Raw genomic sequence first — 82,987 nt, forward strand, 5'->3', positions numbered from 1 at the left:
CGCGGGCGGCGTGCCCAGGCCCGGGCGCAGGCGCAGCCGGTGCGCGACGACGCGCTGCGCACGCCCGAGGCGCGCTTCGCCGGTTTCGACGAGCCGCATGCCTTCGTCAGCGAACTGCCGGCGCTGGGCGGCCTGCGGCTGGCCTATGTCGACCGGGGCGGCGTTGCGGGCGATTGCACGCAACGCCGCCCCGTGGTGCTGTGCCTGCACGGTGCGGGCCAATGGGGCCACCTGTTCCGGCACCTGCCGGACCTGCTGCCGGGCCATCGCGTGCTGATCCCCGACCTGATCGGTTTCGGTCGCAGCGACAAGCCCAAGAAGGAAGCCTTGCACACGCGCGAATGGCATGCGGAAGTGCTGCGGCAGTGGTTGGCGGCGCTGGGTGTCGGCGAGGTCGGACTGATCCTGCATCCCGACATGAGCGGGCTGGCCGACCTGCTGGCCGGGCAGGGCGCGATCGCTGGCCCGCGCCTCGTCATCCCGCCCGCTGCGCTGGTGGTGCGGGGTGCGGCCGCCGAGGACGCGGCGCGTGCCTGGGCGGCGCCCTTCCCCGACAAGGGCCACGAGGCCGCCCTGCGCGCGTGGGTCGCGCGCCGCCGCCCCGTGCAGGACCTGTCCGCAGACGCGGCCCGCGCGCTGGCCGCCCAGTGGCAGGCCCTCCAAGGGCCGATGGGATACTCCCGCGGGTGAACAAGAAGCACATCTACATCTACTCCCCCTCCAGCGCTGTGCGCGAGAAGCCGGCCTTCCGCCGCGGCGTGGCCTGGCTGCGGGCCCAGGGCCATGAGGTGGAGATCGACGAGGCCGCGCTGTCCGCGCAGCAGCGATTCGCCGGCGACGACGCCACCCGCATCGCCGCCATCGCACGGGCCGCGGCCAGCGGCGCGGACGTGGCATTGGCCTCGCGCGGCGGCTATGGCCTCACCCGGATCCTCGACGGCCTTCCCTACAAGGCCGTGGCCAAGGCCATCGAGCGCGGCACGGCCTTCGTCGGCATGAGCGACTTCACGGCCTTCCAGCTCGCGGTGCTGGCGCGCACGGGCGCCGCCACCTGGTCCGGCCCGACCCTGTGCAGCGACTTCGGTGCCGAGGAAGGCATCGATGAGATCACCGCCGCCTGCTTCGACGACCTGGTCGAGGGTTACGGCGAAGGCACCGGCTGGCGCCTGCCGGCACGTGACGAGGTGCCGGACGTCAGGCCCATCCGCGGCGCCACGCTGTGGGGCGGCAATCTGGCCGTGCTGTGCAGCCTGCTGGGCACGCCGTACTTTCCGCAGGTGGACAAGGGGGTACTGTTCCTCGAGGACGTGGGCGAGCATCCCTATCGCATCGAGCGCATGCTGGAGCAGCTGCGCCTGGCCGGTGTGCTGGCCCGTCAGAAGGCCGTGGTGCTGGGCCAGTTCACCGGCTACCGCGCCGCGCCGCACGACCGGGGCTTCAAGCTGCAGACGGTGGTCGAGCGGCTGCGCAGCCAGCTCAAGGCGCCGGTGCTCACGGGCCTGCCCTTCGGCCATGTGCCGACCAAGGTGCTGCTGCCGGTGGGGGCCACCGTCGATCTCGCGGTGGAGGGCAAGGAAGCCTTTGTCGTCTGGGGGCACGGCGTGGGTGGCAGCCGCCATGCCGCAACGCACGACCATCACGGTCACGCGCATTGAAGGGCGGCGCCGGCACGCGGCCGGCCGTCGATCCCCGGCCGAGGCCGCTCAGGGCATCCGCAGCCCGGCGCGCAAGCGGGGCCGGAAGGCCTCGGAGCGGCCGAAGAGGGCGTTGATCGGCTGCATCTCCTGCCGTGCGCGCACTTCGCCGCAGGCGGGCATCAGCGCCGCCAGGAGATCCTGCCGCAGGTACCACAGCGCTTCGAGCTCGGTGGCGTAGGTCACCCGGTCCGCCAGGCGGCGCCACTGCGCCAGGAGGCCATGCCGTTCGAGGGCGGCAAGCATGGCGGCGCGCACCTGCTGGAGCGTGCGCTCGGTGCCTGTCTGCGCGGCCATCTGGGCCGGAGCCCGGAGCCAGCGGGAGATCGCGTTCAAGGACTTCATGGAGTGATGCGAGGTCGCCTGACGAACACCTTACGCAGCCGCGCGGCCCACCGCAACGTAGATAAAAGTTTCCACAAATTTGCCTTTCCATGGGCCGCTGGCGCCGGCGCGGGCATTCCACGCGGATCCAGGGGAAACTTCGCGCCCCCAAGCGGGGGATCAAGGTGGCATTGTGGACAAAGCAACATCCAAAGCAGTTGACTTAAGTCAATTCAGGCCCCGCACTCGCGCGATTTCGTACGTCTGGAGATAATTGCTGGAAACAATTCGTTGAACTTTGACGATGGCAACCACGGTCGTTTTCGCGGACCTGACCGGCAGCACGCGGGTTTTCGAGGCGATGGGCAACGCCCGGGCCACCGACACCGTCACGCGGCTGGTCCAATGGGTCGGAGATGTGTGCGAAGCCCATGGCGGCCGGGTGATCAAGAAGCTGGGCGACGGCATCTTCGCGCTCTTCCCGGCCGGTGCACCGGCGATCTCCGCCATGCTCGAGGTTCAGCGCAGCCACCACAAGCGCCTGCTCAAGTGGCCCGAGGCCTTGCGCATGGACCTGCAGATCGGTATCGCCAGCGGCGAGGTGGTCGAGGTCGATGGCGACTTCTATGGCGACGCCGTCAACGTGGCCTCGCGGCTGAGCGACCTCGCGGGCCCGGGCCAGATCTGGGCGACCGAATCGGTGGTGGACCAGCGCATCGGCCCCGAGGTGCGGCATCGCAGCCTGGGCCCGATCAGCATCCGCGGCCGGCAGGAGACGCCGACCGTCCACCGCATCGACTGGCAGGACGAGGTGGTGGACCTGCTCACGCTGCCGGCGGCGCTGTCGACGCTGGCGCGCCCCGGCATCGACACGGCCTTCGGGCAGATCGAGCTGTCGTGGCTGGACGTGCATGCCGCCTTCGGCGCGCGCGACCTGCCCATCCACCTGGGCCGGGTGAACGAGGCCGATTTCGTGGTCAACGATCCGCGGGTCTCGCGCCTGCATGCGCGCATCGAGGCCCGCAACGGCAGTTGCATCCTGACCGACGTGAGCAGCTACGGCACCTGGGTGCGCTTCCGCGATGCCGACGGCAGCAGCAGCGAGGTCGCGCTGCGCCGGGACGAGTGCATGCTGCATGGCAGCGGCGAGATCAGCCTGGGTGCGCCGCTGTCGGACTTCACCGCGCCGACCATCAGCTTCCACACGGCCGGCGGCCGGGTGCAGCTGGCGATGAAGGCAGAAGCCTCGCAGTGAGCCGCCGCGGGCGGCGCTGCAGCGCTCAACGGTCCACCGGCAGGACCAGCGTCTCCTTGACCTCTTCCATCACCACATAGCTGTGCGACTCGGCCGGCACGGGCAGCTTCTTGAGGATGTCGCCCAGCAGGTGCCGGTATTCGCCCATGCCGCGCAGCCGGGCCTTGACCAGGTAGTCGAAGCCGCCCGAGACCAGGTGGCATTCCAGCACCTCCGGCATGTGCAGCAGCTCGTTGCGCACCTTGTCGAAGACATCGGCCGACTTGGACGAGAGCTTGATCTCCACGAAGACCAGCAGCATCTTGCCCAGCGCCTCCGGCGCCACGCGGGCGTGGTAGCCGCTGATCACGCCGGTGCGCTCCAGCCGCTTGACGCGCTCCGAGCAGGGTGAGGTGGACAGGCCCACGCGCTGCGCCAAGTCGGTGATGGCGATGCGCCCTTCGCGCTGGAGGATGTCCAGGATCTTGCGGTCGATGCGGTCCAGGGTGGCGAATTCGGGCATGTCGTCGGGTCGGTGAGCCGATGCACAGGGTTGGGCAGCGGATTTTGCTGCAGATCACCAGAAGAACCATCAAATCTTCGGGCGTGGCCTGAATAAAGTCCTGCAATCGACTCCTGGAGTCTTCTTTCTCAGCGGGATTGGCCATGAAAGTCATTGTTCTCGGCGGCGGTGTGATCGGCACGACCACGGCCTACTACCTGGCCCGTGCGGGCGCCCAGGTGACGGTGCTGGAGCGCCAGCCCGGCGCCGCACTGGAGACCAGCTTCGGCAATGCCGGGCAGGTGTCGCCGGGCTATTCCACGCCCTGGGCCGCGCCCGGGATTCCGTTCAAGGCGCTCAAGTGGATGTTCCAGAAGCATGCGCCGCTGGCCATCCGCGCCGACGGCAGCCTGTTCCAGCTGCGCTGGATGGCCCAGATGCTGCGCAACTGCTCCGCCGAGCGCTATGCCGTGAACAAGGAACGGATGATGCGCGTGGCCGAGTACAGCCGCGACTGCCTGCGCAGCCTGCGCGCCGACACCGGCATCGACTACGAGCAGCGCACCGGCGGCACGCTGCAGCTCTTCCGCAAGCAGCAGCAGCTCGACGCCGTGCAGCGCGACATCGCCGTGCTGCAGGAATGCGGCGTGCCCTATGAACTGCTGGACCGCGAAGGCCTGGCGCGCGTGGAGCCGGCACTGGCCCGCACCGGCGGCGCCCTGGTCGGCGGCCTGCGCCTGCCCAACGACGAGACCGGCGACTGCCATCTCTTCACCACCCGGCTGGCCGAACTGGCCAGGGGCCTGGGCGTGGAGTTCCGCTACGGCAGCCAGGTGCAGGCGCTGGGCACCGACGGTGGCCGCATCAGCGGTGTGCAGGTCGACGGTCAATGGCTGGAGGCCGACCGCTATGTGCTGGCCTTCGGCAGCTACTCGCGCGCCCTCATGGAGCCGCTGGGCCTGGACCTGCCGGTGTACCCCGTCAAGGGCTATTCGCTGACCGTGCCGCTGCTGGACGAATCGCTGGCGCCCCAGTCCACCGTGCTGGACGAGACCTACAAGATCGCTGTGACCCGTTTCGCCGACCGCATCCGCGTGGGTGGCATGGCCGAGCTCTCGGGTTTCGACCTGAGCCTCAAGCCGGCGCGCCGGGCCACGCTGGAGAAGGTGGTGGGCGAGCTGTTCCCCGGCGGCGACCTGCCGGCCGCGAGCTTCTGGACCGGGCTGCGCCCCATGACGCCCGACAGCACGCCCATCATCGGCGGCACGCGCTGGGGCAACCTGTTCCTCAACACTGGCCACGGCACCCTGGGCTGGACCATGGCCTGTGGCTCGGGCAAGCTGACCGCGGACCTGGTGACCGGCCAGCGGCCGGAGATCAGCACCGACGGCCTGGCGGTGGACCGCTATGTCGGCGGCCGCCAGTCCGTTCAACGGCCGCGGCCGGCCGGCGTGCAGCCCGCCTGAGTCGCGGCACACCTGAGCGGGGCCCCGAGCGAAGCCCCAGATGCGCAACGCCGGCCCGAGGGCCGGCGTTCTGCTGTCATGTCATCGCAGCCATCGACGCGGCTGCCCGCGCCGGCTACCGTCGGCCCTCACTTCACTGGGGGCAGGGGGCGGCGCCGGCCAGGACGGTCCGGATGGCGGCCACCTGCTGGCTGTCGTCCTGGCCCAGGGTGTTGTTGGTGAACACGCAGCCATAGTTGGTGTTGGCCACGGTGCCCGCGGTCAGCACGTCGTCGCCGGAGGGCTTCACGCCGTCGCGCTCCCACTTGATCATGGCGTCGAAGGCGGCCTCCTGCTCGGCGACCGTGAAGTCGCAGTGCGTGATGCCGCGGATCGCCCGCTGCACCAGCCAGTTGCCGTTGCCCTTGGCCACCACGCGCTGGCGGTAGATCTGCTCCATGCTGAAGGGCACGAACAGGTCGCCCAGCGTGTGCAGCGTGACCACCGGGATCTTGATGTCGCCGTTGTTGCGCGGGATCCAGCGCAGGCCGTCGCGGCGCAGGCGGTTGGCGTCGGTGTCGGCGGTGAGCTTCTGCACCGACGCATTCAGTGCCGCCGAGGCGGTCGCATCGCCGTCGATGGTGTAGGTGAAGCGGTTGGTGTTCGTCACGTTCTTGTTCAGGATGCCCGCGACCGTGCCATCGCTGCCGAACAGGCCCAGCGGTGCCTGGAAGGAGCCGCCCTGGGTGAAGCCGAAGTCGAACAGGGGCCGCTGGCCGCCGGTCAGGTTCTTGATGACCGACGCGTATTGCAGTCCCAGCGGCGAGGTGGGCGTCAACGTGGTCTGGCCCACCGAGGAGAACAGCTTGCCGAGCACCAGGTTCTGGATGTCGCTCCAGTTCGTCAGGGGGTACTTGGGCACGCCGGCCAGGGCCTGGGCCGTGAGCTGGGCGGCCGAGAAGTAGTCGAAGAGTTCGGTGTCGCCCAGCACGCCGCACATGGGCACCGCACCGGCGTAGCTCACCTTGTGCACGGCGGTGGCCTGCGTCTCGGCCTCGATGGCCGACGCCGTGATGTGGCCGCCCATCGAATGGCCGGTGATGTAGACCCGCGAAGGCGTGGCCAGTGCGCGGCCGCGTGCCTTGGCGATGTCGGTGAAGGCCAGGGCCAGGGCGTTGGTGTCTTCCACGCCGGCGCGCACGTCGTAGTAGTTCTTGGTGTAGCTGGAGGCTGCCCACGCATAGCCGTTCTGGATCAGGTAGCGGCGGATGGACGGGTTGCTCACCGCGAGCGTGTTGCCGGTGCCGGCATAGCCATGGGCGTACATGACCAGCTTGCCGTTCCAGTTGGCGGGCACCTCGACGCGGTAGGCGGCGCCGCCCATCACGCCCGCCCAGCGGCTGGTGGTGCTGACATCGACCGCGTCGCCCGGGGCGGCGGCCAGTGCCGTGAAGGTGGTGGCCGTGGGCTCGGCGGGCACGAAGCTGTTGCGGCCGTCCTGCAGGCGGGTTTCTTCGGGGACGGGGGCCGGGGCCGGCGTGGGGGCCGGCGACGGCGCAGGGCTCGGTGCCGGGGCCGGCAGGGGCGCAAAGGCGACGTTCGAGCCGCCCCCGCCGCCGCAGGCGCTCAGGGCAAGGACGGCCGCAGCCGTGATCAGCCGCAGGGGCTGGCGCTGAAATGCATCCATGGGAAATGTCTCCAAGACTTGTGATTCGTTCCGCCCTCGAGCGGCGCGCCAGCCTAGCGCGGCGTCGCGCCGGGGGGCTCGGGATTTGCCCCCGCCGGTGTCATGTCGGGGACGGGTCCTACAGGCCGGCGCGATTTCGGAACGAGGCCGCTCAGTCGCGGCGCTTGGTGACCTTCACGACCACCTCCATGCCCGCATAAGCCTCGGGTTCGCCGAACCAGCTGCCGGCGATGGGCGGTGCCTGGGCCGGGTCGCGTGCCACGCCCACGCGGATCAGGCGGCCGCTGCCCATGATGTTGTTGGTGGGGTCGAAGGCCACCCAGCCCGCGCCGGGCAGGTAGGCCTGCAGCCAGGCATGCGTGCTGCCGGCACCGACGACGCGCTCGGCGGGGCCGTCCTGGTCCTCCTGCGCGTCGTTGCCGTCGTCGAGCATGGGGTCGTAGAGGTAGCCTGAGACGAAGCGGGTGGCGATGCCCAGCCGCCGCGCGGCTTCCATCATGAGCAGGGCGTAGTCGCGACAGCTGCCGCCACCGATGGCCAGCGTCTCCAGCGGTGTCTGGGTGCCTTCCTCCTCGCGGGCCTGGTAGCTCAGGCTCTGGCTGATGTGGGCGTTCATGCGCGTGAGCGTCTCGCGCGTGCTGTTGGGCGCATCGGTGTGCAGGAACTGATGCGCCCAGCGGATCAGCGTGCCGTCCGGGTCGTCGTGGTGGGGGCGCAGGTAGTGCTCCAGGTCCAGCCGTTCCTGCAGCGAATAGGCGAAGGGCAGGAACTCCGCACTGGGCTCCAGCTGCAGCTCGTCCTCGGGCGCCGGCACATGCTCGATGGTGAAGGCGCAGGCGATGGTCAGCTCGGCCGCCGGCTCCTTGGGCTGGACCAGCGCGACCGAGTTGGAATGCGGGTCCTGGATCAACCGCACATGCGCCTCGGGGCTGACCTGCAGGTCGGTGGCCAGCACGCGCAGGTCGTGGCTGTCGCGCGGGCGGAACATCACCCGGTGCAGGCCGAAGTTCACCGCCTCGTTGTAGCGATAGGTGGTGGTGTGGAGGATGTCGTAGCGGGTGGCCATGGGGCGATGGTAGGCAGGCGCGATGAAACAAGGGCGATGGACAGGCCGGCGCAAGGGGCGCGCCGCAGCTGCCGTTCAGCGCCAGAGGCGACGTGTGTCGAGCGCCCGGGCCTGGGCCGCTGGCACGGGCAAGGGCTCGCCGTGCCAGCGCGCGGCCAGCAGCTCGGCGCACAGGGCGGCAAAGCTCAGTCCGCGCGAGCCCAGCGCGGTGCAGGCCCAGGGACCGGACGGTTCGGCGGGGTCGATCGGGCCGACCAGCGGCCGGCGGTCGGCCGAGGCGCAGCGCACGCCGGCCCAGTCGTGCAGGACGGTCTGCGGATCCTGCGCGAAAGGGGCCAGCACCGGATGCAGCCGGGCCAGACGCGCGAGGTTGTGCGCGCGGTCCGCCGGCCTGGTGGCGGTGTCGGTGTCGCCGGGGTCGTAGGTGGAGCCGGTCATCCACTGCAGCGGGTGGCCGGCGCCGGCTGGCACGCCGACGCCTGCGATCAGGTGCCCGTCCCCATTGACCGGGATGCGATGGCTCCGTGCGGCCATGGCCGGCGGCATCTCGCCCCAGACGATCTGGCCGCGCACCGGCTGCAGCGGCAGGCTCGGCGCCAGCCGGCGCGTGGCCGGGCCGGCGGCGACGACCACGCGGTCCGCGTTCGCCAGCACTTGGCCGCTGGCGTCCCGGAGCCGCCAGCCGCCGCCCGGCACGGCGTCGATGTCTTCCACATGCGCGCCGCTGCGGAAGGCGATGGCGGCGTGGTCCAGCCAGGCGGCCACCAGGCGGTGCGGCTTCACCCATCCGGCACGGGCGTGGAACAGGGCGGGCGTGTCGTCCGGCAGCCCCGCGTCGGCGAGCATCGCGGCCGTGGCGCGCGTGGTCTCGGTCCAGCCCTCCGTCTGCGCCCAGGACGGTGGCAGCCGCAGCGAGGTCGCCTCGCGCCGCTCGACCGCGCCCGTGGGCGCCCAGTCGATGCCTTCCACCAGCCCGAGGGCGGTCAGCTGCGCCCAGGTCGCGCGGATGCCTGCCCGGGTCAGGCGCGAGAGCAGCGCATCGTCCGGTGAGGCATGCGGTGCCATCAGGCCGAGGGGCAGGGCCGAGGCGCCGGCGGCGGGATGGTCCGCGGCATCCAGCACGGTCACCCGCCAGCCGCGCAGGGCCAGCGCATGGGCCACGGCGGCGCCGGCCAGGCCCGCACCGACCACGGCGCAGTGCCCGGGCGATGGCGCGCGCTCGGCGTCCTCGGCCTGGGGTCGGCGCCGCACCGGCCAGGCCGGCGCATAGCGTCCGCGCAGGCAGTCGCGCTTGGGTGGGAGGCCCGGCGCCTTCTCGACCACGAAGCCCAGGGGCACGAGCGCATCGCGCACGGCCCGCGCCACGGTCCAGGTGGCCACGGCGGTGCCGGGCCGGCAGAAGCGCGCCAGGGCCTTGAACACCTCGGGCGACCACATGTCGGCATTCACGGCGGGACTGAAGCCGTCGAGGAAGAGGCTGTCGGCCTCGAAGGGCTGGTGTGCCCGCAACATGGATCGGGCGTCGCCGATGCACAGCGTCAGCAGCACGCGGCCGCCGTCGAAGGCCAGGCGGTGGAAGCCCGGCAGCAGGCCATGCCACTGGTCGGCCAGTTGTGCGCCCAGCGCTTGCAACGCCGGATGAAGGGCTGCGGCGCGGCGGATGTCGGCCGCCGAGACCGGATAGGCCTCCACCGAGACGAAGTGCAGGATCTGCGGACGCTGCGCATCCTCGCGCCAGGCGTGCCAGGTCGCCAGGAAGTTCAGGCCCAGACCGAAGCCCGTCTCCAGCACGCGCCACTGCGGCGCATCCGCCCAGGCGCCGGGCAGGCCGCAGCCGCCCAGGAACACATGCTGTGCCTGGGCGAGCGCGCCGGTGATGGTGTGATAAACGTCCTGGAAGCGGGGGCTGAAGGGCTGGCCTTCATCGGTCCAGGTGAGGATGTCGCTCATGTCGAAGACCGTGCCGCGCACCATGGGCGCGGCCGGGAAGGGGCGGGCTGGGCGCGGTGCTCAGGCCGCCGGCGGGGGCACATAGCCCTGGGCCGCGTCGGCGCCGTCGCCGAAGAAATGCTTTTCCATCTGGCGCGCCAGGTACTGGCGGGCGCGGGCATCGGCCAGATTCAGGCGGTTCTCGTTGACCAGCATGGTCTGGTGCTTGAGCCAGGCGGCCCAGGCCTCCTTGCTGACGTTCTCCCAGATGCGCTTGCCGAGTTCGCCGGGATAGGGCGGGAAGTCGAGGCCCTCGGCTTCCTTGCCGAGCTTGATGCATTGAACCATGCGTGCCATGGGGGGCTTTCTTGTAGAGAGAACGGTGGGAAGGGTGCGGTGCGGGGGGTGACGACCGGCTTAGCTGATTTCGCTATTTAGAACTGAGAACTCCGTCGTTCCCCTTTCCTTATGCGATATCCAGAATTCAATTCATCGACCTTATGCACAACAAGGCATGAACATGAATTTCCGCCGTGACTTTATCAAGCTTTCCCTCGCGGCCGGTGCCGCGGCGGCCTTGTCCCTGCCCGCCTGGGCGCAGACCGTGACGCTGCTCAACGTCTCTTACGACCCGACGCGCGAGTTGTACGTGGACTACAACAAGGCCTTCGCCAAGTACTGGAAGGGCAAGACCGGCCAGGATGTGGTGGTCAAGCAGTCGCACGGTGGCTCGGGCAAGCAGGCCCGCTCGATCATCGACGGCATCGACGCCGACGTGGCCACGCTGGCGCTGGGCGGCGACATCGACGCGCTGGTCGAGCATGGCGGCCTGGTCAAGGCCGACTGGCAGAAGCGCCTGCCGCACAACTCGGCGCCCTACAACTCCACCATCGTCTTCCTCGTGAAGAAGGGCAATCCCAAGGGCCTCAAGGACTGGGAAGACCTGGTCAAGCCTGGCGTTCAGGTGATCACGCCCAACCCCAAGACCTCGGGCGGCGCCCGCTGGAACTACCTCGCGGCCTGGGAGTACGCCAAGCGCAAGTACGGCAGCGACGCCAAGGCGAAGGAATACATCGGCAATCTCTTCAAGAACGTGCCGGTGCTCGACACGGGCGCGCGCGGCGCCACGATCACCTTCGTGCAGCGCGGCGTGGGCGATGTGCTGCTGGCCTGGGAGAACGAGGCCTTCCTGGCCGTGAAGGAGTTCGGCCCGGACAAGTTCGACATCGTGGTGCCGTCCATCTCGATCCTGGCCGAGCCCTCGGTGGCCGTGGTCGACAAGGTGGTCGACAAGAAGGGCACCCGTGCAGTGGCCGAGGAATACCTCAAGTACCTCTACTCGGATGAAGGCCAGGACATCGCCGGCCGCAACTACTACCGTCCCACGGGCGACAAGGCCAAGGCCAAGTACGCCGCACAGTTCCCCAAGCTGGCGCTGTTCACCATCGACGAGGCCTTTGGCGGCTGGGCCAAGGCCGACAAGGCGCACTTTGCCGACGGTGGCTCCTTCGATCAGATCTACACCAACAAGCAGAAGTGAGGCGTTGTGGGGCAGGGCGCGCCCCGCGCCCTGCCACGGACTGCGTCGCCGCTGTGCAGGGCGGGTGGATTCACCCACCGCGCGAGGGACAAGGCGGGCCCGCGGCCAGTCGCGCAGAATAGGCGCCCCGCCTTTCCGGGCGGGGCCCTGTGTCACTGCCGCGCCCACGCCTATGTCCGCCTTCCCCATCGATGAAATCGTCTCGTCCCTGCGCCAGGTGCGCAACGAATGGCGCAGCGCGCAGCAGCGCGTGGCCGGCGGCGAGCGGCAACTGCCCTCGCGTGCCGCCGTCGACGAGGTGGTCGAAAGCCTGATCGGCGCGCTCTTTCCCATGCGGCTGGGGCCGGCCCATCTGCGGGAGGAGGGCGAAGACTTCTATGTCGCCCACACCATCGACCAGGCGCTGCGCCAGCTGCAGGAGCAGGCGGTGCAGGAGCTGCGCCACGTGCGTCGGCTCGACGCCGTGACCCCGGCCGAACTGCGGGCCGACGCCGAGCAGCGGATCCGCGAATTCGCCCTGCAGCTGCCCGCCATCCGCGCGCTGCTCGACACCGACGTCATGGCCGCCTACCAGGGCGACCCCGCGGCGCAGAGCGTGGACGAGGTGCTGCTGTGCTATCCGGGCGTGACGGCCATGATCCACCACCGAATCGCGCATCCGCTCTACCGGCTGGGGCTGTCGCTGCTGGCGCGCATGGTGGCCGAGCGCGCCCATGCGCAGACGGGCATCGACATCCATCCGGGCGCGACCATCGGCGCCGGCTTCTTCATGGACCACGGCACCGGCATCGTGATCGGCGAGACGGCGGTGATCGGCCAGCATGTGCGCCTGTACCAGCAGGTCACGCTCGGCGCCAAGCGCTTTCCGACCGACGAGAACGGCCATCCGCAGAAGGGCCTGCCGCGCCACCCGGTGGTGGAGGACGACGTGGTGATCTATGCCGGGGCCACCATCCTGGGCCGTGTGACCATCGGCAAGGGCGCCACCATCGGCGGCAATGTGTGGGTGACGGACGACGTGCTGCCGGGCGCCTCGGTCACGCAGGCCAGTCTGCAGAAGAACCGCGGATCCCGTCCCGGCGATTGCTGAACGCCAGGCATCGCGGGCCCGGCGGGGTGTAACCGCCGGTGCGTGCGCCCGCGACTGACAGACGCGCGGACGAGCGGCCGCCAGCATCAAGGTTTTTCGTGTCCATCCCGCAAGAGGAGCGTCTTCGATGAGCCAATACCGCATCGCCGTCCTGGTCGGCAGCATTCGCCAGGATTCCCTCAACCGCAAGCTGGCCCTGGCGCTGGCCGCGCTGGCACCGGAGGACTTCACCTTCGAGCACCTGCGCATCGACAACCTGCCGCTCTACAACCAGGATCTCGACGGCAAGCAGCCCGCCGAGGTGCAGCAGTTCAAGACCGAGATCGCCCGCGCCCAGGGCCTGCTGATCGTCACGCCCGAGTACAACCGCTCGATCCCCGGCGTGCTGAAGAATGCGCTGGACCACGGCTCGCGGCCCTACGGCCAGAACGCCTGGGGCGGCAAGCCGGCCGGGGTGATCGGCATTTCGCCGGGCGCCATCGGCACGGCGCTGGCGCAGCAGCATCTGCGCAACGTGCTGGCCTACCTGGACGTGCCGACGCTGGGCCAGCCCGAGGCCTTCATCCAGAACAAAGACGACCTGTTCGATGAGAAGGGGCACATCGGCATCGAGGCCACGCGCCAGTTCCTGCAGGGCTGGATGGACAAGTACGTGGCCTGGGTGAAGCGACACGCGAGCGCCTGAGGGCTCTCACAGCAGCTCGATACCCGGCAGCCGCTTGAAGCAGCTGTCGCGCGTGATCCGCACGAAGTCCGACAGCCAGGCCTGCGCCGACAGTCCCGGCCGGCAGGCCATGTGCAGTTCGCCGCGCAAGCCGTCGCGACCGATGGGCCGGGCGCTCACGTAGCCGCGCTCCAGGTAGCTCTGCACCGCCCACCAGGGCAGCGCGGCGATGCCGCGGCCGCTGGCCACCAGTTGCAGCATGGCGACGGTCAGTTCCGTCGTGCGTCGCTGCCGGGGCTGAAGGCCGGCGGGCTGCATGACCTGACGGAGCACGTCCAGCATCTCGTCCGGGACCGGGTAGGTGATCAGTGTCTGATCGGCGAAATCCCGGGCCGTGAGATACGGCTTTTCAGTCAGTGCATGTCCGTTGGCCATCAGCGCGACGATCTCGAAGCGGAACAGCGCATGATGGTCGACCGGCTCCGTGGCGTCCTGTTCCGAGACGATGGCGACCTCGGCCTTGTCCTGCAACAGCAGCGCGACGGGGTCGGGATGGAAGCCGGAGACGATGTCCAGCTCGATCTCCGGCCAGGCCTGACGGAAGGCGTCCATGGCCGGCATCAGCCAGTCGAAGCAGGTGTGGCACTCGACGGCGATGCGCAGCTGTCCGCCGCCGCTGCTCACCAGCCGCGCGACGTCGCGGTCGGCCGCTCCCATCTGCGGCAGAACGCTGTCGGCCAATTGCAGAAGACGCAGGCCGCTGGCGGTGAACTGGGGTGGCAGCGATTTGCGTTCGAAGAGCGCGCAGCCGTAATGCGCCTCCAGCGCCTTGAGCTGGTGCGACAGGGCGGACTGCGTGAGATTGAGCAGTTGCGACGCCCGGACCAGGCTGCCGGTGTCGCGCAAGGCGGCCAGGGTGCGCAGGTGGCGGATTTCCAGGATGGGTTGTGTCATGAAATTGATTCAAGCAATACCGCAAAAAGTTTCGTTTGAATCATAGTTGGCGCGCCGGGATGATGCCGGCATGACTCGCACACACATCCTGGGATTCCCGCGCATCGGCGCCCACCGAGAACTGAAGTTCGCCCTCGAAGCCCACTGGCGCGGCGACATCGACGCGGCCGCGCTGGAGGCCGTCGGCGCCGAACTGCGCGCACGTCACTGGGCGCTCCAGCGCCAAGCCGGCCTGGACTTCGTCACCGTCGGCGACTTCGCCTTCTACGACCAGGTGCTCAACCACATCCAGTTGCTCGGCTGCGAGCCGCAGCGCTTCGGCCTGTCCGCCGACGAGCCGGAGCTGGCCCGGGCCTTCGCCATGGCCCGCGGCGTGCGCACCGGCGAAGCGGCCGGCACGCATGCGCTGGAGATGACCAAGTGGTTCGACACCAACTACCACTACCTCGTCCCCGAGTTCGGCCCGGCGACCGTGTTCGGCGGCATCGCCAGCGAACGCCTGTTCGACGAGGTGGCCCAGGCGCAGGCGCTGGGCCATCCGGTCAAGGTGGTGCTGCTGGGGCCGCTGAGCTTCCTGTGGCTGGGCAAGGAGAAGGCCCCGGGCTTCGACCGGCTGTCCCTGCTCGACGCGCTGCTGCCTGTCTACGAACAGGTGCTGGCGCGGCTGAAGGCGCAGGGTGTGGAGTGGGTGCAGATCGACGAGCCTATCCTGGGTCTGGACCTGCCCGAGTCCTGGCGGCAGAGCTTCGAGCGCAGCTACTGGCAGATCGCGCGCAACGCGCCGCGGCTGCTGCTGGCGACCTATTTCTCGCCGCTGCAGGAGAACCTGCGTCTGGCCTGCCAGCTGCCGGTGGCCGGGCTGCATGTGGACGCCGTGCGGGCGCCCGAGGAGCTCACCGGCGTGGCCGACTGGCTGCCCGCGCACAAGGTGCTGTCGGTCGGCATCGTGGACGGCCGCAACATCTGGCGCACCGAGCTGGACGCGGCGCTCGGCCGGCTGAAGCCCGTGGCCGCCAAGCACCGGGGCGAGCTGTGGCTGGCGCCCTCGTGCTCGTTGCTGCATGTGCCCTTCGGGCTGCAGGCCGAGCAGGGACTGGATGCCGAACTGCGCAGCTGGCTGGCCTTCGCCTGCGAGAAGCTGGAAGAGCTGCAACTGCTGCGCCGGGCGCTGGCCGGCGATGCCGACATCGAGCCCGCCCTGGCCGAAGCGCGTGCCGCCATCGCCAGCCGTCGCCACAGCCCGCGGGTCCGGCGGGCCGACGTCGCCCTGCGCCTCGCGCGCCGGGTGGACGGCGACGACCGCCGCGCCGCGCCCTTCGCGCAGCGGCAGGCGACCCAGCGGCGCCGCTTCGCGCTGCCGCCGTTGCCCACCACCACCATCGGCTCCTTTCCGCAGACCGGCGTCATCCGGGCGCAGCGGGCGGCACATCGGCGCGGCGCGCTGTCGGCCGAAGCCTATGCCCAGGCCATGCGCGATGAAATCGCCCGCGTGGTGAGGGCCCAGGAATCGTTGGACCTGGACGTGCTGGTGCACGGCGAGCCGGAGCGCAACGACATGGTCGAGTACTTCGGCGAGCAGCTGGACGGCTATGCCTTCACGGCCAACGGCTGGGTGCAGTCCTATGGCTCGCGCTGCGTCAAGCCGCCGCTCATCTATGGCGACGTGGCCCGGCCCGCGGCCATGACGGTCGAATGGACCGCCCATGCGCAGAGCCTCACGCGGCGGCCGATGAAGGGCATGCTCACCGGGCCGGTCACGATGCTGCAGTGGGCCTTCGTGCGCGACGACCAGCCGCGCAGCCTCACCTGCGAGCAGATCGCCTGGGCACTGCGCGACGAGGTGTGCGACCTGGAGCGCGCCGGCATCGGCATGATCCAGATCGACGAGCCGGCCTTCCGCGAAGGCCTGCCGCTGCGCCGCGCCGGCTGGAAGGCCTACCTGGACTGGGCCGGCCGCGCCTTCCGCCTGTGCGCCTCGGGCGTGCGCGACGACACGCAGATCCACACCCACATGTGCTACTCCGAGTTCAACGACATCCTGGCGGAGATTGCCGCACTGGACGCCGACGTCATCACCATCGAGACCAGCCGCTCCGACATGGAGTTGCTGCGCGGCTTCGGCGGGGATGGGGCGATGCGCTATCCCAACGAGATCGGCCCGGGCGTGTACGACATCCACTCGCCGCGCGTGCCGCCGGTCGAGGAGATGCTGCGCCTGTTGCGCAAGGCCGCCGACGTGGTGCCGCCGGGCCATCTGTGGGTCAATCCCGACTGCGGCCTCAAGACCCGGGGCTGGCCGGAGACCGAGGCCGCCCTGGCCAACATGGTCGCCGCAGCGAAGCGGATGCGGGCGGAGCTGGGTCTGGGTACGCAGGTCGCGGCACCCGGCGGCGCTGAACTGGCTGAAGCCTGAGGCGGGCTGGCGCCGTTCGCCCCATGAAAAGAGGGTCCCGCAGGACCCTCTTGTTGCTGGTTGGCGCCGCGCCATGCGCGCGGCGTCGGCCTCAGGCGGCGACCGCGGCGCCGGCCGCGGCCGGGATCGAGGCACGGGCGGCCTCCAGTGCTGCGGCGCGTGCTGCTTCGCCCATGGCCAGGCCTTCGGCGCGCACGAAGCGCACGTCGGTGATGCCGAAGAAGCCGAACACCACCTTCAGGTAGCTTTCCTGGTGCTCGGCCGCCTGGCCGGCTTCGGAGGTGGAGTACTGGCCGCCGCGGGTGGAAACGACGATCGCCGTCTTGCCGGTGGCCAGGCCCTGCGGGCCCTTCTCGGTGTACTTGAATGTGCGGCCGGGCTGGGCCAGACGGTCGATCCAGGCCTTGAGCTGGCTGGGGATCGAGAAGTTGTACAGCGGTGCGCCCACGACGATCACGTCGGCAGCCAGGAACTGGCTGACCAGCGCTTCGGAGACCGCGTTCTCCTGCTTCTGCGCCTCGGTGGTCGGCTCGGCGCCGACCTTCACGCCCAGGGCGTCGGCACCGAAGTGGGCCGGGGCGTTGGCCGCCAAGTCCAGATAGTCCACCTCGGTACCGGGATGGGCGGCCACCCAGTCGCGGACCACTTCGGCCGTGAGGAGGCGGGAGACGGAATTGGCGCCGAGGACGCTGGAATCGATGTGCAGCAGTTTCATGTTGTTCACTCCTGAGAGAGACGGGCCCGACGGATTCGAGCGATGAAAGAAGTCTAAAACTGGGACAACGGGACGATAAGTCGCCAAAATCGGGACCATTCGTTCTTTCGATGGAACAATGAGCCCAGTACAGGACCTCAACGACCTGGTTTTCTTTGCCGAAGTGGTGGAGCGCGGCGGCTTCAGCGCCGCCAGCCGCGCGCTGGACGTGCCCAAATCGCGCCTGTCGCGCCGCATTGCACAGCTGGAGGCCTCGCTTGGCGTCCAACTGCTCCAGCGCAGCACGCGCCGGCTGTCGCTCACGCCCGCCGGCGAGGTCTATCTGCGCCACTGCATCGCCGTGCGCGAGGCCGCCGAGGCCGGCGCTGCCGAAGTAGCCCAGGTGCGCAAGGAGCCGCGAGGCCTGGTGCGACTGAGCTGCCCGGTCACGCTGGCGCAGAGCAACGTGGGCCCGGCGCTGCCGGAATTCTTTAGTCGCCATCCCGGCGTGCAGCTGGAGATGCGGGTGGTGAACCGGCCGGTGGATCCGGTGGAAGAGGGCGTGGACGTCGCACTGCGCGTGCGCAACGAGGTCGAGAACAGCGCCACGCTCGCATCCCGCGTGTTCGGCCGCAGCAAGTTGCTCCTGGTCGGCACGCCAGCCTTGCTGGCGCGGCACGGGCCGCTGACGCATCCCGAATCGCTGGAGCAGGTGGAATGCGTCGCGATGTCGGCCGCGGATGCCCGCGCCGGCACGCTGCTGCAGGGCCCGGGCGGTGCCACCCATCTGCTGATGCAGACGCCGCGCTACCTGGCGAACGACCTGCTGACGCTCAGCTTCGCGGTGGAGCAGGGCGTGGGCATCGGCTTCCTGCCCGACTACCTCTGCCGCGAAGCCATGCAAGCGGGCCGGCTGCAGTCGGTGTTGCCCGACTGGCAGCCGCCGCCCGGCCTCGTGCATGCCATGTTCACGCCGCGCCGAGCGCTGGTCCCCGCGGTCCGGGCGGTGCTGGACTTCCTCGGCGAGGTGCTGGCCGAGCCGCCCGAGCGCAGTCCGCTGGCCTGACGCCGGCTGCGCAGGGCCGGCCCGGGTCTTCCAGCGTCGGAGTGATGCTTATGGTCGGGATCGCATAACCAAACAAGGAGATATTCGTTTGTGATCGAAGCGCTTGTCTTCAGAATCCAGACTCCCTTGCTTCCACCTGACAAAGGATCACGCCATGGCCACGCTGCGACTCGGTGACACCGCCCCCGACTTCACCCAGGATTCCTCCGAGGGCGCGCTCCATTTCTACGACTGGGCGGGCGATGCCTGGGTGGTGCTGTTCTCGCACCCCGCCGACTTCACGCCGGTGTGCACCACCGAGCTGGGCAAGACCGCGGCGCTGGGCGGCGAATTCGCCAAGCGCGGCGTCAAGCCCATCGCCATCAGCGTCGATCCGGCGGACAAGCACAAGGAATGGATCGGCGACATCAACGAGACGCAGAACACCACCGTCAACTTCCCGATCCTGGCCGACGCCGATCGCAAGGTGGCCGAGCTGTACGACCTGATCCACCCGAACGCCTCGGCCACCGCCACGGTGCGCAGCGTGTTCATCATCGACCCCAAGAAGGTGGTGCGCGCCACCATCACCTACCCGGCGAGCACGGGTCGCAACTTCGACGAGATCCTGCGCGTGATCGACTCGCTGCAGCTCACCGATAGCCACAAGGTGGCGACACCCGCCAACTGGAAGGACGGCGACGACGTCGTGATCGTGCCCAGCATCCAGGACCCCGAAGAGCTGAAGGCCCGCTTCCCGAAGGGCTGGAACGCCGTGCGGCCCTATCTGCGCGTGACGCCGCAGCCCAACAAGTGAGCCGCCCGCGGCCATGACACAGCGCATCATCATCGTGCCGGGCTGGCGCGACTCTGGTCCTGGCCACTGGCAGAGCCTGTGGGCCGAGCGCCTGCAGGACGCCGAGCGCGTGGTTCAGGACGACTGGGTGTCGCCCCGGCGTGAGGCCTGGGTCGGCACGCTGGAGCAGCTGATCCTGTCGCGGCCCGAGCCGGTGGTGATCGCGGCGCACAGCCTGGGCTGCATCGCGACCAGTCACCTGGGCGCCGAGGCCGCGGCCCGCGTCGAGGGCGCGCTGCTGGTGGCGCCGGCCGATCCGGAGCGCCGGGCCGCGCTGGTCGACTTCGCCCCCGTTCCTTACGCGCGCCTGCCCTACCGCAGCATCGTCGTGGCCAGCACCACCGACCCCTTCTGCCCGGTGCGCCTGGCCGGTGCCTATGCCCGGGCCTGGGGCAGCGAATTCGTCCGCATCCAGAATGCGGGCCACATCAACGTGGATTCGGGCCACGGCGACTGGCCGCTCGGCCTGGCGCTGCTCGAATCCCTGACCGATGCCCCCAGCCGTCTGACGGCCGGGGACCGGTCTTCCGTGCAACACTCCGCGACCTTATGAATTCCAAGATCAAGACCTTCGCCGCGGCCCTGACGGTGGCCGCTTCGGCCTTCGCCGGCAATGCCTTCGCCCAGAACCAGCTGCTGAACGCGTCGTACGACGTGGCCCGCGAGTTCTACAAGGACTACAACGCTGCCTTCGTCGCGCACTACAAGAAGACCACGGGCAAGGACGTGAAGATCGACCAATCGCACGGCGGATCCAGCGCCCAGGCCCGCTCGGTGGCCGACGGGCTCGACGCCGACGTGGTGACGATGAACACCAGCACGGACATCGACTTCCTGGCCGACAGGGGCGTCGTGGCCAAGGACTGGACCAAGAAGTTCCCCGACAACGCCTCGCCCACCACCTCGACCATGCTGTTCCTGGTGCGCAACGGCAACCCCAAGGGCATCAAGGATTGGGACGACCTGATCAAGCCCGGCGTGCAGGTCGTGGTCGTCAATCCCAAGACGGGTGGCAATGGCCGCTATGCCTATCTGGCCGCCTGGGGCTACGTGAAGAAGAAGGGCGGCACCGACGCCCAGGCTGCCGAATTCGTCGGCAAGCTGTTCAAGAACGTGCCGGTGCTGGCCCGCGGCGGCCGCGATGCCACCACGGCCTTCCTGCAGCGCAGCATCGGCGACGTGCTGATCACCTTCGAGTCCGAGGTGGTCTCCATCGACCGCGACTTCGGCACCGGCAAAGTGGATGCCGTCTATCCGAGCATCAGCATCCTGGCCGAGAACCCGGTGGCGGTGGTCGAGCGCACGGTCGCCAAGAAGGGCACCGGCGAACTGGCCAAGGCCTACCTGAACTACCTGTACTCGGACGAGGCGCAGGAAATTGCCGCCAAGCATGCGCTGCGCCCGCGTTCGCCGGCCGTGCTGAAGAAGCATGCCGACACCTTCAAGCCGCTGCAGCTGTTCACGGTGCAGGAGCTCTTCGGCAGCCTGGGCGAAGCGCAGAAGGTGCACTTCAACGACGGTGGCCAGTTCGACAAGCTCTACACCCCCGGCGCGCGCTGATTCCATGGCTGGTGTGACCTCACCGGCGCTGCCGACCCCGGCAGCGCCGGTTTCACGTTCAAGGGCCGGCGGTGCCAAGCGGGTGCTGCCGGGCTTTCACCTGACGCTCGGGTACACGATCTTCTATCTGTGCCTGATCGTGCTGATTCCGCTCAGCACGCTGGTCTTCAAGACCTTCACCATGAGCTGGGATCAGTTCTGGGTGGCCGTCACGGCGCCGCGGGTGCTGGCTTCGTACCGGCTCACCTTCGGCGCCTCCTTCCTGGCCGCGCTGGTCAACCTGTTCGCCGGCCTGCTGGTGGCCTGGGTGCTCGTGCGCTACAAGTTTCCGGGCAAGAAGCTCGTCGACGCGCTGGTGGACCTGCCGTTCGCGCTGCCCACCGCCGTCGCCGGCATTTCGCTCACCGCGCTGCTCGCCGGCAACGGCTGGATCGGCCAGTACCTGGAGCCGCTGGGCATCAAGCTCGCCTTCACGCCGGCCGGCGTGGTGATCGCGCTGATCTTCATCGGCCTGCCCTTCGTGGTGCGCACGGTTCAGCCGGTGCTGGAAGACACCGAGAAGGAGCTGGAAGAAGCCGCCACCTCGCTCGGCGCCACGCGCTGGCAGACCTTCCGGCTGGTGATCCTGCCCTCGATCACGCCGGCGCTGCTCACCGGCTTCGCCATGGCCTTCGCCCGCGCCATCGGCGAGTACGGCTCCGTCATCTTCATCGCCGGCAACATGCCCATGATTTCCGAGATCACGCCGCTCATCATCATCGGCAAGCTGGAGCAGTACGACTACCAGGGTGCCACCGCCGTGGCGCTGGTGATGCTGGTCTTCTCCTTCCTGATGCTGCTGGTCATCAACGCGCTGCAGGCCTGGCAGCGCAAGCGGGGGGTGTCGGCATGAGCACGCGCACGGCCGCCCCGAAGGGCGCTCGCGCCGTAGCGCGCAGCGCGGAGGCATTCAAATGAGTGGTGCGACCGGAATGCGCGCCGGCAGCGGCCGGGAGCGCGCGGGGACCACCGAGTCCCCCGCCGTGCGCTGGACGCTGATCGGCCTGGCGCTGGTCTTCATGTTCTTCTTCCTGGTGCTGCCGCTGGCTGCCGTCGCCACCGAGGCGCTGCGCAAGGGTTGGGGTGCCTATGTGGAAGCGCTGAAGGAGCCGGATGCCTGGTCCGCCATCGAGCTGACGCTGATCGTGGCGGCCGTCTCGGTGCCGCTGAACCTGGTGTTCGGCGTGGCGGCGGCCTGGGCCATCGCCAAGTACGAGTTCAAGGGCAAGGCCTTCCTCACGACGCTGGTGGACCTGCCCTTTGCCGTCTCGCCCGTCGTCGCCGGCCTGATCTACGTGCTGGTGTTCGGCGCGCAGGGCTGGCTGGGGCCGTGGCTGTCCGAGCACAACATCAAGATCATCTTCGCCGTGCCCGGCATCGTGCTGGCGACCGTGTTCGTGACCTTCCCCTTCATCGCGCGGGAGCTGATCCCGCTGATGCAGGCGCAGGGCACCGAGGAGGAGCAGGCCGCCATCGTGCTGGGCGCGAACGGCTGGCAGACCTTCTGGCACGTGACGCTGCCCAACATCAAGTGGGGCCTGCTGTACGGCGTGATCCTGTGCAACGCACGGGCCATGGGCGAGTTCGGTGCGGTGTCGGTGGTCTCGGGCCACATCCGCGGCCAGACCAACACCATGCCGCTGCACGTGGAAGTGCTCTACAACGAGTACCAGTCCGTCGCCGCCTTCGCCGTGGCCTCGCTGCTGGCGGTGCTGGCCCTGGTCACGCTGGTGATCAAGACGGTGGCCGAGTGGCGCCACGAGCGGGAGATGAAGGCCCTGGCCGAACTGCCACCCGAGCGGCCGGCGCCCACCGCCTGAGTCCGCCTTCCAGAGTGGCCCGCCGCCCGCGTGGCGGGCGCCCGAACAGAACAAGAGTTAGCCAAACCATGAGCATCGAAATCCGCAACGTCAGCAAGCGCTTCGGCGACTTCCATGCGCTGCGCGACGTCAGCCTGAACATCGATTCGGGCGAGCTGTTCGCGCTGCTGGGGCCCTCGGGCTGCGGCAAGACCACGCTGCTGCGCATCATCGCGGGCCTGGAAACCGCCGACACCGGCAGCATCCTGTTCAGCGGCGAGGACACCACCGACGTGCACGTGCGCGAGCGGCAGGTGGGCTTCGTCTTCCAGCACTACGCGCTGTTCCGCCACATGACGGTGTTCGACAACGTCGCCTTCGGCCTGCGCATCCGCCCCCGCCGGGATCGGCCCAGCGAGGCGCAGATCAAGGCCAAGGTGCTGGACCTGCTCAAGCTGGTCCAGCTGGACTGGCTGGCCGACCGCTACCCGGCCCAGCTGTCGGGCGGCCAGCGCCAGCGCATCGCCCTGGCGCGTGCGCTGGCGGTGGAGCCCAAGGTGCTGCTGCTGGACGAGCCCTTCGGCGCGCTGGATGCCAAGGTGCGCAAGGAACTTCGCCGCTGGCTGCGCCGGCTGCACGACGAGCTGCATGTCACCTCCATCTTCGTGACGCACGACCAGGAGGAGGCGCTGGAGGTGGCCGACCGCGTGGTGCTGATGAACAGTGGCCACATCGAGCAGGTCGGCTCGCCGCAGGAGGTCTGGGACCATCCGGCCAGCCCCTTCGTCTACGGCTTCCTGGGCGACGTGAACCTGTTCCACGGCCGGGCCCACGAGGGCGAGGTCGAGCTGCAGCAGGGCATGCGCTTTGCTGCGACGGAGGCAGACCGTGTTCAGGACGCCAAGGCGCTGGCCTATGTGCGTCCGCACGACTTCGACATCGCGCCATATGCGGCCGGCCAGGCGCAGGCGCACGGCATCGTCGCGCGCCTCACCCGTGCCATCGTGGTCGGTCCGATCGCGCGGATGGAACTCGAACCGGTGGAAACGAATCCGGATAATCCCGGAGGTGGAACCGTGATCGAGGTGCAGATTCCTGCCCAGCAGTTCCGCGAGTTGGGTCTGCGCGAGGGCGACACGGTGGTCGCGAGCCCGCGCCGGGCCCGCGTCTTCGTCGACCAAGGATCAGGGATTTGAACCAACTCTTCGACGCGCCCCGGCGCATTCACGGGCTCATCGCCGCGGCCTGCGTGGCCATGCTGGCATTTGGGATGTACCTGCAGCATGTGGTGGGGCTCGAGCCCTGTCCCATGTGCATCGTCCAGCGCTATGCGCTGATCCTGGTGGCGGTATTCAGCGCCCTGGCGGCCGCCACCGGCGGCAGTGGATTGCGCAAGTTCTGGGGCTTCGTGGCCTTGGTCTTCGCGGCGGGTGGCGCCTTCACTGCCGCGCGGCAGAGCTGGCTGCAATGGCATCCGCCGGAATTCGCGAGCTGCGGCCGTGACATCTACGGAATGATCGAGACCTTCCCGCTGCAGCGCGTCGTGCCCATGATCTTCCGCGGCAGCGGCGACTGCTCGCAGATCGACTGGACCTTCCTGGGCCTGTCGATCGCCAACTGGTCCTTCCTGTGCTTCGTCGTCTTCGGGCTGGTGTTTCTGGCGCTGCTCTTCCAGCGTCAGCGCCGCCGCTGACCGGCGCGCCCAGACATCGTCCTGTCTCTCGCCAAGGCCCCGCCGTGGTGCACGATGTGCCCGGCGGGGCTTTTGCATGCACGGAGGGTGTGCACGCCGTTGCTTGCCTGGGTTGGACCTGCGGTTTGTCCTCATCTCTTTAGAGGGGCCATGCCACTGAAACCTGGAGAAATGTCGCTAAAGTGACCAAGCCGGCAAGGAAGCCGGATCAACCCAAGGAAAGCACAGGAATGAGCAAGAAAGTCGCTTACGTCACCGGAGGCATGGGAGGCATCGGAACCGCAATCTGCCGCCGCCTGCATCAGGATGGATTCACGGTGATCGCCGGTTGCGGGCCGACCCGCGATTTCAGCAAGTGGCTTGCGGAGCAGAAGGAAGAAGGCTTCGAGTTCCACGCTTCCGTCGGCAACGTCGGCAACTGGGAGTCGACGGTGGAGGCGTTCTCCAAGGCCAAGGCCGAGCACGGCAGCATCGATGTGCTGGTCAACAACGCCGGCATCACCCGCGACCGCATGTTCGTGAAGATGACGCCCGACGACTGGAATGCCGTCATCGAGACCAACCTCAACAGCATGTTCAACGTCACCAAGCAGGTGGTGGGCGACATGGTTGAGAAGGGCTGGGGCCGCATCATCAACATCAGCTCGGTCAACGGCGCCAAGGGCCAGGCCGGGCAGACCAACTACTCGGCCGCCAAGGCCGGCATGCACGGCTTCACGATGGCGCTGGCGCAGGAACTTGCCACCAAGGGCGTGACGGTCAACACCGTGAGCCCGGGCTACATCGGCACCGACATGGTCAAGGCCATCCGTCAGGAAGTGCTGGACAAGATCGTCGGCACCATCCCGGTCAAGCGCCTGGGCGAGCCGAGCGAGATCGCCTCGATCATCTCCTGGCTGGCCTCCAGCGAAGGCGGCTATTCGACGGGCGCCGACTTCCCGGTCAACGGCGGCCTGCACATGCACTGAGCAGGGCCGTGTGCCCATCCGCCCCGGCGCCGCCGGGGCACGTCGAAGCCCGCCTTGCGCGGGCTTCGCGCTTCCGGGGCCAGGCAAAGCCCGGCGTCGCGGTGCGCCCGGCGGCGTCCTGCAAAATGGGTCGATGCACCATGGCGCCTCCCTCATCAGCACGATCGCAGCCGCCCTGGGGCTGGCACTCGCCCTCGGATTCATCGCCACCCGTCTGAGGTTGCCGGCGCTGGTGGGTTACCTGCTCGCCGGCGTGATCATCGGGCCCTTCACCCCCGGCTTCGTGGCCGATGCCGACATCGCCTCGCAACTGGCCGAGATCGGCGTGATGCTGTTGATGTTCGGGGTGGGCCTGCATTTCTCGCTGGACGACCTGCTGCAGGTGCGGCGCATCGCGCTGCCGGGCGCGCTGGTGCAGATCGTGGCCGCCACCTGCATGGGTGGGCTTCTGGCGCTGTGGTGGGGCTGGAGCCTCGGGGCGGCACTGGTCTTCGGGCTGGCGCTGTCGGTGGCCAGCACGGTGGTGCTGCTGCGGGCGCTCGAAAGCCTGGGCATCCTGGACACCCACACCGGCCGCATCGCCGTCGGCTGGCTGGTGGTGGAGGACCTGGCGATGGTGCTGGTGCTGGTGCTGCTGCCACCGCTGGCGCAGGTGCTGGGTGGCCGTGCCGAGGAGGGCAGCGATGGCTCCATGGCGTCGCTGGCCCGCACGCTGGGCGTCACGCTGCTGCAGGTCGGTGGCTTCGTCGCACTGATGCTGATCGTGGGCCGCCGCGTCTTTCCCTGGCTGTTGTGGCAGGTCACGCACACCGGCTCGCGCGAGCTGTTCACGTTGTGCGTGGTGGCGGCGGCGGTGAGCATCGCGTTTGCGTCGGCTTCCTTGTTCGGCGTCTCCTTTGCGCTGGGCGCTTTTTTTGCCGGCATGGTGATGCGCGAGTCCGAGTTCAGCCACCGGGCGGCGGAGGAATCGCTGCCGCTGCGCGATGCCTTCGCCGTGCTGTTCTTCGTGTCGGTGGGCATGCTGTTCGATCCCGGCGTCCTGCTCAGCCGTCCGCTGCAGGTGCTGGCCGTCGTGCTGGTGATCGTGGTGGGCAAGTCGGTGGCGGCCTGCCTGCTCGTGCTCGCCTTCCGCTATCCGCTGGCGACCGCGCTGACGGTAAGTGCCAGCCTGGCGCAGATCGGTGAGTTCTCCTTCATCCTGCTGGCGCTGGGCCTGCGCATGGAACTGCTGCCGCCGGAGGCGCAGAGCCTGGTGTTGGCCGGGGCGCTGGTGTCCATCGCGACCAATCCGCTGTGGTTCAGCGCCATCCAGCCGATCCTGAACTGGTTGCGGCTGCATTCCTCGCTGGCCCGGCGGCTGGAGGCGCGCGACGACCCGCTGGCGGAACTGCCCGCGACCACGGCGGCGCGCTACCTTTCACGGCAGGTGGTGCTGGTGGGCTATGGCCGCGTTGGCCGGCGCATTGCGGCGCAGCTTCGCGCCCACGACATCCCCTTCGTGGTGGCGGACCAGAACCGCGAGCTGATCGAGCGGCTGCGCGAGGAAGGCAGTGCGGCGGTCTGGGGCGATGCGGCGGAGCCGTCCGTGCTCATCCAGGCCCACATCGCGCGGGCGCGGGTGTTGGTGGTGGCCATCGCCGATCCACTGAACGTGCGTCAGATGATCGACACGGCCCGCGCGCTCAATCCCGAAGTGGAGGTCGTCCTGCGCAGCCACAACGAGGACGAGGCGCAACTGCTGCGGCAGGAACTGGCGGCGACGGTCTATCTGGGAGAGCATGAACTCGCCCAGGCCATGGCGGGCGACGTACTCCGCCGGGCGCTGCCACCGGTGCCGGCGGCGGCGTCATAGGTCCTCGATGACCAACGCGCGGTAACGCTGTCCCATCACGAAGGGGTTCTCGCGCAGCAGGCTGCGGATCCGCTCGACATCCTCGTCGTCCTCGGTGCGCACCAGCAGGCCGGCATGGCCCTCGCGGGCCAGGCGCACGTAGGCGCGAACGGTCGCGCCTTCGGTGCCGGGGGAGGGCAGCGGATCGTCGGCGTCCGATGCCGTGGCGCCGATCGGTCCAGTGATGGCCTCGGCAGGAACGAATGCGATGTCGTCGCTGGCCACGCCGCCCTGGGCGAGGGCCTCTGCCGCAGCCCGTGCCGCCTCGGCATCCCGGAACATCAGCAGTGCGTGCCCGGTCGGATAGAAGGTCTTGCCGAGGGTCGACAGCATGTCCGGGGTCAGGGCGAAAGGCTTCATGGGGTCTCCAGAGGTCGTGCGCCGGCCCGGCACCGGAAGGTGTAGCAGGTCAGCTGGAGTTGTGAACGTAGGGAGCCCCATCCCGTCGTCCTGTAGGAATCGGCCCTTGCGGGACGCCCGGATTTGTTAATAACTGCAGTTTGGTTGCGAAACGTGTTTCTAATTGTGAAGTTTTCGCTACCTTTGAAGTGACTTCGGCGCCTAGGATTGGCGGCATGAAAAGCGGTGTAGCGTTTCGTTGGCTTCCTTGCGTCGGGATCGGCGGCCTTCTGGCCGGTGCGACGGCGGCGTTGTGGATCGCGCCGCCGCGAACCTCCGGGGAATGGGCGGCGTGGGTCCAGGCGGCGTCGGTACTGGTGGCGTTGTGTCTGGCGCTGCGCCTGCAGTATGTGGCGGGTCGGCAGGCCGCGCGCCAGGCGGAGCAGGTGGCGACGCTCTTTGCCGCCAACATGCATTGGGTGTTCCGTGAGCTCAGCGACGCCTGCATCAAGCGCGCCTGGGCCGACTTTGCCGTGCATCGGCGTGTTCTGCAGGAGGTGCTGGCACAGGGCCGCGAAGTGAGCCTGCAGCAGATCGACGGCTCGGGCCTGGCCATGGTGACCAGCCTGCGGGCCATGGCGGTGGAAGGGCTGGAGATGGTGGCCAGCCACACCCCGCAGGGCGACTGGCACCAGTTGCATCGCTACTTCGAGAAGCGCTTGCCCAGCATTGCCGGCTGGCTGGCGCTGTACGGCCATCCGCCGGAAAACAGTGGGCCTACCGACTACCAGGGGCTGCGCACTTCGTTCGGGCAGTTCGGCTGAGCGCTGCGGTCCCGAACGGTCAGTGCGGAATCTCGGCCGAGCCGCCCGCGGCCTTGGGTGGCCTGCGGATGAGCAGGAGCAACGGGATGGTCACCGCGGTCAGCACCATCATGATCCAGAAGTCGTCGAGGTAGGCCACCATGGTCGCCTGGCGCGTGACCTCGGCGTTCAGGACGGCCAGGCCGGTCTGGGTGCCCAGGTCCATGGCCGGTGGCAGCGCCAGCAGCCCCTGGTTGCCCGGCGACACCAGCGCGGCCAGATTGGCATGCGCTCGGCCCGAGCCTTCTGTGAGCAGCGTCTGCACCACCGAAATGCCGACGCTGCTGCCGATGTTGCGCAGGAGGCTGAAGATCGGAGTGCCCTGGTTGCGCAGCCGCGCCGGCAGCGTGGCAAAGGTGGCCGTCGACAGCGGCACGAAGGTGAAGCCGATGCCAAGGCCCTGGATGAAGCCCGAGGTGACGATCAGCGTGCTGTCCATGTCCGGCGTGAAGCGCGTCATCTGCCACAGCGAGAAGGCCGTCAGGCCGAAGCCGGCGGCCATGATGGCGCGCACGTCGATCCGGTGGACCAACCGCCCGACCACGATCATGGCGATCATCGTTCCCACCCCGCGGGGCGCTGTGACCGCGCCGGTATAGACGACCGGATAGCCCATCAGCCCCTGCAGGAAGTTGGGCAGCAGCGAGGTGGTCGCGAACAGGATGATGCCGACGACGAACGCGAAGAACTGGCCGGTGACGAAGTTGCGGTCCTTCAGCAGGTCGCGGTTGAGAAAGCTCACGCCCTGCACGGTCCAGGTGTGGACGGCGAAGAAGGCGAGGGCGACCACGGCGCCGACCGCCTCCAGACGGATTTCCCACGAGTCGAACCAGTCCAGTTGCTCCCCGCGGTCCAGGAAGAGCTGCAGCAGGCCGATGCCCAGGCTGAGCGTCGCGAAGCCGAACACGTCGAGCTTCTCGGACTTTGGCCGGCTCTCGGGCAGGTAGCGTGCGATGCCCCAGAAGGCCACGATGCCCACCGGCAGGTTGATGAAGAACACCCAGCGCCAGTCCAGCTGATCCGTCAGCCATCCGCCCAGCAGCGGGCCCAGGATGGGGCCGATCATGATGCCCGCGCCCCAGATGGCCATGGCCTGGCCCACCTTCTCGCGCGGGTTGATGTCGAGCAGCACGGCCTGCGACAGCGGCACCAGGGCCGCCCCGAAGACGCCCTGAAGCAGTCGCGCGCCGACGATCTCGACCAGCGAGCCCGCGATGCCGCACAGCGCCGACGCCACCGTGAAGCCCACCACCGACACCAGAAACACCCGCCGCCGGCCCCACCGGCCGCAGAACCAGCCGGTCAGAGGCAGGGTGATGGCTGCCGCGACGATGTACGAGGTCAGCACCCAGGTGATCTGGTCCTGCGAGGCCTGCAGGCTGCCCTGCATGTGGGGCAGGGCGACGTTGGCGATGGTGGTGTCCAGTGCCTGCATGATCGTCGCCAGCATGATCGAGACGGTGATCATGCCGCGGTGGGGCACGGGGTTCTGGGGGGTGGGGGTCATGGGGCGGTCTCCTCGGGGCCGCGGGTCGCGCCGCCGTCGTGCAGCGAAGCCGGCACCGCCTCGGGTTGCCAGGCCAGCAGGCCCTCGCGGGCCTTGGCCAGGAGTGCCAGGAGCTGGGCCTGCTCGTCGGCGCTGAGGGTGACGAGACCATGGGCCAGCACCTCGTCGCTGATGGCGAGGGCCTGGTCCATGGCATCGAGGGCGCGGGGCGTGGCGTGAATGAGTTTGACGCGGCGGTCATTGGGCGAGGGCTCGCGCCGGATCCAGCCACCGGCCTCCATGCGGTCACAGAGCGTGGCGACGGCCATGGCGCTGGTTTCCAGGCTTTGGGCCACGGCAGCCTGCGACAACGGCTCGGGCTGCTCGGGATGTGCCAGCGCCCAGAGCAATCGGCATTGCGCCAGGGACAGACCCATCCGTTCCCGGGCCAGCCGGTCGAAGTGGGCGCCGTGCAGCTTGGCCACCTGGTTGACCAGAAAGCTGAAGCGTTTGGAAGGGTCGATTTTCATAAACATCTATATCGTAAGTATGTTTATTAAATGAGCCTGACTGGCTCGCGCCGCACTTGGGCGGCGGTTCTCGGCCGCCGCCAAGGCCGGATTTGCCGCGCGTATTGCTGGGACCTGGGAAAATGCCGGCCTCTTCCCGTTCCATGTATTCCCTGCGTGGCGCGGCTTCCTGTTTTCTTTCCCGTGGAACGAGCGTCGACGTTGACGCCCTTCGCCGGCCCCTCTTTCGACCGGCGCCTCTGCCCACCGCATGAACGACAAGGACCTTTCCTCATCACTGCAGGCGTCGATGCCCGTCGGCCGGCTCTCCGTGGCCCCGATGCTCGATTGGACGGACCGCCACTGTCGTTACTTCCACCGCCTGCTCAGCCGCCACGCCCTGCTGTACACCGAGATGGTGAACACCGGCGCCATCCTGCACGGCGATGCCGCGCGGCATCTGCGTTTCGACGAGACCGAGCACCCGGTCGCGCTGCAACTGGGCGGCAGCGAGCCCGCCGACCTGGCGGCCAGCGCGCGGCTGGGCGAGCAGTGGGGTTACGACGAGATCAACCTGAACTGCGGCTGCCCCAGCGAGCGGGTGCAGCGCGGTGCCTTCGGCGCCTGTCTGATGGCGGAGCCGGCGCTGGTGGCCGATGGCGTGAAGGCGATGCTGGACGTGGTGAGCGTGCCCGTGACCGTCAAGCACCGCATCGGCATCGACCGGGTGGAGAGCTACGACTTCGTACGCGACTTCGTCGGCACCGTGGCCGACGCCGGCTGCCGCCACTTCATCGTGCATGCGCGCAACGCGTGGCTCAAGGGCCTGAGTCCCAAGCAGAACCGGGAGATTCCGCCGCTGCGCTACGAGCTGGTGCACCGGCTCAAACACGACTTTCCTCAGCTGTTCATCGCCATCAACGGCGGCATCCAGATCGACGAACAGGTGCACGCGCAACTGCGCCTGCTCGACGGCGTGATGGTGGGCCGCGAGGCGTACCACAACCCGTGGTGGCTCTCGCAGTGGGACAGCGCCTTCTTCGGTGATGCGCCGCGTGAGGTGACGCGCGAGGAGGTGGAGGCGCAGATGTGCGACTACATGCGTCGTGAGAAACAGGCGCACGGCACGTCGTGGCAGTCGATCGCGCGGCACATGCTGGGGCTGCGCAACGGCCTGCCGGGCGCACGCCGCTGGCGGCAGGTGTGGAGCGATCACCGGCTGCGCGAGCTCGATCCGCACGAGGTGATGGCCCGGGCGCATGCGTCCGCCACGGCCGAGGTCTGACGCAGGGCGGGTGTCGGCGTCCCGGTCGCGCTGGCTGCGGTCGGCGGGTGCCGCATTCCGGCGCCGCAGAGCGCCAGGAAAAGCGGGGCGAGTCGCGCCTCAGGAGGCCGCTTCCAGCCCGTTCGCGAAATGCTCGCGCATGCGTGCCTCGGCCGCCTGCGCGTCCCGCGCTTCGATGGCAGCCACGAGGGCGCGGTGTTCCGCCAGCGATTCCTCGATGCGGCCCGCCTTCAGCAGCGAGTTGTGGCGATTGAGCTTCATCACCTTGCGCAGGTCGGCCACCATCTGGTCGCGCCAGCGGTTGTCGGCAATGGCCAGCAGCCGCATGTGGAAGCGCTCGTTGACGGCGAAGAAATGCTCCCGGTCGACGTGTCCGGGGCGGGCTGCGGCCTCCAGCTCCTCGTGCAGGGCGCGCAGCTCGGTGATCTGGGGCTCGGTTGCGCGGGTGGCGACCACGCCGGCTGCGTCGCTCTCCAGCAGGGCGAGCAGGTGGTACACGTCGGCCAGGTCGCGGTCGGACACCTCGGTCACATAGGCGCCGCGGCGCAGCTTCATCGTCACCAGGCCTTCGGCGGCCAGCACCTTCAGCGCCTCGCGCAATGGTGTGCGGCTGATGCCCAGTTCTTCCGCGATGCGCAGCTCGTCGATCCAGCTGCCGGGCTCCAGTTCGCGGCGGAAGATGCGCTGGCGCAGCAGCTCCGCCACCTCTTCATAGAGGGCGCGCGGGGTGAGGGTCAGGGCAGACATGTTGGCGACTGTATCGCAGAAGCAGGCCCTAATTCATAATTGAATTAATAATTACAGACAGCTAGACTTGCGGGATTCCCCGGGGTCGGCCAGCGTGGCCGCACTTCCGGCACCAGAGGTCAAGCGAGAGAGACGAAGCATGGCGGATTCCGAATTCAAGCCCTCCACCCTCGAAGACTGGTCGCGCGCCGCGGCCAAGTCGGCCCCCGGCGGCGACATCTCGGCGCTGAACTGGGTGACGCCCGACGGCATCACCGTCAAGCCGCTCTACACGGCCGCCGACCTGCAGGGCCTGCGCTACAGCGACACGTTGCCTGGCTTCGAGCCCTACATCCGCGGCCCGCAGGCCACGATGTACGCCGTGCGGCCCTGGACCATCCGCCAGTACGCGGGCTTCTCCACCGCCGAAGAGTCGAACGCGTTCTACCGCAAGGCCCTGGCCGCGGGCGGGCAGGGCGTGTCGGTGGCCTTCGACCTGGCCACCCACCGCGGCTACGACAGCGACCATCCGCGCGTGACCGGCGACGTCGGCAAGGCCGGTGTGGCCATCGATTCGGTGGAGGACATGAAGATCCTGTTCGACGGCATCCCGCTCGACAAGGTCAGCGTGTCGATGACCATGAACGGCGCCGTGCTGCCCGTGCTGGCCGGCTACGTGGTGGCGGCGGAAGAGCAGGGCGTGTCGCAGGACAAGCTCAGCGGGACCATCCAGAACGACATCCTCAAGGAGTTCATGGTCCGCAACACCTACATCTATCCGCCCGAGCCGAGCATGCGGATCATCGGCGACATCATCGAGTACACGGCGAAGAACATGCCGAAGTTCAACTCGATCTCGATCTCTGGCTACCACATGCAGGAAGCCGGCGCCAACCAGGCGCTGGAGCTGGCCTTCACCTTGGCCGACGGCAAGGAGTACGTGAAGACCGCCATTGCCAAGGGCATGGACGTGGACGACTTCGCCGGGCGCCTCAGCTTCTTCTGGGCCATCGGCATGAACTTCTACCTGGAAGTCGCCAAGATGCGGGCCGCCCGTCTGCTGTGGTGCCGGATCATGAAGGGCTTCAACGCGAAGAACCCCAAGAGCCTGATGCTGCGCACGCACTGCCAGACCTCGGGCTGGTCGCTCACCGAGCAGGACCCGTACAACAACGTCGTGCGCACCACCATCGAGGCGATGGCCGCGGTGTTCGGCGGCACGCAGTCGCTGCACACCAATGCGCTGGACGAGGCCATCGCGTTGCCGACGGAGTTCAGCGCCCGCATCGCCCGCAACACGCAGCTCATCATCCAGGAAGAGACGCACATCACCAACGTCATCGACCCCTGGGCCGGGAGCTACATGATGGAGAAGCTCACCCAGGACATGGCCGATGCCGCCTGGGCCATCATCGAAGAGGTCGAGGCCATGGGCGGCATGACCAAGGCGGTCGACAGCGGCTGGGCCAAGCTCAAGATCGAGGCCGCGGCGGCCGAGAAGCAGGCCCGCATCGATTCGGGCCGCGACGTCATCGTGGGCGTCAACAAGTACAAGCTCAAGAACGAGGACCCGGTCGAGATCCTTGCCATCGACAACATGAAGGTGCGCGACCAGCAGGTGGCGCGGCTGCAGCAGATCCGCGCGGCGCGCGACGGCACCAAGGTGCAGGCGGCGCTCGATGCGCTCACGGCCGCGGCCGAGAAGAACGAGGGCAACCTGCTGGACCTCAGCATCCAGGCCATCCGCCTGCGCGCCACGGTCGGCGAGGTGTCGGACGCGCTGGAAAAGGCCTTCGGCCGTCACCGCGCCGACACGCAGAAGGTGACCGGCGTCTATGCCGCCGCCTACGACTCGGCCGAAGGCTGGGAGGCGCTCAAGAAGGAGATCGACGCCTTCGCCGAGGACCAGGGCCGCCGGCCGCGCGTGATGATCTCCAAGCTGGGCCAGGACGGACACGACCGCGGCGCCAAGGTGGTGGCGACGGCCTTCGCCGACCTGGGCTTCGACGTGGACATGGGGCCGCTGTTCCAGACGCCCGAGGAATGCGCCCGCCAGGCCATCGAGAACGACGTGCATGCCGTGGGCGTGAGCACGCTTGCCGCCGGCCACAAGACGCTCGTCCCGGCCATCATCGAGGAGCTGAAGAAGCAGGGCGCGGACGACATCATCGTCTTCGTCGGTGGTGTCATTCCGCGGCAGGACTACGAGTTCCTGTACGAGGCGGGCGTGAAGGGCATCTATGGGCCCGGCACGCCGATCCCAGCCAGTGCGAAGGATGTGCTGGAGCAGATCCGGGCGGCTGTCGCAGCCTGATTGCTGTCCGCATGGGAGCGCCATTCAAGGTCTCGGTCGAGGCCATCATTGGCCTAGCTGGCCCTGCCCAGCGTCGCGCCATGGCCAAGGCCATCACGCTGCTCGAATCGACCCGCGCCGACCACCGCGCCCAGGCCGACGAGTTGCTCACGGCGCTGCTGCCCCACACCGGCCAGAGCTTCCGCCTCGGCATCTCGGGCGTCCCAGGTGTCGGCAAGTCCACCTTCATCGAGGCCCTGGGCCTGCACCTGATCGAGCACGGCCACCGCGTGGCGGTGCTCACCATCGACCCGTCGTCCACTGTGTCGGGTGGCTCGATCCTCGGCGACAAGACGCGCATGGAGCGTCTCTCGGTGCACGAGCAGGCGTACATCCGCCCCAGCCCCTCGTCGGGCACGCTCGGCGGCGTGGCCGAGAAGACGCGCGAGGCCATGCTGGTCTGCGAGGCCGCGGGCTATGACGTGGTGATCGTCGAGACCGTGGGCGTGGGCCAGAGCGAGACGGCCGTGGCCGGCATGACAGACATGTTCGTGCTGCTGCAACTGCCCAATGCCGGTGATGACCTGCAGGCCATCAAGAAGGGCGTGATGGAGATCGCCGACCTGGTCGTCATCAACAAGGCGGACATCGATGCCGATGCCGCCACCCGTGCGCAGGCGCAGATCACCTCGGCGCTGCGGCTCTTCGGCCATCACGGCAACCCGCAGCATGTACAGGCGATGCACGACGCGCACACCGGCGCCGAGGTGCGGCACTGGCTGCCGCGCGTGATGCAGCTCAGCGCCCTGACGGGCGCCGGCGTGGATCGCTTCTGGGCCGCCGTGACCGAGTTCCGCCAGTTGCAGACGGCCAATGGCCGACTGGCCGCGCGCCGCGAGAAGCAGGCCCTGGCCTGGATGTGGGAGCGCATCGAGGCCGGTCTGCGCCAGGCCTTCCGCCAGCATCCTCGGGTACGCGAACAACTTGCACGCGTCTCGGTGGAGGTGGCTGCCGGCCGCGTGGCCGCCTCCACCGCGGCGAGGCAACTGCTTGCACTGGCCGCGCAAGCCCCATCGACCGAACCCGGGACGGCGCCCGACGCGCCGCCCGTCTCAACCCCAACCGACAGGACACCATGAAGGACATCCTCGAAGAACTCGAACGCCGCCGTGCGCAGGCGCACCAGGGCGGCGGCCAGAAGCGCATCGACGCGCAACATGCCAAGGGCAAGCTCACGGCGCGCGAGCGCATCGAACTGCTGCTGGACGACGGCACCTTCGAAGAATGGGACATGTTCGTCGAGCACCGCTGCACCGACTTCGGCATGGCAGACAACAAGATCCCAGGCGATGGCGTGGTCACCGGCTACGGCATGATCAACGGCCGGCTGGTGTTCGTCTTCAGCCAGGACTTCACCGTCTTCGGCGGCGCGCTCAGCGAGGCCCACGCCGAGAAGATCTGCAAGGTGATGGACCAGGCCATGAAGGTCGGCGCACCCGTCATCGGCCTCAACGACTCGGGTGGCGCGCGCATCCAGGAGGGCGTGGCCTCGCTCGGCGGCTATGCCGATGTGTTCCAGCGCAACGTCATGGCCTCGGGCGTGGTGCCGCAGATCAGCCTGATCATGGGCCCCTGCGCCGGCGGCGCGGTGTATTCGCCGGCCATGACCGACTTCATCTTCATGGTGAAGGACTCCAGCTACATGTTCGTCACCGGCCCCGAAGTGGTGAAGACGGTGACGCACGAGAACGTCACGTCCGAGGAACTGGGCGGCGCCGTCACCCACACCACCAAGAGCGGCGTGGCCGACCTGGCCTTCGAGAACGACGTGGAGGCGCTGATGATGCTGCGCCGCCTCTACAACTACCTGCCGTTGTCCAACCGCGAGAAGCCGCCGGTGCGCCCCAGCGGCGATCCGGCCGACCGGGCCGACCTCTCGCTGGACACGCTGGTGCCCGACAACGCCAACAAGCCCTACGACATGAAGGAGCTGATCCTCAAGGTCGTGGACGACGGCGACTTCTTCGAGCTGCAGCCCGACTACGCCAAGAACATCGTGATCGGTTTCGCGCGCATGGAAGGCCAGAGCGTGGGCATCGTCGCCAACCAGCCGCTGGTGCTGGCCGGCTGCCTGGACATCAAGAGCTCCATCAAGGCGGCGCGCTTCGTGCGCTTCTGCGATGCCTTCAACATCCCGGTCGTCACCTTCGTGGACGTGCCCGGTTTCATGCCCGGGACCAGCCAGGAATACGGCGGCATCATCAAGCACGGGGCCAAGCTGCTCTATGCCTATGCCGAATGCACGGTGCCGAAGATCACGGTCATCACGCGCAAGGCCTATGGCGGTGCGTACGACGTGATGGCCTCCAAGCACCTGCGCGGCGACGTGAACCTGGCCTGGCCGCGCGCAGAGATCGCGGTGATGGGCGCCAAGGGCGCGGTGGAGATCATCTTCCGCGAGGAGAAGAAGGACCCCGAAAAGCTCGCCGCCCGCGAGGCCGAATACAAGGCCCGCTTCGCCAATCCCTTCGTGGCCAGCGCGCGCGGCTACATCGACGACGTGATCCTGCCGCACGAGACGCGCAAGCGCATCTGCCGCAGCCTGGTGATGCTGCGCGAGAAGAAGCTGGAGAACCCGTGGCGCAAGCACGGGAACATTCCTCTTTGATGAGCCCCGGAGCGCTACACATGTTCAAGAAGATCCTGATCGCCAACCGCGGCGAAATCGCCTGCCGCGTCATCAAGACCGCCCGCAAGATGGGCATCGCCACCGTGGCCGTGTACTCGGACGCGGACCGCGACGCCCGCCATGTGGAACTGGCTGACGAGGCCGTGCACATCGGCGCGGCGCCCTCGCGCGAGTCCTACCTGATGGCCGACCGCATCATCGAGGCCTGCAAGAAGACCGGGGCGGAGGCCGTGCACCCGGGCTACGGCTTCCTGTCGGAGAACGAGGCCTTCGCCAAGCGGGTGGAGGAAGAGGGCATCGTCTTCATCGGCCCCAAGCACTATTCCATCGCGGCCATGGGCGACAAGATCGCCTCCAAGAAGCTGGCGAACGAGGCCAAGGTCAACACCATTCCCGGCTACAACGAGGCCATCGACACGCCCGAGCAGGCGGTGGAGATCGCCAAGGGCATCGGCTATCCGGTGATGATCAAGGCCAGTGCTGGCGGCGGTGGCAAGGGCCTGCGTGTCGCCTTCAACGACAAGGAGGCGCTGGAGGGCTTCACCTCCTGCCGCAACGAGGCCCGCAATTCCTTCGGAGACGACCGCATCTTCATCGAGAAGTTCGTGGAGCAGCCGCGGCACATCGAGATCCAGGTGCTGGGCGACAGCCAGGGCCACGTCATTTACCTCAATGAGCGCGAGTGCTCGATCCAGCGCCGCCACCAGAAGGTCATCGAGGAGGCGCCGTCGCCCTTCATCAGCGATGCGACGCGCAAGGCCATGGGCGAGCAGGCCGTGGCGCTGGCCAAGGCCGTGAACTACCAGTCCGCCGGCACGGTGGAGTTCGTGGTCGGCAAGAACCAGGACTTCTACTTCCTGGAGATGAACACGCGCCTGCAGGTGGAGCACCCGGTCACCGAGTGCATCACCGGGCTGGATCTGGTGGAGCTGATGATCCGCGTCGCGGCCGGCGAGCCGCTGCCATTGACCCAGGCCGACGTGAAGCGCGACGGCTGGGCCATCGAATGCCGGATCAACGCGGAAGACCCGTTCCGCAACTTCCTGCCCTCGACCGGCCGGCTGGTGAAGTTCCAGCCGCCGGCCGAATCGCTGTCGGCCTCCGAGCCAAATGCGCCCGACGCTTATGGCGTGCGCGTGGATACGGGCGTGTACGAGGGGGGCGAGATCCCCATGTACTACGACTCGATGATCGCCAAGCTCATCGTGCACGGCCGCGACCGCGCGCATGCCATCGCGCTGATGCGCGAGGCGCTCAACGGCTTCGCGATCCGCGGCATCCACAGCAACATCCCCTTCCAGGCGGCGCTGCTGGCGCATCCCAAGTTCGTCAGCGGTGACTTCAACACCGGCTTCATCGCCGAGCACTATGGCCATGGCTTCCGGGCCGAGGACGTGCCGCACGACGACCCCGACTTCCTTGTCGCCCTGGCCGCCTATGCGCACCGCCGCTATCGTGCGCGCGCCTCGGGCATCAGCGGCCAGCTGGCGGGCCATGGCGTGAAGGTGGGTGAGCAGTTCGTGGTCGTCACGCTGGCCGCAGACGGCGAGCATCGCCACACGCCGGTGAGCGTGACCGACTTCCAGGGCGCCACGGGCGCGAGCGCGGTGCAGGTCGGGAGCCGCAGCTACCAGCTCGAAAGCCGCTCGCCGCTCGGCGGCATCCGCGTCGAAGGGCGCGTGAACGGCCAGCCGTTCACGGCCCAGGTCGAGCGCGGAGCCGGCAAGAACCCGCTGGCCCTGCGCGTGCAGCACAACGGCACGCAGATCGAGGCCATGGTGCTGTCCCCGCTGGGTGCGCGCCTGCAGTCGCTGATGCCCTACAAGGCACCGCCGGACATGAGCAAGTTCCTGCTCTCGCCCATGCCCGGGCTGCTGGTGGACGTCGCCGTCAAGGAAGGCCAACAGGTGCAGGCCGGCGAAAAGCTCGCCGTCATCGAGGCCATGAAGATGGAGAACGTGCTTTTCGCGGCGCAGGACGGCGTGGTGGGCAAGATCACCGCCGGCAAGGGCGAATCGCTGGCGGTCGATCAGGTGATCCTGGAGTTCAACTGAATGGGCGTGCCTACGACCGAGCGCATGGCCACGACCCTTGAACGTCCCGTGGTGCTGCGCCGTGCGGCACCTGCGGCCTCGGGTGCCACCGCCCCGCGGTGGCGCGTCGAGGAGGTGCAGGCCCTGCTGGACCTGCCCTTCAACGAGCTGCTGTTCCACGCGCAGACCGTGCACCGCGAACATTGGCCGGCGGGCGACATCGAGCTGGCGACGCTGCTGTCCGTGAAGACCGGGGGCTGCCCGGAGAACTGCGGCTACTGCCCGCAGTCCTCCGAGTTCGACACCGGCGTCAAGGCGCAGAAGCTGATGAGCGTGGAAGAGGTCACCGCTGCAGCGCAGGCCGCCAAGGACGCGGGCGCCACGCGCTTCTGCATGGGCGCTGCCTGGCGCGCGCCCAAGGACCGCGACATCGAGAAGGTGGCTGAACTGGTGCAGGCCGTGAAGGGCCTGGGCCTGCAGTCCTGTGCCACGCTGGGCATGCTGGAAGCCCATCAGGCCCGGGCCCTGCGCGACGCCGGCCTGGACTACTACAACCACAACCTCGACACCGCGCCCGAGTACTACGGCGACATCGTCGACACCCGCACCTACCAGGACCGGCTCGACACCCTGGCCCATGTGCGCGCCGCCGGCATCAGCGTGTGCTGCGGCGGCATCGTCGGCATGGGTGAGGCGCCGGTGCACCGCGCCGGCCTGCTGGCGCAACTGGCCAACCTCGATCCCTATCCGGAGTCGGTGCCCATCAACAGCCTGGTGCGCGTGCCGGGTACGCCGCTCGCCGACAGCGATCCCATCGATCCGCTGGACTTCGTGCGCGTGATCGCTGTCGCGCGCATCCTGATGCCCAAGGCCCGCGTGCGGCTGTCGGCCGGCCGACAGCAGCTGGGCGACGCGGTGCAGGCACTGTGCTTCCTGGCTGGCGCCAATTCGATCTTCTACGGCGACAAGCTGCTGGTCACCGGCAATCCCGATGTGGAGGCCGACCGGCAGTTGCTGGCCAGGCTGGGTCTGCGCGGCCACGACGTGGCTGCCAATGAAGGAGCATGCGAATGAGCACCCAACGTCCGTTCAAGGTCCTGGGCGTCCAGCAGATCGCCATCGGCGGTATCGACAAGCGGCGCCTGGCCACGCTGTGGGTCGACATGCTGGGGCTGGAGATGACTGGCACCTTCAAGAGCGACCGCGAGAACGTCGACGAGGACATCTGCGCCATCGGCAGCGGTGCCTTCAAGGTGGAAGTCGACCTGATGCAGCCGCTGGACCCCGAGAAGAAGCCAGCCGTGCACACCACGCCGCTGAACCACGTGGGCCTGTGGATCGACGACCTGCCGCGCGCCGTGGAATGGCTGACGGCGCAGGGCGTGCGTTTCGCGCCGGGCGGCATCCGCCGCGGCGCGGCCGGCTTCGACATCTGCTTCCTGCATCCCAAGGGCAACGAGGAATTCCCCATCTCCGGCGAGGGCGTGCTGATCGAGCTGGTGCAGGCACCGCCGGAGGTGGTGAAGGCCTTCGGCGCGCTGGCGGCGAGCGCTGGCTGAGGCCGCCCGCGCCGTCCTGGGCGGCAGACAAGCGCTGGTGCGCAGGTTGTTTGCCTACCGGTGGCGGTAGTCTCAGACGCCGGGGCGGCGCCAGAGGGCGAGCGCGCCTGCAAGCAGCCACATGCCTGCGCCGCAGCCCTTGTTGAGCCATTGCAGGCTGCGCTTCGACAACCAGCGCACGACCTGCGTCCCCGCGCCGGCGTAGGCGAGCATCACTGCCGTGTCGATGGCGATGAATACGCAACCCAGGACGAGGTACTGCGCTGCCTGAGGCGCATGCACGTCCACGAACTGCGGCAGGAAGGCTGCGAAGAAGAGCAGGGCCTTCGGATTCGTCAGGGCCACTGCCAGGCTGCGCAACAGGGCCTTGCTGCCCTGGGCCGGACCGTCGGGTGTGGCGGCGATGGCGGTGCGCAGGTCGGGCGCGGCGCTGCGCCACATCCTGAGGCCAAGCCACGCCAGGTAAAGCACCCCTGCCACACGCAGCGCATCGAAGACCCAGCGGGAGGCCGCCAGGATCGAGCCAAGGCCCAGCGCCACGACGCTGATGACCACCGTGCTTCCAAGGCTTGCACCGGCGATGCCCCACGCAGCCCGCCGCATGCCGCCTGCAATCCCGTTGGACAGGGCCAGCAGCATCGTCGGGCCCGGGGTGATCGCGAGGATGGCGGAGGTCAGCGCGTAGAGGGCGAGGGTGTCCGCAGCCATGCCTCTGGCGTGCTCAGTGGTGCGAGCTCGGCTGCCGCGCGGCGCGGGCGCGGGCCATTGCCGCCTCGACGGCACGGCGTTTGCGTTCCGCGGTCTCATCCGGCATCTGCTGCGACCCCTGCGTCGCGGGCGCATTGTCGGGCGGCGACTGACCAGCAACCGCGTTCCCCATTTCCAGCCGATGTGTGCGCGCAAGGTATCGCTGGCGGGCATGGTCCGCCTGCTTCTGTGACCAAGCGGCCCAGCCGCTGAGGCCAGGCGTGACCACTTCCAGGCCGATGCAATCCACCGGGCACACCGGCACGCACAGTTCGCAGCCCGTGCAGTGGGCTTCGATCACGGTGTGCATGCGCTTGTGGAACCCCAGGATGGCGTCCGTGGGGCAGACCTCCAGGCAGCGTGTGCAGCCGATGCACCAGGCTTCATCGATCACGGCCAGGGTTCGGGGCCCCTCGCTGCCGCATTCGGGGTCGAGTGGGCGTTCGTCCCGGCCGAGCAGTTGCGCCAGCCGCCGCACGCCCTCGGCGCCGCCCGGTGGGCAGCGGTCGATGTCGGCGCTGCCATCGGCCATTGCCGCCGCATAACCGGCACAGTCCGGGTAGCCGCATCGGGTGCACTGCGTCTGGGGCAGGGCGTCGAGCAGGCGGTCCCTATGCATGCGGGGCATGGGCTTCGCAGGTTCGTTGCTCAGGCGCGGGTGCGCCGGCGTGCGGGGGACTTGCGGGGAGCAGCGTCAGCTGCCGACGGCGAGGCGGCTGCCACAGGCGGCGGCTCGGCCATCTTGCGGGCGGGCTGTGACGTCTTGCGGACGGCCGCCTTGCGGGGCGCCGGGGCCGCTGCAGAAGGGGCGGGCGCTGCTTGCTCGGCCGGCACAGCGGCGGGCGTGATCGCACGTGGGGGGCGGCGGCGAACATCTTCCGCGGCCAGCGGAGCGTCATCGCGCGTCTGGGGCTGGTCATGCGCGGCGATGAAGGCGCGCACCTTCGGATAGACCCTCTCGCGCCAGCGGCGGCCGCTGAAGATGCCGTAGTGGCCGGCGCCGGCGACTTCGTAGTGCTCGCGGTGCTCCGCGGGGATCTGCGTGCACAGGTCGTGTGCGGCACGGGTCTGGCCCGAGCCGGAGATGTCGTCCAGTTCGCCTTCCACGGTCAGCAGCGCCGACTGGCGGATGTCCTGTGGCCGCACGCGCTCGATCTGGCCTGCCTCGTTGCGCACGTCCCAGGTGCCATGCACCAGCTTGAACTCCTGGAAGACGGTGCTGATCGTCTCCAGGTAGTAATCCGCATCCATGTCGAGAACGGCGTTGTACTCGTCATAGAACTTGCGGTGGGCCTCGGCGCTGGCATCGTCGCCCTTGACCAGATCCTTGAAATAGTCGTAGTGGCTGGTGGCGTGGCGGTCGGGGTTCATCGCCACGAAGCCGGTGTGCTGCAGGAAGCCGGGGTAGACCCGGCGCCCTTCGCCAGGAAAGCCCTGCGGCACGCGGTAGATGACGTTGTTCTCGAACCACTCGAAGCTCTTGTTCGTCGCCAGGTTGTTGACGGAGGTCGGTGAGCGGCGCGCGTCGATGGGGCCGCCCATCATCGTCATCGTGAGCGGCGTGGCCTCGCCGCGGCTGGCCATCAGCGAGATGGCCGCCAGCACGGGCACCGTCGGTTGGCAGACGCTCATCACATGGCAGTTGCCGTACTCGGCTTGAACGTGGCGGATGAATTCCTCCACGTAGTTGATGTAGTCGTCCAGGTGGAACTCGCCGTCGGACAGGGGCACCGTACGGGCGTTCTTCCAGTCGGTGATGTAGACCTTGTGGCCCTGCAGCATGGTGCGCACGGTGTCGCGCAGCAGCGTGGCATAGTGGCCCGACAGGGGCGCCACGATCAGCACGACCGGCTGGCTCTTGAGCGTGGCCAGCACCGCCGGGTCGTCCGTGTAGCGCTTGAAGCGGCGCAGCTGGCAGAAGGGCTTGTCGATCTCCACGATCTCGTGGATCACCACGTCGGCGCCGTCCACCTCGACGGACTGGATGCCGAACTCGGGCTTCTCGTAGTCCTTGCCCAGTCGGTAGAGCAGGTCGTAGCCGGCGGCCACCCGCTGGGCCATCGGCAACTGGCTGAACATGGAGCCGTTGCCATAGAGCTTGGAGACGGCCCGTGCGAAGTCCGCAAAGGGCTCCATCAACGAGCGCTGGGCTTCATAGAGGTGGTACAGCATGGGGTCTGGAGGCGCAAGTTTCGCTGCGCCGCAATATAGCAGCGGGTCCTGACGTGAGGGCGCGCGGGCGGCTGCGGCAGTGGCGCCGCGCGGCACAAGTCGCGGATCAGGATGTGAAAGGGGCGCCCGCGTCCTTGAACGCCGCAGAAATCGGGCGTTCAGCTGCCGACGTAGCGGCCCGGCCGGTGGTTGATCCAGAGGAACCCGCCCATCACCACGGCGCCGAGGATCGACCAGCCGACCCGTGCCGGCTCCACCACGAACAGGGCGGCCAGCAGCACGGCGCAGTCGATGGCCAGTTGCACCTTGCCGGCCCGCCAGCCGCGGCGCTCCTGCAGATAGAGCGAGATGACCGTGGCTCCGCCCAGGCTGGCCCGGTGGCGGGCCAGGAACAGGCAACCTGTGCCCAGCATCAGGCCGCCGAACACGGCGGCGAAGGCCGGGTGCAGCGCCTGGATCGAGATGAAGCGGGGCGCCAACTCCGTCAGCACGGACAGCAGCAGCACCGCCGCAAAGGTCTTGACGGTGAATTCGCCGCCCATCTGCTTCCAGGCAAAGCCGTAAAAGGGCAGATTCAGCAGGAAAAACCCCTGTCCGAGCCCGATCCCGGTGGCGTAGTGCAACAGGAAGGCCGCACCGGCGGTGCCGCCCGTGAGCAGACCCGCCTGGCCGAAGAGCACCAGCGCCATGGCCACGAACAGCGTGCCGGCGCACAGGGCCTGGATATCCTCGAAACGGGAATGGCGCAGCGACGGCAAGGGAGGGCGACCGGAGATGTCCATGGGGGGATGCTACGCAAGAAGTGCGCCGAGTGCCTTCGCTTCCGAATGAAATTTACGGATTGCAATCCGGGAAATCCACGACTTGCGCCGCCGACGGCACGGCTTGCCAGAAATGACCTTCATGCCCGTGGGTGACCCTGCCTCAGGCAATGGTTTTGCCTGCTGACACGTCTTGGCGCGCAACGCCCGGCCTGTAGGCGCCGGCGAGGGGCAACAGTGTGGTCACCCCGTAAGAAAGTCCGCTGTGACCGCCTTGCCCAGAGCCGACCATTGAAGGAGTTCGACCGTGATGCTGCAAGTCTCTGCCCGCCTGTCCACGATGAGCACGCCGCCGGCCGACCCGGCCGAATTGCCGGTCCAGCCCGACCGCGGCACGCCACCGACGCCCGGGCAGTTGCCCCCGTCGCCGGTGGTGCCGGCCATGCGTGGCAAGGTGTCCCTGCGCATGCGGGTGCATCACTCCTTCATGCGTGCCGCCGCCTTCAGGTGGCGCACCCTCTGAGCGCCGGCGCCATCGTCGGGCCAGCTTTGTGCTGGCCTAACAGGTGGTGAATGCCGACGCAAGCCGGGTCACTAATGCCGACCGTGTGCCTGTCCGTGGGCAATGTGATGCGATGCGGGGATTAATATCCTTCCATACCGCCTTCAGGTGGTCTTCGTTGTCGGCGCGTCGCCGATGTCCTGAATACGAGGGAAGGTATTCCATGTCCGTCACCCAGAATCTCGAAGCCGCTGCCAACGCCGTGGTCGAAGACCTTGCCAGCGATGTCCGCGGCGTTCTGTCCAACAAGGACCTCGAAGGCGTTCCCCAGCTCAAGGCGCTGAAGCAGCGCGTCGACACCAAGCTCGCGATCGCCCGTGAGCTGGCCGCCGAGAAGAGCAAGGTAGCGGCCAAGAAGGCCAAGGAGGCTGCCCAGACCGCCAATGCCTATGCGCACGATGAGCCCTGGCAGATCGCCGGTGCGGCCCTGGCCGTCGGCGTGCTGGTGGGCCTGCTGATCGGCAGCCGCCGTTGATGGCGACCATCCTGAGTCGCCACCCGCGCCCCTGCGGAGGAGGTCGGGCATGAGCCGACTGCTCGACATGCTGGGCCTGGGTCCGCGGCTGCGGCGCTGGAAGGCGGCCGGTGCGGAGGCCGCACTGGGTGTCCATGACCGTGCGCAACTGGCGGGCCTCGCCTGGCAGGATGCCCGTGCGCCGCTGGCGCAATCGGCGCTGCTGTCGGCGCTGCTGGCCCTGGTCAGTGTCGTGGTGGGTGTCGTTCTTTCGGCGGCCGTGGTCGTCCACTACTGGGATGGCCCGTTTCGTGTCCGCGCGGCCTGGTGGGTGGCTCTGGCGTGGACTGTCGTCTGGGTCGTGCTGCTGGCGTTGCTGCTGGCGCGGGTGAGGCAGACCTCGCAGGCCGTCCATCCCTTGGCGCAGGAACTGCGGCGCGACCTGTCCGGCGGTGCAGAGCCCGACGCCGCCCCGGCGCGGCCCGATCCCGTTCAGGTCGCGGCGATGCGTGAAGAAGTCCTGGCCCGGATCGCCGAGCAGCGCGCGCGGCGGGCGTTGTTGCAGGAGCGCCGTGCGGCCGCCGAGGCCGAGGCCGCAGCCCGTGCTGCAGCGCAACCGCCAACGCAGCCTCTGTCGGCCACTGCCATGCGCATGGCGCGTGAGCATCCCATCGCGACCGGTGCCGCAGCCGCTGCCATGGTTGCGGTGCTGGGCCCGCGGCGGCTGGTCCGCTGGGCCGGCTGGGCATTGCCGATCCTCTGGAAACTGCGCTGAATGCCGCCGAGGCCGGCCCCAGCGCCGGTCTCGCGCTTTTTTCCGGCCGCCGTGTAGGTCAGCGGGCGCCGCGCAGCGCCTTGGCCACCTCGGTCACCAGGCCCGGACCGCGGTAGATCAGACCCGTGTAGATCTGCACCGCATCGGCGCCCGCGGCGATCTTGGCCTGCGCATCGGCACCGCTCAGGATGCCGCCGACGCCGATGATCGGGAAATCGGCGCCCAGCGCTTCCCGCAGTTGCCGGATCACGCGGTTGCTCGCTTCGCGCACCGGTGTCCCGGAAAGCCCGCCCGCTTCCTGCCCATGCGGCAGCCCTTGCACCGCATCGCGCGCGAGCGTGGTGTTGGTGGCGATCACGCCGTCCATCCCCTGGCGACGCAGAGCGCCGGCAATGACGGCCACCTGCGCGTCTTCCAGGTCAGGGGCGATCTTCAGGAAGATGGGCGTGCGCTTACCGGTGCGCTCGTGCAACTGCGCCCGCCGGTCGGCCATCGCTCCCAGCAAGGCGTCGAGCGCCTCGTCGCTCTGCAGGCTGCGCAGGTTGGCCGTGTTGGGGCTCGAGATGTTGACGGTCACGTAGTCCGCGTGGGCATAGACGCCGTCCAGGCAGGCGAGGTAGTCGTCGGCAGCCCGCTCGATCGGCGTGCTCGCGTTCTTGCCGATGTTGAGTCCGAGCAGCATCGGCAGGCCGCCGCGGCGCTGGCGGAAACGCGCGCGCTTCACGTTGGTCACGAAGCTGTCCAGGCCTTCGTTGTTGAAGCCGAGCCGGTTGATCAGGGCCTCGGCCGCCGGCAACCGGAACATGCGGGGGCGCACATTGCCCGGCTGCGCCCGGGGGGTGACCGTGCCCACCTCCACGAAGCCGAAGCCCATCGCCGCAAAGGCGTCGATGCAGCGGGCATTCTTGTCCAGGCCCGCGGCCAGTCCCACGCGGTTGGGCAGGCGTAGGCCCGCCAGTTCGATGGGGTCTTCCACCCGCCTGGCCGTGTACAGCGCGGCCAGGGGCGTGTTCTGCGTCCTTGCCAGTTGCGCCAGCGTCAACTCGTGGGCCGCTTCCGCATCCATGCGAAACAGGAAGGGGCGGGCAAGGCCGTAGAGGCCGGGGGCGGGAGCGGGCATCTGATAATTCGCGTTTTTTCGGACAACCCAGGATTCTCCCCGATGCCCAACGCCGCCATGACCCAGGATGAACTCAAGGCCCAGGTGGGCCGCGCCGCCCTCGACCACGTGGTCCGGGGCGAGATCGTGGGCGTTGGCACGGGCTCCACGGTCAACAAGTTCATCGAGGCGCTCGCCACGATCCGCGACCAGATCAAGGGCGCCGTGTCCAGTTCGGAAGCCTCGACGCAGCGCCTGAAGGCCCTGGGCATTCCCGTGTTCGACAGCAACGAGGTCGATGAACTGGCGGTCTACATCGACGGGGCGGACGAGATCGATGGCCGCGGCTACATGGTCAAGGGCGGGGGCGCGGCGCTGACCCGCGAGAAGATCGTCGCGGCCCAGTCGCGCCGCTTTGTCTGCATCGCGGACGCCTCCAAGCGCGTGGAGGTGCTGGGCCGCTTTCCGCTGCCGGTGGAGGTGATCCCGATGGCGGCGCGCCGAGTGGCGCGCCAGTTTGCGGCCCAGGGCGGCACGGCCACGCTGCGCACGAAGGACGGCCAGCCGCTGGTGACGGACAACGGCCAGCACATCCTGGACGTGAACGGCCTGTCGATCCGTGAGCCGCTCGCCTTCGAGTCGGAGGTCAACCAGTGGCCGGGCGTGGTCACCGTGGGCGTCTTTGCGCACCAGAAGGCCAGCCTGTGCCTGCTGGCCACGCCGGAAGGCGTGCAGACGCTGCGCTACTGACCGCCAGCCGGGGCACTCCCGCCTCGGTGCTTAAAAGCGGATGCCTGCCGGATTGGCAGGCGTCGGCCCGATTGGTGGCGGGATGATGGGCGCTGGCGCTTCGGGGGCCGCCGGCACAGCGGGTGTGGCTACGGGTGCAATGAGCGGACGGGCCTGGGGCGGGGTGTACCCCGGCGGCAGACTGTTGCGGCCCGGATAGCCGGCCGCATCGAGATACTGCGACCACTGGGCATCGGCATAGCCGCGCAGCTGCTGGCTGCCGATGGCCAGCAGCGGCAGGCCGGTCTGGCCGCTGAGGCGCTGCAGCGCCTCGATCTCCAGATTGGTATTGACCGTGCGCTCCTGGAAGGGGATGCCGCGGCTGCGGAGCATGGAGCGCCCTTCATCGCAGGGGGCGCAGTCCCGCTGGGTATAGAGCGTGACCGGGTAGCGTTGCGCAAGCTGCCGCAGCTCGAAGGGCAGGGCTGCGGCGCCCGTGTCGATGTCGTTGCCGCTGGGCGCTTCGACCGGCCGGGCGGCCGTGGAGGGCGCACGGTCCGAGAAAGTGACCCGGCCCTGCGCGTCGATGGAGCGGTACAGGGGCTGGGCGCACGCCGCGCCCCACAGCCCGGCGGCGGCCAGGCCCACAGCGAGCAGCCACGCAGTCCGGCGGCGCAGGGCGGGGGCGGTAAGCGCGGCGCTCACGCCAACGCTTCTTCTGCGAGCGGCTCGCTCATGCCCTGGTGGCGCAGCAGGGCGTCGATGCTCGGCTCGCGGCCACGGAAGGCTTTGAACGATTCCATCGCGCTGCGGCTGCCGCCCGCTTCCAGGATCGCTTTGCGGTAGCGGCGGCCGGTCTCCACGCTGGGCAGGCCCTGGGCATCGACCGTCTCCTCGAAGGCCGCATAGGCGTCGGCCGACAGAACCTCGGCCCACTTGTAGCTGTAGTACCCGGCCGCATAGCCGCCCGAGAAGATGTGGGTGAACGTCATGGGCGTGCGGCTGAATTCGGGCGAGGGCAGCACGGCCACCTCGGCGCGCACTTCGTTCAACAGCGCCATCACGGCGCCGGGCTTGGCTTGGCTGGCGTCGAGCTGGGTGTGCAGCAGCATGTCGAACAGCGCGAACTCGATCTGGCGCAGCGTCTGCATGCCGCTCTGGAAGTTCTTGGCGGCGATCATCTTGTCGTAGAGCGCGCGGGGCAGCGGCGCACCGGTATCGACATGGGCCGTCATGTTCTGCAGCACGTCCCATTCCCAGCAGAAGTTCTCCATGAACTGGCTGGGCAACTCCACGGCGTCCCACTCCACGCCGCTGATGCCCGAGACGTCGTGCTCGTTCACCTGCGTCAGCATGTGGTGCAGGCCGTGGCCGAACTCGTGGAAGAGGGTGATCACGTCGTCGTGCGTGAGCAGCGGCGGCTTGCCGTCCACGCCCTCGGCGAAATTGCACACGAGGTGCGCAACGGGCGTCTGCAGCCGCTGGTCGTCGGGGCGCAGCCAGCGTGCGCGCACGTCATCCATCCAGGCGCCGCCACGCTTCGCCGCGCGGGCCGAGGGGTCCAGGTAGAACTGGCCCACCTTCTGCGCGCCCTGGGGCGTCTGACGCTCGATACGGTAGAAGACCACGCTCGGATGCCACACCGGTGCCTCGTCGCGGCGGATCTGCACCTCGAACAGGTTCTGCACGATCTTGAAGAGGCCGTCGAGCACCTTGGGCGCCGGGAAGTAGGGCTTGACCTCCTGCTCGCTGAAGGCGTAGCGGGCTTCCTTCAGCTTCTCGCCGACGTAGCTCCAGTCCCAGGGCTGCGGATCGGTGATGCCCAGTTCGCGGCTGGCGAAGTCGCGCAGCTGCACCACGTCGCGCTGGCCGTAGGGTTTGGCCTTGGCCGCCAGGTCGCGCAGGAAGCCGATCACCTGCTCGGGCGATTCCGCCATCTTGGGCACCACCGACAGTTGGCCGAAGTTGCGGTAGCCCAGCAGTTGCGCCTCTTCCTGGCGCAGCTTCAGGATCTCGAGGATGAGCGGGGTGTTGTCGAAGGCCGGGTCGCCGAACTCGCTGGCGCGGGTGACATAGGCGCGGTAGAGGCGTTCGCGCAGCGCGCTGCTGCGCGCGAACTGCATCACCGGCAGGTAGCAGGGCATCTTGAGCGTGAGCTTGTAGCCGGCCTTGCCGTCAGCCTCTGCCGCGGCGCGCGCGGCGGCCACCACGTCTGCTGGTACACCGTCCAGGTCGGACAGCTCGGCATAGAAGGCGAAAGCGTCGGTGGCGTCCAGCGCGTGCTCGCTGAACTTCTGGCTGAGCTCGGCCTGGCGTTCCTGGATCTCTGCATAGCGCTCGCGTGCCGCGCCTTGCAACTTGGCGCCGCCCAACACGAAGTTTCGCATCGCATTGGCGTGGGCCTTGCGCTGCTCGGCGTTGAGGGTGGCGACGTCGATGGCCTTGTACTTGGCGTAGAGGCGCTCGTCTGCGCCCAGGCGCGTCCAGAAGGCGGTGACGCGCGGCATGGCCTCGTTGTAGGCCGCCCGCAGCGCAGGCGTATCGGCCACGGCGTTGAGATGCCCTACGGCGCCCCAGGCGCGGCCCAGGCGCTCGGTGGCCACGTCCAGGACCCGGGCAATGGCGCCCCATTCGGCGGGGAAGGCGGGGGCCGTGACCTGCTCCAGTGCCGCTTCGGCCTGCTGCAGCAGCGCGTCGATGGCGGGGGCCACATGTTCGGGCTGGATGCGGTCGAACAGGGGCAGATCGGAGAAGTCGAGCAGCGGATTGGAGGTCATGCTGCCGATTTTGAGGCAAAGCCCGGCGCTTCAAGCGGCGGACATCGCCATGGCCGCGATGCAGGCCGGCTATTGCGGCCCCGGCATCCGCGGCGGCTCAGGCTGCGGCGACGCGCTCGGCGGATTCGAGCGTGTTGACCAGCAGCATGGTCACCGTCATGGGGCCGACACCGCCGGGAACCGGCGTGATCCAGCCGGCCACCTCCTTGACGGCCGCGAAGTCCACGTCGCCGCAGAGCTTGCCCTGCTCGTTGCGGTTCATCCCCACGTCGATGACGATGGCGCCCGGCTTGACCATGTCGGCCGTCACCGTGTTGCGCCGGCCCACGGCGGCCACCACGATGTCGGCCTGGCGCACATGGTGGGCCAGGTCGGCGGTGGCGCTGTGGCAGATGGTGACGGTGGCGTTCTTGGCCAGCAGCATCAGCCCCATCGGCTTGCCCACGTTGTTGCTGCGGCCGATGACCACCGCATGCTTGCCTTTGATGGGCACGCCGGTGCTCTCCAGCAGCTTGATGCAGCCGTAGGGTGTGCAGGACCAGAAGCCCGGCAGGCCGGTCATCAGCGCGCCGGCGCTGGCCACGTGGAAGCCGTCCACGTCCTTCTCGGCCGCGATGGTCTCGATGACCTTGTCGGCATCGATGTGTTTCGGCAGCGGCAGTTGCACCAGGATGCCGTGGATCGCCGGATCGGCATTGAGGGCGCGCACCCGCTCCAGCAGGTCCGCCTCGGTCATCGTGGCCTCGTAGCGCTCCAGCACCGAGTGCATGCCGGCCTGCTGGCAGGCCTCGACCTTCTTGCCGACGTAGACCTGGCTGGCCGGGTCTTCGCCGACCAGGATCACCGCCAGGCCCGGCGTGATGCCGCGGGCCTTGAGGGCGGCAGTGCGCTCGGCCACTTCGGCGCGGATCGTGCGGGCCACGGCATTGCCGTCGATGAGTTGTGCGGTCATGGGATGTGCTGGAAAGTGGAATGAAAAACGCCCGCGGCCAAGGCCGAACGGGCGTGATGAAGGAGCGGTGGGGCGAGCTGCCGGCGTCAGGCCTTCGCGGTCTGGCCCAGGGCGATCTTCAGCAGATCGGCCACCGTGTTGGCGTTGAGCTTTTCCATGATGTTGGCGCGGTGCGCCTCCACCGTCTTGATGCTGATGCCCAGGTCGTCGGCGATCTGCTTGTTGAGGCGGCCGGCGACGATGCGCTCGAGCACCTGCGATTCGCGGCCAGTGAGCTTGGACAGCAGGGCGTCGCGGCTGGCCGATTGCTGGTACTGCGCGAAGGCGGTGCGGGCGTGTTCGAGCATGCGCTCGACCAGCGACACCAGGGCTTCTTCGTTGAAGGGCTTCTGGATGAAGTCCATCGCCCCCTTCTTCATCGAATCGACCGCCATCGGCACGTCGCCGTGCCCGGTGATGACCACGATGGGCAGCGGCGATTTGCGCTCGATGAGCTTGTCCTGCAACTCAAGCCCCGACATGCCGGCCATGCGGATGTCGACGATCAGGCAGGCCACTTCGCGCGGGTCGTAGCGGGCCAGGAAGGACTCGGCGGATTCGAAGCAGCGGACCCGGTAGTCCTTGCCTTCGAGCAGCCACTGGAGCGAGTCGCGGACGGCCTCGTCGTCGTCCACCACATAGACCGTGCCCTTCTTGGGGATCAAACTCATGCGCTTACCTTTGCCTCTCAGGAAATCGAGGAGCCTGCGCCGGCCTTGCCTGCCGCGGCGGGCGGTTGGCCGGTGGCGGTCCAGTCGGGGGAACGGTCGTCGGTCGCTACGGAATCCGGAGCGCCGTCCACTGGAATCCAGAAGGAGAAACGGCAGCCGACGACCTCCGATCCATTGTAGAGGTTCTCCGCCTGCATCCTGCCCCTGTGCGACTCGACGATGCTGCGGCACAGGTTGAGCCCGATGCCCATGCCTTCGGCCTTGGTAGAGAAGAAGGCCTCGAACAGCCGCTCCATCACCTCGGGCGCCAGGCCCTTGCCGGTGTCCTGAACGGCGAACTCGATGGCCTGGTGACCCTCGACCTTGCGCGGCACGACACGCAACTCCACCGTACGGCGCGCCGGCGGGCGCTGGGCCATGTCGATGGACTCGGCGGCGTTCTTCATCAGGTTGACCAGCACCTGCTCGATGAGGATGGGGTCGACATGCACCGTCGGCAACCGTGCCGCCACATAGTGGTTGAGCCGCACGTTGCGGCGCTTGAGCTCGATGCCGGCCAGCTCCACCGCCTCGCTCACCATGGTGGCCACCTCGGCGGGCGTGCGGTTGGGCTCGCTGCGTTTCACGAAGGTGCGGATCCGCTGGATGATCTGGCCCGCCCGCTGCGCCTGCTTGACCGTTTTTTCCAGTGCGCCCAACAGGGCCTCGGTGTCGATCTGCTGGCCGCGGATGCGCGACATCATGCCGTTGCAGTAGTTGCTGATGGCGGCGAGCGGCTGGTTCAACTCGTGCGCCACGCTGGAGGCCATCTCGCCCATCGTGATCAGGCGGCTGGCGGACTGGGCCCGGTCGGCCTGCTGGGCGGCTTGTTCCTCGGCGTCGCGGCGGGCGGTGATGTCGGTGGCGATCACCAACTGCGCCAGGCGGCCGTCCACCCAGGTCAGGTAGCGCGAGCGCACCTCCAGCCACTTGTTGAGGTGCGGCACGAAGATCTCGTTGTTGGCCAGTTGGGCGGCCGTGAGCGCGTCGGTGGGCAGGCCGGCCAGCGGGTCGACGTCGTCCAGGTCGTTCCCGTGGCTGGGCGAGGGCGCGGCCCCGGCCTGCGCGACCATGCCCAGGTGGCCCACCGTGTCCGAGCCGAACCAGGCCCGGTACATCTTGTTGGCGAAGAGCAGTTCCTCGCTGCCCAGCGGCGCCACCGACACCGAGGCGTCCAGCGCCTCCAGCACGGTGGTGAAACGCTCGTGGGAGGCTGACAACTGCTCGCGGATACGGGTCGGCTCCGTGATGTCGGTCATCGACGTCATCCAGCCCGTCTGGTGGCCATGGGCGTCGACCAGTGGCGACACATACAGCCGGGCCGGGAAGATCGTGCCGTTCTTGCGCCGCACCCGCACCTGGAAGCCGCCCGGCAGCGCCCGGCCGTGGATCTCTTCCTCCAGGCGTTCGTTCATCAGCTCGGTGTCCGACTCCAGCCAGTAGGGGAAGGGCGGCTTGCGGCCCACGAGCTCTTCCTCGCTCCAGCCGGTCATGGTGCAGAAGGCGGCATTGACATAGCTGATGCTGCCGTCCAGGTCGAGAACGCGCATGCCGGTCAGCATCGAGTTCTCCATCGCACGGCGGAAGTTCGTCTCCGCCTGCAGGGCCTGCTGGGCCGCCATGCGCCGTCGGGTGTGCCGCCAGGTACCGATCAGCAGGCCGCTGGTGAGCACCGACAGCGCCGCCACCAGCCAGAACAGCCCGTTGCCGATCAGTCCGAGGGAGGTTCGCCAGGCCTGCGCGCGCAGCACGAGGCTGTTGCCGACCGGGGAGACGGGCACCTCGTACTCGTTGGTGGGCTCCGCCCACGGCAGAGGCCGGGATTCGGCCGGGCTGCGGCTGTTGGTCGTTGTGCCGGCCAGCAGCTTGCCGGTACTGTCCAGCAACGAGACGGCGTACTTGGCAGAGACCTCGGGCGGAATGCCATAGCGCAGAAGCCCATCGACGGAGAACTCGCCCAGCACGGTGCCCGCGAACAGGCCCTGGTCGAACAGCGGAATGTGCAGCTGCAGCGGCGCGGTGCGGTCGCCCGTGGCGTTGGGCTGCGAGTAGACCGGCTGGGCTAATTCGCGCGCGAGCGCGTAGTGGGTCTCGATGTCGCCTGGCCGCAGCAAGTCGCCGGCCATGTGCTGCTGTGCAGGCGGCACGCTGGGCGAGGCATAGGTTGCGCGCCAGACCCGCCGGTCGTCGATCCAGCTGACCGACTGCAGCTCCGGGAACTGGCTGACCAGCGACTCGGCGCGGCTGGTGAATTCGATGGCGTCGACTTCATGGTTGCTGGCGTCGCGCGCCAGGCGCATCAGCTGCTCCTGCCGCTCCAGAAGGCGCAGGCGCAGCCGCTGCTGCGCATATTCGACATCGCGGCGCACGGATTCGCGTTCGCGCTCCAGTTCCTCCGCACGCAGATACCAGAAGGCCGCCACGATGGCGGCCAGGAACAGCAGCACCGCCGCCATCGGCACCAGCATCGCCACACTGTCCTGCAGCGGCGGGGTCTGGCGTTTCCACCAGCGTTGCCACCACGACACGAGTGGGAGAGGATGGCCGGCGGTGGGCTCGGGGGGAGGACGCATCGCGCGAGTTTAGAAGAGCGCCTGCCCGGCAATTTCTGCTGCAAAGCAGCATGAATTTCGTATTAAGAAACGCCATGGCACCATTTGGAATCGCCATTTTTTTATGAGACACTGCGCCGCCCGCGCGATGCGGCCTTTCTTCCTCTCTCAATTAACGTACGCCACGTACACACCGATTCAAGGAGACCCGGATGTCGGCCAACCCCGAGAAACCCACTGGCGCCGCAGCAAACGAAGCTGACGTGCAGGAGATGCAGGAATGGAAGGACGCGCTGTCTGCCGTCATCCAGAACGAAGGCGCCGATCGGGCGCATGCCCTGCTCGAAGAGCTGCTGGAGCATGCGCGCCAGAACACGGTGGACATGCCTTTCTCGGCCAATACAGGCTATGTGAACACCATCGAGCCCAGCGAGGAAGCCCGCAGCCCCGGCAACCTCGAGATCGAGCAGCGTCTGCGCGCCTACATGCGCTGGAATGCCATGGCCATGGTGGTCAAGGCCAACCGCCACCATCCGCCCGAGGGCGGTGACCTGGGCGGCCACATCGGCTCCTTCGCCTCGCTGGCCAGCATGTTCGGCGCCGGTTTCAACCACTTCTGGCACGCCGAGACCGAGAACCACGGCGGTGACCTGCTCTACATCCAGGGCCATGTCTCGCCCGGCATCTATGCGCGCGCCTACCTCGAAGGCCGCCTCACCGAAGAGCAACTGCTGAACTTCCGCCAGGAAGTCGACGGCAAGGGCCTGTCCAGCTATCCCCACCCCAAGCTGATGCCGGAGTTCTGGCAGTTCCCGACGGTGTCCATGGGCCTGGGCCCGCTGATGGCCATCTACCAGGCGCGCTTCCTCAAGTACCTGCATGCCCGCGGCATCGCCGACACCGCCAACCGCAAGGTCTGGGTCTTCTGCGGCGACGGTGAAATGGACGAGGTCGAATCGCTGGGCGCCATCGGTCTGGCCGCGCGCGAGAACCTCGACAACCTGATCTTCGTCATCAACTGCAACCTGCAGCGCCTGGACGGCCCGGTGCGGGGCAACGGCAAGATCATCCAGGAGCTCGAAGGCGAATTCCGCGGCGCCAACTGGAACGTCATCAAGCTCATCTGGGGCAAGGGCTGGGACGCCCTGCTGGCCAAGGACCATGACGGCGCCCTGCGCAAGATCATGATGGAGTGCAACGACGGCGACTACCAGGCCATGAAGGCCAACGACGGCGCCTACGTCCGCAAGCACTTCTTCGGCCGCGATCCGCGCACGGCCAAGATGGTCGAGCACATGACCGACGACGAGATCTGGAACCTGCAGCGCGGCGGCCATGATTCGCAGAAGGTCTACGCCGCCTTCCACGCCGCGCAAAACCACACCGGCCAGCCCACCGTGCTGCTGGTCAAGACGGTCAAGGGCTTCGGCATGGGCAAGATTGGCGAGGGCAAGAACACGGTCCACCAGACCAAGAAGCTGGGCGACGAGGACATCAAGGCCTTCCGCGACCGCTTCAACATCCCGATCCCCGACAGCCAGATCGCGGACCTGCCCTTCTACAAGCCGGCCGACGACACGCCGGAAATGAAGTACCTGCACGAGCGCCGCAAGGCACTGGGCGGCTACCTGCCGCACCGCCGCACCAAGGCCGACGAGAGCTTCACCGTGCCTTCGCTCGACACCTTCAAGGCCGTGCTCGAGCCCACGGCCGAAGGCCGCGAGATCTCGACCACCCAGGCCTACGTGCGCTTCCTGACGCAGCTGCTGCGCGACAAGGCCCTGGGCCCGCGTGTGGTGCCCATCCTGGTCGACGAGGCCCGCACCTTCGGCATGGAAGGCCTGTTCCGCCAGGTCGGCATCTACAACCCGCATGGCCAGCAGTACACCCCGGTCGACAAGGACCAGGTCATGTACTACAAGGAAGACAAGGCCGGCCAGATCCTGCAGGAAGGCATCAACGAGGCCGGTGGCATGTCCAGCTGGATCGCCGCCGCCACCTCGTACAGCACGAACAACCGCATCATGGTGCCGTTCTACGTGTACTACTCGATGTTCGGCTTCCAGCGCATCGGCGATCTGGCCTGGGCGGCCGGCGACATGCAGGCCCGCGGCTTCCTGCTGGGCGGCACCTCGGGCCGCACCACGCTGAACGGCGAAGGCCTGCAGCACGAGGACGGCCACAGCCACATCCTGGCCAACACCATCCCCAACTGCGTCAGCTACGACCCGACCTTCGCGCATGAAGTGGCGGTGATCCTGCATCACGGTCTCAAGCGCATGGTGGAGAAGCAGGACAACGTCTACTACTACCTGACGCTGCTCAACGAGAACTACGCGATGCCCGGCCTGCAGCCCGGCACCGAAGAACAGATCATCAAGGGCATGTACATGGTCCGCCAGGCGCCGGCCCTGGACAGCAAGGCGCCGACGGCGCAGCTGCTGGGCAGCGGAACCATCCTGCGCGAATCCTTCTTCGCCCAGGAACTGCTGGAGAAGGACTGGGGCGTCGCCGCATCGGTCTGGAGCTGCCCGAGCTTCAACGAGCTGACCCGCGACGGCCAGGACGCCGACCGCTGGAACCTGCTGCACCCGACCGAGACGGCCCGCGTGCCCTTCGTCGCGGAGCAACTGGGCAAGACCACGGGCCCGGTGGTCGCGTCCACCGACTACATGAAGGCTTATGCCGAGCAGATCCGTCCCTTCATCCCGAAGGGCCGCAACTACAAGGTGCTGGGCACCGACGGCTTCGGCCGCTCGGATTTCCGTAGCAAGCTGCGCGAGCATTTCGAGGTGAACCGCCACTACATCGTGGTCGCCACGCTCAAGGCCCTGGCCGAGGACGGCGCCGTGCCGACGGCCAAGGTGGCCGAGGCCATCAAGAAGTACGGCATCAACGCCGACAAGATCAACCCGCTCTACGCGTAATCCACCCACGGAACTGAAACGCCTCGAAGGCGGGAGACACGAACATGGCAGCAGTGGAAGTGAAAGTGCCCGACATCGGCGACTTCGACGAAGTCGCGGTGATCGAAGTGCTGGTCAAGCCCGGTGACACGGTCAAGGCCGAGCAGTCGCTGATCACGGTCGAATCGGACAAGGCCTCGATGGAGATTCCGTCGTCGGCCGCCGGCGTGGTCAAGGAAGTCAAGGTCAAGGTCGGCGACAAGGTCAAGGAAGGCTCGATCGTCCTGATCCTGGAAGGCGAGGGCGAGGGCGAGGGCGCTGGCGCGCCGGCCGCACCGGCTGCAGCGCCGGCCGAGGCCGCCGCGCCCGCCCCGGCGCCGCAGGCCGCGCCCGCGCCGGCACCAGCCGCCGCGGCGCCGGCTGCGGCCTCGGGCCCGGTCGAGATCAAGGTGCCCGACATCGGCGACTTCAAGGACGTCGCGGTGATCGAGGTGCTGGTCAAGCCTGGCGACGTGGTCAAGGCCGAGCAGTCGCTGATCACGGTCGAGTCGGACAAGGCCTCGATGGAGATTCCGTCGCCGGCCGCCGGCACGATCAAGGAACTCAAGGTCAAGGTGGGCGACACGGTCAACATCGGTGACCTGATCGGCATGCTGGAAGGCGCCGCCGGCGCCGCGCCCGCTGCCGGCCCGGCTGCACCCGCACCGGCACCGGCCCCGGCGGCGAGCCCGGCCCCCGCGCCTGCCCAGGCGGCCGCGGCGCCCGCACCGGCGGCTGCCAGCGTGCCTGCGCACGACCCGACCAAGACGCCGGCCACCGGCCTGCCGCATGCCTCGCCCTCGGTGCGCAAGTTCGCCCGCGAGCTGGGCGTGCCGCTGGAAGAGGTCAAGGGCAGCGGGCCCAAGGGCCGCATCACCCAGGAGGACGTGCAGGGCTTCACCAAGGCTGTGATGAGCGGCGCCACGCAGACGAAGGCGCAGGTGGCCAAGGCCCCGGCCGGCGGTGGCGGCAGCGCCGATGGCGCGGCCCTGGGCCTGCTGCCCTGGCCCAAGGTCGACTTCGCGAAGTTCGGCGCCGTCGAGCGCAAGGACCTGTCGCGCATCAAGAAGATCAGCGGCGCCAACCTGCACCGCAACTGGGTCATGATTCCGCACGTCACCAACAACGACGAAGCGGACATCACCGAGCTGGAAGCCTTCCGCGTCTCCACCAACAAGGAGAACGAGAAGTCGGGCGTGAAGGTCACCATGCTGGCCTTCGTCATCAAGGCCGTGGTCGCGGCCCTGAAGAAGTTCCCCGAGTTCAACACCAGCCTGGATGGCGACACCCTGGTCTACAAGCAGTACTTCAACATCGGCTTCGCGGCGGACACGCCCAACGGCCTGGTGGTGCCGGTGCTCAAGGACGCCGACAAGAAGGGCATCCTGCAGATCAGCCAGGAGATGGGCGAGCTGGCCAAGAAGGCCCGCGACGGCAAGCTGGGTGCGGCTGACATGCAGGGCGGCTGCTTCTCGATCAGCTCACTGGGCGGCATCGGCGGCACGCATTTCACGCCCATCATCAATGCACCCGAAGTGGCCATCCTGGGCCTGTCCAAAGGTCAGATGAAGCCGGTGTGGGACGGCAAGCAGTTCGTGCCGCGCCTGACGCTGCCGCTGTCGCTGTCGTACGACCACCGCGTCATCGATGGCGCCCTGGCCGCGCGCTTCAATGCCTACCTGGGTCAGCTGCTGGCGGACTACCGCCGCATCGTGCTGTAAGGAGACCACGGCATGAGCGAACAACAGGTCAAGGTTCCGGACATCGGCGACTTCAGCGAAGTGGCCGTGATCGAGGTGCTGGTCAAGCCGGGCGACACCATCAAGGTCGAGCAGTCGCTGATCACGGTCGAGTCGGACAAGGCGTCGATGGAGATTCCCTCCAGCCACGCCGGCGTGGTCAAGTCGGTGGCCGTGAAGGTGGGCGACAAGGTGAGTGAAGGCTCGGTGGTGCTGACCATCGACGCGGCAGAGGCGGCTGCTTCGGCGCCCGCACCGGCTGCCTCGCCGGCGCCTGCAGCGGCGGCGCCCAAGGCGGCGCCTGCGCCCGCACCGGCGGCGCCGGCTGTGCCTCCGGCGCCCGCCGGCAGCTACAGCGGCCAGGTCGACATCGAGTGCGACACCCTCGTGCTCGGCGCTGGCCCCGGTGGCTATTCTGCTGCTTTCCGCAGTGCCGACCTCGGCATGAAGACGGTGCTGGTGGAGCGCTATGCCACCCTCGGCGGCGTCTGCCTCAACGTGGGCTGCATCCCCTCCAAGGCGCTGCTGCACGTGGCGGCGGTGATGGACGAGGTCAAGCACTTCGCGGACCTGGGCGTGGACTTCGGCGCGCCCAAGGTGGACCGCGCCAAGCTGCTCGCCCACAAGAACAAGGTGGTGGGCAAGCTCACCGGCGGCCTCACGGCCATGGCCAAGATGCGCAAGGTGACTACCGTGCGCGGCGTCGGCAGCTTCCTGGATGCCTACCACCTCGAAGTGGACGAGAGCACCGGCGAGGGTCGGGCCACCACCGGCAAGAAGCAGGTGATCCGCTTCCGCCACTGCATCATCGCGGCCGGCTCGCAGGCGGTGCACCTGCCTTTCATGCCCAAGGACGACCCGCGCGTCGTGGACTCCACCGGCGCACTGTCCCTGGCGACCGAGCCCAAGCGCATGCTGATCCTGGGCGGCGGCATCATCGGCCTGGAAATGGGCACGGTGTACTCGTCGCTCGGCGCGCGCCTGGACGTGGTCGAGATGATGGACGGCCTGATGCAGGGCGCCGACCGCGACCTGGTCAAGGTGTGGCAGAAGATGAACGCGCCGCGCTTCGACAACATCATGCTCAAGACCAAGACCGTGGGCGCCGAGGCGACCAAGGACGGCATCAAGGTCATGTTCGAAGGCGAGGGCGCACCCAAGGAGCCGCAGGTCTACGACCTGGTGCTGCAGGCCGTCGGCCGCACGCCCAACGGCAAGAAGATCGGCGCCGAGAAGGCGGGCGTCTCGGTCACCGACCGTGGCTTCATCCCGGTCGACATCCAGATGCGCACCAATGTGCCGAACATCTTCGCCATCGGCGACATCGTCGGCCAGCCCATGCTGGCCCACAAGGCGGTGCACGAGGCGCATGTGGCGGCCGAGGTGATCGCTGGCGATCAGAAGGGCGACAAGGAACTGGCGAGCGCCGCCTTCAATGCACGGGTGATCCCGAGCGTGGCCTACACCGACCCCGAGGTGGCGTGGGTGGGCCTGACCGAGGACCAGGCCAAGGCGCAGGGCGTCAAGGTCAAGAAGGGCCTGTTCCCGTGGACAGCCTCCGGCCGTGCCATCGCCAACGGCCGCGACGAAGGCTTCACCAAGCTGCTGTTCGACGCCGAGACGCACCGCATCGTGGGCGGCGGCATCGTCGGCACCCATGCCGGCGACATGATCGGCGAGGTGGCCCTGGCCATCGAGATGGGCGCCGACGAGATCGACATCGGCAAGACCATCCATCCGCACCCTACGCTGGGCGAGAGCATCGGCATGGCGGCGGAAGTGGCGCACGGCACCTGCACGGACCTGCCGCCGCAGAAGCGCTGACCGGCAGCACCTAGGCGCAGCTTCGAGGCTGCGTCCGGCGGCCCGACCGGGCGACCTTCGGGTCGTCCTGCCGGGCCGCTTTGCCATGGGCGCGCTGCCCGCTGTCGTGGCGTGGGGCCTGAGACAATGCCGGCCCCGACGATTCCTGCCTCACGAGAGCGCACAGAGTGACCCATGCCCACCTACCGTTCCAAGACCTCCACCGCCGGCCGCAACATGGCGGGCGCCCGTTCCCTGTGGCGCGCCACCGGCATGAAGGATGACGATTTCTCCAAGCCGATCATCGCCATCGCCAACAGCTTCACCCAGTTCGTGCCCGGCCACGTGCACCTGAAGGACCTGGGCCAGCTCGTCGCCCGCGAGGTGGAGGCCGCCGGCGGTGTCGCCAAGGAGTTCAACACCATCGCCGTCGACGACGGCATCGCCATGGGCCACGACGGCATGCTGTATTCGCTGCCCAGCCGCGACGTGATCGCCGACTCGGTGGAGTACATGGTCAACGCCCACTGTGCCGACGCGCTGGTGTGCATCTCCAACTGCGACAAGATCACCCCGGGCATGCTCATGGCGGCCATGCGGCTGAACATCCCGGTGGTGTTCGTCTCCGGCGGGCCGATGGAAGCCGGCAAGGTGCGCCTGGCGGTGCCCGGCACGGCCAAGATCGAGATCCGCAAGATGGACCTGATCGACGCCATGGTGATGGCGGCCGACAGCAAGGTGAGCGATGCCGACCTGGCCGAGGTCGAGCGCTCGGCCTGCCCGACCTGCGGCAGTTGCTCGGGCATGTTCACCGCCAACTCGATGAACTGCCTCACCGAAGCCCTGGGTCTGTCGCTGCCGGGCAATGGCACGGTGGTCGCCACGCATGCCGACCGCGAGGGCCTGTTCAAGAAGGCCGGCCACCTGATCGTGGAACTGGCCAAGCGCCACTACGAGCAGGACGATGCCAGCGTGCTGCCGCGTGCCATCGGCAAGAAGGCCTTCGAGAACGCGATGACGTTGGACATCGCCATGGGCGGCTCGACCAACACCATCCTGCACATCCTGGCTGCGGCCCAGGAGGCCGGCATCGACTTCGACATGGCCGACATCGACCGCCTGTCGCGCGAGGTGCCGCAGTTGTGCAAGGTCGCGCCCAACACCAACAAGTACCACATCGAGGACGTGCACCGCGCCGGCGGCATCATGGCCATCCTGGGCGAGTTGGCGCGCGCCGGCCGCCTGCACCTGGACGTGCCGACGATCCACGCGCCCACGCTGGGCGACGCGCTGGAACAGTGGGACATCCTGCGTACCAGCGACGATGCCGTGAAGCGCTTCTACATGGCCGGCCCGGCCGGCATTCCGACGCAAATCGCCTTTAGCCAGGACACGCGCTGGCCCAGCCTGGACATGGACCGGGCCGAGGGCTGCATCCGTAGCATCGACCATGCCTTTTCCAGGGAAGGCGGCCTGGCGGTGCTGACCGGCAACATCGCCAAGGACGGCTGCGTGGTCAAGACGGCGGGCGTGGACGACAGTCTGCTGGTCTTCGAAGGCCCAGCGCACGTGGTGGAGAGTCAGGATGAGGCCGTCGAGCACATCCTGAACGACCAGGTGAAGGCCGGCGATGTGGTGGTGGTGCGTTACGAAGGCCCCAAGGGTGGGCCCGGCATGCAGGAGATGCTCTATCCCACGAGCTACATCAAGTCCAAGGGCCTGGGCAAGGCCTGTGCGTTGCTGACGGACGGCCGCTTCTCGGGCGGTACCTCGGGCTTGTCCATCGGCCATTGCTCGCCGGAGGCCGCAGCCGGTGGCGCCATCGGGCTGGTCCGCACGGGCGACCGCATCCGCATCGACATTCCCAACCGTACGATCGACGTGCTGTTGAGCGACGAGGAGTTGGCGAAGCGCCGCGCCGAGCAGGATGCCAAGGGCTGGAAGCCCGCACAGCCCCGCCCGCGCAAGGTGTCCGCGGCGCTGAAGGCCTACGCGCTGCTGGCCACATCGGCAGACAAGGGCGCCGTGCGCGACCTGTCGAAGCTGGAAGACTGAGAAGGTGTGAGCGAACCCGACATGTCCGCTCGTTCTGCCAAAACACGCCCACTCCCCGTTGCAAATGCTCGCCATGGCCCGAGCTATGGCTGCGCTTTGCGCCTTGATTGGCCGCGTTTTGGCAGCCCGCTCGGCCACGCCGGATTCATTCACACCTTTTGAGGCTGGCGATCCGGCGCGGCGGCAACGCCGCGCCACGATCCGCCGGCGCCGGGAACGAAAAAGCCCGCTGCGAGAGCGGGCTTTCTTGGGAGGAGAGGAGGGGCCGTGTGGCTTATTCGCCAGCCGATTCGGACAGCACCCGGCGGGCGCCGTTGAAGCGGCTCGTCCAGTAGCTCTGGTTCATGTCTTCCACACGCACTTCCGAGCCGGAGCGGGGGGAGTGGATGAATTTGCCATCGCCCACGTAGATGCCTACATGACTGAAGGCGCGGCGCATGGTGTTGAAGAAGACCAGATCGCCGGGCTTGAGCTCGCTGCGGTCGATCTTTTCGGTGGCGGCCGCCTGCTCTTCGGCGCGGCGGGGGAGGACCATGCCGATGGTCTGGTTGTACATCGCGCGGACAAAACCGCTGCAATCGAAACCGGTCTCGGCGTTGTTGCCGCCGCGACGGTAGGGCACGCCCAGGAAGCTCATCGCGCTGACCACCAAGTCGGAGGTCTTGTCGGCCACGGCCTGACGTGCGTGCTCGACGCGGCCGAGAAGACCTTTGTCGGCAAGGAGCTTGTCCATTTCCGTCGTCCGGTCGGTTGCTGGGGCAGCGTGTGCTGCGGTGGCAAGGAGCAGGGCCAGAGCGGGCAGGACGAAAATTCGCATGGGCCCGTAGGATATGGACGACACCTGGGCGTGTCAACCAATTTCGCGAATTGGAAGTCAGGCTTAAGTCATTGATTTGGAAGCGCTTTCAGCGATTGCTGAAAAATTCGGTTGTAACAGCGGCGCTCTTCATTGCCCCAGGTAGATTGAACCTCCCGCCCGCTCCTCCTGTCAGCGTGAAATAGTTGTCGGAAAACACGATCTGGTGAAGGAGTTGCGATGAACTTGTCTGCCCGTTTGTTGGCCGCTGCGATGGCGGCCCTGAGCGCTGGAGCGAGCAGCGCTCAGGAACTGCCGCCGCGCCCGCAGACCATCGTCTCGGGCCTCGAGCACCCCTGGGCGCTGGCCTTCCTGCCGGATGGGCGTTTTCTTGTCACGGAGCGCCCGGGCCGCCTTCGGGTGGTCGGGTCCGACGGCCACATGGCCTCACCCGTCGAGGGCCTGCCGCCCGTTGCCGCCGAAGGGCAGGGCGGCCTCCTGGACGTGGCACTGGATGCCGGATTCGCCGCCAACCGCACGCTGTACTTCTGCTTCGCGGAGCCCGGCCCCGGGGGAACCAACAGCACGGCGCTTGCACGTGCCGTGCTGTCGGCCGACGCGCGGCGGCTTGAGCAGGTCCGCGTGCTCTTCAGCCAACGGCCCAAAGTGGCGAGCCGGGCGCACTTTGGCTGCCGCATCGCCCAGGCGGCGGATGGCAAGCTTTTCCTGACGACGGGCGATCGCTTTTCGCGCAGCGCGGACGCCCAGCGGCTGGACAACCACCTCGGCAAGGTCATCCGCGTCGATGCCGAGGGCCGCGCACCCGCCGACAACCCGTTTGTCGGCCGCCCCGGTGCTCTGCCCGAGATCTGGAGCTACGGACACCGCAACATGCAGGGCGCCACCATCGGGCCCGATGGGCGCCTCTGGACCCACGAGCACGGCGCGCAGGGCGGCGACGAGATCAACATCGCGCACCCTGGCCGCAACTACGGTTGGCCGGTCATCACGCACGGCGTCAACTACGGCGGCGCACCCATCGGCGAGGGCATCAAGGCCAAGGAAGGGATGGAGCAGCCCCTGCACCAATGGACGCCATCCATCGCGCCTTCTGGCATGGCCTTCCTGACCAGTGACCGCTACGGGCCGGCGTGGAAGGGCAGCCTCCTGGTCGGTTCGCTCAAGTTCGGCCACCTGGACCGCATCGACATCCGGGACGGCAAGGTGGTCGGCGAGCAGAAGCTGCTGGCGTCTGCGCGCGAACGCATCCGCGACGTGCGGCAGGGGCCGGACGGGCTCATCTACGTGTTGACGGACGATGACGACGGCAAGCTGATCAGGCTGCAGCCGTGAGCACCAAACGACGCCGGGCCATCGTCGTGGCCCCGCCGGGAGATGGCGGGCGAGTGCGGCCTTCTCAGGGGCCCGTCGCGCTGCAGCGCGGCAACGGAGCCTGGGCCAGCAGCCGCTGCCAGAGCGGGCGCCAGGCTGGCCAGTCGTGCCCGCCCGGCGCTGTCAGCACGCGCTGCGGCGGCAAGGCTGGGGCCAGCACCTGGTGCGTGGGCGCCAGGCGGTCGTCGACGCCGAAGGCCAGGTAGAGCGGCATGCGGACCGCGCCGGGCCCGACATAACGCTGCAGGCAGGTCCAGGCCCGCACGCCGATGGCATCGGCCGTCTCGGCCGGTGGACGCCAGCGTCCCGGGCCGCCCTGGGCAGCCACCGCGGCGGCGGTCTGCGGCTCGCCCAGGTAGGGGGCGATGAGTAGAAGCCCGTCGACCTCCGCAGGATGCTCGTCGGCATAGAGCAACGCGCCCAGGCCGCCCAGCGAGATGCCGGCCAGCCAGATGTGGCGGTAGCCCTGCGCCCGCGCTGGCGCGATCACGTCGGCATGCAGCCGGTCGACCACGCTGCGGTCCTTGTAGTAGCCCATGTGGGCGTCCGCCCGGACGAGATCGGCCCGAAGGCCGGCCGTGTGGAAGGTCTCGATGAAGCCTTCGCTCGACAACTCGTCCAGCGCCATGCCGCGGCCGGGCAGCAGCACGATCAACGTATCGGCGGGACTGCAGGCACCGGCGTCGCGCACCGTGGGCATCGGCACGACGGGCGTCCGTGGCAACCAACTGCAGCCGGGCAGCCCCGTCGCGGCGAGGGCTGCGGTCGCCCAGGCGAGGGCGCTTCGGCGCCGGACCGGCGCCTTCATGGCGCCGCCCCCTCCGTCGCGGATTTCGCCGCCCTGGCGTGCCGCAGAGGCGGGCGGGGCGCAACAGATGGAGCAGGGGGAGGGACAATCGCCAGCATGCGGCCCATTGTGGCCATCTCGTGTTTTTCCGTCCTGCTTCTTCTCTTTCGCGCCCCATGCTCCTCGACGCCGACCAATCCCAACTCCTGCTCATCGACTACCAGCCCCGGCTGATGCCCGCCATCCATGAGGGTGAGGCGATCCTGGCGAATGCGCAGCGGCTCGCGCAGATGGCCGGCCTGGCCGATGTGCCGGTGTTCGGCACCGAGCAGAACCCCTCCCGCCTGGGTCAGATGCCGGCCGAGTTGCGCGACCATTGCCGCCGGGTGATGGCCAAGATGCAGTTCAGTGCCGTGGCCGAGGGCCTGGGTGAATGGCTGCGTCCGCCGGCCCGGCCTGTGCAAGGCAATGCGCGCAGCCTGCCGCGCCACCTGCAGAAGCCGCAGGCCGCGGCACCCGAGCGCGCCAGCATCGTCATCGCCGGCTGCGAAGCCCATGTCTGCGTGCTGCAGACGGCGCTGGAACTGCTGGAGGACGAGTTCGAGGTCTGGGTGGTGACCGATGCCTGCGGCTCGCGCACCGAACGCAACCGCGATGCGGCCTTCGACCGTCTCGCTGGCGCCGGCGCGGAGCTGGTGACGACGGAAATGGTCGGCTTCGAGTGGCTGCGCAGCGCCGAGCATCCGGCCTTCAAGGAACTGCAGGCCCTGATCCGCTGATCCGGCGCGGTGGCGGGAGCGCACGAGGGTGCACCCTGTCAGCCTGTCGCAAGGCCGTCTCCAATAATCGCGAATGCGGTGCTGCCCTTTCGGGTTGGTGCCGTCCACAAGGCGCACCTTCGACGCCCACGACAAGGAGACAAGCAGGCCATGAGCAGCTATCAGGAGTTCTACCGTCGTTCCATCGACGCGCCCGAGGCCTTCTGGGCCGAGCAGGCCCGGCTGATCGACTGGCGCCAGCCGCCCACCACCATCCTCGATCGCAGCCGGCTGCCGTTCACCAACTGGTTCGGTGGCGGCACCACCAACCTCTGCCACAACGCCATCGACCGCCACCTGCCGCAGCGGCAAAATGCGCCGGCGGTGATCGCCGTCTCCACCGAGACCGGCACCGAGCGCACCTACACCTACGGCGAACTGCACCGCGAGGTGCAGCAGATGGCCTCGATGCTGCGCAGCCTCGGGGTGGGGCGCGGCGACCGGGTGCTGATCTACATGCCCATGGTCGCTCCCGCCGTGTTCGCCATGCTGGCCTGCGCCCGGCTGGGTGCCATCCACAGCGTGGTCTTTGGCGGCTTCGCCAGCGCTTCGCTCGCGTCGCGCATCGACGATGCGCAGCCGAAGGTGATCATCAGTGCCGACGCCGGCTCGCGCGGCGGCAAGGTGGTGGCATACAAGCCGCTGCTGGACGAGGCGATCCGGCTCGCCACGCACAAGCCGTCGTCCGTGCTGTTGGCCGACCGTGCCCTGGCGCCCATGGACCTGGTCCCGGGCCGCGACCACCGGATGGATGAACTGGCGCCGGCCCATGCTCAGGCCGAGGTGCCCTGCGAATGGATGGACGCGGCGGACGTGAGCTACACGCTCTACACCAGCGGCACCACGGGCCGGCCCAAGGGCGTGCAGCGCGACGTGGGCGGCTACGCCGTGGCGCTGGCCGCCAGCATGCGACACATCTTCCAGGCCAGCCCGGGCGAGACCTATTTCTGTACCAGCGACATTGGCTGGGTGGTTGGCCACTGCTACATCGTGTACGGGCCGCTGATTGCGGGCATGGCGACCATCGTGTACGAGGGGCTGCCCACGCAGGGGCTGGACGGTCGGCCCGACGGGGCCATCTGGTGGCGACTGGTCGAGAAGTACAAGGTCAACGTGATGTTCTCCGCGCCGACGGCCGTGCGGGTGCTCAAGAAGCAGGATCCTGCGTTGCTGCGCAAGCACGACGTTTCCAGTCTGCGGGCGCTGTTCCTGGCGGGCGAGCCGCTGGACGAGCCGACCGCCCGCTGGATCAGCGACGGCCTGGGCGTGCCGATCATCGACAACTACTGGCAGACCGAGTCGGGCTGGCCCATCCTGACGGTGGCGCACGGCGTGGAGAAGCAGCCCACCAAGTTCGGCAGTCCGGGCGTGCCCATGTATGGCTTCAAGGTCAAGCTGGTCCACGAAACCACCGGCGAGGACCTCACGACGCCGGGCGAGAAGGGCGTGGTCGTGATCGAGTCGCCCACGCCGCCCGGCTTCATGCAGACCGTGTGGCGCGACGACGAGCGATTCATCAACACCTACTGGCGAAGCATCCCGGGTATCGAGGTCTATTCGACCTTCGACTGGGGCATCCGCGATGCCGATGGCTACTTCTACATCCTGGGCCGCACGGACGATGTGATCAACGTGGCCGGCCATCGGCTGGGCACGCGCGAGATCGAAGAGGCCATTTCCGCCCATCCGGCCGTCGCCGAGGTGGCGGTGGTCGGCGTGGCCGATGCGCTCAAAGGCCAGGTCGCGGTGGCGTTCGTGGTGCCGCGCGCGGGCGTCGGCGACGAGGCCGCCGCCCTGAGGCTGGAGGGCGAGGTCATGAAGACCGTCGCCGACAACCTGGGTGCGCTGGCGCGGCCGGCGCGGGTGCACTCGGTGGCGGCGTTGCCCAAGACGCGCAGCGGCAAGCTGCTGCGCCGCGCCCTGCAGGCCGTGTGCGAGCGGCGCGATCCCGGCGATCTGACCACCATCGACGACCCGACCAGCCTTCAGGCCATCCAGCGCCTGATCGGCTGAACTTCGTGGTGTGTTCTGTTGTCAGATTCGCGGCGCACAATGGTGCGTTCCGAATCACCGCGGCAGTGCGCGCGTGCGGCGTGGCACAATCCCGGGTGTACTCAGGCCCTTCCCCAGCCACAGTCGCATCCGCCATCCGGTTCAGCCGTGTCGCGGAAGGTTTTCTTAACCAGCTAATGCTTCCCCAAGGGAAGCGGAGGTCAGCGGAACATGAGCGATTCCCCCGCGTCCATCTACAACGCCTACCAAGGCAACAGTTACCTCTTCGGCGGCAATGCGCCCTATGTCGAAGAGATGTACGAGAACTATCTCGCCAATCCGGGAAGCGTGCCCGACAACTGGCGCTCGTACTTTGATGCACTCCAGCACGTGCCGGCGTCGGACGGAAGCGATTCCCGCGATGTTCCGCATCAACCTGTCATCAATGCCTTCGCCGAGCGCGCCAAGCAGGGCGGCACCCGCGTGGTCGAGGCCAGCGGCGCCGACTCCGAGCTGGGTCGCAAGCGCACCGCCGTCCAGCAGCTGATCGCCGCCTACCGCAACGTCGGCGCCCGCTGGGCCAACCTGGATCCGCTGCAGCGCGCCGAGCGTCCGGCCATCCCCGAGCTTGAGCCCTCGTTCTACGGCTTCGCCGATGCCGACCTCGAGACGGTCTTCAACACCAGCAACACCTTCTTCGGCCGCGACACCATGTCGCTGCGCGACCTGCTGAACGCCCTGCGCGAGACGTACTGCGGCACCATCGGCGTCGAGTACATGTACATGACCGACCAGGCGCAGAAGCGCTGGTGGCAGCAGAAGCTCGAAGCCGCACGCACCAACCCCAAGCTGAGCGCCGAGAAGAAGAAGCACGTGCTCGAGCGCCTGACGGCCGCCGAGGGCCTGGAGCGCTTCCTGCACACGAAGTACGTCGGCCAGAAGCGCTTCTCGCTCGAAGGCGGCGAAAGCTTCATCGTCGCCATGGACGAGCTGGTCAACGGTTCCGGCGCCAAGGGCGTGCAGGAAATCGTGATCGGCATGGCCCACCGCGGCCGCCTGAACGTGCTGGTCAACACCCTGGGCAAGGCGCCCAAGGACCTGTTCGCCGAGTTCGACCACACCGCCCCCGAAGACCTGCCCAGCGGCGACGTCAAGTACCACCAGGGCTTCAGCTCGGACGTGACCACGCCCAGCGGCCCGATGCACCTGAGCCTGGCCTTCAACCCCTCGCACCTGGAGATCGTGAACCCGGTGGTCGAGGGCTCGGTGCGTGCCCGCATGGACCGTCGCGGCGACAAGCGCGGCGCCTCGGTGCTGCCCGTGCTGGTGCACGGTGACGCGGCCTTTGCCGGCCAGGGCGTCATCATGGAGACGCTGGCCCTGGCCGAAACCCGCGGCTACTACACCGGCGGCACGATCCACATCGTCATCAACAACCAGATCGGCTTCACCACCTCCGATCCGCGCGACAGCCGCTCCACGCTGTACTGCACCGACGTCGTCAAGATGATCGAGGCGCCCGTGCTGCACGTGAACGGCGACGATCCCGAGGCCGTGGTGCTGTGCATGCAACTGGCCCTGGAATACCGCCAGGAGTTCAACAAGGATGTGGTCGTCGACATCATCTGCTTCCGCAAGCTGGGCCACAACGAGCAGGACACCCCCTCGCTCACCCAGCCGCTGATGTACAAGAAGATCGCCGCCCACCCTGGCACGCGCAAGCTGTACGCCGACAAGCTGGCGGCCCAGGGCCTGGGCGAGACGCTGGGTGACGACATGGTCAAGGCCCAGCGCGCCGCCTTCGACGCCGGCAAGAACACCGTCGACCCGGTGCTCACCGACTTCAAGCGCAAGTACGCTGTCGACTGGAGCGCCTTCGCCAACAAGAAGTGGACCGACGCTGCCGAAACCGCGCTGCCGCTGGCCGAGTGGAAGCGACTGGCCGAGAAGATCACCACGGTGCCGGAAGGCTTCACGGTGCATCCGCTGGTCAAGAAGGTGCTGGACGACCGCGCCGCCATGGGCCGCGGCGACGTCAACGTCGACTGGGGCATGGGCGAGCACATGGCTTTCGCCTCGCTGGTGGCCAGCGGTTACCCGGTGCGCCTGTCGGGCGAGGACTGCGGCCGCGGCACCTTCACCCACCGCCATTCGGTGCTGCACGACCAGAACCGTGAGAAGTGGGACACGGGCACCTACGTGCCGCTGCAGAACGTGGCCGAGAACCAGGCCCCGTTCGTGGTCATCGACTCCATCCTGTCCGAAGAGGCGGTGCTGGGCTTCGAATACGGCTATGCGTCCAACGACCCGAACACCCTGGTGATCTGGGAAGCCCAGTTCGGCGACTTCGCCAACGGCGCCCAGGTGGTGATCGACCAGTTCATCGCCTCGGGTGAAGTGAAGTGGGGCCGCCTGAACGGCCTGACCCTGATGCTGCCGCACGGCTATGAAGGCCAGGGCCCCGAGCACAGCTCGGCCCGCCTGGAGCGCTTCATGCAGCTGTCGGCCGACACCAACATCCAGGTGGTGCAGCCCACGACGGCCAGTCAGATCTTCCACCTGCTGCGTCGCCAGATGGTGCGCAACCTGCGCAAGCCGCTGGTCATCATGACCCCGAAGTCGCTGCTGCGTAACAAGGACGCGACCTCGCCGGTGTCGGAGTTCATCAAGGGCGGCTTCCAGACGGTCATCCCGGACGTCAAGGAACTGAAGGCCGACAAGGTCAAGCGCATCGTCGCCTGTTCGGGCAAGGTCTACTACGACCTGGCCAAGAAGCGCGAGGAGAAGGGCGCCGACGACGTGGCCATCATCCGCGTCGAGCAGCTCTACCCCTTCCCGCACAAGGCTTTCGCGGCCGAGGTCAAGAAGTACCCCAATGCGGCAGACATCGTGTGGTGCCAGGACGAGCCCCAGAACCAGGGTGCCTGGTTCTTCGTGCAGCACTACATCCACGAGAACATGCTCGACGGCCAGAAGCTGGGCTACTCCGGGCGTGCCGCCTCCGCGTCGCCGGCCGTGGGTTACGCCCACCTGCACCAGGAGCAGCAGAAGGCGCTGGTCGACGGCGCGTTCGGCAAGCTCAAGGGCTTCGTCCTGACCAAGTAAGTCCCCGCCACGGAGGCCGGCGCGTTGCGCCGGCCTGCTGTTCTTGCGCGCCCCATTTTTTTGTCGTTCGCGGGCGTGTTTCCCTCGAATAAGCAGAGTCCATAAAAATGTCCATCGTTGAAGTCAAGGTTCCCCAGTTGTCCGAGTCCGTGGCAGAAGCCACGATGCTGCAGTGGAAGAAGAAGGCCGGCGAAGCCGTCACGGCCGATGAAATCCTGATCGAGATCGAGACCGACAAGGTCGTGCTCGAAGTGCCGGCCCCGGCGTCCGGCGTGCTGGCCGAGATCGTCCAGGCCGACGGTGCCACCGTCGTCGCCGACCAGCTGATCGCCAAGATCGACACCGAAGGCAAGGCCGGCGCAGCCGCGCCCGCACCGGCTGCCGCCGCACCTGCGCCCGCCGCATCGGCCCCGGCCGCCGCGGCGCCCGCCGCCACCGGCGGCGCCAAGTCCGACGTGGCCATGCCCGCCGCCGCCAAGCTGCTGGCCGACAACGGTCTGAAGACCAGCGACGTCGCCGGCTCCGGCAAGGATGGCCGCGTGACCAAGGGCGACGTGCTGTCGGCCGTGGCTGGTGGCGCCACCGCCGCCAAGGCACCCGCCGTGCAGATCCCGACCGGTGCGCCCAAGACCTCGCTGCCCCAGGTCGCCGCTCCCACCGCCGCCAACCTGGGCGACCGCCCCGAAGAGCGCGTGCCGATGAGCCGCCTGCGCGCCCGCATCGCCGAGCGCCTGTTGCAGTCGCAGTCCACCAACGCCATCCTGACCACCTTCAACGAGGTGAACATGGCCCCCGTGATGGACCTGCGCAAGAAGTTCCAGGACGCCTTCACCAAGGAGCACGGCACCAAGCTCGGCTTCATGAGCTTCTTCGTCAAGGCGGCCGTGCACGCCCTCAAGAAGTACCCGGTGCTCAACGCCTCGGTCGACGGCAACGACATCATCTATCACGGCTACTTCGACATCGGCATCGCCGTCGGCTCGCCGCGCGGCCTGGTGGTGCCGATCCTGCGCAATGCCGACCAGATGAGCTTCGCCGACATCGAGAAGAAGATCGCCGAGTTCGGCAAGAAGGCCCAGGAAGGCAAGCTGTCCATCGACGAGATGACCGGCGGCACCTTCTCCATCTCCAACGGCGGCACCTTTGGCTCCATGCTTTCGACGCCCATCATCAACCCGCCCCAGTCGGCCATCCTGGGCGTGCACGCCACCAAGGACCGTGCCGTGGTCGAGAACGGCCAGATCGTGGTGCGCCCGATGAACTATCTGGCGATGAGCTACGACCACCGCATCATCGACGGCCGCGAAGCCGTGCTGGGCCTGGTCGCGATGAAGGAAGCGCTGGAAGATCCCTCGCGTCTGCTGTTTGATATCTGACCCACCCCCGTTTCTTGCTCACTGCGTGTAGCCGAATCCCCCCTCAAGGGGGCGCACCCGGCGGCCCGGCAGAGCCGGTTCCGCGGGTGCACTCGAGCGGGCTCCGCTGCGCTTGCCCTGGTGTCGGCGCAAGTTGGTGAGCCGATCCGAACGAAAGAACATCATGTCCAAGCAATTCGACGTCATCGTCATCGGCGGTGGCCCCGGCGGCTACATCGCTGCCATCCGCGCGGCCCAACTGGGCTTCAACACCGCCTGCATCGACGAATGGAAGAACGGCAAGGGCGGCCCGGCACCGGGCGGCACCTGCACCAACGTGGGCTGCATCCCCTCCAAGGCCCTGCTGCAGTCGTCCGAGCATTTCGAGCACGCCAACAAGCACTTCGCCGAGCACGGCATCACGGCTTCCGACGTCAAGATGGACGTGGCCAAGATGCTGGCCCGCAAGGACGGCGTGGTGAAGCAGAACAACGACGGCATCCTGTACCTGTTCAAGAAGAACAAGGTCAGCTTCTTCCACGGCCGCGGCTCCTTCGCGAAGGCAGCCGAAGGCGGTTACGAGATCAAGGTCGCCGGCGCTGCCGAAGAGACGCTGGTCGGCAAGCACATCATCGTGGCCACGGGCTCCAACGCCCGCCAGCTGCCCGGCGTGCCCTTCGACGAGGAGACCGTGCTGTCCAACGACGGCGCGCTGCGCGTCGGTGCCGTGCCCAAGAAGCTGGCGCTGATCGGCTCCGGCGTGATCGGCCTGGAGATGGGCTCCGTGTGGCGCCGCCTGGGTGCGGACGTCACCATCCTCGAAGGTCTGCCGACCTTCCTGGGCGCCGTGGACGAGCAGATCGCCAAGGAAGCCAAGAAGGCCTTCGACAAGCAGGGCCTGAAGGTCGAGCTGGGTGTGAAGGTGGGCGAGGTCGCCAAGACCCAGGCCGGCGTCACCATCGACTACACCGATGCCAAGGGCGAAGCCAAGAAGCTGGAAGCCGACAAGCTGATCGTCTCGATCGGCCGCGTGCCCAACACCATCGGCCTGAATGCCGAGGCCGTGGGCCTGAAGCTGGACGACCGCGGCGCCATCATCGTGGACGACGAGTGCAAGACCAGCCTGCCCAACGTGTGGGCCGTGGGCGACGTGGTGCGCGGCCCGATGCTGGCGCACAAGGCGGAAGAAGAGGGCGTGGCCGTGGCCGAGCGCATCGCCGGCCAGCACGGACACGTCAACTTCAACACCATCCCCTGGGTGATCTACACCAGCCCCGAGATCGCGTGGGTCGGCCGTACCGAGCAGCAGCTCAAGGCCGACGGCGTGAAGTACAAGGCCGGCACCTTCCCGTTCCTGGCGAACGGCCGCGCGCGCGCGCTGGGCGACACCACGGGCATGGTGAAGTTCCTGGCCGACGCCACGACCGACGAGATTCTGGGCGTGCACATCGTGGGCCCCATGGCCAGCGAGCTGATCTCGGAAGCCGTCGTCGCGATGGAGTTCAAGGCCTCGGCCGAGGACATCGCCCGCATCTGCCACGCGCACCCGTCGCTCTCCGAGGCGACCAAGGAAGCCGCATTGGCCGTCGACAAGCGCACGCTGAACTTCTGAGTTGGCGCTCCCGTCCGTCAAGGAGGCCTACGAGGCCGAACTCAAGGGCCGCGGCTACACCGCCGATCCCGCGCAACTGCGCGCGGTCGACGCGCTGGACCGCTGCGCCCGCGAGTGGGCCGAGTACAAGGCCCAGCGCTCCAACGCCTTCAAGAAGCTGATCCATCGCCCGGCCGTGCCGCGCGGTGTCTACATGTATGGCGGCGTCGGGCGCGGCAAGAGCTTCCTGATGGACTGCTTCTTCAACGCGGTGCCCATCAACCGCAAGACACGCCTGCACTTCCACGAGTTCATGCGTGAGGTGCACCGTGAGCTGGCAGACCTGCAGGGCATCCAGAACCCGCTCGATGAGCTGGGCAAGCGCATCGCCAAGCGCTTCAAGCTGATCTGCTTCGACGAGTTCCACGTCGCCGACATCACCGACGCGATGATCCTGCATCGCCTGCTGGTGGCCTTGTTCGAGAACGGCGTGGGCTTCGTCACCACCTCCAATTTCAAGCCCGACGACCTGTACCCCGGCGGGCTGCACCGCGACCGCATCCTGCCGGCCATCGACCTGCTCAACGCGAAGCTCGAGGTCATCAACGTGGACAACGGCACCGACTACCGGCGCCGCACGCTGGAGCAGGTGCGCCTGTACATCACGCCCAACGACAGTGGCTCCGAGAAGGAGCTGCGCAAGATCTTCGACAAGCTGGCGGAGAAGGGCGACGACAACCCGGTGCTGAACATCGAGAAGCGCGAGATCCGCGCCCGGCGTCGTGCTGGCGGCGTGGTGTGGTTCGACTTCCGCACGCTGTGCGGCGGCCCGCGCTCGATGAACGACTACCTTGAGATTGCCAGCCAGTTCCACACCGTGCTGCTGTCCGACGTGCCCGAGATGCCGGTGCGCATGGCCTCGGAAGCGCGGCGTTTCACCTGGCTGGTGGACGTGTTCTACGATCGCCGGGTGAAGCTCGTGCTCTCGGCCGCGGTGCCGCCGGAGCAGCTCTACACCGAAGGGCCGCTGGCGCACGAGTTTCCGCGCACCGTCTCGCGACTGAACGAAATGCAGTCGGCCGAGTTCCTGGCGCTGGAGCGCCGTACCGTGGACACCCGCCTCACATGAGCTTTTCCCTTCGCCTTGTCGCGTTGATGCTGGTCGCCGTGCCGGCGGGCACCGTGCTTGCCCAATCCGCCGTGTCGGCGGCTGCGCCCGGTTCGGCACAGGCGGCGGACGAACGCGAGCGCATCGGCGTCGAGCGCAAGGCCGAAGAGGTGCGCTACTCGGCCCGCCGGGCTCAGTGCTACCAGCGCTTCGCCGTCGATGACTGCCTCAATGCCGAGAGCCGTCTGCACCGCGAGACGCTGGATGGGCTCAAGCGGCGTGAAGCCGTGCTCAATGATGCGGAGCGCCGCCAACGAGGCGAAGACGCCCTGCGCCGCATCCAGGACAAACAGGCCAACCCGCCTGCGCGCGACCTGCCCCAGGAACGCGACCGGAACCGGCAGGCCCAGCAGGACCGAGAGCAGCGCAACGCCGACCATGCGGCCAGCCGGGCCGCCACCGCCGCGCAGGCGTCGCAGCGCCGGCAGCAGTTCGAGGACCGGCAGAAGGCACAGGCCGAGAAGGCGGCCGAGCGGGCCCAGCGGCGCACCCAGGATGCCGCGGAGCGCGAACGCTACGAGCGTCGACAGGTCGACGCCCAGCAGCGTCGCGCAGACGCCCAGCGCCGCAATGCCGAGCGCACCAAGCCGCCGGCGGCGCCGCTGCCGGATCCGGCAGCCAAGCCCTGAGTCCGCACTCGCCAAGACGTGCCGCGGCGGTGCCCGCTTATGGGGCGGGCCCTCCATGTTGCAGGGCGGGCGCCGGCTTGGCGGCGAGCGGCTGAAGCCGCCGTATCGGCGGCCGTGCTCAGCGCCGCGGGCTGCTGTCCATGAACGCGTCGAACGCGGCGGAGGAGGGCGTGGCCGGCTTGCCGGGCAGTTCCTCCACCTTCACCAGGATCAGCGACAGGTTGTCGCCCGCCCCGCCGGCGCGGCGACGCGCCTCGTTCACCAGCATCTCGGCCGCTGCGCGGGCCGGGTATCGCGCGATGACCGCTCCGAACTCCTCGGGCGTGAAGTAGTGCCAGAGCCCGTCAGAGCAGGCCATCAACGCGTCGCCGGGCTGGACGCCATCGATGGCCTCGAGGTCCATCGGCGGCAGGGTGGACTGCATGCCGAGGCAGCCCACGAGGATGTTGGCCTTCGGATGGCGCAAGGCCTCGTCCTCGTCCAGCTCGCCGCGCTGCACCAGCACCTCGACATAGGAATGGTCGCGCGTGCGGCGCACCAGGCGGCCGCGGCGGAACAGGTAGATGCGCGAATCGCCGGCGTGGATCCAGGCGCCCCGGCCATCGGGGTCGAGCAGGAAGGCCGCCACGGTGCTGTGCGGCTCCTGCTCGCTCGACAGCGCGGTCAGCCGGATCACGGTGTGGGCTTCGTCGACCAGCTGGCGCAGCAGCCGGTCGGGATCGTCCGTGCCCGGTGCATAGCGGGCGAACAGCTGCTGCGCCGTCATGATGACCTGCTCCGATGCCTTGCGGCCGCCGCTGCGGCCGCCCATGCCGTCGGCGACCACCGCGAGGAGGCAGCCCGGGCGCTGGGGATGCCCGATCAGGGCGACCTGATCCTGTTGGTAAGGCCGGTCTCCCTGGTGGAGACCCGTGGCAGCGGACAATCGGAAACCGGTGTGAGGCATTGGCGCGGTCGGCGCCGCGGCGCGCCAACGAGAAGGCTATGTGGCTGTCTGACACCCATTATCGAGCGATCCAGTGACACCGTTAAACACAATTCACAGTTTCTCCTTTGTCGAAAGCTTGTGTCTGCCAGGAGCGACGCCCAGGCGCCCTTCGACCGGGAGGAAAGGCTAGATGGCGCTCGCTGACGAGGTGATGGATGTCTTCGCCGACGGCGGGGCCTTGTCGCAGGCGGCGGACCAGTTCCGCGTGCGCGAGGGCCAGACGCAGATGGCGCTGGCCATCGCCCACACCGTGGCCGAAGGGGGGCAACTGGTGGTGGAGGCGGGCACGGGCGTGGGCAAGACCTTCTCCTACCTCGTGCCGGCCTTGCTCAGTGGCGAGCGTGTTCTGCTGTCGACGGCCACCAAGGCGCTGCAGGACCAGCTCTTCGGGCGCGACCTGCCACGTCTGCTAGAGGCGCTCAACCTGCCGCTGCGCACTGCCTTGCTCAAGGGACGGGGCAGCTACCTCTGCCTGCACCGCATGGCCCAGGCCCGGCATGACGCCGGGGGGGAGCGGGGCGTGGCCCATGCGCTGGCCAAGGTCGAGCGCTGGGCGCTCACCACGCGCACCGGCGACCTGGCCGAGCTGCCGGGCCTGGACGAGCGCTCGCCGGTCATTCCGCTGGTCACCTCCACCCGCGACAACTGCCTGGGCCAGCAGTGCCCGCAGTTCAAGGCCTGCCACGTCAACCTGGCCCGGCGCGAGGCGCTGGCGGCGGACGTGGTGGTCATCAACCACCACCTGTTCTTCGCCGACCTCGCGGTGCGCGAGTCGGGCATGGCCGAGCTGCTGCCCAGCGTGCGCGTGGTGATCTTCGACGAGGCGCACCAGCTCAACGAAACGGGCGTGCAGTTCCTGGGCCTGCAACTGGGTACCGGGCAGGTGCTGGACTTTGCGCGCGACCTGCTCGCCGCCGGGCTGCAGCAGGCACGCGGCCTGGCCGACTGGCAGGACGTGGCCGGCAAGCTCGAGCACGCGGCCCGCGAACTGCGCATGGTGGCCGGCAAGGGCTGGCCCGGCGCCAAGCTGCGCTGGAACGGCGCCGCCCCCGAAGGCATCGGCGCCACCCAGTGGCAGGGCGGCCTGGACACCCTGCGCCGCGCCGCGGAAGACGCCGCTGTCGCGCTGGACACGGTCAGCGAGCTTTCCCCCGACTTCGTCCGCCTGGCCGAGCGCGCCGGCCTGCTGGTCGAGCGGGCAGGCCTGCTGACCGAACCGTGCCCGCCCGATGCGGTGCGCTGGGTCGACATCGGCACCCAGCTGCGACTCGTGCAGTCACCGCTGGACATCGCCGATGCGGTGCGCAAGCGCGTGCTCAAGGCCGACCGCCCGGCGCCGTCCCCGCAGGAGCAGGGCGGCGAGTCGCGCAGCCGTGCCTGGATCTTCACCTCGGCCACGCTGGGCGACGACCCGCAACTGCGCTGGTTCACCGAGCCGTGCGGCCTGGACGAAGCGCAGGTGCTGCGCGTGGCCAGCCCCTTCGACTATGCGCAGCAGGCCGCGCTCTATGTGCCGCGGCAGTTTCCCCGGCCCGCCGATGCCGGCCATCCGGACGCCGTGGCGGCGCTGGCGGCCAAGGGCGCGCTGCGGCTGGGTGGCCGCACGCTGGTGCTGACGACCACGCTGCGCGCGCTGCGCACCATCGGCGACGGCCTGCGCGAGCGCCTGCGTGCCGCCGGCAGCGACGTCGATGTGCTGGTGCAGGGCGAGTGGCCCAAGCGCGTACTGATGGAGCGCTTCCGCGCGGGCGCCGACGCGGGCGCGACCGGTTGCGTGCTGGTGGCCTCCGCCTCGTTCTGGGAGGGCTTCGACGCGCCGGGCGATGTGCTGCAACTCGTGGTGATCGACAAGCTGCCCTTCCCGCCGCCGGGCGATCCGCTGGTGGAGGCGCGCACGCGCCGGCTGGAGTCGCAGGGCCGCAGCGGCTTCGGCGACTACTCCATCCCCGAGGCGGCCGTGGCGCTCAAGCAGGGCGCGGGCCGGCTCATCCGGCGCGAAAGCGACCGTGGCGTGCTGGTCGTGTGCGACACGCGCCTGGTGTCCATGGGCTACGGCCGCCGCCTGCTCGCCGCGCTGCCGCCCATGCGCCGGCTGGCGGCCGAGGCCGACTTCGAGCAGGCACTCGACGATCTGACGCAGCCCCCCGGCTGAACGGACGAAAGGCCGCGCGCCCATGTTCCAGAGGCCGCCTTCGGGCGGCTTTTTCATGGGTATTTCGGTCGCCGTCGATGACCCGGCGAAGCCCGGGAAAACGGGCGTCTACGTGTATTTGCGTAGCCGCTTCTTCGTGTTAACCCGGAGAAAAAGTCACCGATGCGACGCCTGCGCGCCGCAGGGGCCCTCCGGTACGTAATTCCCCTCTGCAGTCGGTCAGATTCCGATCAGTGTGGCAGCCGGAGCATCCCCTCCGCCCCAGCAGCTGCGGCTGCAAAGGAGACATTGGCACCCCGCCGGATCCCCCGGCGCGAGAGGGACCAACCGATCCACAACATCAACATGACGACGCTTCGCCTCCCCTTATGAACGATCGCAACCTCAACCGAGGCTTGTTCCTCATCGCGCTTGCACTGCTGTTCGGCGTGCCGGCCTTCAACTACCAGATCGGCAGCTTCGCGCACGCCGGCCCGGGCCTGTTCCCGGCCATGGTCAGCGGCATGCTGCTGGCCATCGGGATCATCACCGTGATCCGCTCGCGCTTCGTCAAGCCGATCCCGATGTCGGTCAACTTCAAGAACATCGCGATCATCCTGGCCAGCCTGTGCACCTTCGCGCTCGTGTCCACCTACGTGAACATGACCGTGGGCATCGTCGTCATGGTGTTCATCGCCTCGCTGGCGGCCAGCGGCAAGTATTCCTGGGTACGCAACGTCAAGGTGGCGGTGGTGCTCGTGGGTTTCGCCTTCGGCTTCCAGAAGCTGCTGGGCCTGAACCTTCCCCTGTACTGATCGGAGCCTGCACACCATGGAAGCTCTCCATAACCTGGCGTTCGGCTTCGAGCACGCGCTGACCATCCACAACCTGATGTACTGCGCCATCGGCTGCGTGGTCGGCACCCTGGTCGGCCTGCTGCCCGGCCTGGGCCCGCTGGCCACCATCAGCCTGCTGCTGCCGCTGACGTATTCCATCGACACCACCGGCGCGCTGATCATGCTGGCCGGCATCTACTACGGGGCGCAGTACGGCGACAGCGTGTCGGCGATCACGATGAAGATCCCGCACGCGAGTTCGATCGTGGCCTGTATCGACGGCTACGCGATGACGCTCAAGGGCAAGACGGGCCTGGCGCTGTTCACGGCCGGCTTCTCCAGCTTCATCGGCGGCACCGTGGCCATCATCGTGCTGACCTTCCTGGCGCCCAAGCTGGGCGAGGTGGCTTTCCTGTTCGGCCCCGCGGACTACTGCGCGCTGATGATGGTGGGCTTCGTCTGCGTGAGCTTCGTGACCACCGGCAGCCTGCTCAACGGCCTGGCCATGTGCCTGATCGGCGTGCTGCTCGGCCAGATCGGCACCGACGTCAACAGCGGCGTGCAGCGCTACACCATGGACCTGCCCTTCCTCGCCGACGGCGTGGGCCTGGTCAGCATCGCGCTGGGCTGCTTCGGCATCGCCGAGATCACCAAGAACCTCGACAGCGGTGAAGAGCGCTCGCCCTTCAACGGCAAGATCCACCTGATGCCCACCTGGGAAGAGTTCAAGCGGATCATCCCCAGCGCCCTGCGCGGCAGCGTGATCGGCTCCTTCCTGGGCATCCTGCCCGGCGGCGGCCCGGCCATCGCCCAGTTCGCGGCCTACGCCATCGACAAGAAGGTCAGCAAGTACAAGCACGAGATCGGCACCGGCTGTATCGAAGGCGTGGCCGGCCAGGCCGCAGCCGACGAAGCCGCAGCCCGCACCAGCTTCATTCCGCTGATGTCCATCGGCATCCCCGAGAACGCCGTGATGGCGCTGATGATGGCCGCCTTCATCATCAAGGGCATCCAGCCCGGCCCGAACATGATCGCCGGTCACCCGGAACTGTTCTGGGGCCTGGTCGCCTCGATGTGGGTCGGCAACTGCTTCCTGATCATCCTGAACGTGCCGCTGGTGCGCTACTGGCTGTCGGTCTTCAAGATCCCGTACGCCGTGCTCTTCCCGGGCATCCTGTTCTTCTGTTGCATCGGCACGTACAGCGTCAACAACAACCTCGAAGACCTGTACATCACCGCCGCCTTCGGCCTGCTGGGCTTCCTGTTCATGAAGTTCGACCTGGATGCCGCGCCGCTGATGCTGGGCTTCATCCTGGGCCCGATGCTGGAAGAGAACTTCCGCCGCACGCTGCTGCTGAGCCGCGGCAGCTTCGGCATCTTCTTCGACCGGCCCATCAGCGGCACGCTGCTGTCGCTGATCGGGGTGTTCATCGCATGGCAGACCATCGGCTTCTTCATCAAGACGAAGAAGCAGAAGAACGGAGCCGCCGCATTGCCGGCGGCGCACGAGACCGCCTGAGCGCGCGTGCAATCTGCTGCAGAAGGGGCCTTCGGGCCCCTTCTGCTTTGTGCGCCCAGCATGGGCGCACTCTTGCGGGTGCAAGTCCCGCCGTAAGTTGATCACGACGAACGAAGTGAAGCGCAACTGCACGAGGGCGA

The 82,987-nt window shown here is 68.2% G+C and carries 70 protein-coding genes (1 of these 70 cut by a window edge); 45 read left to right on the forward strand and 25 right to left on the reverse strand.

The features are described 5' to 3' along the window. Positions 1-690 carry the 3' portion of a tRNA adenosine(34) deaminase TadA gene (gene tadA / locus ABIC63_RS22775; RefSeq protein ID WP_354321523.1) on the forward strand. The gene continues 489 nt to the left of window position 1, outside the view, so 690 of the gene's 1,179 nt are visible here — the last part of the coding sequence; its start codon lies beyond the left edge, outside the window; the stop codon is at positions 688-690. Beyond that, positions 687-1,655 carry an LD-carboxypeptidase gene (locus ABIC63_RS22780; RefSeq protein ID WP_354321485.1) on the forward strand — a complete coding sequence of 323 codons (969 nt, stop codon included), beginning with the start codon at positions 687-689 and terminating at the stop codon, positions 1,653-1,655. Before tadA ends, ABIC63_RS22780 begins: the two co-directional genes overlap by 4 nt. Before the next feature lie 48 nt (positions 1,656-1,703). Here the strand turns inward: ABIC63_RS22780 and ABIC63_RS22785 are convergent, their stop codons facing one another. Continuing rightward, a complete protein-coding gene (locus ABIC63_RS22785) occupies positions 1,704-2,039 on the reverse strand; it encodes a hypothetical protein (protein ID WP_294374015.1) in 336 nt (111 codons plus the stop codon). A 283-nt stretch (positions 2,040-2,322) separates the two neighbouring features. Between ABIC63_RS22785 and ABIC63_RS22790 the strand changes: the two genes are divergently transcribed. Next, positions 2,323-3,273, forward strand: a complete 951-nt coding sequence (locus ABIC63_RS22790; RefSeq protein WP_370645870.1) for an adenylate/guanylate cyclase domain-containing protein — start codon at positions 2,323-2,325, stop codon at positions 3,271-3,273. 25 nt (positions 3,274-3,298) lie between these two features. On the opposite strand, the gene ABIC63_RS22795 is transcribed toward ABIC63_RS22790, so the two are convergent. Next, on the reverse strand, positions 3,299-3,775 hold the full coding sequence (locus ABIC63_RS22795; RefSeq protein ID WP_017759676.1) for an Lrp/AsnC ligand binding domain-containing protein: 477 nt from the start codon (positions 3,773-3,775) through the stop codon (positions 3,299-3,301). A gap of 137 nt (positions 3,776-3,912) precedes the next feature. Between ABIC63_RS22795 and ABIC63_RS22800 the strand changes: the two genes are divergently transcribed. Further along, positions 3,913-5,220 (forward strand): D-amino acid dehydrogenase, encoded by a 1,308-nt coding sequence (locus ABIC63_RS22800; protein WP_354321486.1) that lies wholly within the window; start codon positions 3,913-3,915, stop codon positions 5,218-5,220. A 133-nt stretch (positions 5,221-5,353) separates the two neighbouring features. Here ABIC63_RS22800 and ABIC63_RS22805 read toward each other — a convergent pair whose 3' ends face one another. The 4 genes from ABIC63_RS22805 to ABIC63_RS22820 form a co-directional block, all read right to left on the reverse strand. Continuing rightward, complete coding sequence (locus ABIC63_RS22805; protein ID WP_354321487.1) at positions 5,354-6,886, reverse strand: alpha/beta hydrolase family protein; 1,533 nt, start codon at positions 6,884-6,886, stop codon at positions 5,354-5,356. Positions 6,887-7,037: 151 nt separating this feature from the next. After that, entirely contained in the window at positions 7,038-7,952 is a 915-nt protein-coding gene (locus ABIC63_RS22810) for a transglutaminase family protein (RefSeq protein ID WP_294373996.1), read from the reverse strand. 75 nt (positions 7,953-8,027) lie between these two features. Further along, the gene (gene mnmC, locus ABIC63_RS22815) at positions 8,028-9,902 is read right to left on the reverse strand and encodes a bifunctional tRNA (5-methylaminomethyl-2-thiouridine)(34)-methyltransferase MnmC2/FAD-dependent 5-carboxymethylaminomethyl-2-thiouridine(34) oxidoreductase MnmC1 (protein ID WP_294373993.1); all 1,875 of its coding nucleotides are present in this window, start codon (positions 9,900-9,902) and stop codon (positions 8,028-8,030) included. 60 nt (positions 9,903-9,962) lie between these two features. Then, positions 9,963-10,238, reverse strand: a complete 276-nt coding sequence (locus tag ABIC63_RS22820; RefSeq protein ID WP_058643489.1) for an oxidative damage protection protein — start codon at positions 10,236-10,238, stop codon at positions 9,963-9,965. 163 nt (positions 10,239-10,401) lie between these two features. On the opposite strand from ABIC63_RS22820, the gene ABIC63_RS22825 reads away from it, so the two are divergent. The 3 genes from ABIC63_RS22825 to ABIC63_RS22835 all read left to right on the forward strand — a co-directional run bounded on the left by ABIC63_RS22825 (position 10,402) and on the right by ABIC63_RS22835 (position 13,196). Continuing rightward, on the forward strand, positions 10,402-11,421 hold the full coding sequence (locus ABIC63_RS22825) for a sulfate ABC transporter substrate-binding protein (RefSeq protein ID WP_354321524.1): 1,020 nt from the start codon (positions 10,402-10,404) through the stop codon (positions 11,419-11,421). Between the two features lie 172 nt (positions 11,422-11,593). Next, complete coding sequence (epsC, locus tag ABIC63_RS22830; RefSeq protein WP_017758690.1) at positions 11,594-12,511, forward strand: serine O-acetyltransferase EpsC; 918 nt, start codon at positions 11,594-11,596, stop codon at positions 12,509-12,511. Between the two features lie 127 nt (positions 12,512-12,638). Then, positions 12,639-13,196, forward strand: coding sequence for an NADPH-dependent FMN reductase (locus ABIC63_RS22835; protein ID WP_354321488.1), 558 nt, complete (start codon positions 12,639-12,641; stop codon positions 13,194-13,196). Between the two features lie 6 nt (positions 13,197-13,202). Here ABIC63_RS22835 and ABIC63_RS22840 read toward each other — a convergent pair whose 3' ends face one another. Beyond that, on the reverse strand, positions 13,203-14,129 hold the full coding sequence (locus ABIC63_RS22840; protein WP_354321489.1) for a LysR family transcriptional regulator: 927 nt from the start codon (positions 14,127-14,129) through the stop codon (positions 13,203-13,205). 70 nt (positions 14,130-14,199) lie between these two features. Here ABIC63_RS22840 and metE point away from each other — a divergent pair, with 70 nt between their 5' ends. Next, positions 14,200-16,542, forward strand: coding sequence for a 5-methyltetrahydropteroyltriglutamate--homocysteine S-methyltransferase (gene metE, locus ABIC63_RS22845; protein WP_354321490.1), 2,343 nt, complete (start codon positions 14,200-14,202; stop codon positions 16,540-16,542). A gap of 91 nt (positions 16,543-16,633) precedes the next feature. Here metE and ABIC63_RS22850 read toward each other — a convergent pair whose 3' ends face one another. Continuing rightward, on the reverse strand, positions 16,634-17,257 hold the full coding sequence (locus tag ABIC63_RS22850) for an FMN-dependent NADH-azoreductase (protein WP_294373970.1): 624 nt from the start codon (positions 17,255-17,257) through the stop codon (positions 16,634-16,636). A 118-nt stretch (positions 17,258-17,375) separates the two neighbouring features. Here ABIC63_RS22850 and ABIC63_RS22855 point away from each other — a divergent pair, with 118 nt between their 5' ends. From ABIC63_RS22855 to ABIC63_RS22900, 10 genes are all read left to right on the forward strand, one after another. Then, positions 17,376-18,302: a LysR substrate-binding domain-containing protein gene (locus tag ABIC63_RS22855; RefSeq protein ID WP_354321491.1), complete on the forward strand. Its 927-nt coding sequence runs from the start codon at positions 17,376-17,378 to the stop codon at positions 18,300-18,302. Positions 18,303-18,456: 154 nt separating this feature from the next. Beyond that, the gene (locus ABIC63_RS22860) at positions 18,457-19,098 is read left to right on the forward strand and encodes a peroxiredoxin (RefSeq protein ID WP_294373963.1); all 642 of its coding nucleotides are present in this window, start codon (positions 18,457-18,459) and stop codon (positions 19,096-19,098) included. Positions 19,099-19,111: 13 nt separating this feature from the next. Next, the gene (locus ABIC63_RS22865) at positions 19,112-19,690 is read left to right on the forward strand and encodes an RBBP9/YdeN family alpha/beta hydrolase (protein WP_354321492.1); all 579 of its coding nucleotides are present in this window, start codon (positions 19,112-19,114) and stop codon (positions 19,688-19,690) included. After that, the gene (locus ABIC63_RS22870; protein ID WP_354321493.1) at positions 19,687-20,697 is read left to right on the forward strand and encodes a sulfate ABC transporter substrate-binding protein; all 1,011 of its coding nucleotides are present in this window, start codon (positions 19,687-19,689) and stop codon (positions 20,695-20,697) included. Before ABIC63_RS22865 ends, ABIC63_RS22870 begins: the two co-directional genes overlap by 4 nt. A gap of 4 nt (positions 20,698-20,701) precedes the next feature. Continuing rightward, positions 20,702-21,589 (forward strand): sulfate ABC transporter permease subunit CysT, encoded by an 888-nt coding sequence (cysT, locus tag ABIC63_RS22875; RefSeq protein ID WP_076509989.1) that lies wholly within the window; start codon positions 20,702-20,704, stop codon positions 21,587-21,589. A gap of 61 nt (positions 21,590-21,650) precedes the next feature. Continuing rightward, a complete protein-coding gene (cysW, locus tag ABIC63_RS22880) occupies positions 21,651-22,556 on the forward strand; it encodes a sulfate ABC transporter permease subunit CysW (RefSeq protein ID WP_354321494.1) in 906 nt (301 codons plus the stop codon). 68 nt (positions 22,557-22,624) lie between these two features. Further along, on the forward strand, positions 22,625-23,731 hold the full coding sequence (locus tag ABIC63_RS22885) for a sulfate/molybdate ABC transporter ATP-binding protein (protein ID WP_017758532.1): 1,107 nt from the start codon (positions 22,625-22,627) through the stop codon (positions 23,729-23,731). Continuing rightward, positions 23,728-24,228 carry a disulfide bond formation protein B gene (locus ABIC63_RS22890; protein WP_354321495.1) on the forward strand — a complete coding sequence of 167 codons (501 nt, stop codon included), beginning with the start codon at positions 23,728-23,730 and terminating at the stop codon, positions 24,226-24,228. The genes ABIC63_RS22885 and ABIC63_RS22890 overlap by 4 nt, the downstream gene beginning before the upstream one ends. A 230-nt stretch (positions 24,229-24,458) precedes the next feature. Continuing rightward, positions 24,459-25,196 carry an acetoacetyl-CoA reductase gene (gene phbB, locus ABIC63_RS22895; RefSeq protein WP_017758534.1) on the forward strand — a complete coding sequence of 246 codons (738 nt, stop codon included), beginning with the start codon at positions 24,459-24,461 and terminating at the stop codon, positions 25,194-25,196. 133 nt (positions 25,197-25,329) lie between these two features. Next, positions 25,330-27,048 carry a cation:proton antiporter domain-containing protein gene (locus tag ABIC63_RS22900; RefSeq protein ID WP_354321496.1) on the forward strand — a complete coding sequence of 573 codons (1,719 nt, stop codon included), beginning with the start codon at positions 25,330-25,332 and terminating at the stop codon, positions 27,046-27,048. Here the strand turns inward: ABIC63_RS22900 and ABIC63_RS22905 are convergent. Then, complete coding sequence (locus ABIC63_RS22905; protein ID WP_234192119.1) at positions 27,043-27,447, reverse strand: hypothetical protein; 405 nt, start codon at positions 27,445-27,447, stop codon at positions 27,043-27,045. The genes ABIC63_RS22900 and ABIC63_RS22905 overlap by 6 nt on opposite strands. Positions 27,448-27,587: 140 nt before the next feature. Here ABIC63_RS22905 and ABIC63_RS22910 point away from each other — a divergent pair, with 140 nt between their 5' ends. Beyond that, positions 27,588-28,250, forward strand: a complete 663-nt coding sequence (locus ABIC63_RS22910; RefSeq protein WP_170159441.1) for a hypothetical protein — start codon at positions 27,588-27,590, stop codon at positions 28,248-28,250. A 19-nt stretch (positions 28,251-28,269) separates the two neighbouring features. On the opposite strand, the gene ABIC63_RS22915 is transcribed toward ABIC63_RS22910, so the two are convergent. Both ABIC63_RS22915 and ABIC63_RS22920 read right to left on the reverse strand, forming a co-directional pair. Next, positions 28,270-29,796 carry an MDR family MFS transporter gene (locus tag ABIC63_RS22915; protein ID WP_354321497.1) on the reverse strand — a complete coding sequence of 509 codons (1,527 nt, stop codon included), beginning with the start codon at positions 29,794-29,796 and terminating at the stop codon, positions 28,270-28,272. Further along, positions 29,793-30,305, reverse strand: a complete 513-nt coding sequence (locus tag ABIC63_RS22920) for a MarR family winged helix-turn-helix transcriptional regulator (protein ID WP_354321498.1) — start codon at positions 30,303-30,305, stop codon at positions 29,793-29,795. The genes ABIC63_RS22915 and ABIC63_RS22920 overlap by 4 nt, the downstream gene beginning before the upstream one ends. Positions 30,306-30,555: 250 nt before the next feature. Between ABIC63_RS22920 and dusA the strand changes: the two genes are divergently transcribed. Next, the gene (gene dusA / locus ABIC63_RS22925; RefSeq protein ID WP_354321499.1) at positions 30,556-31,569 is read left to right on the forward strand and encodes a tRNA dihydrouridine(20/20a) synthase DusA; all 1,014 of its coding nucleotides are present in this window, start codon (positions 30,556-30,558) and stop codon (positions 31,567-31,569) included. Positions 31,570-31,668: 99 nt separating this feature from the next. Here the strand turns inward: dusA and ABIC63_RS22930 are convergent, their stop codons facing one another. Next, positions 31,669-32,316, reverse strand: coding sequence for a GntR family transcriptional regulator (locus ABIC63_RS22930; RefSeq protein WP_354321500.1), 648 nt, complete (start codon positions 32,314-32,316; stop codon positions 31,669-31,671). 139 nt (positions 32,317-32,455) lie between these two features. Here ABIC63_RS22930 and scpA point away from each other — a divergent pair, with 139 nt between their 5' ends. Genes scpA through ABIC63_RS22960 form a run of 6 tightly spaced genes read left to right on the forward strand, consistent with a single transcriptional unit; the run spans position 32,456 to position 40,869 of the window. Further along, positions 32,456-34,609, forward strand: coding sequence for a methylmalonyl-CoA mutase (scpA, locus tag ABIC63_RS22935; protein ID WP_354321501.1), 2,154 nt, complete (start codon positions 32,456-32,458; stop codon positions 34,607-34,609). An 11-nt stretch (positions 34,610-34,620) separates the two neighbouring features. Then, the gene (gene meaB / locus ABIC63_RS22940; RefSeq protein WP_354321502.1) at positions 34,621-35,727 is read left to right on the forward strand and encodes a methylmalonyl Co-A mutase-associated GTPase MeaB; all 1,107 of its coding nucleotides are present in this window, start codon (positions 34,621-34,623) and stop codon (positions 35,725-35,727) included. Beyond that, positions 35,724-37,256 (forward strand): acyl-CoA carboxylase subunit beta, encoded by a 1,533-nt coding sequence (locus ABIC63_RS22945; protein WP_295523487.1) that lies wholly within the window; start codon positions 35,724-35,726, stop codon positions 37,254-37,256. Before meaB ends, ABIC63_RS22945 begins: the two co-directional genes overlap by 4 nt. A 20-nt stretch (positions 37,257-37,276) precedes the next feature. Next, positions 37,277-39,331, forward strand: a complete 2,055-nt coding sequence (locus ABIC63_RS22950; RefSeq protein ID WP_354321503.1) for an acetyl-CoA carboxylase biotin carboxylase subunit — start codon at positions 37,277-37,279, stop codon at positions 39,329-39,331. A gap of 24 nt (positions 39,332-39,355) precedes the next feature. After that, the gene (gene bioB, locus ABIC63_RS22955) at positions 39,356-40,384 is read left to right on the forward strand and encodes a biotin synthase BioB (protein WP_354321504.1); all 1,029 of its coding nucleotides are present in this window, start codon (positions 39,356-39,358) and stop codon (positions 40,382-40,384) included. Next, a complete protein-coding gene (locus tag ABIC63_RS22960; RefSeq protein ID WP_294373897.1) occupies positions 40,381-40,869 on the forward strand; it encodes a VOC family protein in 489 nt (162 codons plus the stop codon). Before bioB ends, ABIC63_RS22960 begins: the two co-directional genes overlap by 4 nt. A 72-nt stretch (positions 40,870-40,941) precedes the next feature. Here ABIC63_RS22960 and ABIC63_RS22965 read toward each other — a convergent pair whose 3' ends face one another. The 4 genes from ABIC63_RS22965 to ABIC63_RS22980 all read right to left on the reverse strand — a co-directional run bounded on the left by ABIC63_RS22965 (position 40,942) and on the right by ABIC63_RS22980 (position 44,570). Then, positions 40,942-41,577: a LysE family translocator gene (locus tag ABIC63_RS22965; RefSeq protein WP_354321505.1), complete on the reverse strand. Its 636-nt coding sequence runs from the start codon at positions 41,575-41,577 to the stop codon at positions 40,942-40,944. A 13-nt stretch (positions 41,578-41,590) separates the two neighbouring features. After that, positions 41,591-42,244, reverse strand: coding sequence for an RnfABCDGE type electron transport complex subunit B (locus ABIC63_RS22970; protein ID WP_354321506.1), 654 nt, complete (start codon positions 42,242-42,244; stop codon positions 41,591-41,593). A gap of 20 nt (positions 42,245-42,264) precedes the next feature. Next, positions 42,265-43,788: a polyhydroxyalkanoate depolymerase gene (locus tag ABIC63_RS22975; RefSeq protein ID WP_354321507.1), complete on the reverse strand. Its 1,524-nt coding sequence runs from the start codon at positions 43,786-43,788 to the stop codon at positions 42,265-42,267. 158 nt (positions 43,789-43,946) lie between these two features. Then, positions 43,947-44,570, reverse strand: a complete 624-nt coding sequence (locus ABIC63_RS22980) for a YitT family protein (RefSeq protein WP_234192105.1) — start codon at positions 44,568-44,570, stop codon at positions 43,947-43,949. Positions 44,571-44,856: 286 nt separating this feature from the next. Here ABIC63_RS22980 and ABIC63_RS22985 point away from each other — a divergent pair, with 286 nt between their 5' ends. The 3 genes from ABIC63_RS22985 to ABIC63_RS22995 all read left to right on the forward strand — a co-directional run bounded on the left by ABIC63_RS22985 (position 44,857) and on the right by ABIC63_RS22995 (position 46,340). Beyond that, on the forward strand, positions 44,857-45,072 hold the full coding sequence (locus tag ABIC63_RS22985) for a hypothetical protein (RefSeq protein ID WP_294373881.1): 216 nt from the start codon (positions 44,857-44,859) through the stop codon (positions 45,070-45,072). A gap of 202 nt (positions 45,073-45,274) precedes the next feature. Then, positions 45,275-45,586, forward strand: a complete 312-nt coding sequence (locus ABIC63_RS22990; protein ID WP_017760725.1) for a glycine zipper domain-containing protein — start codon at positions 45,275-45,277, stop codon at positions 45,584-45,586. Between the two features lie 49 nt (positions 45,587-45,635). After that, positions 45,636-46,340: a phage holin family protein gene (locus ABIC63_RS22995; protein WP_294373876.1), complete on the forward strand. Its 705-nt coding sequence runs from the start codon at positions 45,636-45,638 to the stop codon at positions 46,338-46,340. Between the two features lie 58 nt (positions 46,341-46,398). Here ABIC63_RS22995 and ABIC63_RS23000 read toward each other — a convergent pair whose 3' ends face one another. Next, positions 46,399-47,460, reverse strand: a complete 1,062-nt coding sequence (locus ABIC63_RS23000) for a quinone-dependent dihydroorotate dehydrogenase (protein ID WP_354321508.1) — start codon at positions 47,458-47,460, stop codon at positions 46,399-46,401. 42 nt (positions 47,461-47,502) lie between these two features. Here ABIC63_RS23000 and rpiA point away from each other — a divergent pair, with 42 nt between their 5' ends. Then, positions 47,503-48,189 carry a ribose-5-phosphate isomerase RpiA gene (gene rpiA / locus ABIC63_RS23005; RefSeq protein WP_354321509.1) on the forward strand — a complete coding sequence of 229 codons (687 nt, stop codon included), beginning with the start codon at positions 47,503-47,505 and terminating at the stop codon, positions 48,187-48,189. 30 nt (positions 48,190-48,219) lie between these two features. On the opposite strand, the gene ABIC63_RS23010 is transcribed toward rpiA, so the two are convergent. The 5 genes from ABIC63_RS23010 to ABIC63_RS23030 form a co-directional block, all read right to left on the reverse strand. Further along, complete coding sequence (locus ABIC63_RS23010; protein ID WP_354321510.1) at positions 48,220-48,873, reverse strand: glutaredoxin family protein; 654 nt, start codon at positions 48,871-48,873, stop codon at positions 48,220-48,222. After that, positions 48,870-50,945 carry a M3 family metallopeptidase gene (locus tag ABIC63_RS23015; protein ID WP_354321511.1) on the reverse strand — a complete coding sequence of 692 codons (2,076 nt, stop codon included), beginning with the start codon at positions 50,943-50,945 and terminating at the stop codon, positions 48,870-48,872. Before ABIC63_RS23015 ends, ABIC63_RS23010 begins: the two co-directional genes overlap by 4 nt. Before the next feature lie 97 nt (positions 50,946-51,042). Continuing rightward, positions 51,043-51,897, reverse strand: coding sequence for a bifunctional methylenetetrahydrofolate dehydrogenase/methenyltetrahydrofolate cyclohydrolase FolD (folD, locus tag ABIC63_RS23020; protein ID WP_354321512.1), 855 nt, complete (start codon positions 51,895-51,897; stop codon positions 51,043-51,045). 86 nt (positions 51,898-51,983) lie between these two features. Then, positions 51,984-52,607, reverse strand: coding sequence for a response regulator transcription factor (locus ABIC63_RS23025; RefSeq protein ID WP_043115575.1), 624 nt, complete (start codon positions 52,605-52,607; stop codon positions 51,984-51,986). 17 nt (positions 52,608-52,624) lie between these two features. Continuing rightward, the gene (locus ABIC63_RS23030) at positions 52,625-55,219 is read right to left on the reverse strand and encodes a PAS domain-containing sensor histidine kinase (RefSeq protein ID WP_354321513.1); all 2,595 of its coding nucleotides are present in this window, start codon (positions 55,217-55,219) and stop codon (positions 52,625-52,627) included. A gap of 191 nt (positions 55,220-55,410) precedes the next feature. Here ABIC63_RS23030 and aceE point away from each other — a divergent pair, with 191 nt between their 5' ends. From aceE to ilvD, 4 genes are all read left to right on the forward strand, one after another. Then, a complete protein-coding gene (aceE, locus tag ABIC63_RS23035) occupies positions 55,411-58,125 on the forward strand; it encodes a pyruvate dehydrogenase (acetyl-transferring), homodimeric type (RefSeq protein ID WP_354321515.1) in 2,715 nt (904 codons plus the stop codon). 44 nt (positions 58,126-58,169) lie between these two features. After that, the gene (gene aceF, locus ABIC63_RS23040) at positions 58,170-59,864 is read left to right on the forward strand and encodes a dihydrolipoyllysine-residue acetyltransferase (RefSeq protein WP_354321516.1); all 1,695 of its coding nucleotides are present in this window, start codon (positions 58,170-58,172) and stop codon (positions 59,862-59,864) included. A 12-nt stretch (positions 59,865-59,876) separates the two neighbouring features. Further along, positions 59,877-61,706: a dihydrolipoyl dehydrogenase gene (gene lpdA / locus ABIC63_RS23045; protein WP_354321517.1), complete on the forward strand. Its 1,830-nt coding sequence runs from the start codon at positions 59,877-59,879 to the stop codon at positions 61,704-61,706. Between the two features lie 174 nt (positions 61,707-61,880). Beyond that, positions 61,881-63,740: a dihydroxy-acid dehydratase gene (ilvD, locus tag ABIC63_RS23050; RefSeq protein ID WP_354321518.1), complete on the forward strand. Its 1,860-nt coding sequence runs from the start codon at positions 61,881-61,883 to the stop codon at positions 63,738-63,740. A gap of 274 nt (positions 63,741-64,014) precedes the next feature. On the opposite strand, the gene ABIC63_RS23055 is transcribed toward ilvD, so the two are convergent. After that, positions 64,015-64,557, reverse strand: coding sequence for a C40 family peptidase (locus ABIC63_RS23055; RefSeq protein ID WP_234192093.1), 543 nt, complete (start codon positions 64,555-64,557; stop codon positions 64,015-64,017). A 252-nt stretch (positions 64,558-64,809) separates the two neighbouring features. On the opposite strand from ABIC63_RS23055, the gene ABIC63_RS23060 reads away from it, so the two are divergent. Continuing rightward, a complete protein-coding gene (locus tag ABIC63_RS23060; RefSeq protein ID WP_294373831.1) occupies positions 64,810-65,889 on the forward strand; it encodes a PQQ-dependent sugar dehydrogenase in 1,080 nt (359 codons plus the stop codon). 64 nt (positions 65,890-65,953) lie between these two features. On the opposite strand, the gene ABIC63_RS23065 is transcribed toward ABIC63_RS23060, so the two are convergent. Next, positions 65,954-66,628 carry an alpha/beta hydrolase gene (locus tag ABIC63_RS23065; protein WP_294374158.1) on the reverse strand — a complete coding sequence of 225 codons (675 nt, stop codon included), beginning with the start codon at positions 66,626-66,628 and terminating at the stop codon, positions 65,954-65,956. Between the two features lie 263 nt (positions 66,629-66,891). Between ABIC63_RS23065 and ABIC63_RS23070 the strand changes: the two genes are divergently transcribed. From ABIC63_RS23070 to ABIC63_RS23100, 7 genes are all read left to right on the forward strand, one after another. Continuing rightward, on the forward strand, positions 66,892-67,494 hold the full coding sequence (locus ABIC63_RS23070) for an isochorismatase family protein (protein ID WP_295380527.1): 603 nt from the start codon (positions 66,892-66,894) through the stop codon (positions 67,492-67,494). A 150-nt stretch (positions 67,495-67,644) separates the two neighbouring features. Then, positions 67,645-69,546 (forward strand): propionate--CoA ligase, encoded by a 1,902-nt coding sequence (locus ABIC63_RS23075; RefSeq protein WP_294373825.1) that lies wholly within the window; start codon positions 67,645-67,647, stop codon positions 69,544-69,546. 210 nt (positions 69,547-69,756) lie between these two features. Then, the gene (locus tag ABIC63_RS23080; RefSeq protein WP_294373823.1) at positions 69,757-72,630 is read left to right on the forward strand and encodes a 2-oxoglutarate dehydrogenase E1 component; all 2,874 of its coding nucleotides are present in this window, start codon (positions 69,757-69,759) and stop codon (positions 72,628-72,630) included. Between the two features lie 107 nt (positions 72,631-72,737). Then, complete coding sequence (gene odhB, locus ABIC63_RS23085; protein ID WP_058644511.1) at positions 72,738-74,006, forward strand: 2-oxoglutarate dehydrogenase complex dihydrolipoyllysine-residue succinyltransferase; 1,269 nt, start codon at positions 72,738-72,740, stop codon at positions 74,004-74,006. A gap of 163 nt (positions 74,007-74,169) precedes the next feature. Beyond that, entirely contained in the window at positions 74,170-75,597 is a 1,428-nt protein-coding gene (gene lpdA, locus ABIC63_RS23090) for a dihydrolipoyl dehydrogenase (RefSeq protein ID WP_354321519.1), read from the forward strand. Position 75,598: 1 nt separating this feature from the next. Next, positions 75,599-76,705, forward strand: coding sequence for a cell division protein ZapE (zapE, locus tag ABIC63_RS23095; RefSeq protein WP_294373811.1), 1,107 nt, complete (start codon positions 75,599-75,601; stop codon positions 76,703-76,705). Then, entirely contained in the window at positions 76,702-77,373 is a 672-nt protein-coding gene (locus ABIC63_RS23100) for a hypothetical protein (RefSeq protein ID WP_294373809.1), read from the forward strand. The genes zapE and ABIC63_RS23100 overlap by 4 nt, the downstream gene beginning before the upstream one ends. Positions 77,374-77,491: 118 nt before the next feature. On the opposite strand, the gene ABIC63_RS23105 is transcribed toward ABIC63_RS23100, so the two are convergent. Continuing rightward, positions 77,492-78,319 (reverse strand): PP2C family protein-serine/threonine phosphatase, encoded by an 828-nt coding sequence (locus tag ABIC63_RS23105; RefSeq protein WP_354321520.1) that lies wholly within the window; start codon positions 78,317-78,319, stop codon positions 77,492-77,494. 172 nt (positions 78,320-78,491) lie between these two features. Between ABIC63_RS23105 and yoaA the strand changes: the two genes are divergently transcribed. From yoaA to ABIC63_RS23120, 3 genes are all read left to right on the forward strand, one after another. After that, on the forward strand, positions 78,492-80,513 hold the full coding sequence (yoaA, locus tag ABIC63_RS23110) for a DNA repair helicase YoaA (protein ID WP_354321521.1): 2,022 nt from the start codon (positions 78,492-78,494) through the stop codon (positions 80,511-80,513). A gap of 368 nt (positions 80,514-80,881) precedes the next feature. After that, complete coding sequence (locus tag ABIC63_RS23115) at positions 80,882-81,307, forward strand: tripartite tricarboxylate transporter TctB family protein (RefSeq protein ID WP_114804351.1); 426 nt, start codon at positions 80,882-80,884, stop codon at positions 81,305-81,307. 16 nt (positions 81,308-81,323) lie between these two features. Beyond that, a complete protein-coding gene (locus ABIC63_RS23120; protein ID WP_294373801.1) occupies positions 81,324-82,847 on the forward strand; it encodes a tripartite tricarboxylate transporter permease in 1,524 nt (507 codons plus the stop codon). The last annotated feature ends 140 nt before the right edge of the window (positions 82,848-82,987 follow it).

This window comes from Pseudacidovorax sp. 1753 (assembly GCF_040544975.1).
Lineage (GTDB): Bacteria > Pseudomonadota > Gammaproteobacteria > Burkholderiales > Burkholderiaceae_C > Xenophilus.

Bases quoted from the DNA above. Each gene is read 5' to 3' on its own strand.
- ABIC63_RS22785 (WP_294374015.1), bottom strand. From the start codon at position 2,039: ATGAAGTCCTTGAACGCGATCTCCCGCTGGCTCCGGGCTCCGGCCCAG.
- ABIC63_RS22790 (WP_370645870.1), top strand. From the start codon at position 2,323: ATGGCAACCACGGTCGTTTTCGCGGACCTGACCGGCAGCACGCGGGTT.
- ABIC63_RS22795 (WP_017759676.1), bottom strand. From the start codon at position 3,775: ATGCCCGAATTCGCCACCCTGGACCGCATCGACCGCAAGATCCTGGAC.
- ABIC63_RS22805 (WP_354321487.1), bottom strand. From the start codon at position 6,886: ATGGATGCATTTCAGCGCCAGCCCCTGCGGCTGATCACGGCTGCGGCC.
- ABIC63_RS22810 (WP_294373996.1), bottom strand. From the start codon at position 7,952: ATGGCCACCCGCTACGACATCCTCCACACCACCACCTATCGCTACAAC.
- mnmC (WP_294373993.1), bottom strand. From the start codon at position 9,902: ATGAGCGACATCCTCACCTGGACCGATGAAGGCCAGCCCTTCAGCCCC.
- ABIC63_RS22820 (WP_058643489.1), bottom strand. From the start codon at position 10,238: ATGGCACGCATGGTTCAATGCATCAAGCTCGGCAAGGAAGCCGAGGGC.
- ABIC63_RS22825 (WP_354321524.1), top strand. From the start codon at position 10,402: ATGAATTTCCGCCGTGACTTTATCAAGCTTTCCCTCGCGGCCGGTGCC.
- epsC (WP_017758690.1), top strand. From the start codon at position 11,594: ATGTCCGCCTTCCCCATCGATGAAATCGTCTCGTCCCTGCGCCAGGTG.
- ABIC63_RS22835 (WP_354321488.1), top strand. From the start codon at position 12,639: ATGAGCCAATACCGCATCGCCGTCCTGGTCGGCAGCATTCGCCAGGAT.
- ABIC63_RS22840 (WP_354321489.1), bottom strand. From the start codon at position 14,129: ATGACACAACCCATCCTGGAAATCCGCCACCTGCGCACCCTGGCCGCC.
- metE (WP_354321490.1), top strand. From the start codon at position 14,200: ATGACTCGCACACACATCCTGGGATTCCCGCGCATCGGCGCCCACCGA.
- ABIC63_RS22850 (WP_294373970.1), bottom strand. From the start codon at position 17,257: ATGAAACTGCTGCACATCGATTCCAGCGTCCTCGGCGCCAATTCCGTC.
- ABIC63_RS22855 (WP_354321491.1), top strand. From the start codon at position 17,376: ATGAGCCCAGTACAGGACCTCAACGACCTGGTTTTCTTTGCCGAAGTG.
- ABIC63_RS22860 (WP_294373963.1), top strand. From the start codon at position 18,457: ATGGCCACGCTGCGACTCGGTGACACCGCCCCCGACTTCACCCAGGAT.
- ABIC63_RS22865 (WP_354321492.1), top strand. From the start codon at position 19,112: ATGACACAGCGCATCATCATCGTGCCGGGCTGGCGCGACTCTGGTCCT.
- ABIC63_RS22870 (WP_354321493.1), top strand. From the start codon at position 19,687: ATGAATTCCAAGATCAAGACCTTCGCCGCGGCCCTGACGGTGGCCGCT.
- cysT (WP_076509989.1), top strand. From the start codon at position 20,702: ATGGCTGGTGTGACCTCACCGGCGCTGCCGACCCCGGCAGCGCCGGTT.
- cysW (WP_354321494.1), top strand. From the start codon at position 21,651: ATGAGTGGTGCGACCGGAATGCGCGCCGGCAGCGGCCGGGAGCGCGCG.
- ABIC63_RS22885 (WP_017758532.1), top strand. From the start codon at position 22,625: ATGAGCATCGAAATCCGCAACGTCAGCAAGCGCTTCGGCGACTTCCAT.
- phbB (WP_017758534.1), top strand. From the start codon at position 24,459: ATGAGCAAGAAAGTCGCTTACGTCACCGGAGGCATGGGAGGCATCGGA.
- ABIC63_RS22900 (WP_354321496.1), top strand. From the start codon at position 25,330: ATGCACCATGGCGCCTCCCTCATCAGCACGATCGCAGCCGCCCTGGGG.
- ABIC63_RS22905 (WP_234192119.1), bottom strand. From the start codon at position 27,447: ATGAAGCCTTTCGCCCTGACCCCGGACATGCTGTCGACCCTCGGCAAG.
- ABIC63_RS22915 (WP_354321497.1), bottom strand. From the start codon at position 29,796: ATGACCCCCACCCCCCAGAACCCCGTGCCCCACCGCGGCATGATCACC.
- ABIC63_RS22920 (WP_354321498.1), bottom strand. From the start codon at position 30,305: ATGAAAATCGACCCTTCCAAACGCTTCAGCTTTCTGGTCAACCAGGTG.
- dusA (WP_354321499.1), top strand. From the start codon at position 30,556: ATGAACGACAAGGACCTTTCCTCATCACTGCAGGCGTCGATGCCCGTC.
- ABIC63_RS22930 (WP_354321500.1), bottom strand. From the start codon at position 32,316: ATGTCTGCCCTGACCCTCACCCCGCGCGCCCTCTATGAAGAGGTGGCG.
- scpA (WP_354321501.1), top strand. From the start codon at position 32,456: ATGGCGGATTCCGAATTCAAGCCCTCCACCCTCGAAGACTGGTCGCGC.
- meaB (WP_354321502.1), top strand. From the start codon at position 34,621: ATGGGAGCGCCATTCAAGGTCTCGGTCGAGGCCATCATTGGCCTAGCT.
- ABIC63_RS22945 (WP_295523487.1), top strand. From the start codon at position 35,724: ATGAAGGACATCCTCGAAGAACTCGAACGCCGCCGTGCGCAGGCGCAC.
- ABIC63_RS22950 (WP_354321503.1), top strand. From the start codon at position 37,277: ATGTTCAAGAAGATCCTGATCGCCAACCGCGGCGAAATCGCCTGCCGC.
- bioB (WP_354321504.1), top strand. From the start codon at position 39,356: ATGGCCACGACCCTTGAACGTCCCGTGGTGCTGCGCCGTGCGGCACCT.
- ABIC63_RS22960 (WP_294373897.1), top strand. From the start codon at position 40,381: ATGAGCACCCAACGTCCGTTCAAGGTCCTGGGCGTCCAGCAGATCGCC.
- ABIC63_RS22965 (WP_354321505.1), bottom strand. From the start codon at position 41,577: ATGGCTGCGGACACCCTCGCCCTCTACGCGCTGACCTCCGCCATCCTC.
- ABIC63_RS22970 (WP_354321506.1), bottom strand. From the start codon at position 42,244: ATGCCCCGCATGCATAGGGACCGCCTGCTCGACGCCCTGCCCCAGACG.
- ABIC63_RS22975 (WP_354321507.1), bottom strand. From the start codon at position 43,788: ATGCTGTACCACCTCTATGAAGCCCAGCGCTCGTTGATGGAGCCCTTT.
- ABIC63_RS22980 (WP_234192105.1), bottom strand. From the start codon at position 44,570: ATGGACATCTCCGGTCGCCCTCCCTTGCCGTCGCTGCGCCATTCCCGT.
- ABIC63_RS22990 (WP_017760725.1), top strand. From the start codon at position 45,275: ATGTCCGTCACCCAGAATCTCGAAGCCGCTGCCAACGCCGTGGTCGAA.
- ABIC63_RS22995 (WP_294373876.1), top strand. From the start codon at position 45,636: ATGAGCCGACTGCTCGACATGCTGGGCCTGGGTCCGCGGCTGCGGCGC.
- ABIC63_RS23000 (WP_354321508.1), bottom strand. From the start codon at position 47,460: ATGCCCGCTCCCGCCCCCGGCCTCTACGGCCTTGCCCGCCCCTTCCTG.
- rpiA (WP_354321509.1), top strand. From the start codon at position 47,503: ATGCCCAACGCCGCCATGACCCAGGATGAACTCAAGGCCCAGGTGGGC.
- ABIC63_RS23015 (WP_354321511.1), bottom strand. From the start codon at position 50,945: ATGACCTCCAATCCGCTGCTCGACTTCTCCGATCTGCCCCTGTTCGAC.
- folD (WP_354321512.1), bottom strand. From the start codon at position 51,897: ATGACCGCACAACTCATCGACGGCAATGCCGTGGCCCGCACGATCCGC.
- ABIC63_RS23025 (WP_043115575.1), bottom strand. From the start codon at position 52,607: ATGAGTTTGATCCCCAAGAAGGGCACGGTCTATGTGGTGGACGACGAC.
- ABIC63_RS23030 (WP_354321513.1), bottom strand. From the start codon at position 55,219: ATGCGTCCTCCCCCCGAGCCCACCGCCGGCCATCCTCTCCCACTCGTG.
- aceE (WP_354321515.1), top strand. From the start codon at position 55,411: ATGTCGGCCAACCCCGAGAAACCCACTGGCGCCGCAGCAAACGAAGCT.
- aceF (WP_354321516.1), top strand. From the start codon at position 58,170: ATGGCAGCAGTGGAAGTGAAAGTGCCCGACATCGGCGACTTCGACGAA.
- lpdA (WP_354321517.1), top strand. From the start codon at position 59,877: ATGAGCGAACAACAGGTCAAGGTTCCGGACATCGGCGACTTCAGCGAA.
- ilvD (WP_354321518.1), top strand. From the start codon at position 61,881: ATGCCCACCTACCGTTCCAAGACCTCCACCGCCGGCCGCAACATGGCG.
- ABIC63_RS23055 (WP_234192093.1), bottom strand. From the start codon at position 64,557: ATGCGAATTTTCGTCCTGCCCGCTCTGGCCCTGCTCCTTGCCACCGCA.
- ABIC63_RS23060 (WP_294373831.1), top strand. From the start codon at position 64,810: ATGGCGGCCCTGAGCGCTGGAGCGAGCAGCGCTCAGGAACTGCCGCCG.
- ABIC63_RS23065 (WP_294374158.1), bottom strand. From the start codon at position 66,628: ATGCCCACGGTGCGCGACGCCGGTGCCTGCAGTCCCGCCGATACGTTG.
- ABIC63_RS23070 (WP_295380527.1), top strand. From the start codon at position 66,892: ATGCTCCTCGACGCCGACCAATCCCAACTCCTGCTCATCGACTACCAG.
- ABIC63_RS23075 (WP_294373825.1), top strand. From the start codon at position 67,645: ATGAGCAGCTATCAGGAGTTCTACCGTCGTTCCATCGACGCGCCCGAG.
- ABIC63_RS23080 (WP_294373823.1), top strand. From the start codon at position 69,757: ATGAGCGATTCCCCCGCGTCCATCTACAACGCCTACCAAGGCAACAGT.
- odhB (WP_058644511.1), top strand. From the start codon at position 72,738: ATGTCCATCGTTGAAGTCAAGGTTCCCCAGTTGTCCGAGTCCGTGGCA.
- lpdA (WP_354321519.1), top strand. From the start codon at position 74,170: ATGTCCAAGCAATTCGACGTCATCGTCATCGGCGGTGGCCCCGGCGGC.
- ABIC63_RS23100 (WP_294373809.1), top strand. From the start codon at position 76,702: ATGAGCTTTTCCCTTCGCCTTGTCGCGTTGATGCTGGTCGCCGTGCCG.
- ABIC63_RS23105 (WP_354321520.1), bottom strand. From the start codon at position 78,319: ATGCCTCACACCGGTTTCCGATTGTCCGCTGCCACGGGTCTCCACCAG.
- yoaA (WP_354321521.1), top strand. From the start codon at position 78,492: ATGGCGCTCGCTGACGAGGTGATGGATGTCTTCGCCGACGGCGGGGCC.
- ABIC63_RS23115 (WP_114804351.1), top strand. From the start codon at position 80,882: ATGAACGATCGCAACCTCAACCGAGGCTTGTTCCTCATCGCGCTTGCA.
- ABIC63_RS23120 (WP_294373801.1), top strand. From the start codon at position 81,324: ATGGAAGCTCTCCATAACCTGGCGTTCGGCTTCGAGCACGCGCTGACC.